Below are 81,379 nucleotides of genomic sequence, written 5' to 3' on the forward strand. Positions count from 1 at the left end.
ACAAAAAAGAGAACAGAAAAAGCATCGCGCAGTGGTAAAGATTCTTCAGCAGCACGGTGACTTAATTCTGATTCACTCATGACCATACCGGCAAAAAAAGCGCCAAGAGAAAGAGAAACACCAAATAAATGAGCGGCTCCGAAAGCTACTCCTAATGCAATAGCAAAGACGCTAAGACGAAATAATTCACGTGAACCTGATTGTGCGCTCATTTTTAAAAGCCATGGAATAATGCGCCGCCCAATAACGAGCATAAGTGCAATAAATATAATCACTTTCATGATGGTGAGACCAAAAATACCCCAAATACTCAAATCCAACCATTGAACAAGAGGATCCAATGCTTCTTTTCTTGTATTGCTGAGAGCACTTGCCAAGGAAGGTATGAGGACAAGTATAAGGACCATTGCTAAATCTTCAATGATCAACCATCCAACGGCAATGCGTCCTTTTTCTGTTTCAATAAGATGATGTTCTTGCAAAGCACGTAACATGATAACAGTACTTGCTATGGATAAAGCAAGACCGAAGATCAAACTACCGCTGAAGCTCCACCCCATGATCAGACCAAGGCACAAGCCTAGAAAAGTAGAAAATGCCATTTGGGCTATGGCAGCAGGAATAGCAATAGCTTTGACGGATAAAAGATCTTTTAATGAAAAGTGTAGTCCAACCCCAAACATGAGCAAAATAATACCAATTTCAGCAAGCTGACCAATAATAGCAGAATCTATTTTAAATCCACCTGTGTTGGGTCCCACAATAACACCAGCTAATAAATAGCCTACAAGTGGTGAAATACGTAAACGGCTAGCGATCATTCCCAAAAAAAATGCTAAACATAAACCTGCAACAATAGTAGTGATAAGTGGTGTGTCGTGGAGCATGGATTATTTACTATTTTTGATCAAAACGTGAATGAATGAAAATGATGATATTTCTATGAGAAGAGAGGTATAATACATTAAAAGGTATTTTCATTTCACTTTAGTCTTTGTGCGGTTATTTCGTTCACGCCACCAATTTCCTAAAAGGAGCAAAATAGGAGCCGCAATAAAGATAGAGGATGATGTTGCAATAATAATCCCAAAGACCATAGGCAATGCAAAATTATGAACAGCACTTCCCCCCCATATTGCCATGGGAAGCATCGCAAGAATTGTTGTGGCTGATGTAAAAAAACAACGTGCAAGAACTTGATTAATTGACAGATCAATCAGTTCGCGCAACGGCATTTTTTTATAAAGACGCATATTTTCGCGCATCCTATCATAGACGACAACTTTATCGTTTATAGAATATCCAACAATTGTTAAGAGTGCAGCGATAGCTGTTAAATTAAAATCAAATTGAAACAAAGCAAAAAAGCCAATCATTTTTGTGGTGTCTAGAATGAGTGTGATAATTGCTCCAATGGCAAAGAACCACTCGAAGCGGAACCATATATAGAGAAACATGGCAATAGCCGCAAGTATAACAGCAGTAAAAGCAGCTGTGGCAAGCTCGTCTGAAATTTTGGGGCCGACAACTTCTATTTGATCGAATGTGGCATCGGGATGGATCTTTTGTACAGCTGTTTTGACTTTATCAATGGCGATGATTGGTTGTATTTCGCTATTACTTTGTTTTTGCATGCGAATTAATACGGTATTTTCATTATCAATATTTTGCAGGGTAACTTCACCAATATTAAGAGCAGAAAACTTAGAACGCAGAGTTGCTAAGTCAGCTGGTACTTTCGTGGTAATACTCATTTGGTTACCGCCAATGAAATCAATTCCGAAATTTAAGCCAGGCTTGAAAAAAAGAACAATTGAAGCAATTGATAAAACAATTGAGACGCCAATACCAATGAAGCGCCCTTTCATAAAGGGAAAAGTTGTGTTTTGTGGGGTAATTTTGAAAGCAGAGTGAATATGTATTTTTTTAATTTTCCATTTACGGACAATCCAAATCATGATGATGCGTGCAATGATGATATTTGTAAACATGGATATGATAATACCAAGTAACATTGTTACGGCAAAACCACGAACGGGACCGGTGCCAAACCAAAATAGTAAAACAGTCGCTATAATTGCAGTAATATTTGCATCAACAATGGTTGCAAAAGCGCGTTTAAATCCACGATCTAGAGCTGCAAAAGCACTCACATCTTTTCGGCTTTCTTCACGGATACGTTCATTGATGAGAATATTAGCATCAACAGCAATACCAATGCCGAGGATAATGCCAGCAATGCCAGGGAGGGTCAGTGTAGCACCGAGGACACTTAGCGCAGCAAATGTTAGAATCGTGTGGAGGGCGAGCGCTATATTTGCAATTAATCCCCAAATACGATAGAGAAGAAAAATAAAAATTGCAACAAGAATAAAGCCAATTATGCCGGTGTAAAGTCCCCTTTGGATGGCATCAGCACCAAGATTTGGACCTACGGTTCTCTCTTCAATGATCGTGAGTGGTGCAGGAAGGGAACCAGCGCGGAGAAGAGCAGCCAGAGTTGAGGCTTCTTTGGGATCAAAATTTCCTGTAATTTGACCTTGTCCATTGGGAATGATGCTATTGATGATGGGAGCAGTTAAAACTTTATTATCAAGAACAATAGCAAAAGGGCGGTTAATATTTTGTCGTGTTATATCGGCAAATATTTTTGCACCAGCGGAATCTAGAGTAAATGAAATAATAGAACGTCCTGGCACCTGTGGGTCAAAACCTGCACGGGCATCTTTCAGAACATTTCCATCTAAGGCGATTTGATCATAAATTGCATAATGTTGTGTCTCATCAGTATATCCAGGAAGAATTGAAACACCTATAGGGGGAGTATTTATGTCTACATTGGAAGGGACAAGATGAAAACTCATTTTAGCGGTTGTTCCTAAAAGATCACGCAGTTGTTTTGGATCTTGTAAACCTGGTAATTGAACCATAATGCGATTATTTCCAACCTTTTGGATTGCAGGTTCTGAAACACCAACTTGATCTATACGACGACGAATGATTTCTAAGCTTTGTTCAATAGCATTACTCATACGGTCTTTAATACCAGCTTCCGTTAATGTAATACGAAGCGTTTCATTTTGAGCACTGATCGTGATGTTAGGTTCTGTAACGCTAAAGCTACTATGTATAGGGGTTATTAATGTATTTAAAGTAGAGAGCGCTTTTTTAGTTTGTAATGGATCAGAAATAATGGCAACAATACTATCCTCGATGATACGAATGCTTGATGTACGGATTTGTTTTTCACGCAATGTATTACGTACATTATTTAAAACTATGTGCAATTGATCGCGCTTTAACGCTTTGCTATCAATTTCGAGTAAGAGAGAAGAGCCTCCTTGAAGGTCAAGGCCAAGTGTCACACGGGAATCGGGTAAAAATTTTAAGTTTTTAACCTGTTCTTGTGAAAATAGATTGGGCAAGGCAATATAAATGCTGCTTAATAGGATAAAACAGTAAAAGGTAGTCAACCAACCAGGTGTACGCATGATATATTCCGCTAATAGATAATCTAACAGTTATTAAAGTTAAAAGCATAAGTAAAATAAGATGATAGTTCTATAATTCAAGTTAGAAGAGAAATACATTCATTTGGAGGAGAACGTGGAGATTGTGTTTGAAAATCATGAAGCCGTGTGTCAATGGTTGAGACCTTTATTGAAAGGAGATCTAATATTAAGATTTTGGGGAAGATTCTAATAAAAATAGATTCGTTAAGGAGTGTTACAAGTTTTTTGCTTTCAATTGTTGTGACATTCGACTGATTATGCTCATTTTGTAAATCGAATCTATTCGTTTTAATGATATTATTGGCGTGTGACTGTTTGATTAAATCAGCACGCGTTCCTAGGTTGCTCGTCAGGAATATTCCCAAACTGGATAGAAAAATCCAAGTTGTCAAAGGAAGAAAATTCTCTTTTTTGTAATAGAGGTACAAAAAAAGCATACTACAGTGCCTTCTTTAATCTTATTGAGTTTAGCTCACTATTTCCTTTTCTCTTATTATCAGTATTATAGGATAAGGAAAAGCTTTTATAAGATTATTCTACAAAAGTTGAAATTACCTACTTTATAGCATATTTTAAAAAGGGTTATAAAATCCTTTTTGTGTATATTAAGGTAGATATGTATTTATTTTGTAGAAAAAACATCCACATACTTTTTTTTCTTTTGGGGATTATCTTTGTTTTTAATGCGGCTGCATGGGGAAATAGGGGGGAACAAAAGACAATTGTCGAACAAACAATAGCTTCTTATTCAGTTGATGAAATTATTCAGCAACAACAGATTATTATTAAGAATCTTGAAGAAAATACTCAAACTTTAAAAAAAGATTTTGACAGAAAATCAGAAGATGAGCGTGTTTTGGAAGAACTGCGATTGCGAGCTCAAGATATCAGTAGACGGGCCATAGAAGAAGCATTTGTTTTACGTTCTCCTCTTAATGAAATTAATGCACTTCTTGATCAGTTAATTGAGCTCAAGCATGATGTGAAAAAACTGAAAAGTTCAGTAAAGGAATATTCTTATTTGATAGAGCAAAAAAGTAAAATTAATCGTATAATGCTTCAGTTTGAAGCAATTTTTTTGGCTGCAAATAGAATAGCTGAACTTTCTATTTCTCAATCTCGTGAGCTTTTTAAACGCACACTTACATATAGGCTTGAGTTTTCGATGCCGATGGTTAAACAGCTCACTCAAAAAACAAAAGAGGCTTCATCAGATTTTCTTTTATTATTAGATTCTTGGTGGAATTTTATATTTTATTTCAAATTGTTACAATTCTTTCTTTCTTTTTCAATTCCACTTTTCATTACTATGGGCCTTTCGTATTTTTCTCATAAAGTTCTTGTATATGTGTGTGACCATTTTATGAATTCTAATGAGGAAATATCTTATTTACAACGCTTGTTGATCGCTTTTATTTCAGTTCTCTTACCTTCGCTTGTATGTACTCTTTGCGTTTATCTTGTACTGTTTTTGTTCCGGAATTTTAGCTTAGATCCAGGTAAACTTACAACAGTTTTTGATATGATTGGTTGTCAAATTGTTTTAGTATTTTTAATTAATCGCTTATCTATTGTTCTTTTATCCCCAAATAGGTTTCAGGTACGTCTTTTTAATGTTACACCATCATCTGCTTCTCAATTAGTGATTTTGCTTACTTCTTTAGGTGGCGTTTTAGCATTTGATGCTGTTCTGGAGAGTATTTATCAAATTATTTCAGCTCCTCTATCTTTGACGATTGCTAAAAGTTTTATTACTGTTTTCATTGGAGCACTATTGCTGTTTATAATAGCATGTGTACCTTTGCGATTTAAATGTAGGAGTTTTCAAGGAAAAAAAAGAGAGCCATATTTTTGGTCATTTTATATACGCATTCCTCTTATTGTCTTGGGGGTATTGCTGTTTGTGTTGAATTTTTTAGGCTATGTTGGTTTAGCACGTTTTGTTATGCAGCAGGTGATGATTGGTGGAGCATTTTTAGTTCTCATGTATTTAGGAATACAAAGCGCTCAAGCACTTGGAACTAAAGGGCAATTTATGAAAACAACGATTGGTCATCTTTTGATGCAGAGGTTTCATTTAGAAGAAAAAACGATGAATCAATTGGGAATTGTTATGAGCGGTTTTCTCAATTTATTTGTTGTTGTATTTTGTGCAATGCCAATAGCCGTACAGTTTGGATTTTCCTATTATGATTTGAAAGCAGTATTGTGGCAATTGGTTGCTGGTTTTCAGATTGGAAATATTACTCTTTCTTTGATTTCTCTTGGAACAGGAATTATTTCTTTTTGTGTTTGCTGGTTCTTTATTCGTCGATTTATTGGTTGGCTAGATAGTGTGCTGTTGATCCATGCAGAATTCGATTCTGGTATACGTAACTCTATCAAGACAGTTGTAAGTTATGGTGGCGTTATTGTGTCTGCTTTGATAGGATTATCAATGGCAGGTTTGGATCTTAGAAATTTTGCTCTTATAGCTGGAGGACTTTCACTTGGTATAGGTTTTGGTTTACAAAATATTGTTCAAAACTTTGTTTCCGGACTTATTATTTTAGTTGGAAGACCATTTAAAATAGGGGATTATATAGAATCTGGATCGGTAAGTGGTGTGGTTAAGCGTATTAGCGTGCGTGCCACGGAACTTGAGACACCTCAGCGTAAGGCTATTATTATTCCCAATTCAAGCCTTATTAATAATAACGTAAGTAATTGGACTAGGCGTAATAAAATAGGACGAATTGATATTCCAGTTACTACTGCATCTAAAGTTTCTCCAGAGCATGTTGCTGAAATTTTGTTAGAGATTGCTTCAGCGACAGAAGGAGTTTTAAAAAATCCTAGTCCCCAAGTGATTTTTACTGCATTTGATTGTAAGAGTTTTTCCTTTAATTTGGCTATTTATGTCCCTAACATTACTTCATCTTCTCATGTAACCAACGCTCTTCGATTTGTTTTATATAAGCGTTTTGCTGAGGAAGGAATCTTACAATGATAAAATATACTCATGCTTTGATGACAGTTATTTTGTTAAGTATTTTTACCATAACGACTTTTGCCGCAACAGTGAAGAATACTGATTTAAAGGCACAATTTATCATGGTTGTTGAAGGAAGTATACCTTCAAAAATTTCTTTAACTCCTCATCAAACAATTACAATTTGTATGAAGGGATGTTTTATAACTTTTCCTAATAAAGACCGTTTTGCAATAAAGGCAGATGATAATATAGAAATCAGTAGGGGTAGAGCAATTTTTAAATGAGATAAGTTTTAGAAGGATAATGATATTGCCTGTGTTAATGACCTCATAGTTTAAAAGTGGTAGAAAAAGGCGTGAGCTTAGTGAAAGTTAGGTGTATTTTTTATATATGTAGAATCTATATTATGCAGATCAGATGTAAAAATACTTAGGTATTTTTATTAATATATTTCAATAAATATCAATTTTTAAAAATAATTACTTCATTTCAGAATTTGTCTCATGAAAAAATTATTAAATATTTGATTTAATGATTTTTATGCGGGAATTTTTATGAAAAAGGTATTATATTTTCTTAAATTTTAACAGTGGAATATATCTATAGTATGCATATCATATATAAAAATACTTAGGTATTTTTATATATTTCAATAAATATCAATTTTTAAAAAATGATTACTTCACTTAAAATTTTATCTCATGAAAAAATTATTAAATATTTGATTTAATGATTTTTATGCGGGAATTTTTATGAAAAAAGTATTATGTTTTCTTAAATTTTAACAATGGAATATATCTATTATTATATATAATATTATATAAATTATTAATTATTAATAATATTTTAAAAGTTATTAAAATTTATTTGATAAAATTTAATTTTGATGTAATGATATATTTTTATAGTAATATATTTAAATGTGACTATAAAGGAGTACATGTGATTTTTAAGCATAAAATTTTATAAAACTTTATTTTTCTAAATGTTATTTTTGATTATATTTAAATTTAGCAATGAGGTATAATTTTATGAATACAAAATTTATAACAGCCTCCGTTTTTTCTTTGGTTTCATCTTCTATAGTACAAGCGGCAGATGTGGTGGCTCGCGAAGAGCTAGTACATGGTACTGCAGAAGTTGTTGCTTCTTCACCTTTTTCTTGGGCGGGTTTTTATTTTGGGGGTCAAGTTGGTGGCTTTTCAAGTAAAATCTCCGCACTAATGCCTGATGGTGATATTCCTCTTTATCCTGATGAGGCGAGTAAAAGTAAAACATGGGTATCCGTCGAGAAACAGTATGTGCCTGATCTTTCTGGATTCGTTGGTGGTCTTTATGCGGGTATAAATTTTGATCTCGGTAATAATTTTATTGTGGGAATTGATTCAGATATTCTTTTGACGGAAAAAAAGAATACAAAAACTATCCTTTTGTCGGAAAAAAAGAATACAAAAACAAAGTTTCAGATTAATGAATCTGGAGCTGTTGGCTTGGGTACTGAGGGAACTGATACTGAGCATAAAAGTCACAAAAGGGTAAGCTTTGATGCAGAGCATACAGAAGAAATAGAAGAAAAGGATAATGTAGCTTATAATCATACTTTAAAGCAAAAATGGACTGGTGCCACACGAATGCGTGTTGGGTTTTCTGCTCATCGTGTGATGCCTTATATTGCTGGTGGCGTTACTTATGGAAAATTTCAGGATGTTATGTCAGTAGTATTTGCAGGATCTGAGCCTTTAAAAGCAATATCGGATGCGACAGAGACGATGATTGGCTATACTCTTGGGGGTGGCGTTGACTTTGCAATGGCAGATAATCTTGTTTTACGTGCAGAATATCGTTACTCAGATTTTGGTAAAAAGAAATTTAAAGACGATATTGAAGTTAAGTATAAGACGAATGATTTTCGTGCAGGAATAGCTTACAAATTTTAGTTTTTGTGAGATTAAAGTAGGTTAGTAGTTTAAGAGGTCCTATCTTTGGTAGGGCCTTTGTTTTTTTAAATTTTATGCATTGTAAATGCTATTTTATAGTGAAAAAAAGAGGCTTTGACTTTGAATGACGATGAGAAAGGAAGGGAGCGTTATCTGGATTGTTAATGGTTAAGAATAAGCAATTTTTAGTTTACAAGGTGTGGATGAAGTATTTGTTTGCGAAGAAAGAATGATTCGTTTTTCATATTATTACAGTTTCATTTGATGATATCATTATAGATTTGTGAAAAGTAAATCCAAAGATAATTATCTTCTAAATAATAAGAAATTGAAGTTTTCATCGGTTGGTGCGACGGCGGTGCACCTATTTTTTCTTTATTTAGAATTCTCTACGCTATCACCTGATTGCGCGTTTTACTTTTTTATATATTTATAACTAACTGTTTTTATTTGATTTTATTTATAAAATTGCCTTTTGTATATAATCTTGCTATCAAATGAAATCGCTCCAAGTGCGATTCAAAAGGTGGTTTAGAAGGTGGTTTAGAAGGTGGTTTAATTTTTTCTAATTTCTAATACTGAAAAATAAGGGGAAATCCACATATCGTGGTGCGGACGGCGGGACTTGAACCCGCAAGGCCTTTAGCCGGCAGATTTTAAGTCTGCTATGTTTACCGTTTTCATCACGTCCGCGATAAGAGTTCTCTCATAAGCTATATCTTTTATTGAATCAAGAATTAATGACAAAAGAAATTTTTTTTGTTTTTTTAGTGAAATTTTGACTGACAATAGTTTCGTTTATAGCTAGAAAAAGTCTTAATAATATACAAAGCATGAAATGATTAATGTTATGGGTAAATTTATTCAAGCCGTTACAAAAGCGATGGGGGAATTGCAGCACGTGTTTGCTGAAACGCCACTTCAAAAAAATGATTTTCTTAGTCAAAAGTATGATGCAGAAATTTATTTGAAGCGTGAAGATTTAACACCAGTGCGGTCTTATAAGATTCGTGGTGCTTTCAACTTTGTTTCAGAAATGCTTAGCAGTATATCGCTAGATTCTGTATTTGTTTGCGCGTCAGCGGGAAATCATGCTCAAGGTCTTTCATTTGTTTGTCGTTATTTTAAACGTAAAGGCGTGATTTTTATGCCTATGACAACGCCACAACAGAAAATTGAGAAGACGCGTATTTTTGGTGAAGAGTTTATTGATATTCGTTTGGTTGGTGAAACATTTGATCAATGTTATAAAGCTGCGCAATCTTTTGTCGTCGAGAGCGGGGGTGTGATGGCACCCCCTTTTGATGATATTCGCATTATTACGGGGCAGGCAACAGTGCTCTGCGAAGCTGCTTTGCAATGGAAAAAACTCAATGGAGAAGGTGAGCCAAATTTAATGATTGTGCCGGTAGGAGGGGGGGGATTGGCAAGTGGGGTGAGTAAGTTTTTACGTGAATATGGTTGGAATACAAAGCTTTGTTTTGTAGAGCCGCAAGGAGCTGCAAGTTTGCTTGCTTGTTTGAAGGGTGGAAAACGTGTTAAACTGGAAAGTATCGATACATTCGTAGATGGTGCTGCGGTGGCTGAAATTGGTGCACTAAATTATACAATTTTAAAGCAATTTTCTCCTGATTGTGTCATTACAGTTCCTGAAAATCGCGTTTGTTCTACGATGGTTGAAATGCTTAATATTGAAGGTGTGGTTCTTGAACCGGCAGGTGCTTTATCGATTGATGCACTGAATAGTATTCCTCCTCGAGAGTTAAAGGGCAAAAAAATTCTTCTCGTTATTTCAGGAGGTAATTTTGATTTTGAGCGTTTGCCAGAAATTAAAGAGCGTTCTTTACGTTTTCAAGGCTTGAGAAAATATTTTATTTTTAGTTTTCCACAACAGCCTGGTGCATTGCGTCATTTTCTTTCTACATTATCACCGGATGATGATATTGTGCGTTTTGAATATCTTAAGAAATCAGCGAAAAATTTTGGTTCTGTATTGATTGCGATTGAAACAAAAAAATACGGTAATTTTTGTCTTTTAGAGGAAAAATTTCAAGCGTTAGGTTGGCACTATCGTGATATTACTAACGATCAAACATTATTTGATTTTGTTATTTGAGGGACTAAAATTTTACTAAAACAAGAGATATAACAATAAAATGCATTTTTTATTTTGCGTTATTTAAAATGTCAAGGGGTTTTCTTGCTTGGGTTCTTGAGTGGAGAGTTTTGCTGATTACTCTACTCGTTTGGTTAAGAATTTACTTATTTACTGGGATGAGTAAATCTGAGCCTATATAAGAAAAAGTTATTCCGGCTCTGTTGAAAGGACACGATATTTTAGGTATTGCGTAGACAGGTTCTGGAAAAACCTGGGCATTTGGCTTATCTACTTTAAATCAGGTTTTTGCTTTAGGTGATAAACGCTGTTCGAAGCTTGCGCGCGCTTTGATTTTATTTCCAACCCGTGAACTTACTGTTCAGATTGATGAGACAATTTGCGCTGTGCCAAAAGTGGCACATCTTTTTATGTATTTTATTTTTTGGGGGGGTATTACGTTTAAAATAGATTAGACGTATGGAGCTAGGTGTGGAGGTTTTGATAGCAACTCCGGGGCATTTTGAGGGATTTTGTTCGCAAAAAGTGTGTTGATTTTTCTTAAACTCGTTTTTTGATTTTGGATGAAGCAGATCGTATGTTGGATATGGAATTTATTCATGATATCAAGCAAATTTCAAAGATTTTGCATCAAGGGTGTCAGACAGCACCTTTTCTGCTACGATGCTAAAAGGAATTGCTATGCTTGCACAATGTTGACTTAATGACTCGGTTTAGATTGAAGTTTTCCCTCAAAGAACTGTGGTGACAGAAATTAATCAAAAATTATATTGTATTCTTACGAGTGAAGAAAAGGATATTTTAAATAAAGTTTTGATAAAACCAGCTTTTACTTCGATTATTATTTTTACTCGAATTAAATATGGAGCTGAAGCTGCCACGCGCAGTTTAGCAAAGATGTAATATTTATTTGCAACAACAAATTGATTTATAATGATAATTCATTGCTTTGTATAATATATAAAGAGTAAGTAAAATACAATAGTTATGTCTAATATGAGGGAATTGATGAATCTTGATTTTATGATGTTTTTTGATTCTATCTCTAATTTTTTTATAGCTTCAAGAGTTAGTCTTTTACGATTTGCGTTCTTTGTGTAGAGAGATGCCATCATAGTATCATTATGGCAATTGCTGGATATATGATAATGCTTTTATTTTAAATCCTGCCCATATTTATGAAACTAAGGTTTTTAATAATGGGTAATGTTTATGGCAAAGCCCATGTATGTGACTGTGCCCGCGTTTATGAAAATGCCTATGTTCATGCTGTTGTTAGGGGTGCTGCAAAAATTTATGGCAAGGTCGATGGAAATGCTAACGTGGGGAGGGTATACTGAGATTTACGGTTCTGTTTATGGAAATGCAAAAGTGACTGGTCATCATACCATTAGAGGTTTGGTGCATGGCAATGCAAGATTAAAAAGAGATGGTTATTCATATACAGAACAGAATCCTTATTATGTATATGGGATTCCTAAAGATTGTGAAATTTATGAAAATGATACCGTTGTAAAGATTAGTAAAAATAACGCGAGGGCTGTTTTTATAGCAAAAAAGAAAGCCGTGCTCTTATGAACGCGGCTTTTATATTTCAAAAATAATTATAGATAAGGAGAATTAATTACAAAAAAACAAATAGAAAATCACATATTTTTTGTATAAATGCAAGTATATTTTTATCAAGTTGAATTAATTAATAAATGGTGCTATATTCTAAAGCATACAGAGTGTAAGAACTTTCTTATGCAACGTTATGATGGCACTGTATTCTCGTTGTTTTTCAAGTTGAAGCGATATTCCTGTTTAAAGATATCACAAAAGATGTGCCTATTAAGACACGTTTTTTTTGTATATTAGCGCTTGTAATTTTATACATAATGTTCTATATTCCAAAGAATAACCTGAGAAATTGATAAAGTCATGAAAAACCTTGTTATGTGTTTACATAACAGGGTTTTCTTTTATGCTAGGATTTGGTTTTCTCTATTATGTTTAGCTGAGGATTTTTTTCTAAAATTTCTTTATTCATTTTGGGGAAATTTCTTTAAGTTAAAATCCTTCCTTCTGAAACATGAACTAGCTAAGTAATAAAGAAAAAATATTATAAATTAATTCCATATATTATAAAAATTAATTTATTGAAAATTTTAATTTTTAATATTTTATACATATTAAAATAGAATATATATTATAATGTAATTTTATAGAAAAAATGTAAATAAAATTATAAAAATATTTATTATATAAAATTTAAAATGCGTTAAAATTTAAAAAAAATGAAAGTGTATTTAAAATAAATTTGAAAAATATTTTCGTAGAATTTTTTATTGTAGATAGTTATTAGGATATATTCTGTTTGAAACTAGAAAAAATTCGCATACAAATTTTATTTTTCTACTTTTTTAGATAAAATTTAAATGTTTGATTAATAAAAAATGTATGTAGAATTCAGAGAGAATTCTTTGCAGATAGCTCCTGTCTTCTGTGGAAAAAGGGTAACTTTAGTTACCCTTTTTTTGAGATGTTTTTATTTACTATTTGGAGTTGTATGTTTTCTTACGAACATAAAATACATTGTACCTAAGAAAATAAACCAAACTATACTATATTTTAAGGCTGTTAGAGTGTCAGGTTCTAATGTTAACAAATAGAGCATGAAGGCAAAGAAAACTAAGATTATTCCACACATGATAACACCTCCCGGCATTTTATAGATGGATTCAGCATGCAGATGAGGATAATTGCGGCGATACACAATATAGCTAATTAAAATTACAGACCATACGAATAAAAACGCAATGGCTGAAATACTAGTTACAATTGTAAAAGCACTTATGAGGCTTGGAGAGAGTGAGGCAATTGTATATCCTATTAAAATACATAAGCAGGAAAAGAATAGAGCATTAGCTGGAACGTGGTATTTGGAGAGTTTACCTAAAAGTGGAGGGGCACCTTTTTGTGTTGCAAGCCCGTATATCATACGGCTAGTAGAAAAAATACCACTATTTGCTGAAGAGGCAGCTGAGGTGAGAACGACAAAGTTTACCAAGCCAGCAGCTATCGGAATGCCTGCAAGTAAAAACATTGATACAAAAGGGCTTTTATCTGGAACAATTTGGTCCCAAGGTGTGACAGACATAATTACAGTGAGCGAAAAGATGTAAAAAAGTACAATTCGGACCGGTATTGCATTAATTGCTTTTGGGAGAATTTTTTTAGGTTCTTTTACTTCAGCGGCGGTTGTTCCAGCAATTTCTATCCCAACAAAAGAAAAAATGGCAATTTGAAATCCAGCAAAAAAGCCTGTTATTCCTCGTGGAAAAATATTTCCATCGTTCCATACGTGATTGAGAGAAGCAACCGTGCCATTTGGAGAGGTAAAGCCCGTAGCGATCATATAAAATCCAACAAAAATTAATGCTAAAATTGCTAGGACTTTGATGAGACCAAACCAGAATTCAAGTTCACCAAATAGTTTTACGGCAAAGAGGTTAGAGATTAAAAAGACACTAATACAAGCAAAAACGGTAAACCATGGATTGAGTGTTGGCCACCAAAAGTTCATATAAGTAATAATGGCGATAATATCAGCAGCTCCAGTTACAATCCAGCTCAACCAATAGCTCCAACCAACAAAAAAGGCAATTCCTGGTCCTAGCATATCGCTTGAAAAATCAATAAGAGATCGGTATTGTGAATTAGAAACCAATAATTCTCCCATAGCACGCATGACAAAGTATAGAGCAAAACCAATAATAGCATAAACGAGTATGATGGATGGACCTGCTACACTAATTGTTTTTCCTGATCCCATGAAGAGACCTGTTCCAATAGCACCACCAATGGCTATGAGTTGTACATGTCGGTTGTGTAGTCCACGCTGCAATTTATCGTGAGAATTATCTTTTAAATTTTGTTTGTAGTTCATTTTTTTGGGGTTCCCTTTAATTATTTTGAGATTAAATTACATTAAAAAAGGCATCATTTTATATCGAAGCATGATATAAATGAGGTGTAAAGAAAAAAATGTTTTTTATGATTTCATGTGGATAAAGAAAAGAATATGGTTTTGAAAAAAGATAATGTTTTCCTCTTAAATAGTGTAGCATATATTTGAATATGAAGTTTTTTATTATTTTGATAACAAATAAATGGCGAATAAAAATACTTCGCATTCTAGGAGGATTTTAAAATTATTTCAGAAAGTTTTGAGGATTTTTTCTTACTTTTTTAAATTTGTTCTTTGGAATCAGGATCTTATTATGTTCTTCATAATAGGGATAGTTTTGATTTTTGTTCAAATAGCATTAGAGAGTTGTCATTTTATTTAGGAAAAGCTTTAATGACGGGGAATTAAAATGATTTTTAAAAACACTTTATTTATTTTTATAATGCTCTCATCAGTGAAAAGTGGTCACTTTTGTTTTATGAAGGAAAAGAGGAATCCCATAGCTTCTTTCTTCTAAAGAAATTCACATTGTTTATACGAAAATCCTTGAACCTGTGATAAAGAAATGCAGCGTAATTCAATTATACAAAGAAAATAAGAAAGAATATGGGTTACTATGTTGTATACATATCGTTATTTTCTCTTTTAATATTCTTTCCAAATCATCAATGAAAACTTTTTTGTGCTGAAAGTAGGTTGATAATTTAACTTTTATCTATCTATTATTTCACGCTTGAAAAAATATAAAAACATGCCAACGTGATTAATTTCACTTTTCTATTTTTTCATTTTCTAATGATAAGAAAGATTTTTTATTCACCCTTATTTATCAAGAGAGTTGGCTTTTTTCTGGTAATACAAGTGGAGAAATAAGGATTTTAGATATATTGCGGCGTTCCATTTCGATAACTTTAAAGCGTAAACCTTCAATTTCAAAACTTTCTCCTTCATTGGGTAAATGGCCAAATTGCCAAAGCATAAAGCCTGCTAGAGTCGTATAACGATCTGCTTCATCAACAAGATTACGCCCAAGATAACCGCTTAAACGGCGGATATCAGCATATCCCTCTACAAGAAGATTTCCATTTTCAAGTTGTTCTGCGATCATGAGTTCTTCATCGTCATCAGGAAAGTCACCTGCAATAGCTTCAAGAATATCGGTTGGTGTTGCAATCCCTTCAAAAGATCCGTGTTCATCAACAATAATTGCAAGTTGAATTGAAGAATGACGCAATTGCTCCATTAATCGTAAAACACTTGTGTTTTCATGAACAACGAGGGGTTCTCGCATAGCTTTTTTCCAATTAATTTTTTTTCCTTCAGCCAAATTCAAAAGAAGATCTTTTGTCAATGCAACGCCAACAAATTCATCCACTTTTTCACGCGCAAGAATTAAGCGGCTGTGTTTAACTTTTTGTAATTCTTCACGCATTTCATTTTCATCAGCATTTAAATCTAACCACTCAATCTCATTACGGGGTGACATAATAGAGCGGACAGGACGATCAGCTAAATCGAGAACGCCACGAATCATCTCCTTTTCTTCTGGTCTAAACAATTCAGAAGCTGCGGCCTGTTCAGCAATAACATCTACAGTCTCAGCAAGATTACTATCTTTGATTCCTCCTCCTAAGAGTCTCAAAACAGCATCAGCGGTTTTACTCCGTAGATCATTAGTTGTAATCATTTTTTCACGGTTTCGACGTCCGATTTGATTAAAAACTTCGATGAGAACAGAAAAGCCAATAGCCGTATACAAATATCCTTTTGGAATATGAAAACCAAATCCTTCAACAATAAGAGTAAAACCAATCATCATCAAAAATCCAAGACAAAGGATTACAATAGTGGGATGACGATTAATAAAATGCATAAGTGCACCCGATCCACACATCATTACTCCCATAGCAGCAATGACTGCGATATACATAACTACTGCCTGCTCTTTTGCAATCATACCTGTTGCGGTAATAATACTATCTAGTGAAAAAATGGCATCCAGCACAACGACTTGAACAATTACTTGCCAAAAAACAGCATAAGAAACGCCAGTTTTTCTTTCATGTGATACTCCTTCTAACCTTTCATGTAATTCTAGTGTTCCCTTTGCCAGCAAAAAAGCTCCGCCACCGATTAAAATAAAGCTATGCCAACTAAATACAAAAGATGAAAGTGAAAGAATTACTGTGTCGAGCTTCATAATCCACCCAATAACTGTAAGGAGGAAAAGCCGCATAATTAATGCTAAAGTAAGGCCTATAAAGCGTGCACGGTTGCGCAAATGCAGCGGTAATTTTTCAGCTAAGATTACAATAAAGATAAGATTATCTATTCCTAAAACAATTTCGAGAAAAACCAACGTGACCAAACCAAACCACGCATGCGGATCAGTGATCCATTCCATCATTTTCTACCTTTAAAAAGCTTAAAAGTGTGCATTTGACAAAAAATCATGAGCTTTTATTCGTATATTGGATCATGGATGTTGAATGTAAAAAACTTACATCAAAGAAAAACAACAACAAAATATTGCTTAAATGCATGTGATTATTGATAAAACAAAATGATGCCCCATCTCGTCTATAACCACAAGAAGGTTCCTCTAAATTTTGCTCGGGCATTATGCTCGATAATCCTCCAACTATAGATTCCGTCTAACAATCAGAATATTTATTTATAAAGCCCCTTATAATGGGTTCATTTTTATGTAAGATCAAGTAGCGCATATCACATTTTTAACCTTACAGACAATGAGGCTATATAAAAAATTATAAAATATCTAGACATTCAATCTTAGGAACGTTATAGAGGCGCTCATTCTCATCCTCTGAGAAATTTATGGGTGATTAGCTCAGCCGGTAGAGCAGCTGACTCTTAATCAGCGGGTCGAGGGTTCGATTCCCTCATCACCCACCATTTATTTTATAGCATGAATAATTTATTGTTGCATAAACTTTTTTAAAATATGAGATGCTAAATAAAATTGGGGAATAGAATTTCCCCATCTGCGTTTATTTAAGTGTAGATTCTTGCTATAGCTTGTCATCAAGTTTTGTAGATTTTAACACTAGTGTATTTTGACAGTAGGTTTTGCATTAAATGGGAAAAGCTAGGATTAGGTAGGAATACGTGGTAATTTGTTGTTTTTATGTATAAAATTTAGCATTAAAAGCGCGTTTTGTCAAAATAGATTTTGACACCTAAAATTGTAAAAAAGAGCTAAAAAGAGTGAAAATCAGAAAAAAGAGCGTTTTTATGGTAAAAATGAAAGAAGGCTTTGAAAAGTCTGTGAAAGCCCAGAAAACCGCCTTTGAAGACCCTTTGAAAAAAATCCAATAAAATGTGAAACGCATTGCAAAATCAGCCAAAAATGACCAAAAAAGCAAAAAAGATATGCGCCATATGGCGCGTTTCTATTTTTTGCAAATATAATTCTTTAAAAACAAAGTGTTATTACAATTTCTTCATGTAAGGAGAAACGCGCCTGTATTTTTCATTTTAAAGGAACATTACGCCGTATCTTGTGTAGCTTCTAGATGTACTCTTTTAGCTTCGATTTGACGCTTTAAATGAATCTTAAGAAGAGGAAAAGTCGCTTCGACTTCTTCCATATCGTTGATGTTTTGAACAAGCTCTTGCAGTTTTTTATAAAGTTCCGCCGCGAGTTCCGCTATATCTTCAGGGGGGAGTTTTATTTTTGCATCGCGATAGGTTGTATAAGCTATGCGACCGAGTTTTTTCATGAGTCCAGTAGGGATAGTTTGTGGTTTAAAACCTGCTGCTTTCGCTTTTGCCATGTCGCTAAACATTTCGCCTTCACCCGTAACAAGCCAATGAGGATTAATGTTATAGGCTGTATAATAAGCATTAATTACTGATGATGGTGGCTCATGTGCCCCAATTTCATAATTGGCAAGGGTATTACGTTGTAAATTAAGGCGTTGCGCAAAAATACTCCGTTCTTCGTTTCCGAATATTCGTCTTATTTCACGCAACCGCTTTGCCAGTGGTGTTTTAGGTTCTACTTCCGGACGTGCCAAAAAAATTACCTCAACACCAAATAAATTGTTTGCAAAACAATTTATTTGGTATATACCTATTATTACCGCCCGCTATTGAGGGCAGATATTCTACCATTAACCCCACAAAAAACGGATGGTTTGAGCATCCGTTTAAAGCAGGAGCGAAACTTATGACAACCACACAAAAATGGGATCGCCATAGTATTTTAGCTGAGCTACGCCGCCGTAACATGACCTTGGCGGAGCTCGCGAAAGCTTATCAACTATCGTCATCCAGTGTTCAACATATCTGGACACGGTCTAACGAGAAAGCCGAACGTGCTATTGCCGATTTTATCGGTTTGCCCGTCGAGCAAGTTTTTTACGACCGCTACCCCAAAAGTCGCCGTCGCATTTTTAAAGCAGCAAAACATGCCAATACAGATTCGGCAACACAGTCCGCATTGCGCGGTAATGCTGCTTGAATTCCGTTACACGGCTTTGCGTTTTTGCGCATTTGCCATGAATTTAAATACCATAAGATAAAAAGGTTTATCAATGTCTAAAGATCAGTACGAAATAGGCAAGATAAATTGCATAGAGTTGCATCATAGAACAGCCGTTTGGGTAGTTTTGTTTTCCATAGGTGGTAAGCGGATTTTACTAATGGGGGATGGTTATGGTTGCAGCTTATAATTTATGGATGCCAGAGGCAAAAAGAGAAATTTTTAATCCTTATTCAGAAGCTGAGCGATTACAAATGATGCTTTCCTGTTCTTTAAAAGCAGTGAGTGGAGGCTTTCGACATATACCGATACGGTATATTATTGACCCCCCGCATGGCTTATTTGATGCGATATTAGCACGGCAGATTGCTATTCATATTTTGCATTATCAATTTGAGGTGCCGCGGCGGCGTATTGTTGCCATGCAAGTACGGAAGCAGACTGCTATCTTTCTTGCTTTGCAAGTGATTAACCGGCGTTTGGAAGAACCCGTTTTTGCGAAAGCTTATCGAAGATGGGCGGGGCGTGCGATGGATTTATTCTTTAAAGAGATCAGAAAGGCGGCAGCGTGATGGCACAGTTTCAAAAGCTTGCTCTTGATGTGATTGTGGTGCCGGAGCGTATACGCCCTGTAGATGATGAGCATGCCAAGGCACTTGCACAATCAATAGTGCGGGAGGGATTGATGAATCCGATTACGGTGCGCCATACTCCCAATGCTAAGGAAGGCAATTATACGCTTATTGCTGGTGCGCATCGGCTTCGTGCTGCTGAGCTTTTGGGCTATAGTGACATTGATGCGGTTGTGGTGCAGGCTGATAAGGACAATGCCGCGCTTTTAGAAGTGGCTGAAAACCTGTTTCGCAATGAATTGTCAGTGATTGATCGTGCACTTTTTGTCCAGACTTACCGCGAATTGTGGGAAAAGAAGTATGGGGAAATTAAGGTTGGTGGGGACGGTAGTAATCAACATAAAGTCAAAAAAGAGCAATTGGGTAAAGTTTATCCTATTGCTCAAATCAGTGATAATGCCTCTTCAAATGACAATAAAATCGGGTGTGAAGGAGACAAAGTGGCAAAGGTGCAAGTTGCACCTTTGATCGGTGGTGATGCACATTTAAAGCAATTGGGCCAAGTTGACCCTATTGCTCAAATGGAGGGAGAAGATGGCAAGAGGAGAACTTTATCTTTTGCTAAACATGTGGCGGACCGCATTGGTTTTTCTCAAGATGTTGTAAAACGTCTTAACTGTATTGCCCAACATTTACAGACGGAGTTGCGCTCTGTTTTGCGGGGGACAGCATTGGCGGATAATCAAGCGCAGTTGTTAAAATTAGCCAAGATGGAGCCGGTTGCGCAACGGCGGGTGGCGATTGCGCTCCAACAGGTTGAGGGGGTTTTACGGCGGGCTGTTGATTTGGTCAATGGGGTTAATACGCCGCCGCAAATTAATGAACAGGAACGGATTTTTGCGCAGTTATTAGAGGTGTGGCAGAGAGCAGATGCGCAGACAAAGGCGCGGTTTTGTGATTATCTTGCAAGAGAACGAGGGGAGGTGCTGTCATGAAGAGGCATGGTTGCGGGCAGCTTGATTTTTTCCAAAAGCCGGTTTTTCCCTGTCGTGAACCCGTTGCGCAGATTGATTTAGAGCGGTTTCGTTCTCGTATAAAGCGCGCTATGGCGCGGGCTTTGAGAGAATGCCGGTATGAGCGCAGTGAGATTGCAGAGCGCATGTCGCATTATTTAGGGATTGGGTGTTTAAGTAAGGCGAGTTTGGATGCTTATGTTGCAGAAAGTAAGCAGGTGGATATTTCTCTGCCGCGGTTTAAAGCCTTTGTGCGGGCGACAGAGGCATTTTGGCTCTGGGATGAGGTGGTGAGTGAAGATGGATTGTTGCTGTTGCAAGGAGATGAGGCGCGGTTAGCAGAAATTGCGCGGCTCCAGCAGGAACAGCGGGAGATTGCGGTGCGCTTGAAAGTCATGCGTGCAACGCCGGTGCAAATTAAACGGGGGCAGTCATGAAGGAATGGTTTACTATTGCTGAATTGGCTGAGGCGGCTTTGCCAGGGTTGCCTAAGAGTAAGGGTGGATTGCGTAAGATTTTGGCGACCACATGGCGTCATCAAAGTGGTTTGACATGTAAAGTTAAAGGGGTTTCTCGTCCTGTTGTGGAGGTTCACATTTCCTTATTACCGGAGGGGGCACGGACGGTATTGATAGTGCGCTGTGGTGGGGTGTGTGTTGCGCAACAAAGTCAAGGTGAGAAAAAAGCTGAGCAACGTGATCAAAAGACAAGTGTTTGGGAGCGTTATGAAGGGCTTTCCAAGGCACATAAAAGGCGATGTGAAGAGCGTTTGAAGGCACTTTGCTTTTGGGAAGATTTGCTCCATGCCGGTATGGGGGTGCATGATGCGGCAAGTTTGAGTGCTGTGCAATTTGGTGTGAGCCGGATGTCGCTTTTTAATTGGCGGCAGATGGTGGAGGGGGTATGAGCGCCCTGATTAGTTGGCAGCGCTTGCACCTTGTTATGGTGAGGAGAATGTTTCGCAATTTGCGCCGTGTCATGAGGGGGCGTGGGAGGTTTTTTGTTCGGATTATTTGCGCTCCTCTAAACCTGCTTTTTCGGCGTGTTATCGGCGGATGGTTTCGGTGGCGCAGGAGCGTGGTTTTGAGCCCATTCCTTCTGAGCGGGCTTTGCGGCGTCGTTTTAAGGCGGAAGTTTCCAAAGCGGTTGTGGTTTTAGCGCGTGAGGGAGAAGAAAAGGCAAAAAAGCTTTATCCGGCACAATGGCGTGATCGCTCAAGCCTGCATGCACTGCAAGCAGTGAATATGGATGGACATAAGCTGGATGTTTTTGTGAATGTTCCTTGGACAGAAAAGCCTGTGCGGCTTTATCTGATTGCCATTCAAGATCTTTATTCGGGCAAGATTTTATCGTGGCGCTTGTCGGATGCTGAGACTTGGGAAATCGTGCGTTTGGTGATTGGGGATATGGTGGAAGCTTATGGAATACCGGAGCGGATGACCTTGGATAATGGGCGTGCCTTTACCAGCAAGTGGATTTCTGGAGGTGTGCAAAATCGCTTTCATTTTAAGATTAAGCCGGATGATCCGCAAGGGCTTTTGACGAGTTTGGGTGTGCAATTGCAATGGACCACCCCTTATAGCGGACAGTCTAAACCGATTGAGCGGGCATGGCGTGATCTGGCAGAAGCGATTTCGAAACATCCCTTTTGTGCGGGGGCTTATACGGGCAATAAACCGGATGCCAAGCCTGAAGATTATGGCAAGCGCGCGATAGGATTTGAAGCGTTTAAAGCTCATGTTGGTGCGCAAATTGTGGCGCATAATGCGCAAGCGGGGCGTAAGGCGGTTAATTGTGCGGGGCGCAGTTTTGATGAGACCTTTACTGAGAGCTTGCAAGCCGAGGGGACGATTATTCGGCAAGCAACGGCGGCACAACGGGCTTTATGGCTTTTAACCTCTGAGGCATTGCGTGCGCAAAAGGGTACGGGCGAGATCCATTTTTATGGCAATCGTTATTGGGCGCGGGCGTTGAATGAGCATGCGGGGCAAAAGGTGATTGTACGCTTTGATTCGGATAATTTGCATCAAGATTTACGGGTTTATGATTTGAACAATCGGTTGCTTTGTTTGGCACCATGCCTTTGTGATGTGGGTTTTTATGACCAGCAGGCGGTGCGCTTGAATGGGCGTTTGCGTAAAGAATATGTGAAGGCTGTTAAAGCAGAAAAACAGCTAGCGGCAAAGCTTGCGCTTGATCACTTGGCTGATGTTTATGCCAAAGCTGCACCAAAGGAAGATGATTCAAAATCAAAGCCTCTCATCAAGCCAAAGGTTAGCTGCTTGGTTTTAAGCAATGTGGGGAATTTAGCTTTGAAAGCTAATAGTTGTGAAGATTTAGGGGATGATAAAGCTTTGGAGGCAGAAGAATTTAGTCAACATTTGCATAAAGCTTTAAAACGGCTTTCTGTTTCTGATAACGGGCGTGAAGTGGTTAAATTTCCACGATAAGAGGGATAAGAGAAGGAAGTTTTAAGGGGGACGATTTTGTATCGCGTACGGTTTGAAGCATTAACAAAGAAAGGGGGAGGAACCTTATTCATTTCAAAGTTTCAATCAACACATGAAGTTTTTAGGTATCTTTGCTTGATTGGGTGAGCTGTGTGGAGTGTTCATTACCTCTCAAGAGATAAAGAGAGGAGGATTTTCTAAGGAAGCCGATTTTGTATTGGGATTGGCATTGGCATAGAAAACCTCTTCAACTTCTCACGCTAATTGGTCAACAAAGCGTGTGCTATCTGCATATGTTGCATAACATTCAACATTTAGCGTTAAAACACGTCGCCTTACTCCATAATCATCCCCATCTTCAATCGTTTCACTTTGTATTGAGATATTAATGGTCGGCGTTGTTTCAATAAATAAATTGAAGTCATGCATATTGAAAATATTGTCACCAGCAGCCGTCTTTGCTGCTTTAATCAACGCAACAAAGCTTTCCCTTATCGTTTCTCTCGGATGCATGAGTGTTCCTGTTATTTAACATTTATCCTTTTCTTTAGATTGGTATCGTGTTATGATACATAAAAGAACGAATAAAGGTGATTTGGTGATTGAATCTTTTGCGGATAAGCGGTGTAAAGATCTTTTAGAAGGCAATCCGCCCAGAGGCTTTTTTACCACTCTAGTACGCATAGCACAAAGAAAATTGTTTATGCTCGATAAAGCAGTTGATCTTAAAGATTTGCGCAGTACTCCGGGAAATTGTCTAGAGGCATTGAAAGGAGAGCGTAAAGGTCAATATTCTATTTGTATTAATGACCAGTTTCGTCTTTGTTTTGAATGGCGTACTAATGGCGCCTATGAAGTTGAAATCGTAGATTATCATTGATCTGTAGGAGGTCGAGTTGAAAAATTATATAGCGATTCATCCCGGAGAAATTTTACGAGAGGAATATTTAAAAGAATATGCTCTGTCTGCTTATGCTCTTGCAAAAGCATTAAATGTTCCACGCACGAGAATAGAACGTATTGTTGCTGAGAACGGTCCAGTGACTCCCGATACAGCACTAAGATTAGCCTGTTTTTTTGATACTACTGCTGAATTTTGGCTTAACATGCAAGTTGCTTATGACGTTAGTATATTACAAATTGAAAAAGCAGACGAATTTGCCAAAATCAATAAATTTGAATGTAGGGTTTAACCATCTCCCCATTTTGAGAACAGGGAGGGGAGTTCTATTTTTTTAATTAAGCAACCTTTTAATGGGGCTTTCTAAATAGGGCATAAGTTTGCAATGACGGTTTCATGCTGTGCGGTAGTTCTGAAGTTCCAAAACCTGTAAGAATTGCAGGAATCTTTGTAATATTCAGTATTTCATCTTGAAGTTTTAAAATCAAAACTTTTTCTACTACATTCATGATGTCAACCAGAGCACTACAATTTTTATCATCTACATATTCACAATTTACAAACTGAAACAATGCTATCCACAAATCGCATAAGAAATAGGTGTCTATCTTTATTGGACACCTTCGTGAATTTTCTCTCTCAAACATGCCGATCCTTTGGATGTAATTTTCGTTGAATGGAGTACCTTTTCTGTACCATCTGGTCTTTGAATGGTAATAGCGGGACAATCCATGAATCCTTTCTTAATTTTGTCCTGATAAGGTAACAATGGACCACTTGGAGCCCGTCGATATACCCAGTCATGTTTACGCAAGTAATTCGTTAAATCTTTTAGTCGCACCTCTAACATTTTTGCAACTTCGATGAGACCAAACAGACTATCAGAGCGCTTTAAATCTTCTAAAGCTCCAGCTTTTGGCGTCAATTCGGCAATGGTGTTATCTTTCTGCTCGATTTGACTTTGTAGATGATTTAAGACGCCAAGCAACGCTTCCATTTTGGAATAACCAACTTGTGGTGTTGCTGATTGTGATACGGTTCGAGAGTCTTTAAGGATTTTGATTTTTTAGAAGTTGAGGCTTTTTGAGCAGCAGGTAGGGCAAAAAAACACTCCGAAAAGAACTATTGATTCGCAATAATTAAGAGGCATATTAAAATCCTATTCTCTTAATATTTATGCATCCCTCACGGTGAAAAAGATACATAAAAACCAATAGATTGTGCACAGTAAAAAGGCTATGGTACGCCCAAGGGGAATCGAACCCCTGTTTCCGCCGTGAAAGGGCGATGTCCTAACCGCTAGACGATGGGCGCAAATCGATCATGAGGCTTATAGAGAGGATCTTTGTACTTCGCAAGCCCTTTGTGTCATTTTTTTAAAAAAAAATGTGTTTTATTGAATAACTTTTGAACGGTGCTTGTTTGAACTATTTTATTTTCTAAAATTTTTGGGACAAAAGTATAGAGTTATCACGATTGATAGAAAATTTTGATGTGAGGATCATTTCAATGAATGATATTTTCGTTTGTTTTCAGTTTGAGGAATAGGCAAAAATAACCAAAATGGCATTAAAAATGCGCTTATTTTTTATATATTTTTTAGTTGTTATCGTTACACTTGCATATAAGGATATTATTTAATTTTCTGGAAAGAGCTTTTATACAGAAGGTTTCTTATTTGTTACTAAGTTAATAAATAGCATGAATCGTAGAAAATTTTCTTTTGAAGAGTAGGTCATAGATTCTTTTTAGTTTTACAAAATGTTAAAGCAAATTTTTCAAACTATATTAAAAGTTGTTTTTCATCTTGCTTTTTACATGAGTGCAAGAAATTTGAAATTAAAAACTCTTCATTTGTTCTCGCACGTATTGAGTGAGGTCTTTATTTGAAAATGAATCGGCGTGGGTAAAGGGCTGATTTAGGTTCTTATCATTTCAATTCGTTAATTTTGCAAAGAGAGGGGAATGGCAATAAATTGAAGTAAAATATTCGAATTTTGTAAAGTTATTGGCTATGTTTATAATATCTTGGAATTACGGTATATACACATTAAGCTTTTTTTTATTTTAATGTAAGGTTCTATTTCGATATATAAGAACGTTAAAAATTTGATATTGAAGGACTATTTTTCAAACTATGGAATGGTAGAAGGGGATGGGGTATTATTTACTGATCTAATTTATTGTCTATTCTTTTAATTTATCATATGAGAGAATGTTTTTTATTAAATAGAAGAGATATTTTTGTGTTTTCTTACCAATTTTTCAATCTTATTTATTGATTATTTTATAACTTTTTTTGTGCTTTGTTGATAGAGTCTAGTTTTTATGAAAAGATTTTTGGTTTTTAAAAACAAAGCAATTTTTTATGGAAACTTGTATTTATCAGTTTTGCAGATTTTTATGCTGAATTAGATGCTTTAATAAAGGTTCTAAAATCTTTGAAGAAAGTAGATATTTGTATTTTTAGGAATTTTTATTAAACAAGTAGGGATAATGCGATTAGAGAAAATTGCGTGAAGAGAGTAGGTTTTCAATGAAGATAGGCATCAGTGGTTAGATAATGGCAGAATCTTTAAAAGTTGGCATTGCGGGACTTGGTACGGTTGGTACTTCAGTTGTTCAAATTCTACGTGAAAAAGCGAATAGTTTAGCTTGTCAATGTGGACAATTAATCAAAGTCGTTGCTGTTAGTGCGCGAGATAAAGGCCGTAATCGTGGAATTGATCTCAGTGAGATAAGATGGTTTGATTCACTTATGGAGATGGCTGCCTCTGATGAAATTGATGTTTTTGTAGAGTTAATTGGTGGTGAATTGGATGTTGTATATAATGCTGTTAAGAAGGCGCTTGAAACGGGCCATCATGTTGTAACTGCCAATAAAGCTCTTCTTGCTCGACATGGAGTAGAGTTGGCTATAATTGCAGAAAAAAAAGGTGTTTTTCTGCATTTTGAAGCAGCCGTTGCAGGGGGAATTCCTATTGTTAAAGCGATGAGAGAATCGTTCTCGGGTAATCACATATCACGGATTTATGGTATTCTTAATGGAACCTGTAATTATATATTAACACGCATGTTTACGAAAGGGCTTTCATTTAAAGATTGTTTAGCAGAAGCACAGAGACTTGGTTACGCTGAAGCAGATCCAACTTTTGATATTGAGGGCGATGATACTGCTCATAAATTAGCTTTATTGACGAGTTTGGCATTTGGGACAGCTGTTTCGTTGGATGATGTTTATGTTGAAGGAATTCATAATATTTCGCAAATTGATATCCGAGCGGCTGATGAATTAGGATATCGGATCAAGCTTTTAGCGGTTGCATTAAAAACAGATTCTGGAATAGAGCAACGTGTTCATCCAACAATGGTACCAACATCTTCAATGATTGCTCAGATAAATGGTGTAACCAATGCCCTTTCTATTCAAAGTGATTTATTAGGTGAATTACTATTTTCTGGTCCTGGTGCTGGAGGAATGGCAACAGCATCCGCCGTTATTGGTGATTTGACGGATATAGCAAAAGCGCGTTTTGGTTTTTACTATTCACCTGTTTTTAAACGCCCAGCATTAGAACTTTCTCCTCATAAAAAAGCACGTATTTCGCATCATGCAGGAGGGTATTTTATTCGTTTAAATGTTCATGATCGTGCTGGTGTTTTTGCTGCGGTTGCAAGGCATATGGCTGATAATCACATTTCATTAGAATCGATTGTTCAGAGATCTTTTGTAGAAAATCAAATTGAAAAAACGATTATTTTAATCACGCATGAAACAACAGAAGTAAATGTGCGACAGGCACTTGCTGAAATTGAAAAAGATGGACATCTTATTGCAAAATCTCAATTCATTCGTATTGAACGTATGGCAAAGAATCGATAATTTTTTTATCATAATCAAAAGGCAAGATTGAGTGCTTTTGTCTCTTGTGGAAGGTTTTTACCTTTGCCAAACGCTTTATTTTTAGTGCTTGATAAGTATTAATGTTTTTTCTAATATTCATTCTGTAGGATTTTTTCATATGCCCACAACTCAGAAGATTATAAATGGATTTGATCGTATTTTGACACTTGAATTGGTACGTGTTACCGAATGTGCTGCTGTTGCTGCTGCACGCTGGCGTGGACGTGGAGACGAAAAGGCTGCAGATCAAGCTGCGGTCGATGCAATGCGAAGGGAACTTAATCGATTGCCTATCGAAGGAACTGTGGTGATTGGGGAAGGTGAGCGGGATAAAGCGCCTATGCTCTATATTGGAGAAAAAGTAGGTCTTCAAAATGGAGTGGAAATTGATATTGCACTTGATCCATTGGAAGGAACAACACTTTGTGCTAAAAATCTTGCTAATTCTTTGGCAGTTATTGCAATTGCTGCAAAGGGGAATCTTCTTTATGCTCCTGATGTTTATATGAAAAAAATTGCTATTGGTCCTGGTTATCCAAAGGGAGTGGTGGATATAGATGCTTGTCCTGCTGATAATATCTATGCACTTGCAAAAGCTAAAGGAGTGGCTGTTAATCAGATTACTGTTTGTATTATGGAGAGACCTCGTCATGAAAAATTGATTGATGAAGTACGAGCGACAGGGGCATCGATTCGCTTGATCGGTGATGGAGATGTTGCTGCGGTTATTGATACAACTAATCCAGAAGAAACAGGTATTGATATCTATATGGGTATTGGTGGAGCCCCAGAGGGTGTTTTAGCGTCTGCTGCTTTGCGCTGTATTGGGGGACAGATGCAAGGTCGTTTACTGCTTGATACAGAAGAAAAAATTTCTCGTGCAGCTAAAATGGGAATTAGTGATCCCAATAAGGTTTATACAATGGAAGAAATGGCAAAGGGTGATGTTTTATTTTCAGCAACAGGGGTGACAGATGGTAATATGCTTTCTGGCGTTAAATTCATGTCTCGCTACATTCAAACGGAAACTCTCGTAATGCGTTCCCATACAAGCACAGTTCGTAATATTAAAGCACAGCATAGAGATCATTCAAAATTTGATTAATGTTTTCTTTTTTTGTCTCCACTAAAAAATAAAAAAATCTTCAGCGAGAATCTGCGCTTCCATGAGGATAAATATATATGCATGGAAGCGTTTATAGATATGGGAATATCAGCTTATTATTATGAGAGTTGTACAGAATGTACCCAGCCATTTTTATCTTCTATGTTTCCTTTTTGAAGACCAACCAATTGCAGACGAAGTTGCTTTGTAATTTCTCCAACTGTCTCATTTCCGATGATAAATTCTCCTCCTTTATATCTAAAACGGCCGATTGATGTGACAACGGCAGCTGTACCACAAGCAAAAACTTCTGTAAGATGTCCACTCTTTGCGTCTTCCTGAAGAGATTTAAAAGAATAAGGACGCTCTTTTATCTCTAAACCCATTTGTCTCGCTAATTCTAAAAGTGAATGACGTGTTATTCCTGGAAGGATAGTTCCATTAAGTGGAGGAGTTACGAGTGTATTATCGTTCATAATAAAGCAGATATTCATACCACCAAGTTCTTCAATCCATTTATGTTCAATCATGTCAAGAAAGAGCACTTGGCTACAATTGTTTTCAGTTGCACTTTTTTGTGCAAGTAAGCTTGCTGCATAGTTTCCACCACATTTGGCAGCACCTGTCCCGCCAGGACCGGCTCTACTATAATCTGTTTCAATCCAAACACTGACAGATTTTTCTTCTCCTTTGAAATAAGATTCAACTGGAGAGGCTATGATACAAAAAAGATATTCTTGAGAAGGACGTACTCCCAAAAAGTTTTCATTGCCAAACATAAATGGTCGTATATAAAGGCTACTATCGGGATGATCAGAGACCCATTTTTGATCAATTTTTACTAATTGATGAACAGCATCTAGAAAAATCTCTTTTGGTAATTCTGGCATAGCTAATCTTTGTGCTGATTCTATAAAACGTTGTGCATTGGCATCAGGACGGAAAAGCAAAATACGCCCATCTCTTGCACGATATGCTTTTAGACCTTCAAAAATTTCTTGGCCGTAATGCAAAACGGTACTTGCAGGGTTAATTGCTAAAGCTTTATATTGAGAGATAATGGCATTATGCCAACCTTTGTCTTTAGACCATTGAATAGTACACATGTGATCTGTAAAAAATTGACCAAAACCGGGATTTTTTAGAATTTCTTCACGTTTTTCTTTTGGCAGAGGTGATAAGTGTTTTTCTGTCTTAAATGGAAGGGATGATAGAGGAGATTTCATAAGAAAAACCTTTTGAATATGTTTTATTTTTCAATAAAAATAATAAGCTATTTTAATCGTAACTCTATTATTAGCAAAACCTTTGTGTCAATGTTTTATTATAGAATTCAAAGATTATGGTAGATATTTTGGTTTCTATTCTTAGTTCTTTTATCAACTTTCTGCAGTGATATGGAACCTTTATCTGTATTTATCGTTTTCTCAAAGTAAGTATTTGAATAATTTTGTATATGCATATTTTCTAGAAATTTAACGGTAAGGGAATTGAGAAAAGGAATCTATCATGATTGATAAAAATTATCACACATATGAAGAACGTATGGCTGCAGAAAAAAAAGATCGTGAACAGCGCGTTTCAATCGCTAAGGGTATTTTTGCTATCCTTCTTGCGCTCGTTATTATCTGGTTTATTTTTGGTTTTTTGGGATCTTTTTTTGCAAAATCTCCTAAAAATATTTCGCATTATAATACTCCAGAAACAAGTCAGACCGTAACAACGCCTCAAAAAGATTTAAATTCATTACCTTCTGTACCTTATACCTATAAGGGTACGCAGTGATTTATTCATAAACATAATTTTTTAGCTAAGATAAAAACGGTGTAGCTTAAATAATACAGTTAGCGCAAATCCAGTAGGAGGAAAAGATTAAAACGATTTTTATTTCTGAAGTTTTCAGTAAGTAATTAATGGACTGTGGAATAAATAATGCAACTGGGTTAATAACCGTTGCGTTATTTATTTAGCGTGTGATGAAGCAATTTCCACCGGAATTTTTAATGTTTTCACAGAGAGATACAGCTTCATTCCGATTGTGTGTTTGAATACGAACTCGGTAATAGGTACCTTTTCCTGGTATAAAAGCCGGTTGAATATTTAAAGGACGGGCATCGATAAGGAAGCCAAATTTAGATTTCATATTTTTTAAAGAATCTTTAGCTAGCTCATACGTTGGTTGAGATGCAAGTTGTACATAATAATTTTCTGAATTTTGTGGTGTGACTCTGTTTGATGATGTGAGGTGAGACGCGGCAGATGCTTCAACGTGTGCATTTTTTTCTGCTTGAGAAGGAATTGGGATAAATTTTCCTTCAGTATTTAAGTTAAAAGTATTTTCAGCTATTATTTTATCGATACTATTTTTGAGATCATGTTCTATTTCTTGGTCATTTATATCGGAATCATACGACGAAACAAGAGACGAATTTTGAAGTTCATCAGAAGTTTGATTAATAGCTTCTTCAGATTGAGCGGTATTTTTGCTCTTTATTTGATGCACGGGAGATAGGGATACTGTACCATCTTGATTTACAATAACAGTTTGAACTTCTTTCGTGGGAACAGTATGACTGTTGGCTTCTGTGATTGCATCTTCAACATCAAATTCATTTGAAAAAGGTGATGAAAAGTTTAAAGATTCTTCTGGATTTAATTTCTCTAAATTTTCAGGTTGTTCAGAGTTATCAATAAGAAATTGTTGTGCATTCTCCTGTTTCTCATTTTGTTCAGTTGTTTGTTTATAGATATCTAAATTATGTTCAACATCATTTTTCGTTTCAGTCGTTTCTGGTTTGAGTTTAAAAGGCGCATTATCCGCGTGAATAATAATCGTTTCTTCATTTTTGTGTGATGTCATAAAAAAGTGAGAATAACCAGAAAATCCAATTGCTATTAAAATAAGAAGAAAAATACCTTTGATAAAAATTTTACTAAAAATAAAATTTTTTAAAGGAGAGGAAGCTGATGAATGCATAGGAATCTCATCTGAGCTTGTATCTGGTAAATTTTCGGTAAAAGAGGAAGAATTATACTCCATATTGGCAACAGAAAAATAGTCAGCATTTTGCTCTTTAGAGTTTATAGAAACACCTTCTTTTGAATTTTGCATAGTTTGATGAAAAACTTCATTAAAGACCTCATTTTTTTGTTGTTTTTGAGGAAAATTATCTGTTGGGATATTTCCTACATTGAGTACATCAGCAAATTCTTCTTCTAAACCACCACTAGTTGGTAAATCATATTCTGGGGCTTCATATGGAACTTCTGGAACCATAATAGGGCCAGTCTTTTCTACAATTTCCTCTGAAAATTTATAAGTATCAACACTGGGAGGGAGAGTATTTCTGTGCATATAATTGTGGGCAAAAAAACTAGCTGTTTGCTTCATATTAAGGGAGTCTGACGAGGAAAGAAACTCATTTAAATTATTTTCGTTATAGGAGGTTTCGCTGTCTGAGGTAGAGATATTTTCAGCGTTCTTGATGGCTTGGGCTTGAGCATCATTATCTATTGGAACTTTTTTGCTATAAATTTCTTGTTGTGAAAGGGGAGCTTCAAAAAAATAAGGATAATTGCTTGTATAATTTTCTTTTGTTTCCTCTTTTAAGTAAGACTGTTTACCAACTTGTGTAGAATATAAAGGTGAAGAGAAATCACCTGTTGTTTTATTTTTGGTAGTCTTTTGTTTTTCTGATGCAAAGTTAGAAGATGAAAAAAACTTATTTTCCTCTGTAGAAGAGGAGATATCAGTTTCAAGCCAATTTTCTTGATCCGCTGAAATTTTATAGGGATTGTTTAGGGGAGTTTCAAAGCAGTTTTGATTGTCATCATAATTTTTTTGTGGATTCTGAGTTTCTGATTGTTGTGAGGTTGCTTGTGAAAGATAGGCTTGTTCCATGGATTCTGCTGTATCCCGCTTATTTTCACGTTTTTCAGATTTATCAAAAAAGAAATTTTCTGATTCTGATTTTGAAATAAGGTTATTTTTTTCAAAAAAAGGGTTAACACTGGTTGATGGTGTTTTCTGGTGAGGTGATTGATTCTTTTGAATTGGTAATGGAGAAAGCGCGTCTAAAATTTGTTCCTCATCATGGTTAGCAGGTGAAGAATATTTCTCTTCAGACAAACTATTTTGTTTTAGATGCTTGAAAGAAGCAGTTTGTGCAATATCTGAATCTGATGCGTTGCTGATTGCGTGTAAATTCCATTGCTTTTTCTGATCATCAAATGATAAGTTATGCGTTAAATTGTCTGTCAGTTGCTCTTCTAAAAAGGATAAATCAAAATCATCATCATGAGGTAATGCTTCTCGGTGGGATGTTGATTGATTCGTCGGTAAAGAAAATCGCTCATTTTTGTTTCCGATTTGTTTGTTCGGATTAAAAATGCGTGTAATTCTTTCTAAAGTATCATGGTGTTCATGATCTTGTTTTGTTTCGTACAGATTTTTGCGATCGTTATCGCTCATAGCTTCTCTCACATGATGATTTGCACTTATGCGCAATCAACGGTTAATTTTGATTTATTTTAAAATTACAAATTTTCCCCCTCTCATGCAAGGATACATGAAAAAGTTTATCCATAGTATTTATTGTATGTATTTATAGAACTTTTTCAACGCATTTCTATTGGTGCTTCAACTCCTATGATGGTAAGCCCCGATGATAAAATATTGATAATAGCTTGTATCAATCCCAATCTTGCAAAGGATAATTCTTTATCATTAGGTTGAATAAAGCGTAAATTGAGATTTTCATTCCCTTTATTCCAATGAGTATGAAAGTTGGAGGCAAGATCATAAAGATAAAATGCTAATCGGTGTGGTTCCTTATGAACTACAGCCTGCTCAATGATACGTGGGTATTCAGAAAGTTTACGTATTAACAATATTTCGTTGTCATCTGTTAGTCGATGAAGATAGGCGGTTAATGTATCATTTGAAAAGCTTTCCATATAAAGCGCTTCTTGTGCTTGACGAAAGACTGAGTGACAACGTGCACTTGCATATTGTACATAAAAGATGGGGTTATCTTTTGATTGTTCTGTCACTTTTGCAAAATCAAAATCAAGAGGCGCTTCACACTTACGGTATAGCATCATAAAGCGTACTGGATCACGGCCAACTTCCTCGACAACATCTCGTAGAGTGACAAATGATCCTGCTCTTTTTGACATGCGTACAGGTTGGCCGTTGCGGAAGAGTTTTACCAATTGACATAAGAAAACACTTAATTTGGCTTTATTACCAGAAATTGCTTTTGCCATTGCCTCTAGTCGTTTTACATAGCCTGTATGGTCTGCTCCTAGTATATAAATCATTTCATCAAAATGACGATTTAATTTATCTCGAAAATAAGCAACATCAGCAGCAAAATAAGTGTAAGAACCGTCAGATTTGATTAAAACACGGTCTTGGTCATCACCAACATTTGTTGATCGGAACAAAGTCTGTTCATTTGGTTCCCAGTCTTCTATATTTTGTCCCTTGGGAGGAGGGAGTTTTCCTTTATAGATATAACCATTTAAAGTAAGGTCGTTAATTGTGTTATGAATAGCGCGTGCATTATCTGCATAAAGCATTCGCTCAGAGAAAAAAATATCATGATAAATATTAAGAGCAGCTAAATCCTCGCGAATCATGGACATCATTGCATGAATTGCACGTTCTTTCACAAGAGATAAGGATTCATCTTTATCCATGGTAAGTAGTTGATCACCAAACTCTTGAACAAGCGCTTGACCCAATGGGACTAAGTATTCTCCAGGATAGAGTCCTTCTGGAATTTCATTAATTTTTTGTCCAAGAGCTTCACGATAGCGCAAGAGCACGGAGCGAGCAAGGATGTCGATTTGCTGACCAGCATCGTTGATGTAATATTCTTTCGTAATGTTATAGCCAGTAAATTGTAGCAAATTAGAGAGAACGTCTCCAACAACGGCTCCGCGGCAGTGCCCTACATGCATTGGTCCTGTCGGATTTGCTGAAACATATTCAACATTGACACGTTTTCCTTGTCCTATTGAGATACGACCATAAGAAGTGCCTAATTCAAGCATAGATTTTAGAGCATCTTGCCAAAATAATTTTGTAAGCTTGATATTGATAAAACCAGGACCAGCAACTTCAATATTTTCAATGGAGGAGTCCTTTTTAAGGAGTTTTATGATTTGATCTGCAAGTGCACGTGGATTGAGTTCAATAGATTTTGCAAGCACCATAGCAGCATTGGTTGATAAATGACCATGAGAGGAATCACGGGGGGGATCAACGGTGATTTTTGATAAATCTAACTCGTCACCATTTTTTCTTTTTATATCAGATAATTCAATTGATCTCTTAATTTTTTTTTCGAAGTGTTTAAAGATATTCATATTTAACTTCCATGATAATGCTAAAAACTATTAAACGAAATTATCTGTACAATCAAATAAACGGTGATATTCACGTAGAGCGTAGTGATCAGTCATGCCTGAAAGAAAGTCAGCAATTAGACGGGCTAACTCTTGATTTTTTAAGTGCACTGTTTGACTGTACCAATTTTCAGGCATTGTATTTGGATTTTCATAATAACAATTGAATAATTTTTGTACAATGCATTTTGCTGCATTGCGACGACAGAGAACTTGTTCATGGTAATAAAGATTTTTAAATAAAAAGTTTTTTAATTCTTTTTCGTAAACGGTCATTATCGGTGAAAAGGTGACAATGGTTTGTTTTGCGTGGTAAATATCGTTTATGCTTGTTGGCTTGATGTATGCTAAGTTTTTTTGTGATTGTTTGATAACATCTTCAACCATGCTTGTTATTTGTCTTCGTATAAGTGTGTAACCACGTCGTGCTTGGTCGAGGTGGGGATGCTCATCTGTTATATCCTTTAATATTGCAGCTGTTAGTGAAACATCTTCAAATTGACCGAGTGTTAGAAATTGCGACCGTAAACCATCATCAATATCATGCGCATTGTATGCTATATCATCTGCAATAGCCGCACATTGAGCTTCTAGTCCTGCAAAACAATCGAGCGCAAGATCTTGCTTTGCATTGTATTGTAAAATATCGATTGGAACCTCCTTATTTTTTGCATGAGGTCCTAAAAGGGGACCATTATGCTTTACAAGTCCTTCGAGTGTTTCCCATGTAAGGTTAAGGCCATCAAAAATTGCGTAACGCTGTTCTAGTTTTGTGACAATGCGTAATGCTTGTGCATTATGGTCAAAGCCGCCATAAGGTTTCATAGCTTCATTAAGCGCATCTTCGCCTGCATGGCCAAAGGGCGTGTGTCCAAAATCATGAACAAGGGCAATGGCCTCAGCAAGGTCTTCATCAAGACACAAGGCACGGGCTAATGTTCGTGCAATTTGAGAAACTTCTATGGAATGGGTTAGACGAGTACGATAATGATCGCTTTCATCAGCAATAAACACTTGTGTTTTATGTTTAAGACGTCGAAATGCATTAGAATGGATAATACGATCTCTATCTCGTTGAAAAGGTGAACGCGTGCTGTTCATCGTTTCATGGAATAATCTACCACGGCTTGTTTGCGGATTCGCACTGTAGACTGCTCGATATTGGTAATTGAAGTTGATCTTGCCTATATCCATTGTAAGCTATCCATTATCATCTTAAAATTGCGAGTGGTTTATAACGAATAAACTTCTCTTTAAGTGTGGGATACTCTTTCTTGATGTTTTAATGCAAGGATATATAAAATGAATGTGAAAATTTCAGATGTTGCTGCCGAGAGAATTGCACAGATACTTTTGTGTGAACCCGATAAAATAGCATTACGTATTTCTGTTGTAGGGGGGGGGTGTTCTGGTTTTTCTTATAAATATGACTTGGTTTCTGAAATGCATAAAGATGACCTTGTTCTCAAAAAAGATGGGGCAATTGTATTTATTGATTCACTATCACTTCCTTTCATGGAGGGAGCTGAGATTGATTTTGTTGATGATCTTATGGGGCAGTCTTTTCAAATCTATAATCCCAATGCTGTTTCATCGTGTGGTTGTGGTGTAAGTTTTTCAATTTAGAATGATAGCATTAGTAATATTGTTTCTTGAAAAAAATATTATATTAGTCAACAATGTAAAAATGGATATTCTTATAAAAATAATGTACCGATGTGTGTGGTTATACGGGGTGATTATTTTAGTGGTGTGGAATCACTGTACTTTTTCGAAAGAAGGAGAAAGGCAAAGTCAGCAGCAGAGACAATCAAGGAGTTTTATTGTAAAATCTCAAGAGCAAGAAAAAGAAAATTTAGCATTTCAAACACAACTCATTTTGAAAGCTCGATTAACAAATAGTCATCAGGAGATTGATAAAGGGCTTGTTTGGCGGGTTTATGCACCTGTTCTAGGAATTGATAATAAATTACCATTAGTAGCAACCTATAAGGGGGGAAGAGCCCGTTTTGATCTAAATCCAGGAAGTTATCTTATTCATGTCTCATTTGGTCATATGAGTGCTGTGCGTCATATTCGTCTTGAGAATGGGCAGAGTCTTGTGGAAGACTTTGATCTTGAGGCTGGTGGTGTTATCTTAAATGCAACATTGCTCAATGGTGTGATTAATGAAAAAGAATTACATTTCACTATTTATGAGGATGAAAAGGAAAATGATGATACGGGAGTGATTTTATCAAATGTTAAACCCCAGTCAGTTGTGCGTTTAAAAGCTGGACGCTATCATGTTGCTTCCCATTACGGTTCTATTAATGCGACTGTTCGTTCAGAGATTCAAGTAGAGGCTGATAAAATGACAGAAGTTACTCTTGAACATCAGGCAGCTCAAATTGTCTTAAAATTGGTACGACAAGAAGGTGGAGAAGCACTTGCAGATACAAGCTGGTCTCTTGCTAATGATTCTGGTGATATTGTTCATGAAACTGTTGGTGCTTATGTTTTACTCGTATTAGCGGAAGGAGAGTATATTGCGATTGCTAAAAATAAAGATAAAATTTATCAAAAAGTTTTTTCGGTTGTTTCTGGGCATGATGAAGATATAAGTGTGGTGGCAAATGAACAAAATATGCAACGAATTGATGAAGACATGGATTGATAGTTTGTTTATAAGGCTAAACCATGATGAAAGATAGGGTTAAATTTTGTTTGAAATTTCAATAGTTGGGGTATTTTTCGCTGGGGTACTCTCTTTTTTTTCGCCGTGTGTTTTACCATTAGTTCCTTCTTATTTGTGCTATATGGCAGGTATTGGGATTGATGATTTTCGTTTAGAAAATCGTGAGAAGAAAGTCTTTATAAGATGGGCTTTATTATCTTCTGTTATTGCTTTTTCTCTTGGGTTTACCACTATTTTTGTGGCTTTAGGTGCTAGTGCAAGTACAATTGGTAAATTCATCAGTTATTATCGTGATTGGTTTACATTTGCTGCTGGAATTATTATTATTATTATTGGTTTAAATTTTTTAGGGTTTTTCAGGATTACTTTTTTATTTTGTGAAGCGCGTTTTCAGATCCATAAAATACCTACTGGTCTTTTAGGGGCATATGTTATTGGTTTAGCTTTTGCCTTTGGTTGGACACCGTGTATTGGTCCCATTTTAGGGCCTATTATAACGTTGGCTGGAACAAAAGAAACTGTGGGTGAGGGAGTTGTTCTATTAACGATTTATGCATTAGGTCTTACGGTTCCTTTTGTGTTGGCAGCTCTGTTTTCGAGCAGTTTTATGCGGTTTTTAGGAGCTTTTCGTATTCATTTAGGAAAAGTTGAAAAAATTATTGGTATTTTTCTTATTTTTACAGGAATTTTGTTTTTAACAGGCTCTATGCAGGATTTTTCATTTTGGCTTTTAGAATATTATCCTTCGTTGAGTTATATTGAAAGTATTCGCTGGCACGATATTATGATTTTTTTAGGATTTTCTCGTTAGTCTTATGTGTTTTTATGGTTAGAAGTTGTCTTTCTATTGTTCTTGCTGCAGGTGAGGGGACGCGTATGAAATCGTCTCTGCCTAAGGTGCTTCATAAAATTGCTGGATTGCCTCTTATATGCCACGTTCTAAGACAAATAGAATTGGCAGGTTCTTTACAATTAGCAGTCGTTGTGGGATGTGGGGCTAAAGAAGTTGCACACGTTGTTCAGTCATTTGTAAAAGATGTAATGATTTTTGAACAAAAAGAGCGTTTAGGGACGGCTCATGCTGTTTTATCTGCTCGTTTAGCTTTGCAGAAGGACGTAGATGATGTTCTCATTGTTTTTGGTGATACTCCTCTTATTCAGCAAAATTCATTGCTAGAGGTGCGTGCGCAACTTGCTGATGGAGCGGATGTTGTTTTTGTTGGCTTTCATTCCCCAAATCCAACAGGTTATGGACGTCTTCTCAAGAAAGAAGGTAAATTGATCGCAATTGTAGAAGAAAAAGATGCTAGTGATGAAGAAAAAAAGATTTCTTTTTGTAATGGTGGAATATTCGCTATGCGTGGGAAACATGCGCTTTCTCTTTTAGAGAAGGTTGATAATAACAATATGAAAAAAGAATATTACTTAACAGATATTGCTTCTCTTGCAATACGTGGAGGATTAGATGTACGCATCGTTGAAGTTCCTTTTGAAGATATTGTAGGAATTAATAACTGTTTTGAGCTTTCTGAAGCTGATTCTTTGTGGCAAAAACGTAAAGCATACGATTTAATGTTATCAGGTGTTACACTCTTAAAACCAGAAAGTGTATATTTTTCTTATGATACAGAAATTGAACCAGGTGTAGTGATAGAACCAAATGTTTATTTTGGATTAGGTGTGAAAGTACAATCTGGTGCTGTTATTCATGCATTTAGTTATCTGGAGGGTGCTGTGGTTGGTATAGATGCACAAGTTGGTCCTTATGCACGTTTACGTCCTGGAACAGAGTTGGCGAATTCCGTAAAAGTTGGAAATTTTTGTGAAGTCAAACAAGCCAAGGTAGGAAAAGCCTCTAAAATTAATCATTTAAGTTATATTGGTGATGCTGAAATTGGTGCACATAGTAATATTGGAGCCGGTACGATTACTTGCAATTATGATGGATTTAACAAATATAAAACTATGATTGGTGATAATGCTTTTGTTGGATCTAATACGGCACTTGTTTCTCCATTAGTGATAGGAGACGGTTCTTATGTTGCTTCAGGAAGTGTTATTACTAAAAATATTCCTATAAACAGCATGGCTTTTGGGCGTGCAAGACAGGTTATAAAAGAGGGCTATGCAACAAAATTTCGCGCGCGCTTATTAGAAAAAAAACAGAATAAATGATCATTTTCAATCTATTTCTTTATTTAGGGCTGATCTAAGGTAGGTAGGAGGTTGCCATACTCCATGTATAAGTTATTTTATTATTTACAGTTTTAAATAAAGGGGCTGTTGGATTGTTTTATAAGATTTAAATCTTAAAATGTGGGTTGGAGCTTTTAAATGTGCGGAATTATTGGAATTCTTGGAAAGAGCTGTGTCATATCCTCTTTGCTTGAGGGTTTAAGACGCCTTGAATATAGAGGTTATGATTCATCTGGGGTGGCAACAGTCCATAATGGGCGTCTTTATCGTATGCGTGCTGAAGGAAAACTTGATCATTTAGAAGAAAAATTAAAAAAAATACCTTTGAAAGGAAGTTTAGGGATTGGCCATACTCGTTGGGCTACGCATGGAGTTGCTGTTGAACGCAATGCGCATCCCCATGTGACTGAAAAGCTTGCGGTTGTTCATAATGGTATTATTGAAAATTTTGTAGAATTGCAAAAGGAACTCATTGAGGATGGTTATATCTTTGAAACAGAGACAGATACGGAAGTTATTGCGCATTTAATAACACGTGCATTAAAAAGAGGTCTTTCTCCGCAAGAAGCTATGCGCACAAGTTGGAAAAAGCTGCAGGGGACTTTTGCTATAGCTCTTATTTTTGAAGGTGAAGATAATCTTATGATTGCAGCTTGTTCTGGTCCACCGCTGGCGATTGGTTATGGAAAAGATGAGTTTTTTGTGGGGTCAGATGCTATTGCTTTAGCGCCATTTGTTGATCATATTAGTTATATGGAAGATGGAGATTGGGCTGTTCTCACACGGGAAGGTGTTACAATTTACGATGGACGCAATCAACCGGTAAAACGCCCTGTGACAACATTACTTGAAGGGGCTTTATTGATTTCTAAGGGTAATCATCGTCATTTTATGCATAAAGAAATGTTTGAACAACCTGAAGTAATTTCGCATAATTTGGCGCATTATCTTGATCTTGGAAATTATGCAGTTCGATCACTTGAGAATTTGATTAATTGGAAAAATATTAATCGACTTCTTTTTGCGAGTTGTGGAACGGCTTATTACTCAACCTTAGTTGCACGCTATTGGTTTGAAAAATTTGCTGCTTTAAGTGTTGATAATGATATTGCTTCCGAGTTTCGTTATCGTGAACCACCTGTAACATCTAATGTATTATCACTGTTTGTTTCTCAATCTGGTGAAACAGCTGATACATTGGCTTCTTTGCGTTATTGTCGTGAGAGGGGTATAAAAACAGCAACAATTGTCAATGTTAATCAATCAACAATGGCACGGGAGGCTGATTTTATGCTCCCAACATTTGCTGGACCGGAAATAGGTGTTGCTTCAACGAAAGCTTTTACCTGTCAATTGGCAACGCTTGCTTCATTAGCACTTAGTGCTGCTAAACAACGTGGTTATCTCTCAGCTCAAATGGAACAACAATTGGTTCAACAGTTGGCAGAAGTTCCACGTATTTTAAATGAGGTCTTAAAATTAGAGAGTAAAATTGAATGTATTTGTCGTGATTTGATGAATGCAAAAAGTGTTCTTTACTTAGGACGTGGAACTTCTTATCCGATTGCTTTAGAGGGTGCTCTTAAATTGAAAGAGCTTTCTTATATTCATGCTGAAGGTTATGCAGCAGGTGAGTTGAAGCATGGACCAATTGCATTAGTGGATGAGACAATACCCATTATTGTTGTGGCGCCTTATGACCGATGGTTTGAAAAAACTTTTTCTAATATGCAAGAAGTGGTAGCGCGCAATGGCCGTATTATTTTAATAACTGATAAAAAAGGAGCAGAAGCAGCGAGTTTTGAGATTTTATCAACGATTATTTTGCCAGATATTTCAGAATTTATTGCTCCTATTATTTATGCTCTACCCATTCAGTTAATCGCTTATCATACGGCTGTTTTGTTAGGAACAGATGTTGATCAACCCCGTAATTTAGCAAAATCAGTTACGGTTGAGTAAAAATAGATTTTATATTTCTGAAGTTTTTGAAAAATAATCAAGTGGAACAAATTGTGTTATGATGACGGCTTACTTTTCTCTGGTGCATGAGGATACCGAAGACAGGATTTTTCATACCAAATCTTTTATGGCAGAATAAAAATATTTCTTACCTGTCAAAAAATGGCTCAGTTGTGTAAATATAATGGGGAAAGAAATATGGTATTACTTCAGCTGTTTTAATGCAAGAGTAATCCAGGTTGAGAGAGAAGATACAACTGTTGGTTTGTTATTCTTTCGTGAAGCATAAAGATAGTGTAGGGATTGTATTAGGTTATCTAGAAGTGATTCCAAGAAAGGAATCAAATTTGAAGGGAGTTTTTTTATTTTTTATCAAAAGTTCTTTTTTATCGTTAGCCTGCTCGTAAGAGGCGTGTGGCATTGTCGTGTCCAAAAAGATAAAGAAGCAACCGTAAAGCTTGTCCTTGTTCAGAAGAAAGATGAGGATCGCGTTGTAAAAATAAACGTGCATCCTGTCTTGCCATTGACAAAAGATCGCTGTGAACTGCAAGGTTTGCTATATGAAACTCAGGTACGCCGGATTGTTTTGTTCCTAGAAGCTCTCCTTCTCCTCGCAAGCGCCAATCTTCTTCAGCGATTTCAAAACCGTCTTCTGTATTGCGTATAATATTAAGGCGCATTGCTGCTGTTTTTGTCAATGGATCTTTGTATAGCAGAATGCAGGAAGATTTTTTATCTCCTCGTCCCACACGCCCACGCAATTGGTGCAGTTGTGAAAGACCAAAATGTTCCGCATGTTCGATGATAATGATCGAAGCATCTGGAATATCTATCCCTACTTCAATAACTGTGGTTGCAACTAAAATACGTGTATTTCCGTATTTAAAAGATGTCATAGCGGCTTCTTTTTCTGCTGTCGACATTTTTCCATGGATCATACCAACGCGTGCTCCAAAGCGTTCACGAAGAAATACAAAGCGGTTTTCAATTGAAGTGAGATCAAGAGCTGTCGATTCCTCGATTAAAGGACAAATCCAATAGAGTTTTTCTCCTTTTTCTAATGCAATTTCGATTCGCTCGAGAAGTTCATCGATACGTTTCAAAGAAAGCGTTGCTGTTGTAATGGGTTGTCGTCCAATTGGTTTTTCTTTGATTTTAGATACATCCATATCGCCAAAAGCTGTTAAGACAAGAGTGCGAGGAATGGGCGTGGCCGTCATCACTAGCATATTAGGTTGATTACCTTTTTCTGTAAGAGCGATACGTTGATGGACACCAAAACGGTGCTGTTCATCGATAATAGTTAAAGCGAGATTGTTATAAGTAACGCTATTTTGTATGAGAGCATGGGTTCCGATAACAATAGAAACTTGACCTGATAAAATATCGTTCAGGATATTTGTCCGCAATTTTCCTTTTTCTCGTCCTGTTAAAAGAGTTGTTTGTAATCCAATCTTTTCGGCAAGACGAGAAATGGTAGAAAAATGTTGTCGTGCAAGCACTTCGGTTGGTGCCATTAAAGCTGATTGCCCTGAATTTTCAGCAATTTGTGCCATTGCCATTAATGCTACAACAGTTTTGCCTGCGCCTACATCACCTTGGAGAAGTCTTAGCATCGGTTCTGGTGAAGCAAGATCATTTGCGATCTCTTCTACCGCTTTTATTTGTCCGGTTGTAAGTTGAAAGGGAAGAACATTAAGTAACTTTTTAGTATAAATTCCTGTTGATGGTCGAGCAGTGCCAACAAGAGATTTGGTTTTCAAACGTACGAGGCCTAGTGCCAATTGACAAGCGAGCAATTCATCATAAGCAAGACGTTTACGCGCTGTACTTTCTAAAGATAGATCATCGGGATTAATGGGTGCATGGATACGATGTAAAGCAACAGAAAAAGAAGAAAAGTTTTGCTGCTTTTTTACATTTTCATTTATCCACTCTGGTAGAAGGGGAATAAAATCGAGAGCGTTTTGTATGGCACATCTTAGCGTCTTTGCAGTTAGACCTGTGGTCGATGGATAAATAGGTTCGATGAGAGGGATCTGATTTGATTGTTCGCTTGAGGTGATGTGGTCGGGATGTGCCATTGTAAGTTGTCCGTTAAACCATTCAACCTTTCCTGATACAACGACTTTTTTTCCTTCAGGAAGCTGTTTTTTTAGCCAAAGAGGATGGGCATGAAAAAAGACTAAATTTATTTTTCCTGTTTGATCATGAGCAATAACACGATAAGGGATTCGGTTATAACCACGGGGTGGTGGTTGATGTTGATCAATGACAATTTCAAGCGTAACCGTATCTCCTTCTTTTGCATAAGCAATATTGGGACGCATTCGACGGTCTATAACAGAATATGGCATTAATTGAAGAAGATCAATGAGAGTTGCTTCACGTTGTGTCGGGTTAACATTTAAGAGTTTGGTCAGTAAACCGTAGACTTTAGGTGTAATACCAGAAAGGGTTCGAATAGAATTAAAAAGGGGGAAAAGAAGACTTGGAAGCATGAGAAAATTTAACCTTCTCTTGTTGTTTTTTCTAGACCTTTAGAAAAGCTTTTTGGGGATAAAGTCAGTAAAAAGGTAGTTACTTTATTTACACATTGAGTTTTAGGAAAAGGAATTAATATTTAAAAGAGAAATGTAATAAAAGAGCGCAAATAAAGGTGCTTATATGAAATATACTTTATCTCCTTTTGATTTTAAGCGTTTATTTGCTGTGAATAGAGGTATTTTCCTGATAGAACTTTCTTATGGATATCAATAAAGTCACGTTTATGTGGGATGGCTTTAAAGATTAGAATAAACTAGCGTTTTTTCTTTTATAAGGGGGGCTGTTTGGCATTTATTTTGTAGTGGGAATTGTAAGTGTGATAAAAGATAAAAATAAAATGCAAGATAACAAAAATTCTCTTCCTCGCTTTATTCATTTGAGAGTACATTCAGCGTATTCCTTGCTCGAAGGAGCTTTAAAAATTCCCCAGATTGTTCAACAGGCGATTTCAGATCATACACCAGCGGTCGCTATTACCGATACCAATAATTTATTTGGTGCCTTGGAATTTTCACAGCATTGTCTTTCTCATGGGGTTCAACCTATTATTGGTTGTCAGCTTACTGTTGATTTTTGTAATAAAAATGATCATTCGCGTTTGGTTAAATGGCGTAATCCTTCTGATTTCTGCTCTATGGTTCTATTGGCTGCTAGCGAAACAGGTTATGCTCATTTGGTTCATCTTGTTAGCCGTGCTTATCTTGATAAATGTGATACTGATCCTCCTCATATTAAAGCTGATTGGTTGTCTGTGTATAGTGAAGGTATAATAGCTTTAACAGGAGGTAAGGGAGGACCTATCAATCTTTCTTTGTCAGAGGAAAAAAAAGAGCACGCTGTTGAGCGCTTAATTTATTTGAAAGAATCTTTTGCTGATCGTCTTTATGTGGAGTTACAACGGCATAGTTCTTATGACCGGAGAGTAGAAGCTGATCTTATTGAATTGGCTTATGCGCATGAAATTCCTCTTGTTGCAACGAATGAAGCCTTTTTTCTAACGAGAGAGGGGTATGAAGCGCATGATGCGTTGATGGCTGTTTCAGAAGGACAAATTGTCTCTAATCCAGATCGCAAACGTGTGACACCAGATCATTATTTGAAATCACAAGATGAAATGGTTGCACTGTTTTCTGATCTTCCAGAAGCTTTAGAAAATAGTGTGGAAATTGCATTTCGTTGTCATACTGCTACGCCCATTCGAAAACCAATATTGCCTCGTTTTATAGAACAATCTATTAATTCAGAAACGACTTTAGAAGTAGAAGATAGTGAGTTATTAAATCAGGCTAAAGCTGGTTTAAAAATGAGACTTGAAACAATTGGATTGGCGGAAGGGTATACGATTACAGATTATGAACAGAGGCTTGATTATGAAGTTTCAGTTATTACGCGTATGCAATTTTCTGGATATTTTCTTATCGTTTCAGATTTCATAAAATGGGCAAAGGTTCATGACATTCCTGTTGGTCCAGGGCGGGGTTCTGGTGCTGGTTCACTTGTTGCTTATGCATTAACGATCACTGATGTCGATCCATTGCGTTTTTCTCTTTTATTTGAACGTTTTTTGAATCCAGATCGTGTTTCTATGCCAGATTTTGATATCGATTTTTGTCAAGAAAGACGTGAAGAAGTTATTCAGTATGTTCAAAAAAAATATGGACGTGATCAAGTTGCTCAAATTATTACTTTTGGTAAGTTACAGGCACGTGCAGTTTTGCGTGATGTGGGCCGTGTTTTAGAAATTCCTTATCGTCAGGTGGATTATCTTACAAAATTGGTTCCCGCTACGCCAGGAAGTCAGGTGGAGTTGGCTGATGCTATTAAGGATGAACCTAAATTTGATGAAGAAAAGAAAAAAGATCCTGTCGTTGGGCGCGCATTAGATATAGCACTCCAGTTAGAAGGACTTTATCGTCACACTTCGACTCATGCTGCTGGGATTGTTATCGGAGACCGTCCACTTTGGAAGCTTGTACCGATGTATCGTGATCCTCGTTCCGATATGCCTGTTACACAATTTAACATGAAATATGTTGAACAGGCCGGATTGGTAAAATTTGATTTTCTTGGGTTAAAAACACTTACTGTTTTAAAAATGGCAGTCGATTTTGTTGCCAGAAAAGGAATCAAAATAGATTTGTCAAATATTCCACTGAATGATGAAGCAACCTACACTATGATGGCACGTGGTGAAACAGTTGGTGTGTTTCAAGTGGAAAGTTCTGGTATGCGCAAGGCTCTGATTGGAATGAGGCCAGATCGTATTGAAGATATTATTGCGCTGGTTGCACTTTATCGTCCTGGTCCAATGGAGAATATTCCAACCTATAATGCACGTAAACACGGAGAAGAGAAAATCGCTTCTATCCATCCTAAAATAGATCATCTGATTAAAGAAACGCAAGGTGTTATTGTGTATCAAGAACAAGTGATGCAGATTGCTCAGGTGCTGGCTGGCTATTCGCTTGGGGAAGCTGATTTATTACGTCGTGCTATGGGGAAAAAAATTCATGCAGAAATGCAAAAACAGCGTACGCGTTTTATCAATGGAGCCGTTGCTGGTGGTGTTGATAAAGATCAAGCTGATATTATCTTTGATCTTTTAGCAAAATTTGCCGATTATGGTTTTAATAAATCACATGCTGCTGCTTATGCAATTGTTTCTTATCAAACAGCCTATATGAAAGCAAATTATCCCGTTGAATTTTTAGCTGCTTCAATGACGTATGATATGACGAATACGGATAAGTTAAATGATTTTCGGCGTGAAGCATTAAGGCTGGGTATTGAAGTTATTGCACCTTCCATACAAACATCGCATCGTATTTTTGAAGTTGGTGATAATTGTATTTATTATTCTCTTGCTGCTATTAAAGGTGTGGGAGAGACAGTTGTAGATCATATCGTCGCTTGTCGTGGAAATAAGACTTTTAAAGATTTGGAAGATTTTTGTGCACGTGTTGATCCTCGTATTGTTAATAAGCGTGCGATGGAAAGTTTGATTTTCGCTGGTGCTTTTGATTGTTTTAATATTGCACGTGAGATTTTATTAGCGAATCTTGGGGCTCTTCATGCGCGGGCACTTCGTATTCTCGATGACAATTCTAGCGGGCAGGTTGATATATTTGGTGTGGCAGGCGGATTAAAAGAGCCCTTAATTTTAGCGCAATCTTCCCCTTGGTTGCCGGCTGAGAAGCTTTATCGAGAATTTCAAGCTATAGGTTTTTACTTTTCAGCTCATCCATTGGATGAGTATCAAGGTATTCTTATGAAAAAGCGTGTTCAGACTTGGGGTAATTTTGCCAATGCCGTTAAAGCAGGGGCAACGGCTGCACGACTTGCTGGAACTGTTGTGGCAAAAAACGTGCGCAAAACAAGATCTGGTAAAAAAATGGGAATTATTCATTTTTCTGATACAAGTGGACAATATGAGGCGGTTCTCTTTTCTGAAGCACTCTCGAATTATGAGGAGATACTAGTACCCGGAAAATCTTTTATTATTACGGTGAGCGCGGAAAATCGCTCTGAAGGGGTTAGTTTGCGCATTGAGACGATTCAGTCTTTGGAAGAGGAATCATTACAGCAGCATAAAATGATGCGTCTTTTTATAAAAACAGTTGATATGCTTCCACAAATTGAGAAAAATTTAAAGCTTGGGGGCAATGGAGAAGTTGGGATTGTTTTAATTCAAGAAGATGGATTGCGAGAAATCGAGATTGTGCTTCCCAAGCGATATAATGTGAATTCGCATGTTGCAAATACTATGAAATTAATTCAGGGAGTTATCAATGTAGAATTGAGTTAAAGCAAGATTAGAAGGTGGGAGCTATTTGGGGGAGGTATTTTTGCTTTTGTTTTTAGTAAATTATGATTGATTTTCAGTGTTCTAAATTCGAAAAACTCTTTTTTCTTTGTAATATTCAAAGTATTAGAAGGATTTTATAAGTTTTTATCATTATTTTGTATAGAATTCATAGCATCATACATATAAAGCCAATTGAGATTTGACATAATGCTCTCTGATGTACGAATTTTCATCATGAGATTACGTGCGATTGCTAGAGGACCGGTTGCATGATAGACTAATCTATTGAAATCTCCTCGTTTTTTAACTGCTGCAAGACGGGGGATGCGTGTTGTTTCGTAAAGTGAAAGTGCTTTCATTAATGAAAGATCTTTCAATGAAAGTACTTCTGCTAATATGGCGGCATCTTCGATTGCCATAGCAGCGCCTTGCGCTGCAAAAGGTAAAGCTGCATGTGCACAATCGCCAACAAATACTTGTCTTTCTAAACCTAGAAAACGATTCTGTTTCATTTGAAAGAGAGGCCAATATCTCCATTCGTCAATATGATCAAAGATTTGTAAAATTTTTGAATTCCAAGCTTTAAAAAGAGACTTGAGTTTTTCTTTATCTCCTTTATGTGCCCATCCTTCTTTTGAATGCTCTCCATGCGTAATGGCGACAAAATTAAAAGTTTTTTCTGACGATTGAATAGGGTAGACAATAAGATGATTTTGGGGGCCCATCCACGCTGTAATTGTTTTCATATTTTGCAACGAAGAACGAAAGCTTTTAGGAAGATTATCAAATGTTGTTGTTGCACGCCAAGCAATAAAACCACTAAAAGTCGCTTTTTCATAAAAAGGAGATTGTTGCCGTAACGTTGACCAAACTCCATCACATCCGATTAGGAGAGGGGTTGAATAAAGCTGCTGCTGTTGTATTGTTGTATCTGTTTTTATTGTTGTTATTTTAATGTTGGTTGCAGAGGGGGTAGATGCAACAACAGCTTTGCCTGTCTTGTATTTGATCAAAGGATTTTCAATCACTGCATTATATAAAATTTTTTGTAAAGCCGCACGGTGAATCGTTATATAAGGGGCTTTCCAAGATTTTTCCGTTAGATTGATAAGATGGGCACGTAGACGTATTTTTAAAGATATTCCATCTTTTAACTCAAGAAAATGTGGTATTGTAGCAACTTCGGTGAGTTTGTTAAGAAGTTTCCAGTGTGCGAGAATAGATGTTGCATTTGGAGTAAGTTGAATACCAGCACCTATCGTTTCAAGCTGTTTACACTTTTCGAGAATGGTGCTTGCAATTCCTTTATGAGCAAGCGCTAAAGCGGTACTTAAACCAGCAATTCCTCCTCCAACGATGATGGGTGATTGAACCACAAACGATTTCATATTAACTAAGCAGAATTTAAAAAGCGGTTATTTAAGAAAGTTCAACAACACATTATAATAGCTTGTCTGGATGATATAAACACCCTGAAGGGTTCGTTTGATTGGACGATAGCGAGGGAACATAACGATAAAGGGTTGAGCAATAAGGGCAAATTCTTTCATCAGCTGCTCCCATGTCGATAAAGATATGAGGATGATCGAATGGTTGTGTCGCACCGGCACACATAAACTCTTTTACACCAATTTCGATTATTTTATATCCAAGATCATTTTGGAAATGGGGAACACTGTGATCAGCCATGGCAGATGAACTCCAAAGTAAATTTTCTCATCATCTTAATGATAGAGCTTTGCTATTTTATAAGTATGAGTTTGTAATAAAGCTTATAATAATGCAAGATGCTTTAAGGCAAATTGTTCCTCTTTTATGCTATATTAGAAGAGTAGTCGTGTTTTTAGTGCTTTGCGTATTGAGCTCGCTCCAAGTATTTTAAAATATTAAATGGAAATATGATTAAGAAAAGTTAGGCATTGATATATTCTTATGATGATAACTTATTCTAAAATGTTATGTGAGATGTTTTTTAAAAGGATTTTAGAAAGTATAAAAGAAGTTTAGTTACAATATATGGAAAAGAGGGTGGCAGATAAAATTTCTAGATCGGATATAACAATGAAAAATCCGGCACGGTTTATTAATCGAGAGTTTTCATGGCTTCAATTTAATAATCGTGTTTTGATGGAAGCGGATAATTCGAAAAATCCTTTATTAGAACGTCTACAATTTCTTTCGATTTCAGCAACAAACCTTGATGAATTTTTTATGGTTCGTGTTGCAGGACTTGCCGCTCAAATTCGTGCTCATGTTACAGCGTGCAGTGCAGATGGATGTACACCACAGGAACAACTTGATGTTGTGTTAGCTGAGATTTCACAGTTGCAGGCTCAGCAGCTACGAAAATTAAATGTTTTACGTGATGAATTAAAAAAGAATGATATTGAAATTATTTGTTCTGATGATCTTTCAGAAGTTGAAAAATTATGGCTTGAAGAATATTTTCTTGATACAATTTTTCCCGTTCTAAAACCTTTTCCTGTTGATTCTACTCATCCTTTTCCATTTATTCCTAATTTAGGGCTTTCTCTTGCGGTCCAGTTGACTCGAGGAACTGATCAACACTTACGCACAGTGTTGTTGCCTATTTCAATGCTTTTAAGACGTTTTGTTCTTCTTCCTCAAAAGGGCAATCATTTTCGTTTTATTGCATCTGAAGATATTATTCTTCTTTTTATTAAACAAGTGTTTCCTAATTATGAGGTTAAGGGAATTGGTACATTTAGAGTGATTCGGGATAGTGATATTGAAGTAGAAGAAGAAGCTGAGGATCTTGTTCATTTTTTTGAAACTGCTCTTAAAAGGCGAAGACGTGGGCAAGTTATTCGAGTTGAATTTGACGCAAAAATGCCAGAGAATTTACGCCAATTTATAGCGAATTGTCTTGCTGTTCCTGATAATTGTATTAATATCCTTGATGGATTTTTAGCGCTTAATATGGTATCAGAGATTGTTGCTATTCCCCGTGATGATCTCAAATTTATTCCTTATATTCCTCGTATTCCGGAATGCATTCGTAAACATAATGGGGATTGTTTTTCGGCTATTCGTGAGAATGATATTGTGATTCATCATCCTTATGAGACATTTGATGTTGTTGTCCAATTTTTACGTCAAGCTGCTTGTGATCCTAATGTTGTGGAAATTAAACAAACTCTTTATCGTACATCAAATGATAGCCCAATTGTTAGCGCTTTGATTGAAGCAGCTGAACAGGGAAAGTCCGTGACTGCTTTGGTAGAACTTAAAGCACGTTTTGATGAAGAAGCAAATATTCGTTGGGCACGGGATCTCGAATGTGCTGGGGTTCAAGTTATTTTTGGTTTTATTGCATTAAAAACGCATGCTAAAATGTCACTAGTTGTGAGGCGTGAAGGAAAACACCTTTGCTCGTATGTTCATCTTGGAACAGGAAATTACCATCCTGTTAACGCTAAGACTTACACTGATCTTTCTTTTTTTTCCACGAATGATGATATCGCTCATGATGTTGCGTTATTATTCAATTATATTGCGCAATATGAGCGTCCAAATGAAACCATGAAGATTGCTTTTTCGCCCTTAACATTGCGTGATCGTATTCTTCAGCATATTGAAGGAGAAATTGCGAATGCACAACAGGGAAGGATTGCTGCTATTTGGATGAAAGTTAATGCATTGGTTGACCCTGAAATTATTGATGCTTTATATCGTGCCAGTCAAGTAGGGGTGAAAATCGATTTGGTTGTGCGAGGAATATGTTGTTTGCGTCCTCGTATTCCAGGAATTTCGGATAATATTCGTGCAAAATCAATAGTAGGGCGTTTTCTTGAACATAGTCGCATTTTCTGTTTTGGAAATGGTCGAGATTTACCTAATGAAAATGCACTTGTTTATTTAGGTTCTGCTGATATGATGCCTCGGAATCTAGATCATCGTATTGAAATATTGGTTCCAGTTTTTAATAAAACAGTGCATCGGCAGATTCTTTTGCAAATTATGTTGGCTAATCTCATTGATAATCAACAAAGTTTTGATATATTCAAAGATGGAACATCAAAGCGTATCATACCAAAAGAAGGTGAAAATCTGTTTAATGCGCAGGAATATTTTATGACCAATACAAGTCTTGCGGGGGGAAATGAGTCTTTTGAATCTTCTGTTTCGCGCTTGGTGGCGTTGCATAGGCAACAAATCGAAATACGTAAAGACTGAAATCCAATGACATATATAGATGCTCAAGGCCGGCTAAAAGGGTGTAAACCTGTTGCTGTTATTGACATTGGCTCAAATTCTGTTCGGTTGGTTATTTATGAGGGGCTTGTTCGTTCACCAACGGTTTTGTTTAATGAAAAGGTTCTTTGTGGTCTCGGTCACGGTGTGGCAAGAACAGGATTTTTAGAAGAAAAATCGATGAAAATGGCGTTGCAAACACTGAAAAGGTTTCGTGCACTTTGCTGGCGAATTGGAGCAGATGAGGTCTATATTTTGGCAACGGCAGCAGCACGAGATGCAAAAAATGGCGTGGCGTTTATTCAGCAAGCTGAGGATATTTTGCAAAATAAAATATATCTTCTTTCAGGAAGTGAAGAAGCTATGTATTCAGCATATGGAGTTGTGTCTACCTTTTATCAACCAAAGGGTATTTCTGGGGATCTTGGTGGTGGAAGTCTCGAGCTGATTGATATCAATTATTCTGATGTCGGTGAAGGAATAACGCTTCCGTTAGGTGGTTTACGGCTACAGTATATGTCAAATAACGATAGTGTTGTAGCTACAAAAATTGTACATGAGCAATTTTATAAATCTTTCGTTCCCCGTACGCGTAAAGGTATAACACGTTATTTTTATGCAGTAGGGGGGACATGGCGTAATTTGGCAAAACTTCATATGGCAGTGAAACACTATAGGCTCCCTGTTATGCATGGCTATGAAGTTGATGCCGTTGAACTGGAGAAATTTTTACGTCTTGTAGCAAGTGGCAATATTGATAATATGAGAGGAATTGCAGCAGTTTCAGAGAATCGTCGGAAACTTTTATCTTATGGTGCAATAGTTCTTATTGAACTCATTCAATGTATGAAATTTGAAAAGATAATCTTTTCTGGTGCTGGAGTTCGTGAAGGTTTTCTTTATTCACGATTGCCACAGGAGATTCGTATTTCAGATCCTCTTATTGCAGCGTGCACAGAAATGGCTATTTTACGGGCACGTTCGCCCAAACAAGCAAAAGAGCTTATTGATTTTACGACGAATGCCTTTGAAGTTTTTGGAATTTCAGAAACTGAAAATGAATACCGTTATCGCCAAGCTGCTTGTCTTCTTGCTGATATTGGTTGGCGTATACATCCAGATTATCGAGACAATGAAGCGGCAAATCAGATAGCATTAGGATCTTATCCAGGAATTTCACATGAAGGACGCCTTTATGCAGCGCTTGCTGTTTTTTTTCGCAATACGAATTCACTGGTTGATAAAGAATCTCTTCCCATTTTCCAGTTAGCAACTCAAAATATAATTGAAAAAGCACGTATTCTTGGTGAAACTATGCGTATTGCTTATCTTTTTAGTGCTTCTGTTGCAGGGATTTTACCTCATTTATTATGGCATAAAAAAACAGGTCAGATTATTCTACGGATTCCAAAGAATTATGCTGAATTATTAGGAGAACGCCCTCTTGGACGATTAAGGAAGTTATCAAAAATAATAAAACAGCCTCTCGCTTTTGAAATTTTTTGATTTTTCATCCTAATTTATTCATGTTGTATGTCTTATAGGTGCTATTGTTAGGTATTTTAGTTGCTATTTGGTCGACCTGATAAAGATTTAGGTGTTATTTTTAATGAGAATTTGCTGTTTAAGTTTTTAAATTTACTCAGAGATCTTTCTACATCTTTCAAATGAAATTGGTTTATTAAAATGCAATTGTAAAATTTTTTTCTTTTAATTCCCGTCTTATTGTGACATAAGGCGGTTTTTCCTTTAGAAAGCTTCATGGAAATTTCAGTATGTAGAGGAATGTAAATTAAAGTTGTTTTGTGCTTATTTTCCCATCATTAAAGTAAAAGCCTATTTGACCCTGTAGCAGTTGTTCGGCCTTTTGACCAAATATTTCATAACGCCAACCATTCATAGCGGGAATATTTTTCTTTATTTCTCCGTTGGCGATTTTTTCTAAATCATTGGATGTTGCAATAATTTTAGGAGCAATGTTATTTTCATTTGCAACAAGTTTTAATAACACTTTGAGAAGATCGATAACAGCGTCGGGCGTATCATTGAGGGGGTTATATTTAGGAATGGGGGGTAAAGTAGAAAGATCTAATTCTAAGCCATCATGGATAGCTTTGATTAATGATTGAGCAATTGGGAGTTTATCCCAATTCTTATTAAGACCGCGCAATCGTTTTAATGCAGATTTATCTTTTGGTTGTTGGGTTGCTATTTCTATAAGACATTCATCTTTCATGATATGGCGACGTGGCATATTGTATCTTCGCGCTTCACGTTCACGCCAAGCTGCTATCTTTTGTAATATAGCGAGTTCACGTGGTTTTTTAACTTTTCCTTTCACTTTTTTCCATGCTTCATCTTCTGGCATATCATAGGTTTTAGGATTTAAAAGGGTTGTTATTTCATCATTCATCCAGTGAGCACGTTGATTTTTTTCTAATCTTTTTTTCAATAATAAGTAAACATCTCTTAGATAGGTTACATCGGCAAGAGCGTAGAGCAGTTGTTTTTCAGATAAAGGGCGATAACTCCAGTCTGTAAAACGGGAGGATTTATCAAGATGATGCCCTGTGCAGTGTTGTACAATTTGATCATAGGAGATAGAATCACCAAATCCACAAATTGATCCTGCTATTTGCGTATCGAAGAGAGGGTAAGGAATAACACCCCCAAGATGATAAATCGTTTCAATATCTTGGCGGGCGGCATGAAAGACTTTTACAACTTTTTTATCGATCATAAGGTCAAAGAACGGTTGTAAATCAATATTTGGTGCTATGGGATCAATTAAAACAGTAACATCTGGTGATGCGAGCTGGATTAAACACAGTTGAGGCCAAAAAGTTGTTTCGCGGATAAACTCAGTATCAACTGTTACAAAATCAGAAGTATGTAGTGCAGCAAGTGCAATTTTAAGATCTGTTGTTTGTGTAATAAGATTCATAATTTTACTGTAATTTGTCCTTTATTGATTTTATTTTCGAGTTTTTATTCTCATATCTTGACAAATGATTATTAAAAAGCGTTTGTAACGCATGTAAGTATTATAATCAAAGGCAAAAAATATGCACCGTTATCGCAGTCATCATTGTGCAGCTCTTCGTAGATGTGATGTAGGAACACAAGTTCGTCTTTCAGGATGGGTTCATCGTGTTCGTGATCATGGAGGAATTCTGTTTGTGGATTTACGTGATCATTTTGGAATCACGCAAATTATTGCCAACTCTGCTTCACCAGCTTTTAAAGTTATGGAAAAAGTACGCTCTGAGTGGGTTATTCGTGTGGATGGAGAGGTTTGTGCACGTTCTGATGAGGTTATTAATGCGACGCTTCCAACAGGTGAAATTGAAATTTTTGCACAAGAGGTAGAAATTCTTTCACAATCTGATGAGCTGCCTTTACCGGTTTTCGGCGAGCCTGATTATCCAGAAGATATTCGTTTGAAGTATCGTTTTCTTGATTTACGTCGGGAAACTATGCACAAAAATATTATGCGTCGGACTGAAATTATTACTGCCATGAGACGAGCTATGCAAAATAATGGTTTTACGGAGTTTACAACGCCACTTTTGACAGCTTCATCGCCGGAAGGGGCGCGTGATTTTTTGGTTCCAAGTCGTGTTCATCAGGGAAAATTTTATGCACTACCACAAGCTCCACAGCAGTATAAACAGTTGTTAATGATATCAGGTTTTGATCGTTATTTTCAAATTGCTCCATGTTTTAGGGATGAAGATCCACGAGCAGATCGTCTTCCTGGAGAATTTTATCAATTAGATGTTGAAATGAGTTTTGTTGAGCAAGAGGATGTTTTAAGAACGATGGAACCTATTATGCGTTCTATTTTTGAAGAATTTGCAGATGGAAAAACTGTGACACAGAGCTTTCCTCGCATTTCTTATGATGAAGCAATGCAGAAATATGGTTCTGATAAGCCTGATTTACGTAATCCGATCATTATGGAAGATGTTTCTCAGTATTTTTATAATTCTGGTTTCAAAGTTTTTGCTCAGATTTTAGCAAATGATGAAAATGCCCAAGTTTGGGCTATTCCTGCTAAAACGGGTGGAAGTCGTGCTTTTTGTGATCGTATGAATATATGGGCACAGGGAGAGGGGCAACCAGGGCTTGGTTATATTTTCTGGCGTGAAGAAGAAAAAAAGATCGAAGGAGCAGGACCTATCGCCAAAAATATTGGTGAACAGCGAGTTGAAGCGCTTCGGATACAACTTGGACTTAAAAGTGGTGATGCTTGTTTTTTTGTGGCTGGAGATCCAAAAAAAATTGCATCTTTTGCTGGAATGGCTCGTACACGGGTAGGAGAAGAATTAAATCTTCTCAATAGAGAGAGTTTTGCTTTGGCGTGGATTGTTGATTTTCCATTTTTTGAGTGGAATGAAGATGAGAAAAAAATTGATTTTGCACATAATCCTTTTTCCATGCCTCAAGGGGGAGAAAATGCTCTTGCCTGTCAAGATCCTCTTACTCTTAAAGCTTTTCAATATGATCTTGTTTGCAATGGTTATGAGATTGCATCAGGTGGCATTCGTAATCACTTACCAGAAATGATGCTTAAGGTTTTTGAACTTGCAGGACTTTCTAAAGAAGTCGTGGAAGATCGTTTTGGTGCTCTGTATCGTGCATTCCATTATGGAGCTCCACCACATGGTGGTATGGCTGCGGGAATTGACCGTATCATTATGCTGTTGCAAGATGTTAAAAATTTGCGTGAAGTTTCTTTATTTCCTATGAATCAGCAGGCGCTTGATCTTTTAATGAGTGCTCCATCTGATGTTACTTCTACACAATTACGTGATTTAGGAATCCGCGTGGCTTCTGCTCATAAAAATAGTTCGTAAAGTGTCTTAATATTATTTATTTTTTAATGCCAGTTATCTTGATTTGATAATGAAATATTATTTCTTTCTTTTGTTTTTTATTACTTAAAAAAGATATTTAAAAAAGTTTTCGATAATGTATTAAGTATTTTCATATATTACTTATGGTAAAGAGGCAGAACATGTATAAATTTTTCAAATTGATATAATTTTCTGTTCATGTTTTAATTGCAATGTTTATTTTTATGTAGATGACTTTTAATAAAAAATCTGACTCATAAAATTCTTCATTAAATAAGTCCTATAATAATTTCTTATTATTGTGAGAATTGTTATTTTAATACTATGTCTGATAAAATGAATTCACCGTTTGATAAGGAATATGTTGAACCAATAGAATTACGTTCTGCTTTACAGGAACGTTATTTGGCTTATGCGCTTTCTACAATTATGCACCGTGCATTGCCTGATGTTCGTGATGGATTGAAGCCTGTTCATCGGCGGATTGTTCACGCAATGCGTCTTCTCAAATTAAACCCTGGACAGTCTTATGCGAAATGTGCGCGGATTGTCGGTGATGTTATGGGAAAATTCCATCCTCATGGAGATTCAGCTATTTATGATGCTTTGGTGCGCCTAGCTCAAAGTTTTGCAGTTCGTTATCCATTGGTTGATGGTCAAGGCAATTTTGGTAATATTGATGGTGATAATGCTGCTGCTATGCGTTATACGGAAGCACGCATGACTGAAGTAGCTGCATTATTACTTGAAGGAATTAATGAAAATGCTATTGATTTTCGTTTGACTTATAATGAAGAAGATTGGGAGCCTGTTGTGTTACCAAGCGCTTTCCCTAATCTTTTAGCAAATGGTTCCTCTGGTATTGCTGTTGGTATGGCGACATCTATTCCCCCCCATAATGTTGCAGAGCTTTGTGATGCAGCGCTGCATTTGATTGCACATCCTGATACACATGATGAGGATTTAAATCAATTTGTGCTGGGACCGGATTTCCCAACCGGTGGCATTTTGGTTGAGCCTAAAAAAAGTATTAAGGAATCTTATCGTATAGGTCGGGGTTTTTTTCGATTGCGTTCGCGTTGGTATCAGGAAACTGGCAGTCGTGGTTCTTATGTGATCGTTGTGACCGAAATTCCCTACCAAGTTCAAAAATCACGCCTTATCGAAAAAACTGCGGAATTATTGCTTGCGCGGCGATTGCCGATGCTTGAGGATATTCAAGATGAGTCAGCAGAAGATATCCGTATCGTGCTTGTTCCTAAAAATCGTACTGTTGATCCTGAACTTCTTATGGAATCCCTTTTTAAATTAACGGATTTTGAAGTGAGGTTTCCTCTTAATCTTAATGTTTTGTCTTCTGGAAGAAGACCCAATGTTCTTTCTTTGCGCGAGAGTTTACAGCAATGGCTTGAACATCGGCAGGAAGTGCTCATTCGTCGCTCGCGTTATCGGCTTGAGCAAATTGAAGGTCGATTGGAAATGCTCCATGGGTATCTTATTGCTTATTTGAATCTCGATGAGGTCATTCAAATTATTCGTGAAGAGGATGAACCTAAAAAGCAGCTGATCAGTCATTTTAAATTAACACAAAATCAAGCTGAAGCTATTCTTAATATGCGTTTGCGTTCTTTACGTAAGCTTGAGGAATTTGAAATTCGTAAGGAATTTGAAACCCTTAAAGTTGAAAAAGAAAAACTACAAAATTTATTGGCCTCTCCTATAAAACAATGGAAAATAATTTCAGAAGAAATCAAAAAGATTCGAAATACTTTTGGTCCTGAAACTTTCTTAGGAAAAAGACGTACGACATTTGAAGAGGCACCAAAACATGATCTTGATGATATCCAACAAGCAATGATTGAAAAAGAACCGGTTACTATTGTCGTTTCTGAAAAGGGATGGATGCGTGCTTTGAAGGGACACTTGAACGATTATAAAGTACTTTCTTTTAAAGAAGGAGACAGTTTAAAGGTAGCATTTCCAGCATTTACAACAGACAAGATTGTGCTGATAAGCACTGGTGGGAAGTTTTATGCTATTGGTGCAAATAATTTGCCTGGAGGGCGAGGGCATGGTGACCCCATCCGTCTTTTAATCGATATGGACGATGGGCATGATGTTCTGACAGCTTTTGTACATCATGCAGAGGAAAAACTACTTTTGGTTTCATCTCACGGAAATGGTTTTATTGTCCGTGCTGCAGAAGTGATTGCCAATACACGAAAAGGAAAGCAAGTAATGAATGTAAAATATCCTGATAAGGTAAGACTTTGTATTCCGGTAAATGGTGATCATATTGCAGTGGTTGGTGAAAATCGCAAAATGCTTATTTTTGCTATTGAACAAATACCAGAAATGAATCGTGGTAAAGGTGTTCGCTTACAGCGTTACAAAAAAGGTGGTATTGTTGATGCAAAGACTTTTAATTTATCAGAAGGTTTAAGTTGGAAAGATACGGCTAATCGAATCTTTAACCGTCAAGCTGATGATCTCATTGAATGGATGGGAATGCGTGCGGGAGTAGGGCGTTTGGTTCCAAAAGAATTTCCAAAATCAGGAAAATTTACTAATTAAATGCATTTTATAAACAGGAAAATCCTGTATAGCTTTATGATATATTGATTTATAAGGTTAATTTATTTATTCTGATTTTGTCCAAGTTAAGTTAATCAAAACTATTTGCTTGCATGTCATAAGATGAAGAAGCCAGCGCCCATAAAAGCTATTGAAAAAAAAGAATAAAAAATTCTTCTTATAAATCATTTCAATGAAATACAAGAGTTTTTGAAACAATAAAAACATTTTTTTCTAGGGCAGTGATTGTGTTTTCAGGAAATGGGAAATGGTATAATGATAAATCCATTGAACACCTCCATCTTTACGTTTGTGAAGTAACAAGCCAGCACTATCATTATATTTTCTAGCTCTCAATGTTGCGACAGCTCTTGCATTAAGGCGGTTCATAAGGAGCATTTTTACTCCTTTTTATACAAATTTGATCCACACACTCATCCTACTTGTGATGTGCAAAAGAGAGGTTTTGATTGATTCAAGATAAGCAGGTTTGAAATGAGAGAATCTTACGTTATTCGAGACTCTAATTCAACATAAAAAAACAATAAATTATCATTATAAATCAATTACTTATAAATAATATCATGATAATCGTTTGGATCTTTATTAAGTAAAAATATTGGTATTCAATGGTTTTTAGATTTTTTATCATTATATTATTTATAGGTGCTGTCGTGAAATGATTTAATGCTTTGAGAGGTGTATATTTAAAATAAATATGTGAATGTTTAACGCAAAAATGCCCTATTTGGAGCGATTAAATATTTGCTTATCATCTAGGAGAGGTGTTATTAATCTTTGATGGCAATGTTTATTCGTTAGGATTGCTATGACATTGTCTAAAAAGATGACCGCGTTCAGCCCATAAGACAAGAAGTATAGCAATAACACTCAGAAAGAAAAATCCTGCTGAGTTTGGGATAGTTGTTTCATCAAATTGTTGTGCTATAAAGAAACTAACTCCTGCACCGATAGATGTTTGAAGAAATCCGGATACAGAAGATGCGGTTCCAGCAATTTCTCCTGCAGATTCGAGAGCAAGTGTATTAAAATTAGCTATCATGCCACCACAGGTAAACATTAATATGCAATATAACGTCATATAAAAAGGAAAAGGGATAACACCATCTGCTAAAATCGATCCAATAAACCAAATACAGGAAGTGACACAAAAGAGAAAAAGCATAGTATGGGCAATACGTCTCATTCCAAGAAGTCCGACAAGTTGAGAATTGATAAATGATGAGAAAGCTTGAAATGCAGCACCGATTGCAAATGCTATAGGAAACCAAAAGCCTAAGTTATAAATTCCTTCATAAGTTTGTTGGGATGTATTAACAGCAATAAAAATACAGCCTAAAATAATGGAAGTTGCAAGTGTGTAGCAAAGTGTTGTACGGTTAGTTACAATAATCCATAAATTTTGTTTGACTGCAGAAAAAGAAAGAGGGCATTGTTCATGATGTGTTTCAGGCAAGCGTAATTGAATCCAAATCATTAAGCCGAAACCAACCATTGCCATGAAAATAAAGATAAATTGCCAATACCCAAGCAGTAGAATAATCTGTCCGACTGCTGGGCCGACCATTGGTGCTACAAGAAAAACCATCATAACAATAGACATAACTTCTGCCATTTTTCGTCCACTGTAAAGATCACGTACAACAGAAACCGTAAGAACGCGCATAGCAGCTCCTCCAATACCTTGCAAGATACGTAGAATGAGTAAGAGAGAAAGATCCGTTACAAAGGCACAGCCGATTGCCGTAAATGAATAAAAAGCAAGCCCAATAAGAATAAGCCTACGTCGTCCATACCGATCGCTTATTGGACCGAAAAATATTTGAGCAATACCATAGCTAATAAGATAACTCGAAATGATATAATGTTGATCATTTTCATTGAGAATATTTAATCCATCCAAAATATTGGGCATAGCTGGAAGCATAATATCAACAGCTATAGCATTAGTAGCCATGAGCGAAGCAATAAGAATAACAAATTCTTTATAGCCAATTCTTTTTCCAATTGCATCACTATGTGTTTGTTTATCGATTAAATATGACATATGGCATCCTTGAAATAAAAATTTTGGCTGGAAAAACTCTTTTTTAAGAGTTTAAATAAAAGATACCTATGATTGATGACAGGAAATATTTTTTTCTTTCAAAAGTTCCTGCAATTCATTGCTTTGAAACATTTCTTTAACAATATCACAGCCTCCAATAAATTCACCTTTGACATAAAGTTGTGGAATTGTTGGCCAATTTGAGTAATCTTTAATTCCTTGACGCAACTCGACAGAAGTTAAGATATTAATTCCTTTATAATTCAATCCTAAATAGTCAAGAATTTGAACAACTTGCCCTGAAAACCCACATTGCGGAGCATTAGGCGTTCCTTTCATGAATAAAATGACATCGTTTGTTTTAATTTCGTTATCAATAAAATCATAAACTGTTGTCATTTTTATCCCTCGATATTTCAGATTTTTACAAGTGCGCAATCTATACTCATACTCTTTAAATGAATGAATGCAAGAAGAAATTTTAGATTATTTTGGGATATTTGTTTGCAACACTAAGGCATGAAGATCATTTCCCATATTACCTTTAAGGGCATCATAGACCATTTTATGTTGTTGAAGACGAGTTTTACCGCGAAAGCTTTCAGAAATAACTTCTGCAGCATAATGTTCTCCATCACCAGCAAGATCACGAATTCTTACGGTGGCATCGGGAATGCCTTCACGAATAAGCGTTTCAATTGCATGGGCACTCATTGCCATCATTATTCTCCTTTTTGTAAGAGCTATTTGAGAAAAAAAAATTTATTCTTCACCCATAAATTGTGGAAACCAGTTTTCATAGGCTTGTGTAAGTTTGTCTACCGAAAGGGTTAAGATTCCTTCGATATTGAGCGAATCCCCCTCAACTCTACCAAGCTCTGTTAAAGAAATGGTATTGATTTGTGCTTGCTTTTTAAGACTGCTGAGAGCATGAGGCTTGACAGCTAAAAGATAACGTCCTTGGTCTTCTCCAAAAAGTTCTGCATGATGCGGGGATTTATTGCTTAATTTTATTTTGATTCCTTTCTTGGCTTTAATTACCATTTCGGCGAGTGCAATCGCTAATCCCCCGTCAGAAATGTCATGAGCAGCATGAATAAAACCGCTATTAATAACATCTCGAACAAATTGACCATGTTTTTTTTCAAGTTGTAAATCTACAGGGGGAGGGGTGCCTGCATCAATATTTAAAATATTACGCGCATAGATTGATTGTCCTAAATGAGAACCACAATCTCCCACTAAAATGATACTATCTCCATTTTGCATACCACTTATTGTTACCAATTTAGACCAATCCTTAAGAAGGCCTACTCCAGCAATTGTGGGGGTCGGAAGAATAGCTTCCCCATTTGTTTCGTTGTAAAGAGAAACATTGCCTGAAACGATAGGAAAGTCGAGGATTCTACAAGCTTCCCCTATACCTTTAATAGCAAAAATTAGTTGTCCCATAATTTCAGGTTTTTCAGGATTACCAAAATTGAGATTATCTGTAGCGGCCAGTGGTATTGCACCTGTCGTACTAATATTTCGCCAGCATTCTGCGACAGCTTGTTTTCCTCCTTCATAAGGATCGGCTTCACAATACCGAGGTGTTACATCAGAAGAAAAAGCAAGAGCACGTTTGCTATTGTTGCTTATACGGATAACGCCTGCATCACTTCCTGGATAAACAAGGCTATTTCCTTGAATAAGAGTATCATATTGTTCATAAACCCATCGCCGTGAACTTTGATCAGCAGAATTCAATAAGGTTAAAAGTGCATCATCAAGATTTTTAATTTTTTTGATATCTTCTGCTTTCAGGGGTGTTTTTTTTGTAGGTTCGCGCCAAGGACGATCATAAACAGGTGCTTCATCACCGAGTTCTTTAATGGGAAGATTGACAACTTCTTCCCCTTGATGAAATACGCGGAAATGTAAATCATCGGTTGTTTTTCCAATAATAGAAAAATGTAGCCCCCATTTATGAAAAATTTCTGCTGCTTGCTTTTCTAATTCTGGTTTGAGAATCATGAGCATACGCTCTTGACTTTCAGACAGCATCATTTCATAAGCCGTCATGTTTTCCTCACGAACGGGCACATTATCAAGATTAAGCTGTATTCCCAGATTTCCTTTTGCACCCATTTCAACAGCAGAAGAAGTAAGGCCTGCTGCACCCATATCTTGAATAGCAACTACAGCTCCAAGTTCCATGAGCTCTAAGCATGCTTCAAAGAGACATTTTTCTGTAAAAGGATCACCCACTTGAACAGATGGGCGTTTTTCTCTGATTGAATCATCAAATTCAGCAGAAGCCATTATTGCTCCACCGACGCCATCACGCCCTGTTTTTGCACCAAGATAAACGACGGGAAGTCCGATGCCTTGTGCTTTAGAATAGAAAAGAGCGTCTGTCTTTGCGATACCGGCTACAAAAGCGTTAACAAGGATATTGCCATTATAACGCTTATCAAAATTTACTTCTCCACCAACAGTTGGAACGCCAAAAGCATTGCTGTAGCCACCAATTCCAGAAACAACACCAGAAACAAGATGGCGTGTTCGTGGGTGATCAGGAGAACCAAATCGCAATGCATTCATAGCAGCAACAGGACGAGCTCCCATTGTAAAGACATCACGTAAAATACCACCAACGCCTGTTGCCGCACCTTGATAAGGTTCAATATAAGAAGGATGGTTGTGGCTTTCCATTTTGAAAACAATACATTGTCCTTCACCAATATCGACAACACCAGCATTTTCACCAGGACCTTGAATGACACATTTTCCTTCTGTTGGAAGGGTTTTTAGCCATTTTTTAGAGGATTTATAGGAACAATGTTCGTTCCACATGGCAGAAAAAATTCCCAGTTCAGTAAATGTTGGTTCTCGACCGATTAACGTCAAAATACGTTGATACTCATCCTCTTTTAGACCGTGTTGCGCAATGAGCTCTGGTGTGATAGTGATGTTATTACAAGGCTTCATAAGTATTTATCCATCAAATTAATCGAAATTTAGCATTTTTATTTTTTAATCTAGCAGCCTATATTATAGCAATAATGTTGTTTAATAATAAAAATATTCATAGACCCGAAGCTGAAAATTTTACTCGTTTGTTTAGTGAGACTTAAGACTCAAACCGGTCTTAAATAGTTATGTATTTAGAGAATAATATCCACTGTTGTTTGTGAAGAACGCCGGTCATAGACTCATTAATACGGAATATAGATCTTTTTTACAGTTATGGAGTACAAGGGGTTTCTAGCATCACCCATTTACTAACTCTAAAACACCTTGAAAAAATAAACGACCGTCAATACCTCCATGGGCGGGCTCAATAAAGTTTTCAGGATGAGGCATCATACCGAGAACATTACCAGCTTTATTAACAATTCCAGCAATATCTTTCATTGAACCGTTAGGATTTGTATTTTCTGCATAGCGAAAAACAATTTGTTCATTATCTTCCATTTGTTTTAATGTTTCATTGTCAACAAAGTAATTTCCATCGTGATGGGCAACAGGACAACGAATAATTTGCCCTTTAGAATAATATCGAGAAAATTTTGTTTTAGCGTTAACAACTTCAAGTTTGATTTCACGACAAACAAATTTCAAGGAAGCATTTCGCATTAAAGTACCTGGTAATAATCTCGCTTCCAACAAAATTTGAAATCCATTGCAAATGCCTATTATTGTAGTTCCTCCTTGTGCTTTCTCACGAATGGCTTTTAAGATAGGTGTTCGCGCTCCAATAGCACCACATCTTAAGTAGTCACCATAAGAAAAACCACCAGGAATGATAATAACATCTACATCTGGAATTGTTGTTTCTGTTTGCCAAATCTTTAGTGGTTCAGCTCCCGTTATATGATGTAATGCTGCAACCATATCTCGATCACGATTTAATCCAGGAAGTTGAATGATGGCAGTTTTCATAAGTTTTCCGCTTAAAGAATTTCAATTGTATAATTTTCAATGACAGTATTCACGAGTAACTCTTCACACATCTGCTCAAGTTTTCTCTTTGCAGTTTCAGAAGGTTGATCATCAAGAACAATATCAAAAACCTTTCCCTGACGAATGGAAAGAATACTTTCGAAAGCTAAACTTTTTAAAGCACCGACAATTGCTTCTCCTTGTGGATCAAGGATGCTTTCTTTTAAAGTAACTATAATACGTGCTTTCATTTTTTGCTTCCTGATTGTAAAAAATTTTCCCTTTGAAGAGGGGTATTGATAGATAGAAGGTGATATTATTTTACCTTGTGTTTATTTCACGAGAACAGGACCTGTTGGTCGTATCGGCTCATTTTCATTCATAATCCCAAGACGTTTGGCGACTTCTTGATAGGCGTTAATAAGCCCCCCCATATCACGACGAAAACGATCTTTATCCATTTTTTCTTGTGTTTGCATATCCCATAGTCGTGCAGAATCAGGTGAAATTTCATCCGCAAGAACGATACGCATTGTTTCATCTTCCCATAGGCGACCGAATTCCATTTTAAAATCAATTAATTGGATGTTAACACTGGCAAAAAAACCAGAAAGAAAATCATTAATACGGATTGAAAGTTGCATGATATCTTCTAGCTCTTGTGGGACAGCCCACCCAAAAGCAGTGATATGTTCTTCTGTCACCATAGGATCCTCAAGAGAATCATTTTTATAGTAGAACTCAATGATGGATTGTGGAAGTGGGGTCCCTTCTTTCAGTCCTAACCGTTTAGCAAGAGAGCCGGCAGCAACATTGCGAACAACGATTTCCAACGGAATGATTTCCGCTGCTTTAATAAGTTGTTCGCGCATGTTTATGCGTTTGATAAAATGTGTTGGGATGCCCAAACGTCCAAGATGACTAAAGATATGTTCCGAAATTCGGTTGTTTAAAACCCCTTTTCCGTCGATAATTTCGTGTTTTTTTGCATTAAAGGCAGTTGCATCATCTTTAAAAAATTGAATATAAGTTCCTGGTTCAGGTCCTTCATATAAAATTTTGGCCTTGCCTTCATAAATACGGTGGCGACGATTCATAATAATTCTCTATTTTCCTTGAGAGGTTTTTAATAATATTGCTAAGTGATACTATCCTAATTGATGGAAATTCTCAATGATCTTGCTATGATACTTTTATTAATTTTTGTCATTCCACATTTATCCAAAGGGTGAGATATATAGGCGATTAGAATAAAGGATTACCTTTTATATCAAATTTTTGCAAGAAAGTGAGAGAGGACCATAAGTCCTTCAGGCCAAGGCCCGTGTCCAGATTCTGCGTTAATATGGCCAGAATATCCAGCATCAACAAGGAATGATCCCCAGTCATTAGCTATTTTTTCTGCTACTGAAAATTGACAAAAAATGTCGTTCCGGCTAGCTATAATAATTGAAGGAAAAGGTAACTTTTGGCGATGATAAGGGCCAAATGTCATTAAATGTTTGGGACGTATTTTCTCATTGGCTAGATCAGGAGGTGCAACAAAGAAAGCGCCACAAATTTTTTCTGCATTTTGTATAGCTGCCTGAATAGCAGTAGGAACTCCTAGTGAATGAGCAATAATCATAACAGGTTTTTGAGCTTGTGCGATGGCGGTTTGAACTTTATAAACCCACTCTTCATAAACAGGTTTTGACCAATGGATTTGTTCAATGCGGCGGGCAGTTGACAATTTTTTTTCCCAGCGTGTTTGCCAATGATCTGGACCAGATCCTTTGTAGCCAGGAACAATAAGAATATCGAGTTGATTTACTTTCATGAATTATTTTCTTGTTACAACAGGTTCTTGATTATAGGTAGAAAAGATTTGGGTTTTCTATGTTGTTCTATTATTCTTCAAAAACACGTTTGAAAATTGTATTGATATGTTTGGTGTGGTAAGAAAGATCAAATTTTTCGCGAAGTTCTTCTTCACTTAAAGCTTTGGTAACATCTTTGTCATTGAGCAGTTCTTCTAAAAAATCTTTTCCTTGTTCCCAAACCTTCATCGCATTTCGTTGTACAATTCGATAAGAATCTTCGCGACTGATTCCTGCTTGTGTGAGTGCTAAAAGTACTCGTTGTGAGTGAATAAGCCCCTGGAATTTATTGAGATTTTTTTGCATATTTTCTGGATAGACAATTAAATTTTCAATAACAGATGTGAGGCGCGAAAGAGCAAAATCAAGCGTAATAGTCGCATCTGGACCAATATAACGCTCGACAGATGAATGAGAAATATCACGTTCATGCCAAAGTGCTACATTTTCCATGGCTGGGAGTGAAAATGCACGTACCATCCGTGCTAATCCAGTTAAATTTTCTGTTAAAACCGGGTTACGTTTATGAGGCATCGCCGATGAACCTTTTTGCCCAGGTGCGAAATGTTCCTCTACTTCAAGAACTTCTGTTCTTTGTAGATGGCGTATTTCTATCGCTAATCTTTCAATAGAGGAAGCAATAACACCAAGTGTTGCAAAAAACATAGCATGACGATCCCGTGGGATTATTTGAGTGGAAACTGGTTCAGCACACATGCCTAAAGCTTTTGCTACATGTTCTTCAACGCGTGGATCAATATTTGCAAAAGTTCCTACAGCTCCAGAAATTGCGCAAGTAGAAATTTCTTCGCGTGCTGCAAGAAGACGTTTGCGACAACGGAAAAATTCAGCGTATGCAAGAGCGAATTTAACTCCAAATGTTGTCGGTTCGGCATGAATGCCATGGCTCCGACCAATAGTAATTGTTTCTTTGTGTTCAAAAGCACGTCTTTTTAATGCTTCAAGAAGTTGATCTATATCCTTTAGTAAAATATCACTAGCGCGCATCAATTGAATGTTTAGTGTTGTATCGAGAACATCAGATGATGTCATGCCTTGGTGGATAAAACGTGCTTCTGGTCCAATGAATTCAGCTAGGTGGGTTAGAAATGCGATCACATCATGTTTGGTAATTGCTTCAATTTCACCAATACGATTGACATCAAATTCAGCTGCCGCTCCTTTTTCCCAAATGACTTTGGCGGCTACTTTCGGAATAATTCCTAGTTGAGCAAGGGCATCACAAGCATGTGCCTCAATTTCAAACCAAATACGATATTTTGTTTCAGGAGACCAAATTGTTACCATTTCAGGACGGGAGTAACGTGCGATCATCATTTTTTTCCTTGTTGTGAGAGAATTGCGGCTTGGCGCAATGCATGAATACGTGTTTTGTAAAGCTCTTTGTTTCCATTTTTATAAATTGCAGAGCCTGCGACAAATATATTCGCACCGGCTTTTGCAGCTATCCCAATTGTGTCAACGGTGATACCGCCATCAACTTCGAGATCAATAGGGCGGTTTGCAATCATGTTTTTAACGCGCTTAATTTTATTTTTTATTTCTGGAATGAAACTTTGTCCGCCAAAACCGGGATTGACTGTCATAATGAGGATAAGATCTAATTGATCAAGCAAGTATTCAAGGATATGTTCAGAGGTGCTTGGATTGAGTGCAAGTCCGGCTTTTTTTCCCATTGCTTTAATCGTTTGTAATGAACGATGAAGATGTGAACTGGCTTCAGCGTGAATAGTTATAATATCTGAACCAGCTTTTGCAAACGCTTCCAAATAAGGATCTACAGGTGTAATCATCAGGTGAGCATCAAATATTGCTTTGGTTAATGGGCGCAGACTTTTAACGACTTCAGGACCAAAGGTGATGTTAGGAACAAAGTGCCCATCCATGATATCAAAATGGAGCCAATTGGCACCAGCATCCACAACATCTAATATTTCTTGTCCAAGTTTAGAAAAATCAGAAGCCAAGAGTGATGGTGAAATGAGATGAGAATGGGGCATTAAAATCTCCTTGATTGACTGTTTTTATCATGTTGTTGTGTAGACACAAATATCTTTTATGTTATGACGGAAAAGAAAAATATGTATTATAGGTCTTTTATGGAAAGATCTCTTGAAATTTTAAAGTTTTATTAAGTGAAAGATATGTCGAATCATAAAACATATTTAATGCCTGAACTTCAACGGAATATTACAGTTTCTTCGCAAGAATATCGAGATGCTATGAGTCTTTTTGCAGGAGCTGTGCATATTGTGACAACAAATGGTGTTAAGGGAAAGCGTGGGGTGACAGTTTCGGCATGCTGTTCTTTATCTGATACTCCTCCAAGCCTTCTTGTGTGTCTTATGCGCCATAATCTGAATAATCAGGTATTTATGGAGAATGGAAATTTTTGTGTTAATAGCTTGGCAGGAAAACATCGTCCATTAGCGGATGTTTTTTCGAGACATTGCAATTTTACACAAAATGAGTGTTTTAATGTTGCACAATGGGGAACTTTGCAGACGGGGGCGCCTAGTCTTTCAAATGCTTTAGCGTCTTTTGATTGTCGTTTGATTTGTTGGCATGAGCACTCAACCCATAGTGTTTTGATTGGTGAGGTTGTTGCAATCAACTGTAATCAGGAAAAGGATGCTTTGATATATTTAAAACGTGGATATCATATTTTGCCTTTATGAAGATTTTATTTTTTTGTATTAATGAAATGATTTTATTGTTGCTCCGTTTAAATTTTAGTGCCATGAGGAAGAAGAGGGGAGATGGCTCTGAATATTTGAATTTTCTTCTTTTTTAGGTTTATTAACAAATAAGCGAGATAATTTTCAAATGAGATTTGATTAAGAATTCAGGATTCACAGAAAAGCAATCAAGATCAATTAGTGCATATGGATGTTATTTCCTACTTCTGTCAATAAATATATTATTAAGTAGAACAAATTTAGAAATGTTCTTTTTTTGTAAAGAAATGCAATAAAATTAAAAAAAAGTATGTTTTTCTCTTGCACTTCTGTTGTGAAAATTTTAGGAAATGTGCATCAAATAAATGTAAATGACGGAGCGTAGCGCAGTTTGGTAGCGCACCTGATTTGGGATCAGGGGGTCGTAGGTTCGAATCCTATCGCTCCGACCATATTTGTGAGGTATTTGAGAATGTCCCTATTGGATACGCGTGGTGAGAAGCCATCATTCGAGCGTTGTGTAATTGGAAGGGAAAAAGCATGATTGCACGTATTTATAGTCCTGCTAAAACAGCTATGCAATCAGGAAGGGCGGGGACAGGTTTTTGGATTCTGCAGTATGAACCAATGAAAGCAAAAATGTTAGAGCCTCTTATGGGGTATACGGCAACATCTGATATGAATAGTCAAGTGAGAATCCGATTTAATAGAAGAGAAGAAGCAATTGCTTTTGCACGCAAGAATGCTATCCCTTACCGTGTAGAAAAGATGCATATGTCGATTCGGCGTGCTGTTTTTTATTCTGATAATTTTCGCAGTGATCGGCAGCAATCTTGGACACATTGAATTGAAAATGCTATTTTGAGTTGAGAAAATAAAGGAAATAATCAGTTAGGTCCCGTAGCTCAGCTGGATAGAGCAACGGCCTTCTAAGCCGTGGGTCACAGGTTCGAATCCTGTCGGGATCACCAGATTTAAATAATGTCAATAGGCTACAAGAAAATTGAAAGCTTTTGTTTATCATTCATATGGATTTTAATCATCGCGATAAACTTTTTCACGTCGTTCGTGACGTTCTTGTGCTTCTAATGATAAAACAGCAATTGGCCGAGCCTCAAGACGCTTTAAGCTAATGGGTTCACCGGTTTCTTCACAAAAACCATATGTCCCATTATCAATGCGCTCTAAAGCAGCATCTATTTTTGAAATAAGTTTTCTCTGACGATCACGGGTGCGTAATTCAATTGTTCGATCCGTTTCACAAGATGCCCTATCGGTCAAATCGGGTTGGCCAATATTCTCATCCTGTAAATTTTCCAAAGTCTCACGAGCCTCTTTTAATATATCATTTTTCCAAGAAACCAATTTAGCGCGAAAATACGCCTTTTGCCGTTCATTCATAAAAGGCTCATCTTCACTAGGGCGATATTGACTATCAATCTCTTTGCTCATATAATGAAAAACCTCCACATCTGCTATGTGCGGTCTATATATTGCGCAATACCCATCAACACAAGAGTAAAATATTTTTTTGTAACAATCGATAAATATATTCGTACAAAAATAATTCATGTTAAAAAAACATAAATGTTTCCATAAGATTTTCATAATTTTATACTGCTTTAAGCAATTCTCATCATACCAGAACGCATTCTACCGATGTAATTTTAGAGAAAAGACTTAAAAATCATAAAAAATTTCCCTAAGAAGAAATATAAACCAATAATCTGCACTGTGCTTATATAAAATCTAGCTGTATCGATTCTTCACCCTTCTTTTTCTATCCTCTTAAGGGCTCTTCTTCAAAAAACTCTAGATTCTCTTACACTCCAAATTCAAAACAATAAACATTTTTTCAAACTCTAAAAGTCTTATTATAAAGAAAGTAAAGACCTCTTTTTAAAAACATTTTCAGATGCAAAAATATATAAAATGCTTGGAAAAGCTATGAAAGAATACAACATTATACAACAAAATCTCGAAGCCATTTAAATTAAACACATTATAAAAGCAAAAGACACTATTTTTTACGCGTAACAGATATCAAAAAAGAAAAAATTAAAATGACTTTTCTTTCCCCATATTGAAATAATATTAGAGGAAAGAACAAATAAACTAAGATAAAGAGTGTTTACAGAATTCTTTTATTCAAAACTTCTGCAATAACAGCACGCGTTATTTTTCTTTTTCTTTGTAATGCCAACTGATCAACAGAATCAATAATACGTTTCAATGAAAATAAAGACCGTTCACAACGACTTACAAGATAATAAACAGTATCTGGATGCACAATAAGTTGCTTATCGGAAAAAAATTTAAAGGCAACAGCTGTTAACAATGCATCATCAGGCTGCTTCATTTCAACTAACATGACCGAATTAAGACGACTTTTTAGATCATTTAATTTTAAATTCCAAGCTGAAGGGAGTGTTCGTGCAGTCATCAATAAAGTAGCTTGCCGCGCATCAAGATTTGCTTGTTTAACACTGTTAATTAAATGAAAAAGCTCTGTTTCACTAATTTCCTCTGCATCAATATCTTCCATTAAAAATGATTTGCCTAAAGAAGCTATAGCAACAGCCTGATCAACTTCATTATGCTGAATTCTGAATGCATTTGCTTTTTGTAGCCATATACCAGAAAAATGCGTTTTCCCAGATCCTTCTTTTCCTACAAGAACTGCGATAGGCAAACCCCAATTAGGCCAGCGATCAATAAGCTGAAAAGCCATACGATTGCTATCTGTTACCACTAAATCATCAAATTGAAAAATCGGATTATGAGGAAAATTTAAAGATAATTGCGTTTCATGCCCATTCATTTTAGCGGCTCCGAATTTCCACTTCGCAAATACAACTGAGAATTAAGATACGTGTGAAGAGCAAAACGAACTAAAACACCAACAGCTGCCGCTGCGGGAACAGCAACAAGCATACCAGTAAAACCAAAGAGTGAAGAAAAAGCAAAAAGTGAAAACATCAACCACACGGGATGTAACCCCACTGATGAACCCACAAGTTTTGGTTGGAGAATATAACCTTCAATAAATTGGCCAATTAAAAACAGTGCCATCACAATGACGATTCCCTCCCAATTATTGGGATAAAATTGGACCCAAGCAATGCTAACAGAAAACACCAAACCACTCATGGTGCCAATATAAGGAACAAAGCTAATAAGGCCAATAAACATACCAATCAAAAGACTGTAATTGAGGCCCACAATTGTTAAACCAATAGCATAATAGCCTCCCAATATAAGACAAACTGTTCCTTGTCCACGAACAAAACCTGCGATAGCTCTATCCATTTCGTAAAAAATACTACGAACAGTTTCAAGATGCTCGCGCGGTATTAACGAATCAATTGCTGTCACCATACGTGGCCAATCTAATAATACATAAAATGCTACCACAGGTGCTACAACAAATAGGCTAATGATATTAACGATAGATTTTCCTGATTTTAAAAGTGAATTCAAAAGAGATGTGATAAAATCAGAACCTTCTCCCAAAAATCCTTTAATATTACTCCGTAATTCATTGGGATCACTGCCAAAATAACGCCTAATCCAATCGAAATCATGCTCACCAAAAAAGGTTTGAATACGATTAATATAAACGGGTAAACCATCACTCACAAATTGTTGTATTTGCCAACTAATAATAGGAATCAAAATAACTAAAGCAGCAACAAACGTAATAACAATAAATAAGGTAATGAGGACAGTACCAAACATGCGACGAATACCAAATTTTTCAAGTAGTTGAACAACGGGATTAAGAAAATAAGCCAATACAATCCCTGCCACAAAAGGCAGCAAAATCGATCCTAAAACCAACATAAAAAAAATGAAAAAAATCAGCGTACAAAGCCAAAAAAAGATTTGCTTTTTCATATTATTTGGCAACGGTAATTGAGTATATGCTGGCACATAAGTTTTATAACGGTTACGGGACGTATTCTCACTCACTTTTTTTCTCATAAGTTGCCAAGAAGATTGGCCATGGTTATCTGATATCTTGCTCATAAAATGTCCTAAAAAAATTCTACACAAAAAATTATAAACATCTTCAAAATGATGTACAAGAAAAGTTGCTGATTTTCTTATCAATATCTCTTGCAGAGAAAGCTCTATCATGGCATTGCAGAACATTAGAACCTGATTTTCTATTAAAGGAAGTCTCCAATGAGCAATCAAGATCTTACAAAGAATAAACTCAAGACTACTCTTACCTACGCACAAGCTGGTGTAAGTATCGATATGGGTAACGCTATGATGGAAAAAATTAAACCCTTGATACGCGCAACAAAACGAGTGGGAGCAGATGCAGAAATTGGTGGATTTGGTGGCCTTTTTGATTTAAAAGCGGTTGGCTTTACAGATCCTATCCTTGTAGCAGCCAATGATGGTGTGGGTACAAAATTAAAAATTGCCATTGAAGTTGGTATTCATAATACTATAGGTATTGATCTTGTAGCTATGTGTGTCAATGATTTACTTGTACAAGGGGCTGAACCTCTCTTTTTTCTGGATTATTTTGCAACGGGAAAACTTGATCCTGAACAAGGTGCTGCAATCGTTTCTGGTATTGTAGAAGGATGTAAACAAGCTGGCGCTGCTCTTATTGGAGGAGAAACTGCAGAAATGCCAGGAATATATGCAGAGAAAGATTATGATCTAGCAGGTTTTGCTGTAGGAGCATGCGAACGCAACATGCTACTTCCTTCAAAAGATTTGATAGAAGGCGATATTATATTAGGTCTAAGCGCCGCTGGAATTCATTCCAACGGCTTTTCACTTATTCGGCGAATCATCCAGCAAAGTCATCTACAGTGGAATGATCCTGCTCCTTTTGCACCCCAAAACAGCCTTGGTCTAGCACTCCTTACACCAACACGCATTTATGTAAACTCGCTTCTTCCTATCATGCGCAAATATGAAGGAATCAAAGCTCTTGCTCATATTACGGGTGGAGGTTTTCCTGAGAATATTCCACGTGTCATTCCATCTTCTCTCTGCGCTGAAATTAATCTTTCTGCCATCAATGTTCCAGCGGTATTTTCATGGATTGCCACACAAGGTAAAATAGAAAAAACAGAAATGTTGAGAACTTTCAATTGTGGTATTGGCATGATAATTATCGTAGCACAACACGCAGCTGAAAAAATTACGCAGGCTCTTAAAAGAAAAGGAGAGATTGTAACCTCACTTGGTATTTTAACAAAACGCCAAGATCAAAATGAAAGAATAATTTATAAAGGAATATTGCATTTATGAAAAGAAAAATCGTTGTTTTCATTTCTGGGAATGGGTCCAATATGGTCGCTCTTGCTCAAGCGAGTCAACAAAAGGAGTATCCTGCTGAAATTGTTGCTGTTATTTGTGATAATCCGCTTGCAAACGGTATTAAAAAGGCGCAAAATTATAACTTACCTATTCATATTGTTGATCGTAGAATCTACAAAACAAAAGAAGAGCATGAAGAAGGTATTTTTACGATTTTAGATCAATATAAGCCTGATTTTCTCTGCTTTGCAGGATATATGCGTCTGGTCTCATCCCGTTTCGTAAGACTTTACGAAGAGCGGATTTTAAACGTTCATCCTTCTCTTTTACCTTCATTTAAAGGTTTAAACACACATGAAAGAGTTTTACAAGCAGGCGTAAAAATTACTGGTTGCACTATTCATCTTGTTACAGAAGATATGGATTCAGGAACAATCCTTGCCCAAGCAGCTGTTCCAGTCTGTATTCATGATACCGCTGAATGTTTAGCACAGAGAGTTCTTAAAGCAGAGCATAAACTCTATCCCGAAGCTTTAAAAGCATTTATTAAAGGAAATGGCAAAATGGTAGATATGCAACAACAGCTTTTATCCTTTTGAGTATAACAGCAATCTATGGAAGAGCATTTTTTAGTATTATAGATGCAGTTTATCGTCAATACTTAATACTTGCACTTTCTAGAAGATGACATGATAAAGTTTATTATTTTGTAATTTCGCACAAAACGTGCGATTTTTTTGAATTTTAGTTAAATTTCTAATTTGGTCTTCTTTATTCAACTTTCTAACACTACCACGAGCCTTAGTTATCAAAATACTCTCGTATTTCACCTAAAAAAATCTTATAATACATAATTTTTCTATTGCGTAATTTTTTGTCTCATGACGAAAGTGTTTCTTTAACTTTTAGAGCTAACTGTTTGAGTGTAAAAGGTTTAGATAAGAAACCAAAAACAGCATCTTGTGGAAGATTTTTAGCAAAAGCATCCTTTGCATATCCAGAAACAAAAAGAAATTTGATATCAGGATATTTTTTACGTACTTCCTTAAGTAAAGTAGGACCATCCATTTCTGGCATCACTACATCGGAAACAATAATATTAATAGTTTCTTTTTTTTCTTCAAGAAGAGACAGTGCTTCCACTCCACTTGCTGCCTCTAAAACCGTATATCCTCTCATTTGAAGAGCTTTTACTCCCCCCATTCTGACAGCATCTTCATCTTCAACCAATAAAATAGTTGCAGATCCTGTTAAATCTATATTTTTATCTTTTTCTTCATTTTTTTCAATTTTCTGAGAAATTTCTCCTTTTATATCTGAGATATAACGAGGAAGAAAAATATGAAATGTTGCTCCTTCTCCTTCTTTACTTTCACAATAAATGTATCCCCCTGTTTGCTTGATAATTCCATAAACCATTGATAAACCAAGACCTGTTCCTTTTCCAACTTCTTTTGTTGTAAAAAATGGCTCAAACATTTTTTCTTGTATAGCAGCAGATATACCACTCCCTGTATCTGAAATAGTCAATTGCACATACTCACCAATTGCTAAACCAAGATGATTAAATTCCATACTTTGTCGTTTTGTGATATTATTTGTCGCAATTGTAACAATACCTCCATTTAACATAGCATCACGTGCATTAATAACCAAATTCATAATAACACGCTGAAAAGATGCTTGATCAACTTCAACGCTCCATAGATCTCTTCCATGAATGATTTTTAACTGAATATTATTACTCAAAAGTGGTAAAATCAGATTGCGAATATCTGATAAAAACTCTGTAAAATCAATCGCTTCAGGTCGAAGTGTTTGCTTTCTAGAAAAAGCTAATAATTGTTGTACAAGAGCCGCTGCACGATTAGCATTATTTTTAATATTAATAAGATCAGCATGCGCAGGATCAGAACTACGATGGGTATTTAAAAGAAGATCACATGACATTAAAATCGCTGTTAAAACATTATTAAAGTCATGAGCAATGCCACCAGCCAATTGTCCAACAGCTTGCATCTTCTGACTTTGGATCATTTTATCTTCAAATGTTTTTTGTTCCGTTGTTTCAATGATAGAGATAATGACCAAATCTTGCAATGGATCACCATGATATAGTGGTACAGACATAACATGGAGACGTAAATGGCGTTCTTTATTCTTTTCTAAAACAGTTTCTAAAGAGACAAAATAATTTTTATTTGTCGCAATTTTTTGAAAGGCACGCTCTAACTGCACACGATCACGACGAGAAATAATATCATAAAAATTGATAGTTTTATCCATACAGCCTGTAAGTGATGAAAAAGCATTATTCATATGAACCAATTGCCCTTCTTGATCCACTACAGCTATTGCAAAAGGATTCGCATTAAAATATTCTACTAATAGGCTAGGTAATTTTAATTGATCATTTTCTTCTTTTCGTATTTGTTGTGGAATTATTACAACACGATAAATGGCTTCCTCCTCTGAGAAAGCAGACGCAGATATAAAACAATGAAATATTTTTTCACAATTCGGCTGTGAATTTAAGCATAACGAAAACCTATAAGGCGAAGCATAACCTGAACTTTGGTATCTATTGGTTTGCAAACAAATATCACTCCAGGAGATTTTAGCTCCAACACTCTCAAATAACGAATCGATATTATATTGGCCAACCGAGAAATTTGCTAAATCAATTGAAAACCATTCGGCAAAAAACGCATTAGTATAAAGAATTGTTCCTTGTGTATTGACTGATACAAAACCAACAAGCGTTTGATCCAAGTGATTGATAGCCTCTTGAAGGTTCGAGAAAAAAACTTCTTGCGTTTGTTGTAAATGCGAAATATCAGCAATACGCCAAAATAAAAGCTTTTTTTTTCGTTTTGTAATAGGTTGAATGGAGATATTATACCGAGCAGATTTTTTGGGTATCGAATCGGTAAAAATTGGCTGCTCTGCTCTTAATTCTTCTTGTGCTGTAAGATTATTCCAGGCTGCAATCTTTAAGCGATACGAAAGCGCACCTGCCCCTGGAAGATTAGCAATAACCATATAACAAGATGCTTCAGGTTTATAGGTCAGAATTTTTCGATAGTTTTGATTAGAATAATAAACAAAACCCAAAAGATCAGAGATTACAATTACATCGTCGCTACTATTAAAAATGCTAAAATCACAATCTTCATGCAACCACAATGCATGGTATTTTAAAATTCCTACTCCACTCAAAATGAGTGTTGTAACACCGATAATTGCTAGAATCAAAAAGGATATCAAGACAGCTTTTTGCAAATAACTTTGTGGATAAAAAAAACCTAAAATGCTCACAATGAAAAGAAAAACTAATATAAAAATAATACCCCAAAACATAACTCTTCGATGAAAAGAAGACGAAGACGCTGATCTTTCACTATTCTCAAAACCTTTATCCATCTTGCTTTGCCTTAGATTATAGTTGTTTCTTATGTCACGAAACTTCCTTTATATTCATTGTTATAAAGTATATACTATGATATTCTCTTTCTAAGAAAGCTTACTTAATGTTTAAAAGTTTATTTCTTGTATTTAAGCGAGCCTTTTGAGGGTAAGTTTCTAAATTTATCACAATAAAAAATGATATTTCCATGCCAAAATGGGAGAAAATTTATGTATATCTGGTTATCAAACCAAATAGGTTTATCTGCTGCAAATATAATTATAAGCTTTTTGCTTTTTATAATAACAATCGCAGCTATTACCATAGTTATCGTGTTTTTACGCCGTTTAAATACGGCAAGATTCAGAGTTAATAGAGAAAAAAGCCCATCGCGATTAGCAGTATGTGAAACAATTTCTATAGACCGAATACGCCACCTCGTTTTAGTCCGTTGCGATAATAAAGAACATTTACTTCTCATTGGTGGATTAACAGATGTGGTTGTAGAATCCGATATTACTAGTACACCTAAAATGCAAAAAAGAGAGACATCCCTTCATTCAAGTCCTCTTCTCCCAGAAAAAAATAAAAGGTTGGATAAAAACTCCCTTTCTTTTACGAATCAATCTGTGAGAGATTCAGAAATTACAGCCGAAATTGAAGGACGGCAAGAGCCATCTTTATTTATTCCTACCCCTCAAAAATAAAATCATTTTATATCTAGCTGTTTTGGTATAAAATGATGTTATACTGCCTTCTATTTAACCCATAAAGTGCTTTAAATTGTGATACAAAATCTCGTATTATCGCATGTGTTTCTGCTAATTTTCTTCATTTATTGCTGATTTTTTAGTGCCTCCTGCACTACATATTTTACAAAACAGATTGCTAAAACCTTCTTTTACCAGCGTATTTTCACTATTTTTTAAATGAATATTCTATTTCTTGATGATTTCTTTTAAATTGATTCTTTTCTGTTTTTAGGTGAATAATATTATTATATCTTTTAGTACGATTTTTGGTAAGGCTTGTTTTTAAGACATGATGAAGTCCATTGAGAACTGTTTTTACGAAAAAGTTAAAGAATTTTATCTTATTTCTGTATAATTTATATAATATGCTAGAGGTATCTTAGTATTACACAGCGATTTTTTTCAATTACATGATAGAATGTTATGTGACAAAACTAAGCATTCTAAAATTCGGATGACGAAGGGCAATTATTACCGTTTATTTTATTTCAGTAGAAATGCAGTACGAATGAAAAGGCTTTTTGGCATTTTTTACTCTTTTAATATTTCATGACAGTGTGTAATAAGCAAGCTTAAAATACCGAATCTGAAAACTAAGTGTTTTCTATATTAAAGTGGCTGTTGTTACTCTAGCTATTTTAGCAACAAGAATATGCCAGTAAACATGAAAGAATTAAGAGAAATAAAGAGTATGTTAGGAGATGAACAGTATTTTAGAAAAAATAGATGTTTGTCATGAAATTTTTATAATAAAATCTTTAAGATTCATTAGGTCATTAAATTTTAGGTGCGTTAAGAGTTAAAACATTAAAATAAAAAATTCAGCAAAATGTGCGTTTTTTAGAGTGTACATTAGAATATTTTATTTCCTTATTTTTATTTGGATGCCCTTTATCTTAAAAATGGCTATATAAAATCAATATGTTATTTATCTTATAGGAGTTAAATGGTGGGCGTGACAGGCAAAAAGAAAGCAAATAAATTCAAGGAATTATGTTTAATGTAAGGTGATAGTTGAGTCTTGATTCTATTATGTTTTTTTAATTCTATCCCTAATTTTTTTGAAGTTTTTTTATGGCTTCAAGAGCCAGTTTTTTACGATCTGCGCTCTTTGTATAAAGAGATGCCATTTGATCTTCTGTCCAGCCAAAAATTGCTTTGAGTTGTGATACAGTTGCCCCTGAATT

The 81,379-nt window shown here is 36.2% G+C and carries 55 protein-coding genes, 5 tRNA genes and 8 pseudogenes (1 of these 68 only partly in view); 34 read left to right on the forward strand and 34 right to left on the reverse strand.

All coding sequences use genetic code 11. The annotated features are described in order from the left end of the window. Both GGR08_RS01900 and secD read right to left on the reverse strand, forming a co-directional pair. Window positions 1-887, reverse strand: a pseudogene (locus GGR08_RS01900) (cation:proton antiporter domain-containing protein) (it extends 866 nt beyond the left edge of the window). 90 nt (window positions 888-977) lie between these two features. Further along, a complete protein-coding gene (gene secD / locus GGR08_RS01905; protein WP_183193725.1) occupies window positions 978-3,491 on the reverse strand; it encodes a protein translocase subunit SecD in 2,514 nt (837 codons plus the stop codon). Between the two features lie 637 nt (window positions 3,492-4,128). Between secD and GGR08_RS01910 the strand changes: the two genes are divergently transcribed. The 3 genes from GGR08_RS01910 to GGR08_RS01920 all read left to right on the forward strand — a co-directional run bounded on the left by GGR08_RS01910 (window position 4,129) and on the right by GGR08_RS01920 (window position 8,423). Continuing rightward, entirely contained in the window at window positions 4,129-6,501 is a 2,373-nt protein-coding gene (locus tag GGR08_RS01910) for a mechanosensitive ion channel domain-containing protein (protein ID WP_183193726.1), read from the forward strand. Beyond that, on the forward strand, window positions 6,498-6,770 hold the full coding sequence (locus GGR08_RS01915; RefSeq protein ID WP_183193727.1) for a hypothetical protein: 273 nt from the start codon (window positions 6,498-6,500) through the stop codon (window positions 6,768-6,770). The genes GGR08_RS01910 and GGR08_RS01915 overlap by 4 nt, the downstream gene beginning before the upstream one ends. Before the next feature lie 747 nt (window positions 6,771-7,517). Further along, a complete protein-coding gene (locus GGR08_RS01920; protein WP_183193728.1) occupies window positions 7,518-8,423 on the forward strand; it encodes an outer membrane protein in 906 nt (301 codons plus the stop codon). Between the two features lie 607 nt (window positions 8,424-9,030). Here the strand turns inward: GGR08_RS01920 and GGR08_RS01925 are convergent. Then, window positions 9,031-9,116: transfer RNA gene (locus tag GGR08_RS01925), tRNA-Leu, on the reverse strand. A gap of 145 nt (window positions 9,117-9,261) precedes the next feature. Between GGR08_RS01925 and ilvA the strand changes: the two genes are divergently transcribed. The 3 genes and pseudogenes from ilvA to GGR08_RS01940 all read left to right on the forward strand — a co-directional run bounded on the left by ilvA (window position 9,262) and on the right by GGR08_RS01940 (window position 12,117). Continuing rightward, the gene (ilvA, locus tag GGR08_RS01930; RefSeq protein ID WP_183193729.1) at window positions 9,262-10,539 is read left to right on the forward strand and encodes a threonine ammonia-lyase IlvA; all 1,278 of its coding nucleotides are present in this window, start codon (window positions 9,262-9,264) and stop codon (window positions 10,537-10,539) included. 100 nt (window positions 10,540-10,639) lie between these two features. Further along, window positions 10,640-11,439: pseudogene (locus tag GGR08_RS01935) on the forward strand (DEAD/DEAH box helicase); the annotation flags it as partial. A gap of 312 nt (window positions 11,440-11,751) precedes the next feature. Next, entirely contained in the window at window positions 11,752-12,117 is a 366-nt protein-coding gene (locus GGR08_RS01940; RefSeq protein ID WP_246350080.1) for a hypothetical protein, read from the forward strand. Window positions 12,118-13,069: 952 nt separating this feature from the next. Here GGR08_RS01940 and GGR08_RS01945 read toward each other — a convergent pair. Further along, window positions 13,070-14,470, reverse strand: coding sequence for an amino acid permease (locus GGR08_RS01945; protein WP_183193730.1), 1,401 nt, complete (start codon window positions 14,468-14,470; stop codon window positions 13,070-13,072). 850 nt (window positions 14,471-15,320) lie between these two features. After that, window positions 15,321-16,898 (reverse strand): TerC family protein, encoded by a 1,578-nt coding sequence (locus GGR08_RS01950; RefSeq protein ID WP_183193731.1) that lies wholly within the window; start codon window positions 16,896-16,898, stop codon window positions 15,321-15,323. Between the two features lie 433 nt (window positions 16,899-17,331). Here GGR08_RS01950 and GGR08_RS01955 point away from each other — a divergent pair. Beyond that, window positions 17,332-17,407 (forward strand) — tRNA-Lys (locus GGR08_RS01955). Window positions 17,408-18,000: 593 nt separating this feature from the next. Here the strand turns inward: GGR08_RS01955 and GGR08_RS01960 are convergent. Further along, entirely contained in the window at window positions 18,001-18,531 is a 531-nt protein-coding gene (locus tag GGR08_RS01960) for a helix-turn-helix domain-containing protein (RefSeq protein ID WP_183193732.1), read from the reverse strand. A gap of 152 nt (window positions 18,532-18,683) precedes the next feature. Between GGR08_RS01960 and GGR08_RS01965 the strand changes: the two genes are divergently transcribed. The 5 genes and pseudogenes from GGR08_RS01965 (at window position 18,684) to GGR08_RS01985 (ending at window position 23,033) form a co-directional block, all read left to right on the forward strand. Beyond that, a complete protein-coding gene (locus GGR08_RS01965; protein ID WP_183193733.1) occupies window positions 18,684-18,977 on the forward strand; it encodes a helix-turn-helix domain-containing protein in 294 nt (97 codons plus the stop codon). Between the two features lie 194 nt (window positions 18,978-19,171). Then, window positions 19,172-19,570 carry a hypothetical protein gene (locus GGR08_RS01970; RefSeq protein WP_183193734.1) on the forward strand — a complete coding sequence of 133 codons (399 nt, stop codon included), beginning with the start codon at window positions 19,172-19,174 and terminating at the stop codon, window positions 19,568-19,570. Then, window positions 19,570-20,565: a ParB/RepB/Spo0J family partition protein gene (locus GGR08_RS01975; protein WP_183193735.1), complete on the forward strand. Its 996-nt coding sequence runs from the start codon at window positions 19,570-19,572 to the stop codon at window positions 20,563-20,565. Before GGR08_RS01970 ends, GGR08_RS01975 begins: the two co-directional genes overlap by 1 nt. Continuing rightward, window positions 20,562-21,020 carry a hypothetical protein gene (locus GGR08_RS01980; RefSeq protein WP_183193736.1) on the forward strand — a complete coding sequence of 153 codons (459 nt, stop codon included), beginning with the start codon at window positions 20,562-20,564 and terminating at the stop codon, window positions 21,018-21,020. Before GGR08_RS01975 ends, GGR08_RS01980 begins: the two co-directional genes overlap by 4 nt. Next, window positions 21,017-23,033: pseudogene (locus tag GGR08_RS01985) on the forward strand (transposase domain-containing protein). Before GGR08_RS01980 ends, GGR08_RS01985 begins: the two are co-directional and overlap by 4 nt. Before the next feature lie 258 nt (window positions 23,034-23,291). On the opposite strand, the pseudogene GGR08_RS01990 reads toward GGR08_RS01985, so the two are convergent. Next, a pseudogene (locus GGR08_RS01990) lies at window positions 23,292-23,546 on the reverse strand (hypothetical protein); the annotation flags it as partial. 52 nt (window positions 23,547-23,598) lie between these two features. Here GGR08_RS01990 and GGR08_RS01995 point away from each other — a divergent pair. After that, entirely contained in the window at window positions 23,599-23,913 is a 315-nt protein-coding gene (locus GGR08_RS01995) for a type II toxin-antitoxin system RelE/ParE family toxin (RefSeq protein ID WP_183193737.1), read from the forward strand. Window positions 23,914-23,929: 16 nt separating this feature from the next. Continuing rightward, window positions 23,930-24,226, forward strand: a complete 297-nt coding sequence (locus GGR08_RS02000; protein WP_183193738.1) for a HigA family addiction module antitoxin — start codon at window positions 23,930-23,932, stop codon at window positions 24,224-24,226. Window positions 24,227-24,268: 42 nt separating this feature from the next. Here the strand turns inward: GGR08_RS02000 and GGR08_RS08640 are convergent. From GGR08_RS08640 to GGR08_RS02010, 3 genes and pseudogenes are all read right to left on the reverse strand, one after another. Beyond that, window positions 24,269-24,548: pseudogene (locus GGR08_RS08640) on the reverse strand (hypothetical protein). After that, window positions 24,545-24,967: pseudogene (locus tag GGR08_RS02005) on the reverse strand (phage antirepressor KilAC domain-containing protein); the annotation flags it as partial. The pseudogenes GGR08_RS08640 and GGR08_RS02005, both read right to left, overlap by 4 nt. Before the next feature lie 206 nt (window positions 24,968-25,173). Further along, window positions 25,174-25,248 (reverse strand) — tRNA-Glu (locus GGR08_RS02010). A gap of 1,249 nt (window positions 25,249-26,497) precedes the next feature. On the opposite strand from GGR08_RS02010, the gene GGR08_RS02015 reads away from it, so the two are divergent. Continuing rightward, a complete protein-coding gene (locus GGR08_RS02015) occupies window positions 26,498-27,817 on the forward strand; it encodes a homoserine dehydrogenase (RefSeq protein WP_183193739.1) in 1,320 nt (439 codons plus the stop codon). A gap of 139 nt (window positions 27,818-27,956) precedes the next feature. Further along, window positions 27,957-28,943: a class II fructose-bisphosphatase gene (glpX, locus tag GGR08_RS02020; protein WP_183193740.1), complete on the forward strand. Its 987-nt coding sequence runs from the start codon at window positions 27,957-27,959 to the stop codon at window positions 28,941-28,943. A 119-nt stretch (window positions 28,944-29,062) separates the two neighbouring features. Here glpX and GGR08_RS02025 read toward each other — a convergent pair whose 3' ends face one another. Beyond that, the gene (locus GGR08_RS02025; RefSeq protein ID WP_183193741.1) at window positions 29,063-30,169 is read right to left on the reverse strand and encodes a branched-chain amino acid aminotransferase; all 1,107 of its coding nucleotides are present in this window, start codon (window positions 30,167-30,169) and stop codon (window positions 29,063-29,065) included. Between the two features lie 283 nt (window positions 30,170-30,452). On the opposite strand from GGR08_RS02025, the gene GGR08_RS02030 reads away from it, so the two are divergent. Beyond that, window positions 30,453-30,728, forward strand: a complete 276-nt coding sequence (locus tag GGR08_RS02030) for a hypothetical protein (protein ID WP_183193742.1) — start codon at window positions 30,453-30,455, stop codon at window positions 30,726-30,728. Window positions 30,729-30,909: 181 nt separating this feature from the next. Here the strand turns inward: GGR08_RS02030 and GGR08_RS02035 are convergent, their stop codons facing one another. The 3 genes from GGR08_RS02035 to GGR08_RS02045 all read right to left on the reverse strand — a co-directional run bounded on the left by GGR08_RS02035 (window position 30,910) and on the right by GGR08_RS02045 (window position 36,551). Then, a complete protein-coding gene (locus GGR08_RS02035; RefSeq protein WP_183193743.1) occupies window positions 30,910-33,414 on the reverse strand; it encodes an SPOR domain-containing protein in 2,505 nt (834 codons plus the stop codon). Window positions 33,415-33,560: 146 nt separating this feature from the next. After that, complete coding sequence (argS, locus tag GGR08_RS02040) at window positions 33,561-35,318, reverse strand: arginine--tRNA ligase (protein WP_183193744.1); 1,758 nt, start codon at window positions 35,316-35,318, stop codon at window positions 33,561-33,563. Between the two features lie 30 nt (window positions 35,319-35,348). Then, on the reverse strand, window positions 35,349-36,551 hold the full coding sequence (locus tag GGR08_RS02045; RefSeq protein ID WP_183193745.1) for a deoxyguanosinetriphosphate triphosphohydrolase: 1,203 nt from the start codon (window positions 36,549-36,551) through the stop codon (window positions 35,349-35,351). Window positions 36,552-36,659: 108 nt separating this feature from the next. Between GGR08_RS02045 and GGR08_RS02050 the strand changes: the two genes are divergently transcribed. From GGR08_RS02050 to glmS, 5 genes are all read left to right on the forward strand, one after another. Beyond that, entirely contained in the window at window positions 36,660-36,983 is a 324-nt protein-coding gene (locus GGR08_RS02050) for a HesB/IscA family protein (protein ID WP_183193746.1), read from the forward strand. A gap of 1 nt (window position 36,984) precedes the next feature. Beyond that, window positions 36,985-38,013, forward strand: coding sequence for a carboxypeptidase regulatory-like domain-containing protein (locus GGR08_RS02055; RefSeq protein WP_183193747.1), 1,029 nt, complete (start codon window positions 36,985-36,987; stop codon window positions 38,011-38,013). A 43-nt stretch (window positions 38,014-38,056) separates the two neighbouring features. Then, the gene (locus tag GGR08_RS02060; RefSeq protein ID WP_183193783.1) at window positions 38,057-38,845 is read left to right on the forward strand and encodes a cytochrome c biogenesis protein CcdA; all 789 of its coding nucleotides are present in this window, start codon (window positions 38,057-38,059) and stop codon (window positions 38,843-38,845) included. Window positions 38,846-38,859: 14 nt separating this feature from the next. Further along, a complete protein-coding gene (gene glmU / locus GGR08_RS02065) occupies window positions 38,860-40,209 on the forward strand; it encodes a bifunctional UDP-N-acetylglucosamine diphosphorylase/glucosamine-1-phosphate N-acetyltransferase GlmU (protein ID WP_183193748.1) in 1,350 nt (449 codons plus the stop codon). A gap of 159 nt (window positions 40,210-40,368) precedes the next feature. Then, window positions 40,369-42,192 (forward strand): glutamine--fructose-6-phosphate transaminase (isomerizing), encoded by a 1,824-nt coding sequence (glmS, locus tag GGR08_RS02070; protein WP_183193749.1) that lies wholly within the window; start codon window positions 40,369-40,371, stop codon window positions 42,190-42,192. Between the two features lie 392 nt (window positions 42,193-42,584). Here glmS and recG read toward each other — a convergent pair whose 3' ends face one another. Continuing rightward, on the reverse strand, window positions 42,585-44,693 hold the full coding sequence (gene recG, locus GGR08_RS02075) for an ATP-dependent DNA helicase RecG (RefSeq protein ID WP_183193750.1): 2,109 nt from the start codon (window positions 44,691-44,693) through the stop codon (window positions 42,585-42,587). A 362-nt stretch (window positions 44,694-45,055) separates the two neighbouring features. On the opposite strand from recG, the gene dnaE reads away from it, so the two are divergent. After that, window positions 45,056-48,544 (forward strand): DNA polymerase III subunit alpha, encoded by a 3,489-nt coding sequence (dnaE, locus tag GGR08_RS02080; protein WP_183193751.1) that lies wholly within the window; start codon window positions 45,056-45,058, stop codon window positions 48,542-48,544. 134 nt (window positions 48,545-48,678) lie between these two features. On the opposite strand, the gene GGR08_RS02085 is transcribed toward dnaE, so the two are convergent. Next, window positions 48,679-49,932 (reverse strand): FAD-binding protein, encoded by a 1,254-nt coding sequence (locus GGR08_RS02085; RefSeq protein WP_183193752.1) that lies wholly within the window; start codon window positions 49,930-49,932, stop codon window positions 48,679-48,681. Between the two features lie 52 nt (window positions 49,933-49,984). After that, window positions 49,985-50,233: a zinc-finger domain-containing protein gene (locus tag GGR08_RS02090; RefSeq protein ID WP_183193753.1), complete on the reverse strand. Its 249-nt coding sequence runs from the start codon at window positions 50,231-50,233 to the stop codon at window positions 49,985-49,987. Window positions 50,234-50,560: 327 nt separating this feature from the next. Between GGR08_RS02090 and GGR08_RS02095 the strand changes: the two genes are divergently transcribed. Then, window positions 50,561-52,741: an RNA degradosome polyphosphate kinase gene (locus tag GGR08_RS02095; RefSeq protein ID WP_183193754.1), complete on the forward strand. Its 2,181-nt coding sequence runs from the start codon at window positions 50,561-50,563 to the stop codon at window positions 52,739-52,741. A 6-nt stretch (window positions 52,742-52,747) separates the two neighbouring features. After that, entirely contained in the window at window positions 52,748-54,265 is a 1,518-nt protein-coding gene (locus tag GGR08_RS02100; RefSeq protein ID WP_183193755.1) for a Ppx/GppA family phosphatase, read from the forward strand. Window positions 54,266-54,551: 286 nt separating this feature from the next. On the opposite strand, the gene rnd is transcribed toward GGR08_RS02100, so the two are convergent. Continuing rightward, entirely contained in the window at window positions 54,552-55,706 is a 1,155-nt protein-coding gene (gene rnd / locus GGR08_RS02105) for a ribonuclease D (protein ID WP_183193784.1), read from the reverse strand. Between the two features lie 118 nt (window positions 55,707-55,824). Here rnd and aspS point away from each other — a divergent pair, with 118 nt between their 5' ends. Further along, window positions 55,825-57,618, forward strand: coding sequence for an aspartate--tRNA ligase (aspS, locus tag GGR08_RS02110; protein WP_183193756.1), 1,794 nt, complete (start codon window positions 55,825-55,827; stop codon window positions 57,616-57,618). Window positions 57,619-57,942: 324 nt separating this feature from the next. Next, window positions 57,943-60,192: a DNA topoisomerase IV subunit A gene (parC, locus tag GGR08_RS02115; protein ID WP_183193757.1), complete on the forward strand. Its 2,250-nt coding sequence runs from the start codon at window positions 57,943-57,945 to the stop codon at window positions 60,190-60,192. A 267-nt stretch (window positions 60,193-60,459) separates the two neighbouring features. Here parC and GGR08_RS02120 read toward each other — a convergent pair. From GGR08_RS02120 to rpe, 11 genes and pseudogenes are all read right to left on the reverse strand, one after another. Beyond that, window positions 60,460-60,591: pseudogene (locus GGR08_RS02120) on the reverse strand (integrase); the annotation flags it as partial. A 412-nt stretch (window positions 60,592-61,003) separates the two neighbouring features. Beyond that, on the reverse strand, window positions 61,004-62,260 hold the full coding sequence (locus tag GGR08_RS02125) for a multidrug effflux MFS transporter (RefSeq protein WP_183193759.1): 1,257 nt from the start codon (window positions 62,258-62,260) through the stop codon (window positions 61,004-61,006). A 66-nt stretch (window positions 62,261-62,326) separates the two neighbouring features. Beyond that, window positions 62,327-62,659, reverse strand: a complete 333-nt coding sequence (grxD, locus tag GGR08_RS02130) for a Grx4 family monothiol glutaredoxin (protein WP_183193760.1) — start codon at window positions 62,657-62,659, stop codon at window positions 62,327-62,329. An 87-nt stretch (window positions 62,660-62,746) separates the two neighbouring features. Beyond that, window positions 62,747-62,980, reverse strand: coding sequence for a BolA/IbaG family iron-sulfur metabolism protein (locus GGR08_RS02135; protein WP_183193785.1), 234 nt, complete (start codon window positions 62,978-62,980; stop codon window positions 62,747-62,749). A 42-nt stretch (window positions 62,981-63,022) separates the two neighbouring features. Beyond that, the gene (purL, locus tag GGR08_RS02140) at window positions 63,023-65,233 is read right to left on the reverse strand and encodes a phosphoribosylformylglycinamidine synthase subunit PurL (RefSeq protein WP_183193761.1); all 2,211 of its coding nucleotides are present in this window, start codon (window positions 65,231-65,233) and stop codon (window positions 63,023-63,025) included. A 282-nt stretch (window positions 65,234-65,515) separates the two neighbouring features. Beyond that, window positions 65,516-66,187: a phosphoribosylformylglycinamidine synthase subunit PurQ gene (gene purQ, locus GGR08_RS02145; RefSeq protein ID WP_183193762.1), complete on the reverse strand. Its 672-nt coding sequence runs from the start codon at window positions 66,185-66,187 to the stop codon at window positions 65,516-65,518. Between the two features lie 11 nt (window positions 66,188-66,198). Beyond that, window positions 66,199-66,438 (reverse strand): phosphoribosylformylglycinamidine synthase subunit PurS, encoded by a 240-nt coding sequence (purS, locus tag GGR08_RS02150; RefSeq protein ID WP_183193763.1) that lies wholly within the window; start codon window positions 66,436-66,438, stop codon window positions 66,199-66,201. Between the two features lie 81 nt (window positions 66,439-66,519). After that, window positions 66,520-67,284, reverse strand: coding sequence for a phosphoribosylaminoimidazolesuccinocarboxamide synthase (purC, locus tag GGR08_RS02155; protein ID WP_183193764.1), 765 nt, complete (start codon window positions 67,282-67,284; stop codon window positions 66,520-66,522). A gap of 173 nt (window positions 67,285-67,457) precedes the next feature. Continuing rightward, window positions 67,458-68,006: an RBBP9/YdeN family alpha/beta hydrolase gene (locus GGR08_RS02160; protein ID WP_183193765.1), complete on the reverse strand. Its 549-nt coding sequence runs from the start codon at window positions 68,004-68,006 to the stop codon at window positions 67,458-67,460. 70 nt (window positions 68,007-68,076) lie between these two features. Further along, window positions 68,077-69,381, reverse strand: coding sequence for an adenylosuccinate lyase (gene purB / locus GGR08_RS02165; protein ID WP_183193786.1), 1,305 nt, complete (start codon window positions 69,379-69,381; stop codon window positions 68,077-68,079). Continuing rightward, the gene (gene rpe / locus GGR08_RS02170) at window positions 69,381-70,067 is read right to left on the reverse strand and encodes a ribulose-phosphate 3-epimerase (protein ID WP_183193766.1); all 687 of its coding nucleotides are present in this window, start codon (window positions 70,065-70,067) and stop codon (window positions 69,381-69,383) included. The genes purB and rpe overlap by 1 nt, the downstream gene beginning before the upstream one ends. A 144-nt stretch (window positions 70,068-70,211) precedes the next feature. Between rpe and GGR08_RS02175 the strand changes: the two genes are divergently transcribed. The 4 genes from GGR08_RS02175 (at window position 70,212) to GGR08_RS02190 (ending at window position 71,716) form a co-directional block, all read left to right on the forward strand. Continuing rightward, entirely contained in the window at window positions 70,212-70,745 is a 534-nt protein-coding gene (locus GGR08_RS02175) for a flavin reductase family protein (protein WP_183193767.1), read from the forward strand. 375 nt (window positions 70,746-71,120) lie between these two features. Then, window positions 71,121-71,197: transfer RNA gene (locus GGR08_RS02180), tRNA-Pro, on the forward strand. Window positions 71,198-71,285: 88 nt separating this feature from the next. After that, window positions 71,286-71,591 carry an ETC complex I subunit gene (locus GGR08_RS02185; RefSeq protein ID WP_183193768.1) on the forward strand — a complete coding sequence of 102 codons (306 nt, stop codon included), beginning with the start codon at window positions 71,286-71,288 and terminating at the stop codon, window positions 71,589-71,591. 48 nt (window positions 71,592-71,639) lie between these two features. Beyond that, window positions 71,640-71,716 (forward strand) — tRNA-Arg (locus tag GGR08_RS02190). A 64-nt stretch (window positions 71,717-71,780) separates the two neighbouring features. On the opposite strand, the gene dksA is transcribed toward GGR08_RS02190, so the two are convergent. From dksA to GGR08_RS02205, 3 genes are all read right to left on the reverse strand, one after another. Next, entirely contained in the window at window positions 71,781-72,197 is a 417-nt protein-coding gene (gene dksA / locus GGR08_RS02195) for an RNA polymerase-binding protein DksA (protein WP_183193769.1), read from the reverse strand. A 679-nt stretch (window positions 72,198-72,876) separates the two neighbouring features. Further along, window positions 72,877-73,566 carry a DnaA regulatory inactivator HdaA gene (hdaA, locus tag GGR08_RS02200; protein WP_183193770.1) on the reverse strand — a complete coding sequence of 230 codons (690 nt, stop codon included), beginning with the start codon at window positions 73,564-73,566 and terminating at the stop codon, window positions 72,877-72,879. After that, complete coding sequence (locus tag GGR08_RS02205; RefSeq protein WP_183193771.1) at window positions 73,563-74,774, reverse strand: AI-2E family transporter; 1,212 nt, start codon at window positions 74,772-74,774, stop codon at window positions 73,563-73,565. The genes hdaA and GGR08_RS02205 overlap by 4 nt, the downstream gene beginning before the upstream one ends. 159 nt (window positions 74,775-74,933) lie before the next feature. Between GGR08_RS02205 and purM the strand changes: the two genes are divergently transcribed. Both purM and purN read left to right on the forward strand, forming a co-directional pair. Next, window positions 74,934-76,025, forward strand: a complete 1,092-nt coding sequence (purM, locus tag GGR08_RS02210; RefSeq protein WP_183193772.1) for a phosphoribosylformylglycinamidine cyclo-ligase — start codon at window positions 74,934-74,936, stop codon at window positions 76,023-76,025. Then, entirely contained in the window at window positions 76,022-76,633 is a 612-nt protein-coding gene (gene purN / locus GGR08_RS02215; RefSeq protein ID WP_183193773.1) for a phosphoribosylglycinamide formyltransferase, read from the forward strand. The genes purM and purN overlap by 4 nt, the downstream gene beginning before the upstream one ends. Window positions 76,634-76,913: 280 nt before the next feature. On the opposite strand, the gene GGR08_RS02220 is transcribed toward purN, so the two are convergent. After that, window positions 76,914-79,457 (reverse strand): response regulator, encoded by a 2,544-nt coding sequence (locus tag GGR08_RS02220; protein ID WP_183193774.1) that lies wholly within the window; start codon window positions 79,455-79,457, stop codon window positions 76,914-76,916. A gap of 213 nt (window positions 79,458-79,670) precedes the next feature. Between GGR08_RS02220 and GGR08_RS02225 the strand changes: the two genes are divergently transcribed. After that, window positions 79,671-80,147, forward strand: coding sequence for a flagellar biosynthetic protein FliO (locus tag GGR08_RS02225; protein WP_183193775.1), 477 nt, complete (start codon window positions 79,671-79,673; stop codon window positions 80,145-80,147). 1,097 nt (window positions 80,148-81,244) lie between these two features. On the opposite strand, the pseudogene GGR08_RS08130 reads toward GGR08_RS02225, so the two are convergent. Continuing rightward, window positions 81,245-81,379 (reverse strand): annotated as a pseudogene (locus GGR08_RS08130) (tyrosine-type recombinase/integrase); the annotation flags it as partial.

Origin of the sequence: Bartonella fuyuanensis, assembly GCF_014197255.1 — a bacterium.
GTDB lineage: Bacteria > Pseudomonadota > Alphaproteobacteria > Rhizobiales > Rhizobiaceae > Bartonella > Bartonella fuyuanensis.

Bases quoted from the DNA above. Each gene is read 5' to 3' on its own strand.
- secD (WP_183193725.1), bottom strand. From the start codon at position 3,491: ATGCGTACACCTGGTTGGTTGACTACCTTTTACTGTTTTATCCTATTA.
- GGR08_RS01910 (WP_183193726.1), top strand. From the start codon at position 4,129: ATGTATTTATTTTGTAGAAAAAACATCCACATACTTTTTTTTCTTTTG.
- GGR08_RS01915 (WP_183193727.1), top strand. From the start codon at position 6,498: ATGATAAAATATACTCATGCTTTGATGACAGTTATTTTGTTAAGTATT.
- GGR08_RS01920 (WP_183193728.1), top strand. From the start codon at position 7,518: ATGAATACAAAATTTATAACAGCCTCCGTTTTTTCTTTGGTTTCATCT.
- ilvA (WP_183193729.1), top strand. From the start codon at position 9,262: ATGATTAATGTTATGGGTAAATTTATTCAAGCCGTTACAAAAGCGATG.
- GGR08_RS01940 (WP_246350080.1), top strand. From the start codon at position 11,752: ATGGCAAAGCCCATGTATGTGACTGTGCCCGCGTTTATGAAAATGCCT.
- GGR08_RS01945 (WP_183193730.1), bottom strand. From the start codon at position 14,470: ATGAACTACAAACAAAATTTAAAAGATAATTCTCACGATAAATTGCAG.
- GGR08_RS01950 (WP_183193731.1), bottom strand. From the start codon at position 16,898: ATGATGGAATGGATCACTGATCCGCATGCGTGGTTTGGTTTGGTCACG.
- GGR08_RS01965 (WP_183193733.1), top strand. From the start codon at position 18,684: ATGACAACCACACAAAAATGGGATCGCCATAGTATTTTAGCTGAGCTA.
- GGR08_RS01970 (WP_183193734.1), top strand. From the start codon at position 19,172: ATGGTTGCAGCTTATAATTTATGGATGCCAGAGGCAAAAAGAGAAATT.
- GGR08_RS01975 (WP_183193735.1), top strand. From the start codon at position 19,570: ATGGCACAGTTTCAAAAGCTTGCTCTTGATGTGATTGTGGTGCCGGAG.
- GGR08_RS01980 (WP_183193736.1), top strand. From the start codon at position 20,562: ATGAAGAGGCATGGTTGCGGGCAGCTTGATTTTTTCCAAAAGCCGGTT.
- GGR08_RS01995 (WP_183193737.1), top strand. From the start codon at position 23,599: ATGATACATAAAAGAACGAATAAAGGTGATTTGGTGATTGAATCTTTT.
- GGR08_RS02015 (WP_183193739.1), top strand. From the start codon at position 26,498: ATGGCAGAATCTTTAAAAGTTGGCATTGCGGGACTTGGTACGGTTGGT.
- glpX (WP_183193740.1), top strand. From the start codon at position 27,957: ATGCCCACAACTCAGAAGATTATAAATGGATTTGATCGTATTTTGACA.
- GGR08_RS02025 (WP_183193741.1), bottom strand. From the start codon at position 30,169: ATGAAATCTCCTCTATCATCCCTTCCATTTAAGACAGAAAAACACTTA.
- GGR08_RS02030 (WP_183193742.1), top strand. From the start codon at position 30,453: ATGATTGATAAAAATTATCACACATATGAAGAACGTATGGCTGCAGAA.
- GGR08_RS02035 (WP_183193743.1), bottom strand. From the start codon at position 33,414: ATGAGCGATAACGATCGCAAAAATCTGTACGAAACAAAACAAGATCAT.
- argS (WP_183193744.1), bottom strand. From the start codon at position 35,318: ATGAATATCTTTAAACACTTCGAAAAAAAAATTAAGAGATCAATTGAA.
- GGR08_RS02045 (WP_183193745.1), bottom strand. From the start codon at position 36,551: ATGGATATAGGCAAGATCAACTTCAATTACCAATATCGAGCAGTCTAC.
- GGR08_RS02050 (WP_183193746.1), top strand. From the start codon at position 36,660: ATGAATGTGAAAATTTCAGATGTTGCTGCCGAGAGAATTGCACAGATA.
- GGR08_RS02055 (WP_183193747.1), top strand. From the start codon at position 36,985: ATGATAGCATTAGTAATATTGTTTCTTGAAAAAAATATTATATTAGTC.
- glmU (WP_183193748.1), top strand. From the start codon at position 38,860: ATGGTTAGAAGTTGTCTTTCTATTGTTCTTGCTGCAGGTGAGGGGACG.
- glmS (WP_183193749.1), top strand. From the start codon at position 40,369: ATGTGCGGAATTATTGGAATTCTTGGAAAGAGCTGTGTCATATCCTCT.
- recG (WP_183193750.1), bottom strand. From the start codon at position 44,693: ATGCTTCCAAGTCTTCTTTTCCCCCTTTTTAATTCTATTCGAACCCTT.
- GGR08_RS02085 (WP_183193752.1), bottom strand. From the start codon at position 49,932: ATGAAATCGTTTGTGGTTCAATCACCCATCATCGTTGGAGGAGGAATT.
- GGR08_RS02090 (WP_183193753.1), bottom strand. From the start codon at position 50,233: ATGGCTGATCACAGTGTTCCCCATTTCCAAAATGATCTTGGATATAAA.
- GGR08_RS02095 (WP_183193754.1), top strand. From the start codon at position 50,561: ATGGAAAAGAGGGTGGCAGATAAAATTTCTAGATCGGATATAACAATG.
- GGR08_RS02100 (WP_183193755.1), top strand. From the start codon at position 52,748: ATGACATATATAGATGCTCAAGGCCGGCTAAAAGGGTGTAAACCTGTT.
- aspS (WP_183193756.1), top strand. From the start codon at position 55,825: ATGCACCGTTATCGCAGTCATCATTGTGCAGCTCTTCGTAGATGTGAT.
- parC (WP_183193757.1), top strand. From the start codon at position 57,943: ATGTCTGATAAAATGAATTCACCGTTTGATAAGGAATATGTTGAACCA.
- GGR08_RS02125 (WP_183193759.1), bottom strand. From the start codon at position 62,260: ATGTCATATTTAATCGATAAACAAACACATAGTGATGCAATTGGAAAA.
- grxD (WP_183193760.1), bottom strand. From the start codon at position 62,659: ATGACAACAGTTTATGATTTTATTGATAACGAAATTAAAACAAACGAT.
- GGR08_RS02135 (WP_183193785.1), bottom strand. From the start codon at position 62,980: ATGGCAATGAGTGCCCATGCAATTGAAACGCTTATTCGTGAAGGCATT.
- purL (WP_183193761.1), bottom strand. From the start codon at position 65,233: ATGAAGCCTTGTAATAACATCACTATCACACCAGAGCTCATTGCGCAA.
- purQ (WP_183193762.1), bottom strand. From the start codon at position 66,187: ATGAAAACTGCCATCATTCAACTTCCTGGATTAAATCGTGATCGAGAT.
- purS (WP_183193763.1), bottom strand. From the start codon at position 66,438: ATGAAAGCACGTATTATAGTTACTTTAAAAGAAAGCATCCTTGATCCA.
- purC (WP_183193764.1), bottom strand. From the start codon at position 67,284: ATGAATCGTCGCCACCGTATTTATGAAGGCAAGGCCAAAATTTTATAT.
- GGR08_RS02160 (WP_183193765.1), bottom strand. From the start codon at position 68,006: ATGAAAGTAAATCAACTCGATATTCTTATTGTTCCTGGCTACAAAGGA.
- purB (WP_183193786.1), bottom strand. From the start codon at position 69,381: ATGATCGCACGTTACTCCCGTCCTGAAATGGTAACAATTTGGTCTCCT.
- rpe (WP_183193766.1), bottom strand. From the start codon at position 70,067: ATGCCCCATTCTCATCTCATTTCACCATCACTCTTGGCTTCTGATTTT.
- GGR08_RS02175 (WP_183193767.1), top strand. From the start codon at position 70,212: ATGTCGAATCATAAAACATATTTAATGCCTGAACTTCAACGGAATATT.
- GGR08_RS02185 (WP_183193768.1), top strand. From the start codon at position 71,286: ATGATTGCACGTATTTATAGTCCTGCTAAAACAGCTATGCAATCAGGA.
- dksA (WP_183193769.1), bottom strand. From the start codon at position 72,197: ATGAGCAAAGAGATTGATAGTCAATATCGCCCTAGTGAAGATGAGCCT.
- hdaA (WP_183193770.1), bottom strand. From the start codon at position 73,566: ATGAATGGGCATGAAACGCAATTATCTTTAAATTTTCCTCATAATCCG.
- GGR08_RS02205 (WP_183193771.1), bottom strand. From the start codon at position 74,774: ATGAGCAAGATATCAGATAACCATGGCCAATCTTCTTGGCAACTTATG.
- purM (WP_183193772.1), top strand. From the start codon at position 74,934: ATGAGCAATCAAGATCTTACAAAGAATAAACTCAAGACTACTCTTACC.
- purN (WP_183193773.1), top strand. From the start codon at position 76,022: ATGAAAAGAAAAATCGTTGTTTTCATTTCTGGGAATGGGTCCAATATG.
- GGR08_RS02220 (WP_183193774.1), bottom strand. From the start codon at position 79,457: ATGGATAAAGGTTTTGAGAATAGTGAAAGATCAGCGTCTTCGTCTTCT.
- GGR08_RS02225 (WP_183193775.1), top strand. From the start codon at position 79,671: ATGTATATCTGGTTATCAAACCAAATAGGTTTATCTGCTGCAAATATA.